Source organism: Streptomyces sp. NPDC050263 (genome assembly GCF_040655955.1).
GTDB lineage: Bacteria > Actinomycetota > Actinomycetes > Streptomycetales > Streptomycetaceae > Streptomyces.
On record NZ_JBFAKW010000007.1, the window covers coordinates 40,365 to 146,824 of the forward strand.

General features: G+C 70.9%; 95 protein-coding genes, 2 tRNA genes, 3 pseudogenes and 1 riboswitch. Of the genes and pseudogenes, 57 read left to right on the top strand and 43 right to left on the bottom strand.

Translation table 11 applies throughout. From position 1 onward, the window contains the following. Positions 1 to 46 precede the first annotated feature (46 nt). The 3 genes from AB0J04_RS04805 to AB0J04_RS04815 form a co-directional block, all read right to left on the bottom strand. Positions 47 to 274, bottom strand: coding sequence for a DUF3107 domain-containing protein (locus AB0J04_RS04805; RefSeq protein ID WP_020130831.1), 228 nt, complete (start codon positions 272 to 274; stop codon positions 47 to 49). 146 nt (positions 275 to 420) lie between these two features. Next, positions 421 to 1,062 carry a TetR/AcrR family transcriptional regulator gene (locus AB0J04_RS04810; RefSeq protein WP_363166937.1) on the bottom strand — a complete coding sequence of 214 codons (642 nt, stop codon included), beginning with the start codon at positions 1,060 to 1,062 and terminating at the stop codon, positions 421 to 423. A gap of 181 nt (positions 1,063 to 1,243) precedes the next feature. Continuing rightward, positions 1,244 to 1,462: a hypothetical protein gene (locus AB0J04_RS04815; RefSeq protein WP_363166938.1), complete on the bottom strand. Its 219-nt coding sequence runs from the start codon at positions 1,460 to 1,462 to the stop codon at positions 1,244 to 1,246. A gap of 252 nt (positions 1,463 to 1,714) precedes the next feature. Here AB0J04_RS04815 and AB0J04_RS04820 point away from each other — a divergent pair, with 252 nt between their 5' ends. The 9 genes and pseudogenes from AB0J04_RS04820 (at position 1,715) to moeZ (ending at position 11,653) form a co-directional block, all read left to right on the top strand. Beyond that, complete coding sequence (locus AB0J04_RS04820; protein WP_363166939.1) at positions 1,715 to 2,692, top strand: alpha/beta hydrolase; 978 nt, start codon at positions 1,715 to 1,717, stop codon at positions 2,690 to 2,692. A gap of 118 nt (positions 2,693 to 2,810) precedes the next feature. After that, on the top strand, positions 2,811 to 4,082 hold the full coding sequence (locus AB0J04_RS04825) for a DUF3152 domain-containing protein (protein ID WP_363166940.1): 1,272 nt from the start codon (positions 2,811 to 2,813) through the stop codon (positions 4,080 to 4,082). A gap of 81 nt (positions 4,083 to 4,163) precedes the next feature. After that, a pseudogene (locus AB0J04_RS04830) lies at positions 4,164 to 4,250 on the top strand (Ms4533A family Cys-rich leader peptide); the annotation flags it as partial. Between the two features lie 202 nt (positions 4,251 to 4,452). Next, positions 4,453 to 5,044, top strand: a pseudogene (locus AB0J04_RS04835) (ABC transporter ATP-binding protein); the annotation flags it as partial. 371 nt (positions 5,045 to 5,415) lie between these two features. Further along, on the top strand, positions 5,416 to 7,197 hold the full coding sequence (locus AB0J04_RS04840; RefSeq protein WP_363167020.1) for a DUF3492 domain-containing protein: 1,782 nt from the start codon (positions 5,416 to 5,418) through the stop codon (positions 7,195 to 7,197). After that, a complete protein-coding gene (locus tag AB0J04_RS04845; RefSeq protein WP_363166941.1) occupies positions 7,194 to 8,402 on the top strand; it encodes a hypothetical protein in 1,209 nt (402 codons plus the stop codon). The genes AB0J04_RS04840 and AB0J04_RS04845 overlap by 4 nt, the downstream gene beginning before the upstream one ends. A 291-nt stretch (positions 8,403 to 8,693) precedes the next feature. Continuing rightward, positions 8,694 to 9,656: an NAD-dependent epimerase/dehydratase family protein gene (locus tag AB0J04_RS04850; protein WP_363166942.1), complete on the top strand. Its 963-nt coding sequence runs from the start codon at positions 8,694 to 8,696 to the stop codon at positions 9,654 to 9,656. Next, positions 9,644 to 10,411: a spherulation-specific family 4 protein gene (locus AB0J04_RS04855; RefSeq protein WP_363166943.1), complete on the top strand. Its 768-nt coding sequence runs from the start codon at positions 9,644 to 9,646 to the stop codon at positions 10,409 to 10,411. The genes AB0J04_RS04850 and AB0J04_RS04855 overlap by 13 nt, the downstream gene beginning before the upstream one ends. A gap of 63 nt (positions 10,412 to 10,474) precedes the next feature. Next, positions 10,475 to 11,653, top strand: a complete 1,179-nt coding sequence (moeZ, locus tag AB0J04_RS04860; protein WP_351903065.1) for an adenylyltransferase/sulfurtransferase MoeZ — start codon at positions 10,475 to 10,477, stop codon at positions 11,651 to 11,653. Positions 11,654 to 11,739: 86 nt separating this feature from the next. Here the strand turns inward: moeZ and AB0J04_RS04865 are convergent, their stop codons facing one another. From AB0J04_RS04865 to AB0J04_RS04875, 3 genes are all read right to left on the bottom strand, one after another. After that, entirely contained in the window at positions 11,740 to 13,296 is a 1,557-nt protein-coding gene (locus AB0J04_RS04865) for an alpha/beta hydrolase (RefSeq protein ID WP_363166944.1), read from the bottom strand. Between the two features lie 138 nt (positions 13,297 to 13,434). Beyond that, complete coding sequence (locus AB0J04_RS04870) at positions 13,435 to 14,979, bottom strand: alpha/beta fold hydrolase (protein ID WP_363166945.1); 1,545 nt, start codon at positions 14,977 to 14,979, stop codon at positions 13,435 to 13,437. A gap of 73 nt (positions 14,980 to 15,052) precedes the next feature. Beyond that, positions 15,053 to 17,740 (bottom strand): lysylphosphatidylglycerol synthase domain-containing protein, encoded by a 2,688-nt coding sequence (locus AB0J04_RS04875; RefSeq protein WP_363166946.1) that lies wholly within the window; start codon positions 17,738 to 17,740, stop codon positions 15,053 to 15,055. Between the two features lie 186 nt (positions 17,741 to 17,926). On the opposite strand from AB0J04_RS04875, the gene AB0J04_RS04880 reads away from it, so the two are divergent. The 5 genes from AB0J04_RS04880 to nudC all read left to right on the top strand — a co-directional run bounded on the left by AB0J04_RS04880 (position 17,927) and on the right by nudC (position 28,211). Next, entirely contained in the window at positions 17,927 to 18,334 is a 408-nt protein-coding gene (locus tag AB0J04_RS04880) for an MGMT family protein (protein WP_363166947.1), read from the top strand. Between the two features lie 386 nt (positions 18,335 to 18,720). After that, on the top strand, positions 18,721 to 22,035 hold the full coding sequence (locus AB0J04_RS04885) for an ATP-dependent DNA helicase (protein ID WP_363166948.1): 3,315 nt from the start codon (positions 18,721 to 18,723) through the stop codon (positions 22,033 to 22,035). A 116-nt stretch (positions 22,036 to 22,151) separates the two neighbouring features. Next, positions 22,152 to 25,688, top strand: a complete 3,537-nt coding sequence (locus AB0J04_RS04890; RefSeq protein ID WP_363166949.1) for a UvrD-helicase domain-containing protein — start codon at positions 22,152 to 22,154, stop codon at positions 25,686 to 25,688. 10 nt (positions 25,689 to 25,698) lie between these two features. After that, positions 25,699 to 27,111, top strand: coding sequence for a dipeptidase (locus AB0J04_RS04895; protein ID WP_363166950.1), 1,413 nt, complete (start codon positions 25,699 to 25,701; stop codon positions 27,109 to 27,111). Between the two features lie 155 nt (positions 27,112 to 27,266). Beyond that, positions 27,267 to 28,211, top strand: a complete 945-nt coding sequence (gene nudC, locus AB0J04_RS04900; RefSeq protein ID WP_363166951.1) for an NAD(+) diphosphatase — start codon at positions 27,267 to 27,269, stop codon at positions 28,209 to 28,211. 72 nt (positions 28,212 to 28,283) lie between these two features. Here the strand turns inward: nudC and AB0J04_RS04905 are convergent. Beyond that, positions 28,284 to 28,370: pseudogene (locus AB0J04_RS04905) on the bottom strand (NrdH-redoxin); the annotation flags it as partial. 61 nt (positions 28,371 to 28,431) lie between these two features. Here AB0J04_RS04905 and AB0J04_RS04910 point away from each other — a divergent pair. Next, complete coding sequence (locus AB0J04_RS04910) at positions 28,432 to 30,135, top strand: recombinase family protein (RefSeq protein WP_363166952.1); 1,704 nt, start codon at positions 28,432 to 28,434, stop codon at positions 30,133 to 30,135. A 54-nt stretch (positions 30,136 to 30,189) separates the two neighbouring features. On the opposite strand, the gene AB0J04_RS04915 is transcribed toward AB0J04_RS04910, so the two are convergent. Next, the gene (locus tag AB0J04_RS04915; protein WP_363166953.1) at positions 30,190 to 30,807 is read right to left on the bottom strand and encodes a hypothetical protein; all 618 of its coding nucleotides are present in this window, start codon (positions 30,805 to 30,807) and stop codon (positions 30,190 to 30,192) included. Between the two features lie 576 nt (positions 30,808 to 31,383). Between AB0J04_RS04915 and AB0J04_RS04920 the strand changes: the two genes are divergently transcribed. Then, entirely contained in the window at positions 31,384 to 31,968 is a 585-nt protein-coding gene (locus tag AB0J04_RS04920; RefSeq protein ID WP_363166954.1) for a recombinase family protein, read from the top strand. A 715-nt stretch (positions 31,969 to 32,683) separates the two neighbouring features. Here AB0J04_RS04920 and AB0J04_RS04925 read toward each other — a convergent pair. The 5 genes from AB0J04_RS04925 to AB0J04_RS04945 form a co-directional block, all read right to left on the bottom strand. Beyond that, positions 32,684 to 33,532 carry a helix-turn-helix transcriptional regulator gene (locus AB0J04_RS04925; protein ID WP_363167021.1) on the bottom strand — a complete coding sequence of 283 codons (849 nt, stop codon included), beginning with the start codon at positions 33,530 to 33,532 and terminating at the stop codon, positions 32,684 to 32,686. Beyond that, entirely contained in the window at positions 33,514 to 34,023 is a 510-nt protein-coding gene (locus AB0J04_RS04930) for a DUF6879 family protein (RefSeq protein ID WP_363166955.1), read from the bottom strand. Before AB0J04_RS04930 ends, AB0J04_RS04925 begins: the two co-directional genes overlap by 19 nt. Continuing rightward, positions 34,010 to 34,225, bottom strand: a complete 216-nt coding sequence (locus AB0J04_RS04935; RefSeq protein ID WP_240656415.1) for a hypothetical protein — start codon at positions 34,223 to 34,225, stop codon at positions 34,010 to 34,012. Before AB0J04_RS04935 ends, AB0J04_RS04930 begins: the two co-directional genes overlap by 14 nt. Before the next feature lie 171 nt (positions 34,226 to 34,396). Beyond that, entirely contained in the window at positions 34,397 to 35,209 is an 813-nt protein-coding gene (locus tag AB0J04_RS04940; protein ID WP_363166956.1) for a phosphotransferase, read from the bottom strand. A gap of 99 nt (positions 35,210 to 35,308) precedes the next feature. After that, positions 35,309 to 35,566, bottom strand: a complete 258-nt coding sequence (locus AB0J04_RS04945; protein WP_363166957.1) for a mycoredoxin — start codon at positions 35,564 to 35,566, stop codon at positions 35,309 to 35,311. Between the two features lie 204 nt (positions 35,567 to 35,770). Between AB0J04_RS04945 and AB0J04_RS04950 the strand changes: the two genes are divergently transcribed. The 4 genes from AB0J04_RS04950 to AB0J04_RS04965 all read left to right on the top strand — a co-directional run bounded on the left by AB0J04_RS04950 (position 35,771) and on the right by AB0J04_RS04965 (position 39,354). After that, positions 35,771 to 37,978 carry an ATP-dependent DNA helicase UvrD2 gene (locus AB0J04_RS04950; RefSeq protein WP_363166958.1) on the top strand — a complete coding sequence of 736 codons (2,208 nt, stop codon included), beginning with the start codon at positions 35,771 to 35,773 and terminating at the stop codon, positions 37,976 to 37,978. Positions 37,979 to 38,161: 183 nt separating this feature from the next. Then, the gene (locus AB0J04_RS04955; protein WP_363167022.1) at positions 38,162 to 38,485 is read left to right on the top strand and encodes a hypothetical protein; all 324 of its coding nucleotides are present in this window, start codon (positions 38,162 to 38,164) and stop codon (positions 38,483 to 38,485) included. A gap of 177 nt (positions 38,486 to 38,662) precedes the next feature. Beyond that, on the top strand, positions 38,663 to 39,031 hold the full coding sequence (locus AB0J04_RS04960; protein ID WP_030038270.1) for a WhiB family transcriptional regulator: 369 nt from the start codon (positions 38,663 to 38,665) through the stop codon (positions 39,029 to 39,031). Continuing rightward, positions 39,028 to 39,354, top strand: a complete 327-nt coding sequence (locus tag AB0J04_RS04965) for a hypothetical protein (RefSeq protein ID WP_363166959.1) — start codon at positions 39,028 to 39,030, stop codon at positions 39,352 to 39,354. The genes AB0J04_RS04960 and AB0J04_RS04965 overlap by 4 nt, the downstream gene beginning before the upstream one ends. Before the next feature lie 217 nt (positions 39,355 to 39,571). Here AB0J04_RS04965 and AB0J04_RS04970 read toward each other — a convergent pair whose 3' ends face one another. Together AB0J04_RS04970 and AB0J04_RS04975 are read right to left on the bottom strand one after the other, a co-directional pair. Continuing rightward, the gene (locus AB0J04_RS04970; RefSeq protein ID WP_363166960.1) at positions 39,572 to 40,960 is read right to left on the bottom strand and encodes an AarF/ABC1/UbiB kinase family protein; all 1,389 of its coding nucleotides are present in this window, start codon (positions 40,958 to 40,960) and stop codon (positions 39,572 to 39,574) included. Continuing rightward, complete coding sequence (locus AB0J04_RS04975; protein ID WP_363166961.1) at positions 40,953 to 42,167, bottom strand: TOMM precursor leader peptide-binding protein; 1,215 nt, start codon at positions 42,165 to 42,167, stop codon at positions 40,953 to 40,955. Before AB0J04_RS04975 ends, AB0J04_RS04970 begins: the two co-directional genes overlap by 8 nt. Before the next feature lie 241 nt (positions 42,168 to 42,408). Between AB0J04_RS04975 and AB0J04_RS04980 the strand changes: the two genes are divergently transcribed. From AB0J04_RS04980 to AB0J04_RS04995, 4 genes are all read left to right on the top strand, one after another. Next, positions 42,409 to 43,005 (top strand): M48 family metallopeptidase, encoded by a 597-nt coding sequence (locus AB0J04_RS04980; RefSeq protein ID WP_363166962.1) that lies wholly within the window; start codon positions 42,409 to 42,411, stop codon positions 43,003 to 43,005. Positions 43,006 to 43,149: 144 nt separating this feature from the next. Then, positions 43,150 to 44,826 carry a TerD family protein gene (locus tag AB0J04_RS04985; RefSeq protein ID WP_363166963.1) on the top strand — a complete coding sequence of 559 codons (1,677 nt, stop codon included), beginning with the start codon at positions 43,150 to 43,152 and terminating at the stop codon, positions 44,824 to 44,826. A gap of 11 nt (positions 44,827 to 44,837) precedes the next feature. After that, positions 44,838 to 45,518, top strand: coding sequence for an AIM24 family protein (locus tag AB0J04_RS04990; protein WP_351903116.1), 681 nt, complete (start codon positions 44,838 to 44,840; stop codon positions 45,516 to 45,518). A gap of 18 nt (positions 45,519 to 45,536) precedes the next feature. After that, positions 45,537 to 46,292 carry an AIM24 family protein gene (locus AB0J04_RS04995; protein ID WP_363166964.1) on the top strand — a complete coding sequence of 252 codons (756 nt, stop codon included), beginning with the start codon at positions 45,537 to 45,539 and terminating at the stop codon, positions 46,290 to 46,292. Positions 46,293 to 46,365: 73 nt separating this feature from the next. On the opposite strand, the gene AB0J04_RS05000 is transcribed toward AB0J04_RS04995, so the two are convergent. Together AB0J04_RS05000 and AB0J04_RS05005 are read right to left on the bottom strand one after the other, a co-directional pair. Continuing rightward, positions 46,366 to 46,881, bottom strand: coding sequence for an NUDIX hydrolase (locus AB0J04_RS05000; RefSeq protein WP_363166965.1), 516 nt, complete (start codon positions 46,879 to 46,881; stop codon positions 46,366 to 46,368). Continuing rightward, on the bottom strand, positions 46,878 to 48,338 hold the full coding sequence (locus tag AB0J04_RS05005; protein ID WP_363166966.1) for a zinc-dependent metalloprotease: 1,461 nt from the start codon (positions 48,336 to 48,338) through the stop codon (positions 46,878 to 46,880). The genes AB0J04_RS05000 and AB0J04_RS05005 overlap by 4 nt, the downstream gene beginning before the upstream one ends. Positions 48,339 to 48,530: 192 nt before the next feature. Here AB0J04_RS05005 and AB0J04_RS05010 point away from each other — a divergent pair, with 192 nt between their 5' ends. From AB0J04_RS05010 to AB0J04_RS05025, 4 genes are all read left to right on the top strand, one after another. Then, entirely contained in the window at positions 48,531 to 49,640 is a 1,110-nt protein-coding gene (locus AB0J04_RS05010; RefSeq protein ID WP_358801139.1) for an SDR family oxidoreductase, read from the top strand. A 129-nt stretch (positions 49,641 to 49,769) separates the two neighbouring features. After that, complete coding sequence (locus AB0J04_RS05015; RefSeq protein ID WP_363166967.1) at positions 49,770 to 50,228, top strand: molybdenum cofactor biosynthesis protein MoaE; 459 nt, start codon at positions 49,770 to 49,772, stop codon at positions 50,226 to 50,228. 241 nt (positions 50,229 to 50,469) lie between these two features. Beyond that, entirely contained in the window at positions 50,470 to 50,634 is a 165-nt protein-coding gene (locus AB0J04_RS05020) for a hypothetical protein (protein ID WP_363166968.1), read from the top strand. 54 nt (positions 50,635 to 50,688) lie between these two features. Next, positions 50,689 to 51,780: a PDZ domain-containing protein gene (locus AB0J04_RS05025; RefSeq protein WP_363166969.1), complete on the top strand. Its 1,092-nt coding sequence runs from the start codon at positions 50,689 to 50,691 to the stop codon at positions 51,778 to 51,780. Positions 51,781 to 51,817: 37 nt separating this feature from the next. On the opposite strand, the gene AB0J04_RS05030 is transcribed toward AB0J04_RS05025, so the two are convergent. Further along, positions 51,818 to 52,360, bottom strand: a complete 543-nt coding sequence (locus AB0J04_RS05030) for a PPA1309 family protein (RefSeq protein ID WP_363166970.1) — start codon at positions 52,358 to 52,360, stop codon at positions 51,818 to 51,820. A gap of 163 nt (positions 52,361 to 52,523) precedes the next feature. On the opposite strand from AB0J04_RS05030, the gene AB0J04_RS05035 reads away from it, so the two are divergent. The 4 genes from AB0J04_RS05035 to AB0J04_RS05050 all read left to right on the top strand — a co-directional run bounded on the left by AB0J04_RS05035 (position 52,524) and on the right by AB0J04_RS05050 (position 57,907). Beyond that, positions 52,524 to 55,517 (top strand): UPF0182 family protein, encoded by a 2,994-nt coding sequence (locus AB0J04_RS05035; protein ID WP_363167023.1) that lies wholly within the window; start codon positions 52,524 to 52,526, stop codon positions 55,515 to 55,517. 40 nt (positions 55,518 to 55,557) lie between these two features. Further along, positions 55,558 to 55,631, top strand: a tRNA-Met gene (locus AB0J04_RS05040). A 206-nt stretch (positions 55,632 to 55,837) separates the two neighbouring features. Beyond that, positions 55,838 to 57,718, top strand: a complete 1,881-nt coding sequence (locus tag AB0J04_RS05045; protein WP_363166971.1) for a tetratricopeptide repeat protein — start codon at positions 55,838 to 55,840, stop codon at positions 57,716 to 57,718. A 115-nt stretch (positions 57,719 to 57,833) separates the two neighbouring features. After that, positions 57,834 to 57,907: transfer RNA gene (locus AB0J04_RS05050), tRNA-Met, on the top strand. Between the two features lie 82 nt (positions 57,908 to 57,989). Here the strand turns inward: AB0J04_RS05050 and AB0J04_RS05055 are convergent. The 6 genes from AB0J04_RS05055 to hisN form a co-directional block, all read right to left on the bottom strand. Next, on the bottom strand, positions 57,990 to 59,147 hold the full coding sequence (locus AB0J04_RS05055) for an ABC transporter substrate-binding protein (RefSeq protein WP_363166972.1): 1,158 nt from the start codon (positions 59,145 to 59,147) through the stop codon (positions 57,990 to 57,992). After that, positions 59,144 to 59,971 carry an ABC transporter permease gene (locus AB0J04_RS05060; RefSeq protein ID WP_363167024.1) on the bottom strand — a complete coding sequence of 276 codons (828 nt, stop codon included), beginning with the start codon at positions 59,969 to 59,971 and terminating at the stop codon, positions 59,144 to 59,146. The genes AB0J04_RS05055 and AB0J04_RS05060 overlap by 4 nt, the downstream gene beginning before the upstream one ends. A gap of 80 nt (positions 59,972 to 60,051) precedes the next feature. Next, positions 60,052 to 60,819: an ABC transporter ATP-binding protein gene (locus AB0J04_RS05065; protein ID WP_363166973.1), complete on the bottom strand. Its 768-nt coding sequence runs from the start codon at positions 60,817 to 60,819 to the stop codon at positions 60,052 to 60,054. A gap of 82 nt (positions 60,820 to 60,901) precedes the next feature. Continuing rightward, positions 60,902 to 61,318: a Fur family transcriptional regulator gene (locus AB0J04_RS05070; RefSeq protein WP_363166974.1), complete on the bottom strand. Its 417-nt coding sequence runs from the start codon at positions 61,316 to 61,318 to the stop codon at positions 60,902 to 60,904. Between the two features lie 226 nt (positions 61,319 to 61,544). Continuing rightward, positions 61,545 to 61,937 carry a CBS domain-containing protein gene (locus tag AB0J04_RS05075; protein WP_363166975.1) on the bottom strand — a complete coding sequence of 131 codons (393 nt, stop codon included), beginning with the start codon at positions 61,935 to 61,937 and terminating at the stop codon, positions 61,545 to 61,547. A gap of 176 nt (positions 61,938 to 62,113) precedes the next feature. Beyond that, positions 62,114 to 62,914, bottom strand: coding sequence for a histidinol-phosphatase (gene hisN, locus AB0J04_RS05080; protein WP_363166976.1), 801 nt, complete (start codon positions 62,912 to 62,914; stop codon positions 62,114 to 62,116). Between the two features lie 137 nt (positions 62,915 to 63,051). Here hisN and AB0J04_RS05085 point away from each other — a divergent pair, with 137 nt between their 5' ends. Beyond that, the gene (locus tag AB0J04_RS05085) at positions 63,052 to 63,666 is read left to right on the top strand and encodes a helix-turn-helix domain-containing protein (RefSeq protein WP_363166977.1); all 615 of its coding nucleotides are present in this window, start codon (positions 63,052 to 63,054) and stop codon (positions 63,664 to 63,666) included. A 46-nt stretch (positions 63,667 to 63,712) separates the two neighbouring features. Here AB0J04_RS05085 and AB0J04_RS05090 read toward each other — a convergent pair whose 3' ends face one another. The 4 genes from AB0J04_RS05090 to AB0J04_RS05105 form a co-directional block, all read right to left on the bottom strand. Beyond that, positions 63,713 to 64,036, bottom strand: coding sequence for a multidrug efflux SMR transporter (locus tag AB0J04_RS05090; RefSeq protein WP_363166978.1), 324 nt, complete (start codon positions 64,034 to 64,036; stop codon positions 63,713 to 63,715). 105 nt (positions 64,037 to 64,141) lie between these two features. Beyond that, positions 64,142 to 65,152, bottom strand: coding sequence for a ribosome small subunit-dependent GTPase A (gene rsgA, locus AB0J04_RS05095; protein ID WP_363166979.1), 1,011 nt, complete (start codon positions 65,150 to 65,152; stop codon positions 64,142 to 64,144). Between the two features lie 11 nt (positions 65,153 to 65,163). Then, positions 65,164 to 66,492, bottom strand: a complete 1,329-nt coding sequence (gene aroA / locus AB0J04_RS05100; protein WP_363166980.1) for a 3-phosphoshikimate 1-carboxyvinyltransferase — start codon at positions 66,490 to 66,492, stop codon at positions 65,164 to 65,166. Positions 66,493 to 66,638: 146 nt separating this feature from the next. Then, positions 66,639 to 67,361, bottom strand: a complete 723-nt coding sequence (locus tag AB0J04_RS05105; protein ID WP_363166981.1) for a M50 family metallopeptidase — start codon at positions 67,359 to 67,361, stop codon at positions 66,639 to 66,641. Positions 67,362 to 67,411: 50 nt separating this feature from the next. Between AB0J04_RS05105 and AB0J04_RS05110 the strand changes: the two genes are divergently transcribed. From AB0J04_RS05110 to rsrA, 4 genes are all read left to right on the top strand, one after another. Beyond that, positions 67,412 to 68,227, top strand: a complete 816-nt coding sequence (locus AB0J04_RS05110) for an SOS response-associated peptidase (RefSeq protein ID WP_363166982.1) — start codon at positions 67,412 to 67,414, stop codon at positions 68,225 to 68,227. A 1-nt stretch (position 68,228) separates the two neighbouring features. Then, positions 68,229 to 68,876, top strand: a complete 648-nt coding sequence (locus tag AB0J04_RS05115) for an alpha/beta family hydrolase (protein WP_363166983.1) — start codon at positions 68,229 to 68,231, stop codon at positions 68,874 to 68,876. Between the two features lie 257 nt (positions 68,877 to 69,133). Next, positions 69,134 to 69,829, top strand: a complete 696-nt coding sequence (gene sigR, locus AB0J04_RS05120; protein ID WP_351903184.1) for an RNA polymerase sigma factor SigR — start codon at positions 69,134 to 69,136, stop codon at positions 69,827 to 69,829. After that, positions 69,826 to 70,155: a mycothiol system anti-sigma-R factor gene (gene rsrA, locus AB0J04_RS05125; protein WP_351903187.1), complete on the top strand. Its 330-nt coding sequence runs from the start codon at positions 69,826 to 69,828 to the stop codon at positions 70,153 to 70,155. The genes sigR and rsrA overlap by 4 nt, the downstream gene beginning before the upstream one ends. Positions 70,156 to 70,226: 71 nt before the next feature. On the opposite strand, the gene AB0J04_RS05130 is transcribed toward rsrA, so the two are convergent. Beyond that, positions 70,227 to 70,592 carry a hypothetical protein gene (locus AB0J04_RS05130; RefSeq protein WP_363166984.1) on the bottom strand — a complete coding sequence of 122 codons (366 nt, stop codon included), beginning with the start codon at positions 70,590 to 70,592 and terminating at the stop codon, positions 70,227 to 70,229. Between the two features lie 164 nt (positions 70,593 to 70,756). Between AB0J04_RS05130 and AB0J04_RS05135 the strand changes: the two genes are divergently transcribed. The 10 genes from AB0J04_RS05135 (at position 70,757) to AB0J04_RS05180 (ending at position 80,284) form a co-directional block, all read left to right on the top strand. After that, positions 70,757 to 71,122 (top strand): hypothetical protein, encoded by a 366-nt coding sequence (locus tag AB0J04_RS05135; protein ID WP_363166985.1) that lies wholly within the window; start codon positions 70,757 to 70,759, stop codon positions 71,120 to 71,122. After that, entirely contained in the window at positions 71,119 to 72,000 is an 882-nt protein-coding gene (locus AB0J04_RS05140) for a hypothetical protein (RefSeq protein ID WP_363166986.1), read from the top strand. Before AB0J04_RS05135 ends, AB0J04_RS05140 begins: the two co-directional genes overlap by 4 nt. A 212-nt stretch (positions 72,001 to 72,212) precedes the next feature. Continuing rightward, the gene (locus tag AB0J04_RS05145; RefSeq protein WP_363167026.1) at positions 72,213 to 72,371 is read left to right on the top strand and encodes a hypothetical protein; all 159 of its coding nucleotides are present in this window, start codon (positions 72,213 to 72,215) and stop codon (positions 72,369 to 72,371) included. Between the two features lie 70 nt (positions 72,372 to 72,441). After that, positions 72,442 to 72,843, top strand: a complete 402-nt coding sequence (locus tag AB0J04_RS05150; protein WP_363166987.1) for a roadblock/LC7 domain-containing protein — start codon at positions 72,442 to 72,444, stop codon at positions 72,841 to 72,843. Between the two features lie 214 nt (positions 72,844 to 73,057). Next, positions 73,058 to 74,395, top strand: coding sequence for an HD-GYP domain-containing protein (locus AB0J04_RS05155; protein WP_363166988.1), 1,338 nt, complete (start codon positions 73,058 to 73,060; stop codon positions 74,393 to 74,395). After that, a complete protein-coding gene (locus tag AB0J04_RS05160; RefSeq protein WP_363166989.1) occupies positions 74,392 to 75,630 on the top strand; it encodes an HD domain-containing protein in 1,239 nt (412 codons plus the stop codon). Before AB0J04_RS05155 ends, AB0J04_RS05160 begins: the two co-directional genes overlap by 4 nt. Positions 75,631 to 75,735: 105 nt before the next feature. Further along, positions 75,736 to 76,716, top strand: coding sequence for a hypothetical protein (locus AB0J04_RS05165; protein ID WP_363166990.1), 981 nt, complete (start codon positions 75,736 to 75,738; stop codon positions 76,714 to 76,716). Between the two features lie 123 nt (positions 76,717 to 76,839). Beyond that, positions 76,840 to 77,490 carry a peptide deformylase gene (gene def, locus AB0J04_RS05170; protein WP_363166991.1) on the top strand — a complete coding sequence of 217 codons (651 nt, stop codon included), beginning with the start codon at positions 76,840 to 76,842 and terminating at the stop codon, positions 77,488 to 77,490. Positions 77,491 to 77,864: 374 nt separating this feature from the next. Continuing rightward, the gene (gene cyc1 / locus AB0J04_RS05175) at positions 77,865 to 78,917 is read left to right on the top strand and encodes an epi-isozizaene synthase (RefSeq protein WP_363166992.1); all 1,053 of its coding nucleotides are present in this window, start codon (positions 77,865 to 77,867) and stop codon (positions 78,915 to 78,917) included. Further along, positions 78,914 to 80,284 (top strand): cytochrome P450, encoded by a 1,371-nt coding sequence (locus AB0J04_RS05180; RefSeq protein WP_363166993.1) that lies wholly within the window; start codon positions 78,914 to 78,916, stop codon positions 80,282 to 80,284. The genes cyc1 and AB0J04_RS05180 overlap by 4 nt, the downstream gene beginning before the upstream one ends. Positions 80,285 to 80,313: 29 nt before the next feature. Here AB0J04_RS05180 and AB0J04_RS05185 read toward each other — a convergent pair whose 3' ends face one another. Beyond that, positions 80,314 to 81,282, bottom strand: a complete 969-nt coding sequence (locus AB0J04_RS05185) for a helix-turn-helix domain-containing protein (RefSeq protein WP_363166994.1) — start codon at positions 81,280 to 81,282, stop codon at positions 80,314 to 80,316. Positions 81,283 to 81,375: 93 nt separating this feature from the next. On the opposite strand from AB0J04_RS05185, the gene AB0J04_RS05190 reads away from it, so the two are divergent. Then, positions 81,376 to 81,627 carry a hypothetical protein gene (locus tag AB0J04_RS05190; RefSeq protein WP_363166995.1) on the top strand — a complete coding sequence of 84 codons (252 nt, stop codon included), beginning with the start codon at positions 81,376 to 81,378 and terminating at the stop codon, positions 81,625 to 81,627. On the opposite strand, the gene AB0J04_RS05195 is transcribed toward AB0J04_RS05190, so the two are convergent. The 6 genes from AB0J04_RS05195 to AB0J04_RS05220 all read right to left on the bottom strand — a co-directional run bounded on the left by AB0J04_RS05195 (position 81,540) and on the right by AB0J04_RS05220 (position 88,609). Further along, complete coding sequence (locus AB0J04_RS05195) at positions 81,540 to 82,565, bottom strand: ribonucleotide-diphosphate reductase subunit beta (protein WP_363166996.1); 1,026 nt, start codon at positions 82,563 to 82,565, stop codon at positions 81,540 to 81,542. The two genes, AB0J04_RS05190 and AB0J04_RS05195, sit on opposite strands and share 88 nt — an antisense overlap. Then, positions 82,565 to 84,934 (bottom strand): ribonucleoside-diphosphate reductase subunit alpha, encoded by a 2,370-nt coding sequence (locus tag AB0J04_RS05200; RefSeq protein WP_363166997.1) that lies wholly within the window; start codon positions 84,932 to 84,934, stop codon positions 82,565 to 82,567. The genes AB0J04_RS05195 and AB0J04_RS05200 overlap by 1 nt, the downstream gene beginning before the upstream one ends. A gap of 143 nt (positions 84,935 to 85,077) precedes the next feature. Continuing rightward, a riboswitch (cobalamin riboswitch) is annotated at positions 85,078 to 85,167 on the bottom strand. A 77-nt stretch (positions 85,168 to 85,244) separates the two neighbouring features. After that, a complete protein-coding gene (locus AB0J04_RS05205) occupies positions 85,245 to 85,745 on the bottom strand; it encodes a GNAT family N-acetyltransferase (RefSeq protein WP_363166998.1) in 501 nt (166 codons plus the stop codon). Between the two features lie 86 nt (positions 85,746 to 85,831). Beyond that, entirely contained in the window at positions 85,832 to 87,460 is a 1,629-nt protein-coding gene (mctP, locus tag AB0J04_RS05210; protein WP_363166999.1) for a monocarboxylate uptake permease MctP, read from the bottom strand. Beyond that, on the bottom strand, positions 87,457 to 87,723 hold the full coding sequence (locus AB0J04_RS05215) for a DUF3311 domain-containing protein (protein ID WP_363167000.1): 267 nt from the start codon (positions 87,721 to 87,723) through the stop codon (positions 87,457 to 87,459). The genes mctP and AB0J04_RS05215 overlap by 4 nt, the downstream gene beginning before the upstream one ends. Before the next feature lie 121 nt (positions 87,724 to 87,844). Next, positions 87,845 to 88,609 (bottom strand): GntR family transcriptional regulator, encoded by a 765-nt coding sequence (locus tag AB0J04_RS05220; protein ID WP_363167001.1) that lies wholly within the window; start codon positions 88,607 to 88,609, stop codon positions 87,845 to 87,847. A gap of 341 nt (positions 88,610 to 88,950) precedes the next feature. Between AB0J04_RS05220 and AB0J04_RS05225 the strand changes: the two genes are divergently transcribed. The 4 genes from AB0J04_RS05225 (at position 88,951) to AB0J04_RS05240 (ending at position 93,638) form a co-directional block, all read left to right on the top strand. Next, on the top strand, positions 88,951 to 90,231 hold the full coding sequence (locus AB0J04_RS05225) for an extracellular solute-binding protein (RefSeq protein ID WP_363167002.1): 1,281 nt from the start codon (positions 88,951 to 88,953) through the stop codon (positions 90,229 to 90,231). 73 nt (positions 90,232 to 90,304) lie between these two features. Continuing rightward, positions 90,305 to 91,285 carry a sugar ABC transporter permease gene (locus tag AB0J04_RS05230; protein ID WP_363167003.1) on the top strand — a complete coding sequence of 327 codons (981 nt, stop codon included), beginning with the start codon at positions 90,305 to 90,307 and terminating at the stop codon, positions 91,283 to 91,285. Then, entirely contained in the window at positions 91,282 to 92,121 is an 840-nt protein-coding gene (locus AB0J04_RS05235; RefSeq protein ID WP_363167004.1) for a carbohydrate ABC transporter permease, read from the top strand. The genes AB0J04_RS05230 and AB0J04_RS05235 overlap by 4 nt, the downstream gene beginning before the upstream one ends. 8 nt (positions 92,122 to 92,129) lie before the next feature. Further along, a complete protein-coding gene (locus AB0J04_RS05240) occupies positions 92,130 to 93,638 on the top strand; it encodes a glycoside hydrolase family 3 protein (RefSeq protein ID WP_363167005.1) in 1,509 nt (502 codons plus the stop codon). Positions 93,639 to 93,809: 171 nt separating this feature from the next. Here the strand turns inward: AB0J04_RS05240 and nagB are convergent, their stop codons facing one another. Further along, positions 93,810 to 94,595, bottom strand: coding sequence for a glucosamine-6-phosphate deaminase (nagB, locus tag AB0J04_RS05245; protein WP_363167006.1), 786 nt, complete (start codon positions 94,593 to 94,595; stop codon positions 93,810 to 93,812). 454 nt (positions 94,596 to 95,049) lie between these two features. Between nagB and AB0J04_RS05250 the strand changes: the two genes are divergently transcribed. Then, the gene (locus tag AB0J04_RS05250; protein WP_363167007.1) at positions 95,050 to 96,525 is read left to right on the top strand and encodes a PAS domain-containing sensor histidine kinase; all 1,476 of its coding nucleotides are present in this window, start codon (positions 95,050 to 95,052) and stop codon (positions 96,523 to 96,525) included. 229 nt (positions 96,526 to 96,754) lie between these two features. Here the strand turns inward: AB0J04_RS05250 and AB0J04_RS05255 are convergent, their stop codons facing one another. Beyond that, complete coding sequence (locus AB0J04_RS05255; protein ID WP_006380970.1) at positions 96,755 to 97,012, bottom strand: WhiB family transcriptional regulator; 258 nt, start codon at positions 97,010 to 97,012, stop codon at positions 96,755 to 96,757. A 321-nt stretch (positions 97,013 to 97,333) separates the two neighbouring features. After that, positions 97,334 to 98,302, bottom strand: a complete 969-nt coding sequence (locus AB0J04_RS05260; protein WP_363167008.1) for a diacylglycerol kinase family protein — start codon at positions 98,300 to 98,302, stop codon at positions 97,334 to 97,336. Between the two features lie 148 nt (positions 98,303 to 98,450). Here AB0J04_RS05260 and AB0J04_RS05265 point away from each other — a divergent pair, with 148 nt between their 5' ends. Further along, positions 98,451 to 98,891, top strand: coding sequence for a hypothetical protein (locus AB0J04_RS05265; protein WP_363167009.1), 441 nt, complete (start codon positions 98,451 to 98,453; stop codon positions 98,889 to 98,891). 47 nt (positions 98,892 to 98,938) lie between these two features. On the opposite strand, the gene AB0J04_RS05270 is transcribed toward AB0J04_RS05265, so the two are convergent. From AB0J04_RS05270 to AB0J04_RS05280, 3 genes are all read right to left on the bottom strand, one after another. Beyond that, a complete protein-coding gene (locus AB0J04_RS05270) occupies positions 98,939 to 100,078 on the bottom strand; it encodes an RNA polymerase sigma factor SigF (protein WP_363167010.1) in 1,140 nt (379 codons plus the stop codon). Beyond that, entirely contained in the window at positions 100,075 to 100,488 is a 414-nt protein-coding gene (locus AB0J04_RS05275) for an anti-sigma regulatory factor (protein ID WP_020130755.1), read from the bottom strand. Before AB0J04_RS05275 ends, AB0J04_RS05270 begins: the two co-directional genes overlap by 4 nt. Before the next feature lie 307 nt (positions 100,489 to 100,795). Continuing rightward, positions 100,796 to 101,056 carry a UBP-type zinc finger domain-containing protein gene (locus AB0J04_RS05280; RefSeq protein ID WP_363167011.1) on the bottom strand — a complete coding sequence of 87 codons (261 nt, stop codon included), beginning with the start codon at positions 101,054 to 101,056 and terminating at the stop codon, positions 100,796 to 100,798. Between the two features lie 60 nt (positions 101,057 to 101,116). Here AB0J04_RS05280 and AB0J04_RS05285 point away from each other — a divergent pair, with 60 nt between their 5' ends. After that, the gene (locus AB0J04_RS05285; protein WP_363167012.1) at positions 101,117 to 102,712 is read left to right on the top strand and encodes a Na+/H+ antiporter; all 1,596 of its coding nucleotides are present in this window, start codon (positions 101,117 to 101,119) and stop codon (positions 102,710 to 102,712) included. A 31-nt stretch (positions 102,713 to 102,743) separates the two neighbouring features. On the opposite strand, the gene AB0J04_RS05290 is transcribed toward AB0J04_RS05285, so the two are convergent. Further along, entirely contained in the window at positions 102,744 to 103,631 is an 888-nt protein-coding gene (locus AB0J04_RS05290; protein WP_363167013.1) for a pyridoxal-phosphate dependent enzyme, read from the bottom strand. 169 nt (positions 103,632 to 103,800) lie between these two features. Here AB0J04_RS05290 and AB0J04_RS05295 point away from each other — a divergent pair, with 169 nt between their 5' ends. Together AB0J04_RS05295 and AB0J04_RS05300 are read left to right on the top strand one after the other, a co-directional pair. Beyond that, entirely contained in the window at positions 103,801 to 105,207 is a 1,407-nt protein-coding gene (locus AB0J04_RS05295) for a family 2B encapsulin nanocompartment shell protein (RefSeq protein ID WP_363167014.1), read from the top strand. A 56-nt stretch (positions 105,208 to 105,263) separates the two neighbouring features. Continuing rightward, a complete protein-coding gene (locus AB0J04_RS05300) occupies positions 105,264 to 106,325 on the top strand; it encodes a family 2 encapsulin nanocompartment cargo protein polyprenyl transferase (RefSeq protein ID WP_363167025.1) in 1,062 nt (353 codons plus the stop codon). Positions 106,326 to 106,460 lie beyond the last annotated feature (135 nt).

Sequence of the window (106,460 nt, forward strand, 5' to 3'; positions counted from 1 at the left end):
GGGCCCCGGCGACCCACCCCCCCCCGGGCCCCTCTCCGTTCTTCGCCTAGAGCGCGCCGAAGCCCACCTTGCGCGGGGCGGGCTCGCCCAGCTCGACGTAGGCCAGACGGTCGGCCGGAACCAGGACCTTGCGGCCGTGCTGGTCCACGAGGCTGAGCAGCTGCGACTTTCCGGCCAGGGCCTCGGCCACCACGCGCTCGACCTCCTCGGGAGTCTGACCGCTCTCCAGAACGATCTCGCGAGGCGCGTGCAGCACGCCGATCTTGACCTCCACGGCTTTGTCCCTCCGACGGTCACGAGGTGCGCGGGCGTCCGCGCCGTACGCTGCACACATTAGCCCGGTGAGGGGACGTACAAGGTCCGGCCGTCCACGCCAGGAGCGAACAGCGGGCGGGAACAAACGGCCGGGTGCCCCCGCGGTCAGTGCTGATCGGTTCCGTGCAGCGGGAAACCGGCGATGCCCCGCCAGGCCAGCGAGGCCAGCAGCTGCACCGCCTGGTCGCGTGGGACGCTGCGGTCGCTGTGCAGCCAGGAGCGGGCCACGACCTGTGCGAGGCCGCCCAGGCCGGAGGCGAGCAGCATCGACTCCGCGCGCGAGAGGCCCGTGTCCTCGGCGATGACCTCGCAGATCGCCGCGGCGCACTCGGTGGTGACCTTGTCGACGCGCTCGCGCACCGCCGGCTCGTTCGTCAGGTCCGACTCGAAGACCAGGCGGAAGGCGCCGCCGTCGTCCTCGACGTAGGCGAAGTACGCGTCCATGGTGGCCCGCACGCGCTGCTTGTTGTCGGTCGTCGACGCGAGCGCGCCGCGCACGGCCTGGATGAGCGACTCGCAGTGCTGGTCCAGCAGGGCCAGATAGAGGTCGAGCTTGCCGGGGAAGTGCTGGTAGAGCACCGGCTTGCTCACGCCGGCCCGCTCGGCGATGTCGTCCATCGCGGCCGAGTGATAGCCCTGTGCGACGAAGACTTCCTGGGCAGCGCCCAGCAGCTGGTTCCGTCGGGCACGGCGCGGCAGGCGTGTGCCCCGTGGGCGCGCTGCCTCTGTCTGCTCGATGGCTGTCACGCCGCCTCCCAAAGTCGTCCTCTTGCGGTGAGCGCCGCGCCGCCATCGTACTTTTCGGTAACCGTGGTGTGCGCGGTGCGAGCGCAGAATTTCACGGACTGGACGACGGAAGTAGCGGCAGAGACAGTTTTGAAACGGGATCTTCCGGGCATACTCCGGCCCCGCTTCGGGTCGGCGCCCGTCAGCGGTAGTCGTCCTCGTCGAGCGAGACGACGCGGGCCTGTTCGGCGAGGTCGGCCTCGTTGGCCCGGGCGGGGTCCGCGCCCTCCAGGGAGTCGTCGCGATCCGGCGTGACGTCCGCGTACTGCTCGGCCGCGTCGTTCTCCGGCGCCTCGACGTCGATCTCTCCGAAGTCGTCGTCCTCTTCGAACGTCTCCGGGTCGGTGGGGTCAACGGCCATGGTGGGCTCCCTTCCTACGAAAGTCCCTGCGAGGTGCAGGGGCCACAAGCGGGTGCCCTCGGTACGAGCCTAGGAGACACCCGTTTCGGACGCTATGCGATCGGTGTGCGGAGTGCCCCTGATTCGCGCCGGTATGACATCGAGGGGCAGTCGGCCGGAGATCGGCGTCGAGATGCGGTCGATATATGTTCGACTCGCGCATGTGACGGCGAACACACAAAGTCGTGCGTGATCGTCTCGTAACATTGCCGCATGTCTTCGACCGAGTTGCCCTCAGTGCCGCCCGCCAGCGTGCTGCCGAAGGTGGCCGCCGTGCGGGTCGCGGAGGGCGAGCGGCTGCGGTCGGTCGGGCTGCCCGGCGTCACCCTGGCGGTGCGTTCCAGGCCGCCCACGCGCGAGGGGCTCCAGCCCGCGCTCTACGTACACGGCCTGGGCGGTTCCTCGCAGAACTGGTCCGCGCTGATGGAGCTGCTCGACGGGGTCGTGGCCAGCGAGGCCGTCGATCTCCCGGGCTTCGGCGACTCCCCGCCGCCGGACGACGGCAACTACTCGATCACGGCACACGCGCGTGCCGTGATCCGCTACCTCGAGGCCGCCGGGCGCGGGCCCGTCCACCTCGTCGGCAACTCCCTCGGCGGCGCGGTGTCCACGCGCGTCGCCGCGGTCCGACCCGACCTCGTGCGCACCCTGACCCTGGTCTCGCCCGCACTGCCGGAGCTGCGCGTGCAGCGCACCGCGGTGCCCACGGGCCTGGTCGGGCTGCCCGGGGTGGCCGCGCTCTTCAGCAGGCTGACCCGGGAGTGGACGGCCGAGCAGCGCGTCCGCGGCGTCACGGCGCTCTGCTACGGCGATCCCGGGCGGGTCAGCCCGGAGGCCTTCCAGCACGCGGTGGAGGAACTGGAACGGCGGTTGCAGCTGCCGTACTTCTGGGACGCGATGACGCGCACCACGCGCGGGCTGCTCAGCGCCTACACGCTGGGCGGCCAGCACGGGCTGTGGCGGCAGGCCGAGCGGGTCCTCGCCCCGACGCTCCTCGTCTACGGCGGCCGCGACCAGCTGGTCGGCATCCGCATGGCACAGCGAGCCGCCCGCGCCTTCCCCGACTCCCGCCTGCTCACGCTGCCGAACGCCGGCCACGTGGCGATGATGGAGTACCCCGACACGGTGGCGATGGCGTTCCGGGACCTCGTCGCCGAGACGGCCGCCGCGACCGAGACCGCGGGGGGCTGAGGCCGTCGTGGGACGCCACAGCCGACGTGGTCCTGCGCCCAAGGGCGCCGACAAAGGCACCTCCCAGGGCGCGCCCGAGCGGGCCCAGGGGCCTCCCCGAGGGGCCGCGGGGGGAGAGGTGCGGGGAGATGCGCGGGGTGCCCGCACCCAGGCTCCGCCCCCGGGCCCGGACGGCACTCCGTCGCACGGAGTGCCCCGCTTTCCCGTTCCCGACGGAACGCCCGCCCACGGGTTCCCGCAGGTGCGCGGCGGCCACCCCGAGCAGCGTGAAGCCGGGGGCGGCTGGGGCGAGCTGAGAGGACGTCAGGCAGGGGCCGGGCCGGGTGCCGGACAGCCCGTGATACCGCGTCAGCGTCAGGCGCCTCCGGGCGGCCCGCGCCGGGCTCCCCGTCAGGACTACCTCGACGCCTTCGAGCAGGAGGACGACGTCTTCACGCGCACGCGTGAGCGGGATCGGTACGCCTCCTTCGCCTCGGTGCCCGACTGGGACACCATCTCCGGTGTGACCGCCCCACCCGAAGTCGAAGTGGCCCCCGACGCTCCGCCCACCGGGGAGCCCCTGCCCGCCAAGGGCGCCAAGGGGCGGACGTTCACCGGCATCGCCGCCGCCGCCGTCACCACGGTGCTGGCCGTGGTGGTGGCCGGGCAGGTCACCGGCGGGCGGGACGATGACTCCGTCCAGTCGCAGTCCGCGACCGGTCAGGCCCGTGAAGCCGTGGACGACACCACGCGCGGGGACGACCGGCCGAGCCCGTCGGCGTCCGCGTCCGCCTCCCCCAGCCCTGCCGCGCTGACGTACGCGCAGAAGATGGACGCGAAGTACGCGCTCGGCCCCAAGCTCAAGGGGTCGGGGAAGTTCGAGGCGATCGCCGGCATCGACAAGGCGCCCGGCAAGGGCCAGAAGTTCACCTACCGGGTGGACGTGGAACAGGGTCTCGGGCTCGACGGACAGCTCTTCGCCGAAGCCGTCCAGGTGACGCTCAACGACGACCGCAGCTGGGCCCACAACGGCGCCCGCACCTTCGAGCGGATCCACTCGGGCACGCCCGACTTCGTGATCACGCTCGCCAGCCCCGGCACCACCGCAGAGTGGTGCGCCAAGTCGGGCCTGGACACCACCGTGGACAACGTCTCCTGCGACTCGGCCGCCACCGAGCGCGTGATGATCAACGCCTATAGGTGGGCGCAGGGGTCGGAGACCTTCGGCGACGCGATGTACGCCTACCGGCAGATGCTGATCAACCACGAGGTCGGCCACCGGCTCGGCTACAACCATGTCACCTGCGACAAGGACGGCGAACTCGCGCCGGTCATGCAGCAGCAGACGAAATTCCTCGACCACGACGGAATCCACTGCCTGCCCAACGCCTGGCCGTATCCCGGGAATTGACCCAGGGGGCGGCGCGGGCGCGGGTCCGGGGCGACAGGGGTCACGTTGGCATGTGCAGAAAGTTCGATCACATTTCTGGGCATGTCGCCCCGTCCCACCTCTACGCGCGCCGCCATCGAGCTGGCGCTCATCGGTGTGACCGCACTCTGCGTGGCCGACATTCTCTGTAGCCGACTGACGCTCGCCCCCGACGTTCGCGTCGCCGCCTCTGTTCTCTGCTGTGACCCGGCTCTTCCACGGCCCGGGCACGGTTTCCTGACGACTCGACGACCTGACGCCGGGCAGACGTCTGCCCGTTTTCGTCTCGCCCCTCGTCAATCCGTCTCATCATTCCTGAACAGCAATCCCCAGCAGGACTTCGACCCGGCGCGCCGGGACCGACGTCCAGGCCGCGTCCGAGGAGGAACTGCGGCGGCTGCGCGGCGGAAACGCGGCGATGGTCTTCCAGGACCCGCTGTCCTCCCTCGACCCGTACTACGCGATCGGCGACCAGATCGCGGAGGTGCATCGCGTGCACACGCGTGTGCACGCGTGTGTCGCGCCGTGCGGCACGCGCGCGTGCGGTGCGGGTCCTGGAGCGCGTGGGCATACCGGACGCGGTACGACGGTCCCGGTCGCGGCCCCACGAGTTCAGCGGCGGCATGCGCCGGCGCGCCCTCATCGCCATGGCTCGGGCCTGCGAGCCGGACCTGCTGATCGCCGACGAGCCCACGACCGCGCTGGACGTGACCGTCCAGGCCCAGATCCTCGACCTCCTGCACACCCTGCGCGAGGGGACCGGCATGGGGTTGCTGCTGGTCACGCACGATGTGGGCGTGGCGGCGGAGAGCGTCGACGAGGTGCTGGTCATGCGACACGGCCGCCTCGTCGAACAAGGCCCGGCGCAAGCCGCTCTGGCAGCGCCCGCACAGGCCTACACCAGGGAACTGCTGGGAGCGGTGCCTCGCGTGGACGTACGACGGGCAAGGTCGGCGCACAGGCGTCGCCGAGGGGCCCGGGGAGGTCGTCCCGGAGGCGAGCGGGCTGCGGCGGGAGCCCGCCGTGGCCTGAGGCGCGGCAAGCCATGGACGTCCGCCATGGTCCTACCCCGTCGACGCACGCCATGGACGTCCGCCGTGACGCGTGCTCCGATACCCGTGAAGTAACGTTTCGCAGTCGGATGATCTCTTAGCGCGACGGAACGCGACCCGCACGGGAAAGTTACGACCGTTCACCCCTTTTGGTGGTGCGACGGACAACCGTCCATCGCGCCACCGCCTTGTCCGCATACGTTCGTCCCGCTGCGAGTCGCCGGGTCAACGGCGGCTCCCCAAACGGGAGATCGGGGGTGCGCGTGCGCATCGGACTGCTTACGGAGGGTGGCTATCCGTATGTGAGCGGTGACGCCGGGCTCTGGTGCGACCGGCTCGTGCGCAGGCTCGGGCAGCACGAGTTCGAGGTCTATGCGCTCAGTCGTGCCGAACATCAGGAGGACTCGGGCTGGATCGAGCTTCCGCCGCAGGTCAGCCGAGTGCGTACGGCACCGCTGTGGACGGCGGAGGACGACGGGGTGACCTACGGCCGACGGGCCCGGCGGCGCTTCGCGGAGTTCCACGGCGAGTTGGTGGCCGCATTGTGCGAGGGGGAGCCGCCCGGCGCGGCGGATCCTTCCGGTGCCGGTTCGGCCGCGCAGGCGGACCGTTTCGCCAGCGCGCTGTACGGCCTCGCCGAACTCGCCCGGGACGAGGGCGGGCTGGTGGGAGCGCTCCGCTCGGAAGGCGCCGTGCGCGCCTTGGAACGTGCCTGTCGTGCGCCCGGCGCACTGCGAACGGCGCGCGAGGCGCGCGTACCCGACCTGCTCGCCGTCTCCGCGCACCTCGAACACTCCCTGCGCCCCCTCTCGCTCGACTGGTACGAGGACGAGGGCGGCGACGGCGGCGAGGGCCTCGGCTCGGTCGACCTGTGCCATGCCACGTCCGGCGGCACCGCGGCCCTGCCCGGGCTGCTGGCACGGCACTTCTTCGACGTGCCGCTCCTGGTGACCGAGTACGGCGTACGGCTGCGGACGCACTACCTCAGCTCGGGGAGCGGGACTTCGCCCGCGGGCTCCGGGAGCACGGTGCCCGCCGAGGCGGCGCCCGCCGTCCGCGCCCTGCTCGCCGCCTTCCACGGCCGGCTCGCGACCGAGGTCTACCGGCAGGCGGCGTGCATCACGCCCGGCAACACGCACGCCCGCCGCTGGCAGGAGCGGTGCGGCGCCGACCGCGCGAAACTGCGCACCGTCTACCCGGGCATGGAGGCGTCCCGCTTCGCCGAGGTGGGCGACTCCCCGGACACCGCCGACCCGCACACCCTCGTCTGGGTCGGTCGGGTCGAACCGGCGAAGGACCTGGTGTCCCTGCTGCACGCCTTCGCCGAGGTCCGCAAGGAGGAGCCCCGGACCCGCCTGCGGATAGTGGGCGCGGCGGTCGGCGCGGAGGGCCGCGCCTACCTCGGCCACTGCCGGATGCTCGCCGCACAGCTCTTCCCCGACGAGGCGGACGGACCGCACGCCGTCGGCGACAACCCGGTGTCCTTCGAGGAGATCGGCGGCCCGGAGACGCCCAGCCTCGCCGAGGCGTACGCGGCTGGTGCGGTCGTTGTCCTGTCCAGCGTCGTCGAGGGTTTCCCGGTCGGTCTGGTCGAGGCGATGTTCTGCGGCCGCGCGACCGTGTCGACCGACGTCGGCGCGGTGGTCGAGGTCATCGGAGGCACGGGACTGGTCGTCCCGCCGCGCAATCCGCGCGCGCTCGCTGAGGCGTGCGTGGCGCTGCTGCGCGACCCCGAGCGCCGTGCGCGCCTGGGCGCTGCCGCCCGCGCACGCGCCCTCGAACTGTTCACGGTCGAGCAGAACGTCGCGGCGTTCCACGACATCTACCTGGAGCTCGTCTCCCAGGCTCCGGTGAGCCGGTTCGTCTTCGACGACGGCGGCGATCCCCGGCCGTTCGCCGTCCCGGCCGAGGCGCGTCTGCCGGGCCTGTGGACCGCTCCGGCCGCTCCGGGCGCGCGTGTCGGCGCCCGGAGCGGCCCGGGCTGGGCGGCGGGGCCGCCGGTACGGGGCACTTCGGCGGTCTCTGCGACGGAGGGAGCACGATGAGCGGGCTCGACGAACTGGACCGGTCGGGAGTGGATCGGTCGAGACTCGACCAGTCGAGACTCGACCGGTCGGGAGTGGATCGGTCGGGGACATCGGGCGGGGCCGGCCCGCGGCGCGGTGCGGCGGACCCGGTGAAGGCGCTGATGCATCGGCACCGCGAGCTGTGCGAGCGCGCCGTGGACCCGCTGGAGATCGCGGCGGGTCTGGAGGCCCACGGAGTCACCGACCGCACCGCCGCCCGCTTCCGGCACCGGGACGTCTTCTCCCTGGCCGAGGAGATGTACGCGCGCGTGCCCCGCGACGGCGACGCACCCCCGCTCACCACACCCACCGCGATCCTGCGGCCCCGCCTGGACTGGGCGCTGCTCACTCTCCTCCCTGGCGCTCTGTGCGCCGCGACCGTGACCGGAGTCCGTCTCACCCACGGCCGGACGTGTCTCCTCGTCGCCGCCGCGGGCCTCCTCGCCGTGGCCCTGGCCGTGCACGCGGCGCTGCGCCGGGGCCCGTTGAGCCCGCACCGCGGCGCCCACCCCGGCCTGCACCGGACGGAGGCCTGGACCTGTTGGCTCCTCGGCTATGCGGCCCTCGGCGACAGCCTGCTGCGCGCAGCCGTCGGCGGCGGGCCCGACGGTTTGCCCGACGGGACGGCGAACGGCCCGTGGCCCGTGGCCGCCGCCCCGCTGCTGGCCCTCGCCCTGGCCTGCGCGCCCGCCGCCTGGAGCGCCCACCTCCTCGCCGTGCACGCCCGACGCCGCCTGAACACCAGCCGTGGCCTGGAGGAGTTCGCCGCCTCTGTACAGCCGTTGCTGCTCGGCGCGTTCGCCCTGTTCATGTGTGCGCTCGCCGCGCTGGCCGCCCTCTGCGGCGCGGCCCTGGGTGAGCCCGCCGGCTACGCGCACACCCTCACCCTGGGCGGCCTCCTCTTCCTTGCCCGTCTGCTCACGGTGCACGGCTTCGCCCACGCCCCGGCGGTCGTCCTCGGAGTCGTCGGCGCGGCCGAGGCGCTCGCTCCGGCCACGGTGTTCGCGGGGCGACTGCCCGGCTTCGGCTTCCTGGCCACCCCCGTGGAGAGCCTTGTGGCCGCCTGGGGCCCGGCCGGCGTCCCGTCACTCGTCTGCGGAGCCGCCGCCCTGACCCTGCTGATCCACGCGAGCCGCACGCTGACCCGGGCCTCGGCCCACGCGCCAACGGACCAGCCGTGCTGACCCGAACCGACCTACGTCCGCGCCCCCGCTCCCGCCCCTGTTCCCGTTCCCGTCGGCCGTGCCGGCGTTCGTACGCAGCGCAGCCCCCACCGTGCCCCGACGGCACGCCGCACGCGCTCCTCCACTCAGTCGCAGCCCACCGCAACACCCCTGAAGGAGAGACCAGATGACCACCTCCCGATCCGGAGCGACCGGAGCGACCGGAGCGACCGGAGCCACCGGGGCACCCGCGGCCACAGGAGCCTCCGCGGTTCCGGCGGTCACCCCAGCGCACACCCCGGGAGCCGCACGATGAGGGTCCTGCTGATCGGAGCCAATGGCTACCTCGGTCGATTCGTCGCCGACCGGCTGCTCGCCGACCCGGCCGTCCAGCTCACCGCGCTCGGCCGCGGCGACGACGCCGACGTCCGCTTCGACCTGGCGTCGGGCAGCCCCGGCGCACTCACCCGCTTCCTCGACGCGGTCCACCCCCAGGTCGTCGTCAACTGCGCGGGCACCACCCGCGGCGGCGCCCGCGAGCTGACCCGGCACAACACCGTCGCCGTCGCCACCGTCTGCGAGGCGCTGCGCCGCAGTGGCTGCGGCGCCCGGCTGGTGCAGATCGGCTGCGGCGCCGAGTACGGCCCGAGCCAGCCCGGTTCCTCCACGGCCGAGGACGCCGTGCCCCGCCCCGGCGGCCCGTACGGCGTCAGCAAGCTCGCCGCCACCGAACTCGTCCTCGGCTCCGGTCTGGACGCCGTAGTGCTCCGGGTCTTCTCGCCCGCCGGTCCGGGCACCCCCGCCGGCTCCCCGCTGGGCCGGCTCGCCGAGGCCATGCGCCGCGCCATGCAGTCCGGCGACGGCGAGCTCAAGCTCGGCGGCCTCGGCGTGCAGCGCGACTTCATCGACGTCCGTGACGTGGCCCGCGCCGTGCACGCCGCCTCGCTCTCCGCCGCCCAGGGCGTCATCAACATCGGCTCGGGCCGTGCGGTGCGGCTGCGCGACGCCGCCGCGATCCTCGCGCGCGTGGCGGGATACGGCGGCGCCCTCCACGAGCTCGACGGCCCGCCCGGCGGCCACCTCAGGCCCGCCATCGGCCACCCCCGCCCCGAGCCCGACCACGGCGGCCCGGTCGCGTACCCGTACCCGGACGGCTGCGGCAGCTGGCAGCAGGCCGATGTGCGCACCGCTCGCGACCGGCTCGGCTGGCGGCCCCGGATCAACCTCGAGGAGTCCCTCGCCGACATCTGGATGGAGGCGGCGTGTCGTATCTGACCGGAACCCCGGCGGGCACCGCGAGCGCCGGGACGACCGGCCTCCGCACCGGCCTCGGCGTCCCCGGTCTCGCCCATCCCCTCGTCGCGCCGACCGAGTGGGGCGAACTCGCCCGTCCCGGCAGACCGGTGCACTGGGTCGTCCTCGACGTCGCCGACGGTCCCGGCGTCCGCCCCGATCCGCGCTGCCTGGAACACGCGGGGCGGGTGCGCAACGCGGGCGTGCGCGTCCTCGGCCGCCTCGACACCCTCCATGGCGCCCGGTCCTTCGCCGAGGTGATCTCCGACGCGCAGCGATACCTCGACTGGTACCAGGTCGACGGCTTCCTCCTGGACCGTTGTCCGACCGGGCGCACCGCGCTCCCCGAACTGCGCCGCACCGCCGGCGCGCTCCGCACGCTGGCCGACGCGCCCCACCTCGTCCTCGGCCACGGCGCCCACCCGGACCCCGGCTACGCCGAGCACGCCGACCAGTTGGTCACCTTCTCCGGGCCGTGGAACGACTACCGCTGGTCGCAGGCGGCCGAGTGGACCGCGGAGCATCCGCCCGAGCGCTTCTGCCACTTCGTGCACGGTGTGCCGCGCGGGCACCTCGACGAGGCGCTGCGCATCGCCCGCTGGCAGGGCGCCGCGACGATCTGGTTCACCGACGGAACCTGCGGCACCGACCCCCGCGGCCCGGGCGACCCTTGGGAGACCATGCCCGGCTACTGGGACGAACTCGTCTCGCGGATCGGAACGGGTGTCTCGGAATGAAGAAGGCCATGGCAGTGTTACAGGGAGAACAACTGTAGTGATAGACCGACCAACGGAGTCCCCGTGTCGCTGCCACCCCTGGTCGAGCCAGCCTCTGAGCTCACCGTAGACGAGGTCCGCAGGTACTCCCGCCACCTGATCATCCCGGACGTGGGGATGGACGGGCAGAAGCGGCTGAAGAACGCCAAGGTGCTCTGTGTGGGCGCCGGCGGCCTGGGCTCGCCGGCGCTGATGTACCTGGCCGCGGCGGGCGTGGGCACGCTCGGCATCGTGGAGTTCGACGAGGTCGACGAGTCGAACCTGCAACGGCAGATCATCCACAGCCAGGCCGACATCGGCCGCTCCAAGGCGGCGTCCGCCCGTGACTCCGTCCTCGGCATCAACCCGTACGTCAACGTGGTCCTTCACGAAGAGCGGCTCGAGGCCGAGAACGTGATGGACATCTTCAGCCAGTACGACCTGATCGTCGACGGCACGGACAACTTCGCGACCCGCTACCTGGTCAACGACGCGTGCGTGCTGCTGAACAAGCCGTACGTATGGGGCTCGATCTACCGCTTCGACGGGCAGGCGTCCGTCTTCTGGTCCGAGCACGGTCCCTGCTACCGCTGCCTCTACCCGGAGCCCCCGCCGCCCGGCATGGTGCCCTCCTGCGCCGAGGGCGGCGTCCTGGGCGTGCTGTGCGCGTCCATCGGCTCCATCCAGGTCAACGAGGCCATCAAGCTTCTTGCGGGCATCGGCGAGCCGTTGGTCGGCCGCCTGATGATCTACGACGCCCTGGAGATGCAGTACCGCCAGGTGAAGATCCGCAAGGACCCCGACTGCGCGGTCTGCGGCGAGAACCCGACCGTCACGGAGCTCATCGACTACGAGGCCTTCTGCGGCGTCGTCTCCGAGGAGGCCCAGCAGGCGGCGGCCGGCGCCACGATCACTCCCAAGCAGCTCAAGGAGTGGATCGACGACGGCGAGAACATCGAGATCATCGACGTCCGCGAGCCGAACGAGTACGAGATCGTCTCCATCCCGGGTGCCAAGCTGATCCCGAAGAACGAGTTCCTGCTGGGCACCGCCCTGGAGGGCCTGCCCCAGGACAAGAAGATCGTCTTGCACTGCAAGACCGGTGTCCGCAGTGCGGAAGTCCTCGCCGTGCTGAAGTCCGCGGGCTTCTCGGACGCCGTGCACGTCGGCGGTGGCGTGATCGGCTGGGTCCACCAGATCGAGCCGAGCAAGCCGGTCTACTGACCCGGCCGCTCGCTCCGCCCACCGGGCTGCCCGGTTCGATCGGCGAGGGCTTCGCGTACCACGAGTGCGCGAAGCCCCCGCCGTCGTCATGAGCAGACCGTGCCGTCCTTCGGCACCGTCCCCTTCAGCAGGTAGTCGTCCACCGCCGAGTCGACACAGGAGCTCCCGCTCCCGTAGGCACCGTGCCCCTCGCCCTTCCAGGTCAGCAGTACCCCGACGCCCTTGCCGAGCTCGTCCGCCATCTTCCGCGCGCCCTCGTACGGTGTCGCCGGGTCCCCGGTGTTGCCGACCAGCAGGATCGGCGCCGCGCCCGCCGCGCTCGCCTCCGGGGTGTCGTACTGCCCGGCCACCGGCCAGTCGTGGCACCAGCCGGCTGTGTCCCAGCCCAGGAAGTCCCCGAACACCGGCGAGATCTTTTCGAACTCCGGCAGCAGCTTCTTCGTCGCCTCCGCGGTCGGCCGCTGCTTGTCGTCCAAGCACGATATGACCCGTTGGGAGTGGGTCGTCGTGCCGTAGTGCCCCGAGGCGTCCCGCTCGTTGTAGCCGTCGGCGAGCGTCAGCAGCTCGGAGCCGTCCCCGTTCTCCGCCGCTTCCAGGGCGCTGGTCAGGCTCGGCCAGCTCGCCTTGCTGTACAGCGGCAGGACGATGCCGGTGACCGCGAGCGACTGCGTCAGCTTCCGTCCGTCCGACGTGGACAGCGGCTTAGCGTCGAGCCCGTCCAGCATGGCCGCGATCTTCGCGCTGCCCGCCTCGGGATCCTCGCCCGTCGACTTGAGGTAGTCGTCGAGCGCCCGCTGGAAGCCGCGTGCCTGGTTCTGTGCGTGGCCCACCGAGTCGGCGCTCGGGTCGACGACCGCGTCCAGGATCAGCCGCCCCACGTTCTTCGGGAACAAGTGGGCGTACACACCGCCCAGTTCGGTGCCGTACGAGATACCGAAGTAGTGCATCTTCGGGTCGCCGAGGACCTGGCGCATCAGGTCCATGTCGCGGGCGGTGTCGGTCGTCGACACATGCGCCAACAGCTTGCCCGCGGCCTTCTCGCAGCCCTTGCCGAAGTCGGTGGCGTCCTGGAGGTACGCCTGCTCCTCCGTCGCGGTGTCCGGGGTGGAGTCGAGGGACTCGGCCGCCTGGATCTCCTTGTCGCTGCGGCAGCGGATGCCCTCGCTGGCGCCGACCCCGCGCGGATCCCAGCTCACCAGGTCGTAGCGCTTGCGCAGCGAGGAGAACGTCGAGCCGTACGCGGGCAGCGTCGACACGCCCGAGCCGCCGGGGCCGCCGAAGTTGAACAGCAGCGAGCCGGCCCGCTCGCTCTTGTCGGCGCTGGACTCGGTGCGCACCAGGGCGAGACCGATCGTGTCGCCGTCCGGCTTCGACCAGTCCAGCGGCACCTTCAGCGTCGCGCACTGCCAGTCGCCGCCCGGCGCCGCGGAGTCCGAAGTGCCCTTGCAGCGCCCCCAGTCGAGCTTCTGCCCGGTCAGCGAGGCGGGCAGGGCGGTCGTCGTGGCCGTCGGGGCCGCCGCGCCGGAGGAGTCGGCCGAGGCGCCCTTGCCGTCCCCGCCGCCGTCCGACCCGCCGCCGCTACAGCCCGTCGCCAGCAGGGCGGCGGCGGCCCCCAGCGCCGTCCACCGTACGAATCGCACCATGCGCACTTCCCCCCTCGCAGGCCGTCCGCACTCGGCGGCGAACGGCTGTCAGGCCATATTAGGCGGCTGGCGACTCACCTGTCGGGGCCTGTGGATAACCTTTTGACCTGCGAGTTTTCCGGAAATTCGGGGTGGGCGTCAGGAGCAGACGGTCCCGGCGGCGGGCACCTTGCCGCTCAGCAGGTAGCCGTCCACCGCGGTCTGCACGCACTTGCTTCCGCTGCCGTACGCACCGTGCCCCTGCCCCCGGTACGTCAGCTCGACCCCGACCCCGCGGCCCAGCGCGGCCACCATCTTCCGCGCCCCCTCGTACGGGGTGGCCGGGTCGCCGGTGTTGCCCACGACCAGGATCGGCGCCGACCCGGGCGCGCTCACGTCCGGATGGTCGGCGGCGCCCGGCACGGCCCAGTCGGTGCAGCCGACCATGCCCCAGGCCAGGAAGTCCCCGAACACCCCGGACGCGGCCCGGAAGTCGGGCAGCTTCTCCTCCACATAGGCGGGGGAGTGGCGCGCCTTGTCGTCGGAGCAGTTGATGGAGGCGTTGGCGGCCGCGATGTTGCTGTACTCGCCGTTCTCGCTGCGGCCGTTCATCAGGTCGGACAGCAGCATCAGAATCCTGCCGTCCCCGGCGTAGGCCTGCTCCAGGCCCTCGGTGAGGAACTGCCAGAAGTCCTTCGAGTACAGGGCCTGCGCGATGCCGTTGGTCGCGGCGCTCTGGGTCAGTCGGCGCGGGAAGATGCCCGGGAGCGGCTTGCCGTCGAGATCAGCGAGGAGCCGGGCGATCCGGTTCTTCACGTCCTGTGCGGTGTCTCCGACGGGGCAGTCCTCCATCTTGGACGTGCAGTCCTCGGCGAAGTTGTCGAGCGCGCGCTGGAAGCCCCTGGCCTGCCCGAGCGAGCCCTGCTCGGACGTCTGCGTCGGGTCGACGACCGCGTCGAAGACGGCCCGTCCCACGTTCTTCGGGAACAGGTGGGCGTACACGCCGCCCAGTTCGGTGCCGTAAGAAATGCCGAAGTAGTACAGCCTGTCGTCGCCGAGGACTTGGCGCATCAGGTCCATGTCGCGGGCCGCGTCGGTGGTGCGCACGTGCGGCAGCACCTTCCTGGAGTTCTTCTCGCAGGCCGCGTTGAACTCCTTGGTGTTGTCCAGCAGGGCGGTGCGCTCGCCGGCGTCGTCGGGCGTGGCGTCCTGCTGGAAGTACGCGTCGAGCTGCTGGTCGTTCTCGCACCGCACGCCGGCGCTGCGGCCGACTCCGCGCGGGTCGAAGCTCACCAGGTCGTAGCGGGTGCGCAGCGCCGCGTACTCGTCGCCGAAGGCGGGCAGGGTGGAGACGCCCGAGCCGCCGGGGCCGCCGAAGTTGAAGACCAGTGAGCCGATCCGGCTGCTCTCGTCGCCGCTCGTCCGGGCCCGGATCAGCGCGATGTCGATCGTGTCGCCCTCGGGGTCGTCCCAGTCGAGGGGCGCCTTCATCGTGGCGCACTGCCACTGGTCGCCGTTCGGCAGCGGGGACGGGGCGCTGCCGCCGCCCTCCGCCTGGGACGGGGCCGGGCAGTCCTTCCAGCTCAGCTGCTGCGCCGTCAGATCCTCGGCCTGCGCGTCTTTTCCGCAGCCCGTCACCAGGGAGGACAGCAGCAGGGCGGTGACGGTCACGGCGGCGGCGCGCAGGCGAGAGGGGTTCGGCATGATCCCATCCTGCGGTCGCGTGCGGGCACGCGCGCGGGGCGCGGGCCGTACGAGGTACGGGCGCGCACTTCTCCTACAGGGTGCCCTTGCGGGTCAGGTGGTTGAAGGCCAGCCAGCCCGGCAGCACCGGCAGCCACAACGTCAGCAGACGGAAGAGCAGCACCGCGGGGGCGGCGACCTCCTTGGGCAGGCCCACCGCGATCAGACCGACCGTCAGGGTCGCCTCGACGGCCCCGACTCCGCCCGGGGTCGGGGCGGCGGAGCCGAGCGCGTTGCCGGCCAGGAAGACCACGGCGACGCTGGCGATGCTCAGCGAGGTCGTCTCGTCGCCGAAGGCGCGGATGGAGGCGTCCAGGCACATCACGAAGCAGGCGGTGAGCAGGAGCATGCCGCCGATGCCGGTGACCAGTTTCTGCGGCCGCTGGAGCACGTCCAGCATGCGCGGCACGACGCCGGCGAACAGCGACCGCACGCGCGTGACGACGAATTTGCGCAGGAACGGCACCGAGGTCACCACGAGCACGAGCACGGCCACCGTGAGCAGACCGGCGATGACCGTGCGGGACGGCGACAGCGACGGTGTCTTCTCGGTGCCGGTCAGATAGCCGAACGACAGCAGCATCAGGATGTGGCAGCCGAGCCCGAACAACTGCGAGGCGCCGACGCTGGCCACCGCGAGACCGGGCCGCACCCCCGCCCGCTGGAGGAAGCGCGTGTTGAGGGCGACCCCGCCGACCGCGGGCGGCGCCACGATCTTCACGAAGGACCCGGCGACCTGTGCGGCCACGGTCCGCGGGAACGGCACCCGCTCCGGCACGAACCCCAGCAGGCTCATCGCCGCGGCGACGTAGCTCAACGCCGAGAACACGACGGCCGCGGCGACCCAGCCCCACTCGGCGTTGGCGACGAGCGGACCGAACTCGATGTGGGTGAGCTGCGTCAGCAGGAAGTACGCGCCGATGGCGCCGGCGATGAAGCTCATCAGGGTGCGCGGCCGCACCCGCTCCAGCCGGGCGGGCTCGACCGGCGCCTGGGGCCGGATCAGCAGCACCTGGTGCCGGATCTGGGTCAGCAGATCCTCCTCGCGTGCCTCCTCCAGCGCGTCGTCGATGGCCCGCTTCTCGGCCCGTGCCTCCGCGCGCACGGTCCTCTTGTCGGGCTTCTCGAGGGCGACGGCCTCGGTGTCGTCCCCGGTCGACTCCAGCCGGGCCTGCTTGGCCTGCTTGGAGGCTTCCAGGACCGCCTCGCGTTCCCGCTGGGCACGCTCGCGTGCCAGTCGGCGCAGTGTCGCGCGCGTGGAGCGGGTCAGCGCGATGGGCTGGAGCATCGGCAGACAGTCCGCGACCGCGTCCGGCCCGAGCACGTCCACCGCGGAGGCCACCGCGCGTTCGGCGCCCACCAGCAGGCCGAGTGTCGTCACCAGTTGGGCGACGTCCATGCGCAGCAGCAGGTCGCCGGCCGCGATCTCGCCGCCGCGCAGGTCGGTGAGGATCACCGTGCCGGAACGATCCACCAGAATGGCGTCACCCGCGAGCCGGCGGTGCGCGATACGCCGCGACTGCAGGGACTGCACCTGGTGCCATGTGTTGCGCAGCAACTCGTCGGTGATCTCGTCGTCCGGCAGCGAGTCGAGGGTGCGGCCACCGGTGTGCTCGTAGACGAGCATCACCGCGTCGGGACCGAGTTCGGAGGTCGCGATCAGCTTGGGCGCGTTGGCGCCGGCCGCGATGGCCGCGTAGGCGAGCAGCGCTTCTTGCTCCAGCGCCTGGCGCAGTGATTGCAGGCTGCTGCGGGTGGCGAAGCCGCGCAGGGTCAGATTGCGCCACGCGCGGTAGAAGAACCCCTGGGCCTGCTGTTCCCGGTCGACGACCGTGACGTCCAGCGGCGGACCGTCCTCCAGGGTGACGAAGTAGCGTCTTCCCCGGTCGCTCTCCGCCGCGTCCGCTCCCTCCTCGCGGGCCGCGCTCACCGGGCGGAACCCGACGTGCCGCAGGCCCGCCATCAGCGTCCGTCCCGTGGGACGCACGTTCGGCGAGCCGACCGCGTAGAGCGTGCCGTACGCCACCGTCCAGCCGATCAGGACGGTGAGGATGATCGAGAACGGCGTCGTGTAGCCGGTGACGAGCATCGAGAAGGCGTCCAGGAGCAGCACGATCCACAGCACCGAGCGCCAGCGCGGCCGACGGGACATGCCGACGGCCGTCATGTACGCGATGACGGGCGCGAGATAGCCGTGCACCGGATCGGTGAGGGCGTGGATGTCACCGGGGGAGGGCTGGGTGAGCGCCTCCTGGATCGAGCCCGGCGCGGCCTTGGCGACCCACAGGTCGGTGGCGAGGGTCACACCGTGCGCGAGGACCGCCGCGAGCACGCCGTCGGCGATCCGCAGCCCGTCCCGCTTGATCAGCCGCTCGATGGCGAAGGCGACCGGCACCAGCAGGATCGCGATGCTGGACGCCAGCCCCGCGATCTTGATGAGGAGATCGGGGGCCTGTCCGGTGCCCTTGTTGATGTCCTGTTCGAGGCCCGAGGTCGTCCCGTGTGCGAAGGCGGCGATGCCCAGGAGCAGGACGACGGCGAGTACCCCGATCAGCAGCCGCATCAGGTCCGAAGGGCGGTGCACGCGCGCGGGGAGCAGCGGTTCGTCGCCCTCGACCTCGTCGATGCGCGCCTGTTCCTGTGCCTCGTCGGCGGCGTCAGGGCGCGACGCGGCATCAGAGGTGCCTTCCGCGTCCTCAGGATGCACGCCCTGCTGCTTCATCGTCTCTTCTTGATCTCGTATCACCGGTCACCGCCCGCACGATGGTGGCATGCCCCGCTGACACACGGGGGCATCAGGGTGCAAATGCGGGGGCGCACAGTCTGCCTGAAGCACCGCCCGGGAGCGAGGGTCACACAGGGTCGCGGACCCGTCGCATTGTCGGTGCGTTGGGGCAGGATGGGGCGGATGAGCGAGCAGAGCCCTCCGGACGACGCCCGACCGGAGTACGAAGAGGCCCGCCCGGAGTACACCGAGGCGCTGCCGGAGTACGCCGAGCGCGTCCTCGAGGTCGCGGAGCTGATCCCGCCCGGGCGTGTCATGACGTACGGGGACGTCGCGGAGTGGTTGGAGGAGGGCGGGCCCCGGCAGGTCGGCCGGGTGATGGCCCTCTACGGGGGCGCCGTCCCGTGGTGGCGTGTCGTGCGCGCGGACGGGGTGCTGCTCCCGGGCCACGAGCTGCGGGCGCTCGACCACTACCGCGCGGAGGGCACGCCGCTGAGGCAGGCGAGCAGATCCGCCGAGGGCCATGTGCCCCGCGTCGACATGAGGCGGGCGAGGTGGGACGGCGGCGGGCGCGCGGAAAGTCACACCTGAGGTCACATCTGACAGCTTTCGCCATCGGGCGGGATCGTGGGGATCTTGTTCCCCGTTCGGGGGAACGGGTGCGAACGGGGCACGTCGGTGGCATGGCGTACGTTCGAGGGGCGAGGGACGTGCGTGGCATACGGGCCGGGAGAGCTGTGAGGACCTTGAGGGCTTCGAGGGCTTCGAGGGCTTCGAGTGCACTGAGCGCATCAAGGGTCTCAAGGGTGCCGAGGGTCTCGAGGGGCTCGAGGGCGTCGAGGGAAGAACCGGAAGGCATCCTTCCGGACCGCCCGTCGGCGTAGCGTCGGCCGCACGCGTCCCTCTCATCCCGCGGTCACCGCTCTCGCGAAGCGGCGCTCCGTCAACCAGCACACCCACCAGGACCGGCGAACCACGTGAGCTCCTCTTCCTCCACCAGGCGCCTGTCGCACCCCCAGGGGCGACAGGGGAACCGTGGCGCTTACCGACTGGTCCGTACCCCGCCGGCCCGCCAGGATCCCCCTCGTCTGGACGCCGCACAGCGGTCCGTGGTTGACCACGGCGGCGGCCCGCTGCTCGTCCTCGCGGGCCCGGGCACCGGAAAGACCACCACGCTCGTCGAGTCCGTGGCGGCCCGGATCGCCGGTGGGGACGACCCCGCGCGCATCCTGGTGCTCACGTTCAGCCGGAAGGCCGCCGTCGAGCTGCGGGACCGGATGGCGCAGCGCATGGGCGCCTCCCGCGCGCCCCAGGCGACCACCTTCCACTCGTACTGCTACGCCCTGGTCCGCGCCCACCAGGACGCCGACCTGTTCGTGGAGCCCCTGCGGCTGCTGTCCGGCCCCGAGCAGGACGTGGCCGTCCGCGAGCTGCTCGCCGGCCAGCTCGACCTGCAACGGCTCGGCCTCGCGCACGTGCGCTGGCCCGACGAACTGCGCGCCTGCCTCACCACCCGCGGCTTCGCCGACGAGGTCCGCGCGGTGCTGGCCCGCAGCCGTGAACTGGGCCTCGACCCCGCGTCCCTGGACGCCTTCGCGCACCGCATCGGCCGCCCCGACTGGCGTGCCGCGGCGGCCTTCCTCGCCGAGTACCTCGACGTGCTCGATCTGCACGGCGTGATCGACTACGCGGAACTCGTCCATCGCGCGGTCCTCCTCGCCCACCGCCCCGAGGTCGCCGAGCGGCTCTCCGCGCAGTACGACGCCGTGTTCGTCGACGAGTACCAGGACACCGATCCGGCCCAGGTGCGGCTGCTGCACGCCCTCGCCGGCGGCGGCCGCACCCTCGTCGCCTTCGGCGACCCCGACCAGTCGATCTACACCTTCCGGGGCGCCGACGTGAACGGCATCCTGGACTTCCCCGGAGCCTTCCCCCGCTCCGACGGCCGGCCGGCCCCCGTCGAGGTCCTGCGCACCTCCCGCCGCTCCGGCGCCGCCCTCCTGGCCGCCACCCGGCTGCTGACCCAGCGGATGCCGCTGACCCGCCTGCCGGCCGAGAAGGTCCGTGCCCACCGCGAACTGGCCGCCGCCCGCGACGGCGGCCGCGTGGAGGTCTACACGTACCCGACCGCCGGCACCGAGCTGGACAACATCGCCGACATCCTGCGCCGCGCCCACCTGGAGGACGGCGTCCCCTGGAGCGAGATGGCCGTCCTGGTCCGCGCCGGCTCCCGCACGATCCCGACGGTCCGCCGCGCCCTCACCGCCGCCGGCGTCCCCCTCGACATCGACGGCGACGACCTCCCCCTGCGCCACGAACCGGCGGTGGCGCCCCTGCTGACAGCCCTGCGGGCGGTCGCGACGGCGGAGGCCTCGGCGCCGCCGACGTCGGCGGGGGACGCCGAGGGCGCGGACGCCTGCTGGCTCGACACCGAGACCGCCCTCACCCTCCTCGCCTCTCCCCTCGCCGGCATGGACGCCGCCGACCTGCGCCGCCTCGGACGCGCCCTGCGCGAGGAGGAGCGTGCCGCGGGCAACGCGCTGCCACCGCCCTCCGACGAGCTGCTCGCGCGCGCCCTGGCCGAACCGGAACGACTGGTCGCCCATGACCCGACGTACGCCCGCGGCGCCCAGCGCCTCGGCGCGCTGCTGGCGACGGCCCGCGCGCGGCTCGCAGGCGGCGGCACGGCCGAGGAGGCGCTGTGGGACCTCTGGGACGGCACGCCCTGGCCCGGGCGCCTGGAGCGGGCCGCCCGACGCGGCGGCGCGGCCGGCCGCAACGCCGACCGGGACCTGGACGCGGTGTGCGCGCTGTTCGCCACCGCCGCGCGCGCGGAGGAGCGCACCGGAGGTCGGGGCACCCTGAACTTCCTGGCCGAGATCGAGGCCGAGGACATCGCCGCCGACACCCTCACCCGGCGCGCCCTGCGCCCCGACGCCGTGCGCCTGATGACCGCCCACCGCGCGAAGGGCCTGGAGTGGGGCCTGGTCGTCATGGCCGGCGTCCAGGAGGGACTGTGGCCGGACCTGCGCCGCCGCGGCTCCCTCCTGGAGGCCGACCGCATCGGCCGCGACGGACTCGCCGAGCCGCTCACCCCGGGGGCGCTGCTCGCCGAGGAACGCCGCCTCTTCTACGTGGGTGCGACACGCGCACGCGCGCGTCTCGTCGTCACGGCCGTCAAGGCGCCCGCCGACGACGGCGACCAGCCCTCCCGTTTCCTGACCGAACTCGGCGTCGAACCCAAGGACGTCACGGGACGCCCGCGCCGCCCCCTGTCGGTCGCCGCGCTGGTCGCCGAACTGCGCGCCACGACGGTCGACCCGCGCGCCTCCGCCACGCTCAGGGAGGCCGCCGCCCACCGCCTCGCCCGGCTGGCCGCACTGGCCGACGAGGACGGCAGGCCCCTGGTGCCGTCCGCCCACCCGTACCGCTGGTGGGGCATGTTCGACCCGACCGAGAGCAAGGTGCCGCTGCGCGACCGCGACCAGCCCGTCGTGCTCTCCGGCAGCGCCCTCGACCAGCTCGCCAACACCTGCGCCCTCCAGTGGTTCCTGGGGCGCGAGGTGAAGGCCGACGCCCCCGCCACCGCCGCCCAGGGCTTCGGCAACGTGGTGCACGTCCTCGCCGACGAGGTCGCCTCCGGGCACACCCCGGCCGACCTCGACGTCCTCATGGAACGCCTCGACTCCGTGTGGAACGCCCTCGCCTTCGACGCGCCCTGGAAGTCCACGCAGGAGAAAGCACACGCGCGCGTGGCGCTCGAACGCTTCCTGGAGTGGCATGTGATGGACCGCGCGGGTCGCACACCCGTCGCCAGCGAGCACGACTTCGACGTCACCCTCGAAGCGGGCGACTACGAGGTGCGCGTCCGCGGCCAGATGGACCGCGTCGAGGCGGACGGCGACGGGCGCGCCTATGTCGTCGACTTCAAGACGGGCAAGCAGGCGCCGACCGCCCGAGAGGTGGAACGCCACCCCCAGCTCGCCGTCTACCAGCTCGCCGTCCGAGAGGGCGCCGTCGACGAGGCGTTCGACGGCGTACGGCCCGCACCGGGCGGCGCCGAACTCGTCCAGCTGCGTCAGGGCGCCGCCAAGAAGGACGGCGGCGACAGCCTGCCCAAGGTGCAGGCACAGGAGGCCCTGGAGGGGGAGTGGGTCGGCGAGCTCCTCGCCACCGCGGCCGGCAAGGTCCTCGACGAACGGTTCACCCCGACCGCCGGCCAGCAGTGCACCCACTGCGCGTTCCGCGCCTCGTGCAGCGCCCGGCCCGAAGGACGGCACGTCGTCGACTGACAGGCCGTCCGGTCGGCGCGTGTGACGGACCGCACCACCCGCGCCGACCTGCGCTTCTCCCGGCCGGGGCGGGTGATTTGTCATCGACTGTCAGTGCCCGCCGCTAGCCTCTCACCATGCCCGCCCGTATCAGCGATCCCGAGCAGCTCAAGGAGCTCCTCGGGATCCCCTTCACCCCGGAGCAGACGGCCTGCATCATCGCGCCGCCCGCCCCGCAGGTGATCGTGGCCGGAGCCGGGTCGGGCAAGACGACGGTGATGGCCGCGCGCGTGGTGTGGCTGGTCGGCACCGGCCAGGTCGCCCCCGAACAGGTCCTCGGCCTGACCTTCACCAACAAGGCAGCCGGCGAACTCGCCGAACGCGTCCGCAAGGCACTGATCAGGGCGGGCGTCACCGACCCCGACCTCATCGACCCCGACCATCCGCCGGGCGAGCCGGTGATCTCCACCTACCACGCCTTCGCGGGCCGCCTCCTGACCGATCACGGCCTGCGCATCGGCCTGGAGCCGACGGCCCGTCTGCTCGCCGACGCCACCCGCTACCAGCTCGCCGCGCGCGTGCTGCGCGAAGCCCCCGGTCCCTACCCGTCGCTCACCCGCTCCTTCGCCGACCTGATCAGCGACCTCCTCGCGCTCGACGCCGAACTCGCCGAACACCTCGTCCGCCCCGAGGAGCTGCGCGCGTGGGACGCGGGACTGCTGCACACCCTGGAGGGTGCCCGACTCACCAACGCCGACCTGCGCAAGGTGCCCGAGACGGCCGCCGCCCGGTGCGAACTGACCGACCTGGTGCTGCGCTACCGGGCCGCCAAACGCGAGCGCGACCTGCTGGACTTCGGCGACCAGATCGCCCTGGCGGCACAGCTCGCCCAGGTTCCCGAAGTGGGCCCGATCCTGCGGGGCGAGTTCCGCGTGGTCCTGCTCGACGAGTACCAGGACACGTCGGTGGCCCAGCGCATCCTCCTCGCCGGCCTCTTCGGCGGCGGCACCGGCCACCCCGTGACCGCCGTCGGCGACCCCTGCCAGGCCATCTACGGCTGGCGCGGCGCCTCCGTCGCCAACCTCGACGACTTCCCCGAGCACTTCGCGCAAGCCGACGGCGGCAGGGCGCGGCGCCAGTCGCTCAGCGAGAACCGGCGCAGCGGCGGCCGCCTCCTGGACCTCGCCAACGGCCTCGCCGAGCCCCTGCGCGCCATGCACGCGGGCGTGGAGGCCCTCCGACCGGCCCCCGGCGCCGAACGCGACGGAGTGGTCCGCTGCGCCCTCCTGACCACCCACGCCGAGGAGATGGACTGGATCGCCGACTCGGTCGCCCACCTCGTGCGCACCGGCAAGGCGCCCGGTGAGATCGCCGTCCTGTGCCGCACGGCCGGCGATTTCGCGGAGATCCAGGGCGCGCTGGTCGCCCGGGACATCCCCGTCGAGGTGGTGGGCCTGTCCGGGCTCCTGCACCTGCCCGAGGTCGCCGACCTCGTCGCCGTCTGCGAGGTCCTCCAGGACCCCGGCGCCAACGCCTCCCTGGTCCGGCTGCTCACCGGCCCGCGCTGGCGCATCGGCCCACGCGACCTCGCCCTCCTCGGCCGCCGGGCCCGCCTGCTCGTCGGCCACGCGCGCGGGGGCGGCGACGACGACCCGGACCGCCGCCTCGCCGAGGCCGTCGAGGGGGTCGACCCGTCCGAGGTGATCTCGCTCGCCGACGCCCTCGACACCTTCCTCGAGACGCCTCTCTACGGCGACGGCCGCGCCACGGGCGACGACGGGCTGCCTTTCTCGCCGGACGCGCGCGTGCGGTTCGCGCGGCTCGCCACCGAACTGCGCGACCTGCGCCGCTCCTTGGCCGACCCCCTGATGGACGTCCTGCACCGCGTCCTCGCCGTCACCGGCCTCGAGGTCGAACTGTCGGCGTCCCCGCACGCCCTGGCCGCCCGCCGCCGCGAGACCCTGTCCAACTTCCTCGACATCGCCGCGTCCTTCGCCGCCAACGAGAGCGAGGCGAGCCTGCTGGCCTTCCTCGGCTTCCTGCGCACCGCAGCCCAGTACGAGAAGGGCCTCGACAACGCCCTCCCCGGCGGCGAGAACACCGTCAAGGTGCTCACCGCGCACAAGTCCAAGGGCCTGGAGTGGGACGTCGTCGTCGTCCCAGGCCTGGTCACCGGTACCTTCCCCAGCGGTCAGGGCCGTGAGAAGTGGACCGCGCAGGCCAAGGTGCTGCCGCACGGCCTGCGCGGCGACGCCGACACGCTCCCCGACCTCGACTCCTGGGACGCACGGGGCATGAAGGCCTTCCACGAGGCCATGAAGGACCACCAGCACACCGAGGAACTCCGCCTCGGCTACGTCACCTTCACCCGCCCCCGATCCCTGCTCCTGGGCTCGGGCCACTGGTGGGGCCCCACCCAGAAGAAGCCCCGCGGCCCATCCGACTTCCTACAGGCCCTCTACGACCACTGCGTGGCCGGACACGGCGAGATCGAGGCCTGGGCGGACGAGCCCGAGGAGGACGCGGAGAACCCCGCCCTGCACCGGGCGACGATCGACCAGGTCTGGCCGCTCCCCCTGGACGACGACGCCCTGGCCCGCCGGCGTGCCGCCGCCGAGACCGTCCTCGCCCACCTGGAAGACCTCGCCGCCCACGAGGACGGCCGCCCGGGCGCCACCCACGACCCGGACACCTACGACGACCCGGACTGGCCGCCGCCACCTGAGGACGACGAGCACGATCCGCCCTACGACGAGCCCGACCCCTTCGAGCCCGACCCCTTCGAGCCCGACCCGTTCGACGACGGGCCTTACGCCGCCGCCCCTCTCGAAGCCCGCCCCGCCGTGCCCCACCAAGGCACGGCTCCCGAGCGTCCCGTCACCCGCCCGCGCGGGAACCGCCTCACCCCCGAGGAGGCCCGCGCCGTCGCCTCCTGGGACCGTGACCTCGACGCGCTCGCCGGAGAGCTCCTGCGCGCCCGGCAGAGCGTCACGGACGTCCCCCTGCCGACGACCCTGACCGCCTCGCAGGTGATGCGGCTGGCCGACGACCCGGACGGGCTCGCGCAGGAGCTCGCGCGCCCCATGCCGCGCCCCCCACAACCGGCCGCGCGCCGGGGCACCCGATTCCACGCATGGGTGGAGGCCCGCTTCGAGGAACTGACGCTCCCCCTGCTGGGACCGGACGAACTGCCCGGGGACGACGACGTCGAGATCGCCGACGAACGCGACCTGGAGGCCCTCAAGGACGCCTTCGAGCGCACCGAGTACGCCCACCGCACGCCCTACCGGGTCGAGGCCCCGTTCCAGCTCGCCCTCGCCGGTCGCGTCGTACGGGGCCGTATCGACGCCGTCTACAAAGAGGGCGACGGAGCCTCGGCGACCTACGACATCGTCGACTGGAAGACCCACCGCGCCCGCACCGCCGACCCCCTCCAGCTCGCCCTGTACCGGCTCGCCTGGGCCGAGCAGCAGGGGGTGCCCGTGGGATCCGTCACAGCGGCGTTCCTCTACGTACGCACCGGCGACGTCGTACGACCGGAGGGTCTGCCCGATCGTGCTGCGCTGGAGCGCCTGTTGACCGGGGAAGAGAGCGCCGACGGCGACCACGACGGACGAGCCGCGCAAGTAAAGCCGGCGCAAGGGCCCGGCCAGGATGTCGGTGCGGGCCGATAGGCTCGTGACCATGAGCCATCCCGTTGACAGTGCCGTCAGCGCCGTCCGCACGTACATCGAGCAGCACCGCGCCGCCTTCCTCGACGACCTCTGCGAGTGGCTGCGCATCCCGTCGGTGTCGGCGCAGCCCGACCACGCCCCCGATGTCCGGCGCAGCGCGGACTGGCTCGCCGCCAAGCTCAAGGAGACGGGCTTCCCGACCGCCGAGGTCTGGCACACCCCGGGCGCACCGGCCGTCTACGCCGAGTGGCCCTCCGACGATCCCGAGGCGCCCACCGTCCTGGTCTACGGCCACCATGACGTGCAGCCCGCCGCCCTCGAGGACGGCTGGGACAGCGACCCCTTCGAGCCCGTCGTCCGCGGAAACCGCCTCCACGCGCGCGGAGCGGCCGACGACAAGGGCCAGGTCTTCTTCCACACCCTGGGCGTCCGCGCCCACCTCGCCGCCACCGGCCGCCCTGCCCCGGCCGTCCATCTCAAGCTGTTGATCGAAGGCGAGGAGGAGTCCAGCTCCCCGAACTTCCGCGCCCTGGTCGAGGAGCACCGCGAGCGGCTCGCCGCGGACGCTGTGATCGTCTCCGACACCGGCATGTGGTCCGAGGACACCCCCACGGTGTGCACCGGCATGCGCGGTCTCGCCGAGTGCGAGATCCGGCTCTTCGGCCCCGACCAGGACATCCACTCGGGCTCCTTCGGCGGCGCGGTGCCCAACCCGGCCACCGCGGTCGCCCGCCTCGTCGCGGCCCTGCACGACGAGCACGCACGCGTGGCCGTCCCCGGCTTCTACGACGGCATCGTCGAGCTCACCGACCGCGAGCGCGAGCTCTTCGCCGAGCTGCCCTTCGACGAGGACCGGTGGCTGCGCACCGCCAGGTCGCACGCCACCCACGGCGAGGCCGGACACACCACCCTGGAACGCATCTGGGCCCGCCCCACCGCCGAGGTCAACGGCATCGGCGGCGGCTACCAGGGCCCCGGCAGCAAGACGATCGTCCCGGCCTCCGCGTTCGTGAAGCTGTCCTTCCGGCTCGTCGCCGGCCAGGACCCCGAACACGTGGCGAAGGCCGTCCGCGACTGGGCCGCCGAGCAGCTGCCCGCCGGGATCCGGCACGAGATCACGTTCAGTCCGGCCACGCGCCCGTGCCTGACCCCGCTGGACCACCCCGCGCTGCAGTCCGTGGTCCGCGCCATGAGCCGGGCCTTCGAGGGGCCCGTCCGCTTCACCCGCGAGGGCGGCTCGGGACCCGCCGCCGACCTTCAGGAAGTCCTCGGCGCCCCGGTGCTCTTCCTCGGCATCTCCGTCCCGTCGGACGGATGGCACGCCCCGAACGAGAAGGTCGAGCTGGATCTCCTCCTCAAAGGCGTCGAGACCACCGCGTACCTCTGGGGCGACCTTGCGGAGAACTGGCGTCGTGCGCCCTGACACCCCCGCTCGGTCCGGAGCGGACACGCGCGCGGGGCACCCTGGACAGACCGCCCCGCACCGCGACACCGCACCGGAACCGGTCGTCCCCTGCCGTACGTCCCGCTGAATCGCCCGCCGAAACAACCGTTCCACCGGGGGAGTTGGAAGTACCCGTGACCACCTGGACCGACCAGAACGCCGATCGACCCATCTCGCTGACCGCACCGAGCGGCCTCGACCGAGCCGCCCACCACCGGCTCGACGAGGCCTGGCTCGCCGCGGCGTGGAGCCACCCGACGACGCGTTGTTTCGTCGTCTCCGGCGGCCAGGTACTCATCGACGAGACGTCCGACGGCAGCACCGAACTCGTCATGACGCCGTCCTTCGAGGCGCCCCTCACCGAGGCGCACCGCTACTTCCTGGGGACCGACGACGACGGCGTCAGTTACTTCGCCCTCCAGAAGGACACGCTGCCCGGCCGTATCGACCAGTCCGCGCGCCCGGCCGGACTGCGCGAGGCGGGCCTGCTGCTGTCACCCCGGGACGTGGGCCTGATGGTCCACGCGGTCGGCCTGGAGAACTGGCAGCGCACCCACCGCTTCTGCTCCCGCTGCGGTGAGCGCACGGTCATCGCAGCGGCCGGCCACATCCGCCGCTGCCAGGCCTGCGGAGCCGAGCACTACCCGCGCACCGACCCCGCGGTGATCATGGCCGTGACCGACGACGAGGACCGCATCCTGCTCGGCCGCCAGGTCCACTGGCCCGAGGGGCGCTTCTCCACCCTCGCCGGTTTCGTCGAGCCCGGCGAGTCCATCGAGCAGTCCGTGCGCCGCGAGGTCTTCGAAGAGGCCGGCATCACCGTCGGCCAGGTCGAGTACATCGCCAGCCAGCCCTGGCCGTTCCCGTCCAGCCTCATGCTGGGCTTCATGGCCCGCGCCACCTCCACCGACATCGACGTCGACGGCGATGAGATCCACGAGGCCCGCTGGTTCTCCCGCGACGAACTCGGCGCCGCCTTCGAGTCCGGCGAGGTGCTGCCGCCCTACGGCATCTCCATCGCGGCCCGTCTGATCGAACTCTGGTACGGCAAGCCCCTGCCGACCCGTACTTTCATCTGACCCGACGGATTCTGACCCGGCGCACGCAGAAGGGCGGCCCCCACAGCTCGGGGCCGCCCTGCCAGGGTCCGGCTACGCGCCGACCTTCTGCTTCACCTGAGCCAGCGACGGGTTCGTCAGCGTCGAGCCGTCCGGGAACAGGACGGTCGGAACGGTCTGTAGACTTCCCGCTACGTGAGGGCGGCCAGGGAGGGCCGCCCCTTGTGGGGGAGGGAAGAGCGTGAGCGAGAAGCCCAGGGCTCTTGGCGTGGTCCGTCTGTCCGTCGGCAACGAGAACCAGACGGGGGAGGACACGCAGCGCACCCGCATCAGCAAGCGTGCGGACGCGGAGGAAATGGAGTTGGTCGACTTCGCCGTCGACATCGACGTGTCGGCGTCCATCTCGCCGTGGGTACGCCCGTCTCTGGGCGACTGGCTCAACAACAAGAAGGACCAGTTCGACCACATCATCATCCTGAAGATCGACCGCATCGCGCGGTCGGTCCGCCACCTCTCGGACATCATCGAGTGGTGCGAGGCGAACGGTAAGGGCCTCATCTCCTGCGAGGAGGGATTCGACCTCTCGAAGCCGTGGGGCAAGACCATCGCCAAGATCCTGGCTGTGGTCGCAGAGGCCGAGCTGGACGCCATCAAGGCCCGCAACAAGGCTTCCCGGGAGACCATGCGGAAGACCGGCCGCTGGCCGGGTGGCCTTGTCCCGTTCGGACGCAGAGCAGTGAAGGGTGACGCAGGCTTCACTCTGGAACTCGACCCCGAGTACGGCCCGACGCTGATCGAGATGATCCGGCGCTTCATCGAGAAGCCGAGCTTCTCGGCCGTCGCCGACTGGTTGAACGAGCAAGGTGTACCCACGGCTCAGGACATCGCTCGCATCCGCGCGGCGGCAGGCGAGAGCACAACTCGGCTGGCCGACCCAAAGCCTCGGGGAGCCAGGTGGACGCCGACCACAGTGCAAGCCGTACTGATCAGCCGCTCTCTGCTCGGGGAGTACGTACGCGCCAGTGGCGCCGTAGCCCGCAACGACGACGGCACACCTGTCATGCGCTCTGAGCCGGTACTGAACGAGGAGGAGTGGACGAAGCTGTCGGAAGCCGTCGCCTCGGTCAAGTACAAGAAGCAGAAGGGCTCTACGTCGCCGACGGTGGGCGTGACGTTCTGCCTGTTGTGCGGAAGCGCCCTCTACTTCGTGAAGGGCGACCCGGCCAAGGGCAAGCGCGAGCGATACCGCTGTCATGGCAACAAGACCAAGGGCATCCCGGCGTGCCCGAAGCAGAGGTTCTGGGCAGAGGACTTGTACCCCTGGTTGGAGTCGGCCTTGTTGGGCGAGATCGGCCACCTGGAGCGGATGGAGTCGAAGACGACCATCGACGACAGTCGTGCAGCGAAGCTCGCCGTGATCGACGGCAGGATGAACCAGCTCCTGAAGGAACTTCAGCAGGGCGAGATCGGCGCCGTCGCGTACGGCTCGCAAGTTGCCAGCCTTGCCCAGGACCGGGAGAAGGTCACCAGCCAGGAGGGGCCGAAGCCGGTGACCGTATGGACGGGTACGGGCGAGGGCTACGCGGAGTGGTGGGAGCGGTCGAGCGTCGACGAACGGCGCGAGTGGCTGAAGAAGCACAAGGTCAAGGCGTACTTCGGACATGACGTCCTGGCCATCGATCCCGGCGACCTGATCGAGAACATCAAGCAGCAGGGCATCACGTACTGGGATGTGCCCTCCAAGTCTTCTCAGGTGCTCTCACCGATCACGCCGATCTCGTTGCACGGAAAGCCGTACGAGAAGCCGAAGCCGCTTACGGGTGTGGAGTGGGAGATCGTCAGCCGCTGGGAGGACTTCGACGCGGAACGGGCAGCGCAGCGGGCGAAGGCTGAGGAGGAAGCCAAGGGAGCAGAGGTAGCCGAGATGGTTCCGATCTCTGTCTGATGCAGGCTGAGCAACCGAGGAAGGCCCCCGGCCTGGGGGCCTTCTGTCTTGCGATCAGAAGGGCGGCGGCTCGTGCCCCGCTTCTTGGAGCTGGTCGGTCAAGCTGTCGTAGTCGAAGACCACCGGCACGGGAGATGCGTACGCGTCTCCGAACCAGCGTCGATGCTGTTCCTCTTGCTTGACCTTGCCAAGATCTACGAAGGACAAGGTGGGGGCCGAAGGCCCCCCAAGGGAGTCAGCCCCTTCGTCTTCCTTCTGGGGGCCGCTTACGCGGCCCACCTTCGCCGGCTGCTTGCGCTCTTCGTCTTCGCCCTGTCGGCCCCCCTTCGGGGGCCGCTCTTCGCCTACCGGCTTGCTCTTCGCTGCTGGCTCCTCACTCCTACCGCCGTCGTTCTTGAAGGTATGTAGGTTGTATGGCTCCTCAGCCATACCCCCCTGCCTTGGCAAGGTGAGTCGGTAGATCACCGGACCGTCCGGCACCTTGCCCGTCTTCGTAAGCCAGCCAGCCTTACGCGGCCTGCCAACGATCTTGTTGACCGTCTGCTCAGGAGCCTTCCCGCCGTAGCCGAGTTCCCTGGCGATCGTCCCGTTCGACGGGCACACGTTCTCGCCCGTCTCGTAGTCCGCGTACAACGCCATGGCGACGCCGACCAACTTCTCTGCGTGCTTCATGTTCGAGCGCACCAGCGCACGACGCCATACGTGCTCCTGTATCGCGGGCTTCCCTTCTCCGAAGACTCACAAGGACTCCAAAATCTACAGGTCTCCAGGGGTAAAAGCGCAGGTCATCGCATGTGAGGCGCCTCTCAGGCGGACCCCAGAACCGTGGCAGGATTTGAGCCGCCAAGACACGGCGGTCGAGTAAGGACCCTTCAGGGGGTCATACCCCACCCCCTTCGCCGTTGCCTTCCGCTCGCCATCGCAAGGCTGGCCCGTGCCACATGGGCAGGCGAACGGCTGTGCGCCCGCGTGAGCGGCTGGCAGGCTGCACCCCTGGCAGGCAGGCGAGAGCGCAGCGACAGGCAGGCAGGCGCGCCATGCCGATAGGGCGCAGCGCTGGCCGACGCAGGGCAGAGGCACAGCCCCGACCGTGGCGCAGCGTCACCAGTAACGGGCGTCTCGAAAACCAAGGTTTGTGAGACGAGACGGGATGTACTCCGGAAGGAGGCGCAGCACTGTTCAAAACCCGTCTCGAAAACTCCGTCTCAAGCTTGACGTATTGAGACGAGTTCTGAGACAGTCCGTGCCGTGACGACGAACACGATCGCTGGTCAGCTCATCGGCTACGCCCGCGTGTCCACCGATGACCAGGAAGCACAGCTCCAGCGCGACGCACTGACGGCCACAGGCTGCGCCCGGATCTTTGAGGACAAGGCATCCGGCAAGAACACCAACCGGCCAGAGCTCACGGCCGCACTGGACTACGCCAGACCTGGCGACACCCTGTGCGTGTGGAAGCTCGACCGGTTCGCCCGCTCCCTCATCGACCTTGTGACCATGGTCGACACCCTTCGAGAGCGGGGCATCGGCTTCAAGGTGCTCACGGGGGCACTGGCCAACATCGACCCCGGTACGGCGGACGGCCGTCTCATGCTTCAGGTGGCCGGGGCCATGGCGGAGTTCGAGCGCAGCCTCATCAAGGAGCGCACCCGTGCAGGACTCGACGCAGCCAAGGCGCAGGGGCGTACCGGCGGACGGCCGTCCGTGGTCGATGAGGACGTGCTCACCTTGGCCCGTGCCAGGAAGGCGAAGGGCGAGAGCGTAAGCGCCATCGCCAAGGCACTTGGCATCTCCCGTGCCACCTTGTACCGCCACCTTGGAGAGAGCGCCTGAGACAGGCGCACAACGGTTTCGCGACAGGCCCTCGGCTCACGCCGGGGGCCGTTGCCATGCACGACGTGTGACGCCGTCTGACAGGCGTAACGACGCCTGCCCCTGCCGACGGCGGGGGGAGTCGACAGGGACAGGCACAGGGGGTGCAGGTCGCTCGAACAGCTCCCCCTTCCGGCGCACCTCGGTCGTGGTGCTCGCCGTCCCTCAGGGCGCCGGGGGCCTGTCGGTCACTCGTCCCGGACCACCATCGCGAACGACGTACAGACACGCCGGAAGCTCTTGTGTCCGCTCCGGCCTGTGTGGCTCATGCACGCCACGTCGACCGCCGCGCCGTCCGTGGCGGGCGTGGCTGTCCACTTGCAGTGAAGGCACTCCGCTTCGAAGGTCACGTCAGTGTCTGGGTGCTGCGTGATCCTGTGCCTCACGTATCGCATGAGGGAGCGCGCCATCACTCGGCCCCGTGGGCTTCCCGCAGGTGCGTACGGAGTACGACGTTCGCATCTGACGCCTTCGAGTAGTCCCCGACTGATCGGGCGTTGGTTCGGGTCACGGCGATGCCGAGACATTCACGGCAACCCGCTACCGGGGTCGGCTCCGAGGGGGGAAGCGCCAGGGATACCGGCTCCGCCATCGTCGTCTTCGGTGTGCTCATCCTGTACGGCCTCCCCGCCTGGATCTCGCTGCGATCCATCCTTGGGGCTCCAGCGAAGCGGCCCTACGTTCTTTCCTGTTGAGGCAAGAACTCGTCTCGGATGCTCTCGACCAGGGCGCGCATGTCATCGCCGAAGAGCGCCACGTCGGCGAACCGCTCGAAGGTGTCGACGTACGTCTGTATGTCCCTTGGGTCCCGTGTCGTGATCTCCGAGTGGAACGTCTCGACGATCACAAGCCGGTCATCGTGGATGCTGAAGCACGTCATGGGGAAGTCCGGCATCCGACCAGCCAGGGGCACCACCCCAACGGTCACGTTCGGAAGGCGGGACAGGGATACGAGCCGATCAAGTTGTACCGCCATCACGACTGGCTCACAGATCAGCCACCGCAGGACGTGCTCACAGATCACGAAGTAGAACGACCGGCCGTCTTCGTAGAGCGTCGCCTGCCGTTCCATCCTCGCTGCCACCGTCCGAGCCCTGGTCTCGTCCGGCAAAGCTGGGGGCAGGGAGAACACTGCCGTGGCGTACTCCGGTGTCTGGAGGAGTCCGGGGATGAGTTGCCCCTGAAACAGCCTGAGAGCAGTTGTGTTGGCCTCGATGGCCTTGATGGTGTTCTGGTGCTTCCACGGGCCCATACGGCGCAGCAGGCGCCACGCTGTGGCCTCGGTGACCTCGGCTCGGGCAGTTGCGAGGAACTGTTCCTTCACTGCGTCCGAGACGCCGAGCGCGGACAGGATCAGGTCGACGTCCTGAACGGTGGGCAGGGTCCGGCCGTTCTCGATCTTCGAGAGCTTCCCTGCGGACATGGAAGCCCTGCGGGCTACCGCGTCACCGGTCAGTCTCGATGCTTCCCGCAGTGCCCGCAGGGCTCTCCCGATCGACTCCGTGGTCAGTGATGCCGCTCCCAGTAGGCCGCGAACGGCACGGCGCGGGTGAGCGCCAGGTCGCGGTAACCCTGGTACTCCCTCAGCCGGTCGGTAGGCAGGAGTTCACCGCCGATGAACTTGCCCTCGGGGGTGTAGTGCATGCGGTACACGTCACGGTCGTCGAAGAGCCAAAAGTCGTGATCGGGCAGGCCGGTCACCTTCTGCTCGGCAAGGTCGATGATTCCGATGGACTCCCCGGCCTTGATGTTGCCAGGGTAAGCCGACAGCTCGTAACGCAGGTAGTCAGTCAGAGGGGGGCGCAAGACATGAACGCGGGACACGCTCTTGCCCTTGTCGGTCATCGAGCGCACCCATGGGTTGTCGCTCCACTCCGGGCCCATGTCCTCACCCGCGAGGAACCGAGCGATCTCCTCCCGCTCCTCCTCCACGTCATACACGTCGAGCGTCTCCAGCCGGAACGCGGTCCGCTCGAAGCTCTCGAAGAGACGGCCGAACTCGTCACCGCTGAGCACGGAAGTACTCCTCAAGTACGCCGGCCGGGACCATGACGGCCGTCTCTCCCTCGGGGAGATCGAGCTGTGCCAGCCGCTCAGGGTCGGTGATCACGTAACCCTGCACCACGTAGTCCTTGCCATCGTCCGTACCCCACAGCGTCGGGCACGTGCCATTCTTGCAGTCCGGGTCTCCCGACAGCTTCCGCAGCGGTGTGCCCACGGCTTCCCCCTCAGGTCGACGGTCCTTGTCCGTTTCGATGCTTCCGACCTGCGTACAGCAAGGTCAAGATCCCCGGCTTTCCAGAACGGGAAAGCCGCACACTTGACGTTCGGCGCGAGTGGTCCCGGTAGTTGTCCTCGGTGGGTACGAGCGGACCAACGCCCGAGCATGTCAGTCCAGCAGAGCGACCGTGAACGTCTCGCGGTGGGCGGTCAGCCAGGCCTGTATGCGGTCCCAGCGCTCCCATCCGCCACGTTCGGCCAGCGCTTGGAGGTAGACGGGGTTGCCGTCAGCCACGCGGCGGGCGACGAAGGACCGGCAGGTCTCGGTGGCCTGTTCGATCACGCCCGGCAACCCGGCGCGATCCCTCGGCGAGAGGCCGTAGCTGTCAGCGAGGATCCGCAGCCGTGCAGACACATCCAATCCGGCGGGATACAGGGCGGCCGCAGACACCGGATCAAGCATGGGCACCCAGTAGCGGGCAGCCATGGCGACGTCCCAGAGAGGACGGCCCGGAGCTGCCAAGTCGAAATCAATCAAGGCGGTGGCACGGCCGTCGCGGAAGACGACGTTGTCCGGGCACACGTCGTTGTGGCACACCGTCGTTCCCCCCTCCGGGTCGGCGAGGTCCTGTGACCACTCGGCGTCTGTGTCGACCGCGATGGTCGCGCTGACCTCATGCAGGCGGCGCAGGAGGAGTCCCACCGATTCGAGGGCGCTTGTCGTCATTACCCAGGGCGGGAACGGCGGCAGAGCTACCTCGCCTGGGACGAAGGTGAGCTGTTCACGGCCGTCAGCGGTGAGGCGCACGGGAGTCGGAGCTCCATCGAAGCCGTGCTCTCTCAGCGCGAGGAGGTGGGCATGGAGAGCGTGTGCGTTGCGCGGGGCCGGGCGTTCCACCAGCGCACCCCTGCGGAAGACCGCCCCCGCGTTCACCATGCCTCCGACCAGCGCTTCGCCGTCCGCCTCGTCCTCCGTCGTCATGTCGATCACGCTACCGTCGAGTCGGCCTCGTACAGGCCGGGTATACAAAGACCCCCGATCAGGCGCCAAGCCGATCGGGGGTCGTGTGCGTCATGCGTGTCAGACGCCGAGCGCCTGCTTCACCTGGGCGAGGCTCGGGTTCGTCATCACGACCTCGGCGCCACCGCCGGAGGGGACTACCTGAACGGTCGGCACCGTCTGGTTTCCGCCATTCGCCTTCTCGACGAACGCCGCGGACTCCGGGTCCTGCTCGATGTTGATCTCGGTGTACGCGATGCCCTCACGGTCCATCTGCTTCTTCAGCCGCTGGCAGTAGCCGCACCACGTGGTGCTGTACATCGTCACAGTGCCCAGCATGTCTCTTGTGCTCCTTCGACGGGTCCGGTGGATCGAGCGGTCAGGTGGTCGCAGTGGGAGAACGTACTTGAAAGGGCCACCATTCCCGGGACGCCCCCGACGCGCGCACGGGCAGAGGTGACGTCCACCGCATTAGTACGACTGCGAGGGCCCGCCTGTGGACAACCGTCCCGCCCGTCTCCGCCGACCTGGCAGCATGGCCGTGTGACAGCAGCAACGCACTCCCCCCTCTTCCCGCAGGCACCGGACTCGGCCGACGCGGTGCTCGACGGGCTCGACCCCGAGCAGCGCGAGGTGGCCACCGCCCTGCGCGGTCCGGTGTGTGTGCTGGCCGGAGCCGGCACGGGCAAGACCCGGGCGATCACCCGCCGCATCGCCTACGGTGTGCGCGCCGGCATCCTGCACCCCTCCAGCGTGCTGGCCGTCACCTTCACCAACCGCGCTGCCGGGGAGATGCGGGGCCGCCTGCGCCAGCTCGGCGCCCAGGGCGTGCAGGCCCGCACCTTCCACTCCGCGGCCCTGCGGCAGCTCCAGTACTTTTGGCCGAAAGCGATCGGTGGCTCCCTGCCCCGGCTCGTCGACCGCAAGTTCCAGCTCGTCTCCGACGCGGCCGCCGCCTGCCGCATCCGTCTCGACCGGGGCGAGCTGCGGGACGCCATCGCGGAGATCGAGTGGTCCAAGGTCACCCAGACCGTCCCCGCCGACTACGCCCTGGCCGCCGCCAAGGCGGGCCGGGAGATCCCCCGCGACCCCGCCGAGATCGCCCAGCTCTACGCCGCCTACGAGGACCTCAAGCGCGAGCGCGCCGTCATCGACTTCGAGGACGTCCTGCTGCTCACCGTCGCCGTCCTCCAGGACCGGCACGACATCGCCGAGCAGGTCCGCGCCCAGTACCAGCACTTCGTGGTCGACGAGTACCAGGACGTCAGCCCCCTCCAGCAACGCCTGCTCGAACTCTGGCTCGGCGACCGGGACAACCTGTGCGTGGTGGGGGACGCCAGCCAGACGATCTACTCGTTCACCGGAGCCACCCCCGACCACCTCCTCGACTTCCGCACCCGCCACCCCGGCGCCACAGTCGTCAAGCTGGTCCGCGACTACCGCTCCACCCCCCAGGTCGTCCACCTGGCCAACGGCCTGCTCTCCCAGGCCCGCGGCCGCGCCGCGGACCACCGCCTGGAGCTGATCTCCCAGCGCGAACCCGGACCCGAGCCCGGCTACGCCGACTACACCGACGAGCCCGCCGAGGCCGAAGGCGCGGCCCGCCGCATCCGCGATCTCCTCGGCGCGGGGGTCCCGGCCGCGGAGATCGCCATCCTGTTCCGCACCAACGCGCAGTCGGAGACCTACGAACAGGCCCTCGCCGACCTCGGCATTCCCTACCAGCTGCGGGGCGCCGAGCGGTTCTTCGACCGCCCCGAGGTGCGCAAGGCGATCGCCGCACTGCGCGCCGCCGCCCGCTTCGGCGGCAACGACACCCTCCTCGAAGACACCGTCGACCTGCCCTCCCAGGTGCGTGCCGTCCTCTCCGGCGAGGGCTGGACCGCGCAGCCGCCGGCCGGCTCCGGAGCCGTCAGAGAGCGCTGGGAGTCGCTGGCCGCGCTGGTCAACCTCGCGCAGGACTTCACGGCCGCCCAGCCCGGCGCCACACTCGCCGACCTGGTCGCCGAACTCGACGAGCGGGCGAACGCCCAGCACGCCCCGACCGTCCAGGGGGTCACGCTGGCCTCCCTGCACTCGGCCAAGGGCCTGGAGTGGGACGTCGTCTTCCTGGTCGGCGTCGCCGAGGGCATGATGCCGATCAGCTACGCCAAGACCGACGAACAGATCGAGGAGGAGCGCCGCCTCCTCTACGTCGGGGTCACCCGGGCCCGCGAGCGCCTCCATGTCTCCTGGGCGCTCTCCCGCTCACCCGGCGGCCGCGCGAGCCGCCGTCCCAGCCGCTTCCTGGACGGCCTGCGGCCCGGTTCCGGCACCGCCGCCGGCCGCGGCGCCGCAGGCGGCGCCGGAGGCATCGAGCGTGGTTTCAGCGGCGCAGCCGCGGTCGGCGGCCCCGCCGCGCCGCGCCGGACCCAGCGCAGCCCGGCCCGCTGCCGGGTCTGCGGGCGCACCCTCACCGACGCCGGCGAGATGAAGCTGATGCGCTGCGAGGACTGCCCCACCGACATGGACGAGGGGCTCTACGAACGGCTGCGGGACTGGCGGGCGGTGCAGGCCCAGCGCGCTGGACAGCCCGCGTTCTGCGTCTTCACCGACAAGACGCTGATGGCGATCGCCGAGACCGTCCCCGAGGAGGAGGGCGAGCTCGCGCGGATCCCGGGGGTCGGCGTGCGCAAGCTCAACCGTTACGGAGCCGAAGTCCTGGCCATCTGCGCAGGCCACGACGTCGGAGGGGGCGACGAGAAGGAGTGACGGGGGGCTGCCGGGGCACTGATCCGAACTCGTCGAAAAAATAGTTTGCGCATGCCCCAGCAATCCCCATAGGTTCTTAGGCACGGGAACGGCGGCCTTCTCGAAGGCCCTGATTCCGTGCTGTACTTGCATATCCGACGGACTGGGTTCACCCCTGGTCCCCCGAGACGCCGAGAGGAGGCGATTCCAGTGATCATCACCAACAGCAGCTCCACCGCGAAACTGAACGATCGCTCGATCGTCTCCGCGTGCATGCTCGGCGCCTCGGTCCTGGGCACCGGTCTGTCCGGCATTCGTGCCGACCGGTCGGCGTCCTCCTCCGTTGCTCCCGCGGGTCTTCCCGTCCGCGAGCGCAATGAGCGACCGACTGAGGCACTGGAAGCAGTAAAGGCAGAGGCGCAAGCGTATGCCTTTACGGCGGCCGGTGCCGGAAGCCGGAAGCAGACGACGCAGCACCACCTGATGTGGGCCTTCCGTGGGCCAGAACCCTGGAGTGATCCAGCCTGATCGACTCAGGCCGGCGCCTTCAGGGCCGCGGAACCCCACCCGGGATCCGCGGCCCTTCTGTTTTCCCCGAACAACGGGGACGACGGAGCGAAGGGGCCTCGGGACAAGAAAAGAACCCGGTACCCAGCCGACAACCGGTCCCACCGGACCGGACCGACCAGACGAGGAAGACCAACCGTGCAACTCGAAGCGCACGCCCCGTCCGTACCGCCTTCCGAAACGATCCCCCCGCCCGGCCTCACGGAGGACTCCACCTTGACCCCGCTCACGGCGCTCACCGCGCTCGACGACGCCATCGAGAACCTCGGCGTACCCGTCCCCTGCCGCTCCTACGACCCGGAGGTCTTCTTCGCCGAGTCGCCGGCCGACGTCGAGTACGCCAAGTCCCTCTGCCGCACCTGCCCGCTGGTCGAGGCCTGCCTCGCCGGCGCCAAGGAGCGGCGCGAGCCCTGGGGCGTCTGGGGTGGCGAGCTGTTCGTCCAGGGTGTCGTCGTCGCCCGGAAGCGGCCGCGTGGTCGCCCGCGCAAGAACCCGGTCACGGCATGAACACCACCGCAGGAACGATCGACCGCCCCCTCACGCAAGACCCCAAGAAGCAGGCCCCTATGAAGCCGTTCACCAGCGAGCCCGCAGGCTCCGCGACCGAAGACATCACCACCACCGGCGCGTACGACTCGCGCCAGAACAGGACACGGGAGATGCAACTCATCCCAGAAGCCCTGGCTCGTGCGCATATGCACGACCGACTGCACGAGGCCGAGCGGGAACGTCGGGCCGTGCGCCTGATGACCGCTCGCCGGATGCAGCGCCGGGCCGAGCGCGCCTCGATGCGTGCCCGCCGGGCGCTCGCCATGGCCGTGATGCAGTAACCACGCCCACCTGAAGCGGTGGCCTCCCGACAGGGGAGGCGAAGCTCTCCCCCGCGGGGGCCGGTCCGTCCGAACGGACCGGCCCCCGCGGCGCGTTGTGCGGGCGATCCACCGCGGACCGGCGGTGAGGTATGTCACAGGCCGGTGAGCAGGCGCACTCGGCCGGGCGCCTCAGCCCTGCCTCGCGCCTTGTGCCCCCGACCTCAGGCTCCCTGTCTCACGCTTCCGCGACCGACTCCCCCGCCTCCAGGGCCTCCAAAGCCTCCAAGGCGTCCTCCGGGAGGAACCCGGGCAGCCACTCCTCCAACTCCTCGCGCAACCGCACCGTCGCGCCGAGCTGGCACAGGACACCGATCGTGCTCAGCGTCACCCGGTGTATCAGCAGGTAGGCCGGCGGCAGGTTGAGCTGCTTGCCCAACTGGTGGGCGGGGGAGCGGGGGTCGGCGATCCTCGCCGCCTGGCTGCGCATCCAGCCACGGGTGAACGTGAACTCCTCCACCTTGGCCGGCTCGATGATCGGCAGCAGGTAGTCGAGGACCGCGTCGGGATCCAGCTCGATGGAGTCCTTGACGAAGCCCTCTGTACAGAGGAGTTCGTAGACCGTCTCCGCGTCGCCGTCCAGGGTCATGCGCAGGGACTCGCCGATCGGGTCCGGCAGGCCGCCCGGGAGCCGGTCCACCGTGCCGAAGTCCAGGACGCCCAGGCGCCAGTCGTCCTCGCCGGCCGGCCCGCCGGGCAGAAGCCGGAAGTTGCCGGGGTGCGGGTCGGCGTGGAGCAGGCCGGTGCGAGCCGGGCCGGAGAAGAGGAATCGGGACAGCAGCTGGCCGGCGCGGTCGCGCTGCTCCCGGGTGCCGTCGGCGATCACCTCGGACAGCGGCACACCGTCCATCCACTCGGTGACCAGGATCTGGTCGCACTGGTGGACGACCGCCGGGACCGCGAAGTCGGGATCGTCGGCGAACTCCTCCGCATGGGCGTGCTGGGCCTGCGCCTCCAGGCTGTAGTCGAGTTCCTCGGAGACCCGGTCCTTGAGCTCGGAGATCAGCGGTTTGACGTCCATACCCGGGATGAGGGGGCCCAACAGCCGTGCGAAACGGCTGAGTTGGGTCAGGTCCGACAGCAGGGCCTCACCGGCTCCCGGGTACTGGACCTTGACCGCGACCTCCCGGCCGTCGTGCCACACCGCTCGGTGCACCTGGCCGATCGAGGCCGCCGCGGCCGGTTTGTCGTCGAACTCCAGGAACAGCTCGGACCAGTCCTCGCCGAGCCGCTCCGCGAGCACGGAGTGCACCGTGCGGGTCGGCATCGGGGGCGCCGCGTCCTGAAGCTTGGTGAGGGCCGCGCGGTAGGGGCCGGCCACCTCCTCGGGGAGGGCGGACTCGAAGACGGACATGGCCTGCCCGAACTTCATCGCACCGCCCTTCAGCTCGCCCAGCACCTTGAAGAGCTGCTCGGCGGTGCGCTGCTGCAGCTCGCGGCTGACGATCTCCGCGGACTCGCCCACGATCCTCTTGCCCAGACCCCAGGTCGCCCGCCCGGCGAAGCCGAGCGGGAGCGCGGCGAGCTTGGCGGTCCGGGTGACCGCCTTCCGGGGAAGATCAGACATGCGCCCTCCAAGTCCCAGCCAGCCGCGCCGCGTCCGTCGTACGGCGTAACCCCTTCGAATGCCGTTGCTCCCCCATTGTCGCGTGCGATGCCTGGTCCTCGGCGGTGTGTTCCTGCTTACCTTTCTCCGCGGCCCCGCACAGACAGGCCGAGTGGGGCCATACCGGTCGCGGGTGCCACTGGAGAGTGGGGACGGAGACCTCCCAGCGGGCGCCCGCGCTCGACGGGGTCCGGCCGTCGAGGAAGGCGAGCGCGTGGGCCGCCGCCAGCCCGGCGACCGTCGTGGCCAGGGTCAGATCGCAGGCGCGTGCCGCGCGCCGCTTCCCGGAGTGCCACTGGGCGACCAGCCGGGGCCAGGCCGGGTCCCGGTCGGTGCGCTCCTGCTGGAGACAACCGGCGCAGCCCGTCTCACCCGGCAGCACGAGCGGGCCGACCACGCCCGTGCCCTCCACGACCCCGGTGTAGAGATGCGGTGTGCCCGAGGCGATCAGCGGTTCCGCAGCCGAGGGAGCGGGAGCGTGCACGGACACGTCGTCCCGTGGCGCGATGATCACCAGGGAGTGGCCGGGGGTGTCCGCCCCGGCCGGTGAGCCTGTCTTTCTGCGGGGTGGGCGGCCGGGGGCGGCGCGGCGCACGGCGCGGCGAGCGGCTTCGTCCCGACGCTCGCCGACCGCCTCGGCGGGCAGGCCGCCCGGTGCCACGTCCGCAGGCTCCACCAGGCCGCCGTCCCGCACATCCACCTCGCCCACCCCCGCACCCGACAGCAGCGCGGCCAGTACCACGCCGACCCGGCCCGCTCCCCGTACCTGGACCCGCAGTCGGCCTCGGGCTGTCAGATGCTCCATCGCGTCACCAGGTTCCGACGTGATGAGGGACAGTGCGGCGAGATCAGGGCGCAGCCGGTCCATGACCTCCTTCTTCTCCCGCAGCGCGGAGGCCTCCGGCCCGCCGCCGCGTGCGTCGTCGAGCAGCCCCGCCCGCGTCAGCCGCTCCACCAGCCGGTCGACATGGCCGTCGGGCAGATCCATCCGGCGGCCCTCCTCGCGCAGGAGAGGGAGGCCGCGGGTGCCGTCCAGCAGATCGAGGAAACTGCCCGTCGCCGTGTCCACCGGGCCCAGTGTCAGCGCGTGCGCCGGTGTCATACCGAACTGCACCGTGTTGAGGTCACGCCAGCCGCGCCGCAGCGCGGGCTTCACCATCGGATGCATCAAAGGCCCCCGTATGCCTGGAATCTCCCCGTAAGGTCGGCGGAGCGGGGGCGTGGGGGTGTCCTCGCTCCGCCGACGAGTGCCAGCATGCCCGGGACCGCTCGGGCGTGCCGAAAGTTGTCCACAGGCACGGGCGTTCGTCGTACAAATCCGTCGTACGAGGCAAAGGCGGCGGAGGAGATCGGAAGCGAACCGTCCCGGAGTCGGGACTTCCCCCGTGTGCAGCGGGTAACGTCGGGGCGTGTCCGCCGACCCACTGCACCGCGCCGGAAGCCCACAGCGCAGCGCGACGAGCCAGCCGCCGAGCGGCTCGGGGGCGAGCGCGATCGAGGTCCGCAGAAGCGCCCGTCGACGTCGGACGGTCTCCGCGTACCGCGAGGGCGATCGCACCATCGTGCTCATCCCTGCCCGGATGTCCGAGGCCGAGGAGCAACGCTGGGTGAGCGTCATGCTCGACAAGCTCGCCGCCCAGGAGAGCCGGCGGGTGCCCGGCGACGCCGAGTTGGCCGAGCGCGCGGAGCGGCTGTCGGCCCAGTGTTTCGGCGGCCGGGCCCGGCCCACCTCGGTCCGGTGGGTGACCAACCAGAACACCCGCTGGGGCTCGTGCACACCGGCCGAGGGCAGCATCCGGCTGTCGCACCGGCTCAAGGGCATGCCCGAGTACGTCATCGACTACGTCCTCGCCCACGAGCTCGCCCATCTGCTCGTGCCCGGCCACGGCCCCGACTTCTGGCGGCTCCTGGAGTCGTACCCGCGCACCGAGCGCGCCCGCGGCTACCTCGAGGGCGTCGTCGCGGCCGAGCGGCTGCCCCAGCCGCCCGGCGCGGGCGGGGAGTGACCTGCCGCGCGCGTGAGCGAAACCGGCCGGTAGCAGGTGACGCGGGTTGTGTACCGGGTCTGTACCGACATCGTGCGTTGTCAGACTTTGCCGTTAGCCTGACGCGACGCACTCACAAATCGGGATGGGGGACGGTCGTTACGCATGCCCAGGGAATTCCAGCGCGGCCACAAGGCCAGGATCAGTGACCTCACCGCGGGCACCGATCTGTACGTAGGCGTGCAGATCACCGCTCCCGGCCTGACCTTCGACATCAGCTGCTTCGGCCTCGACGCCGACGAGCGGCTCTCGGACGACCGGTACTTCGTCTTCTTCAACCAGCCGAAGTCCCCCGAGGAGTCCATCCAGCTCCTGGGCGCCCAGGCGGGCGACACGGAGTCCTTCCGTATCACTCTGGACCGGATCCCCCAGCAGATCCGCAAGCTGTCCTTCACGGCGACCCTCGACGGCGCCGGGCAGATGTCGCAGATCAACCCCGGCTACATCCGCATCGTCGCCGGCGGCGAGGAGGTGGCCCGCTACGCCTTCAACGGCTCGGAGTTCACCACCGAGCGGGCCGTGATGCTGGGCGACTTCTACTTCAAGGACGTGTGGCGCTTCGCGGCCGTCGGACAGGGCTTCGACGGCGGCCTGGACGCGCTGCTGAAGAACTTCGGCGGCGAGGTCGCGGAGGAGGAGGCGCCCGCCGCCCCGCAGCAGCAGCCGCAGGCCGGGGCCGCTCCCGGCTTCGCCCCGCCCGCCTTCGGCGCACCGTCCGCACCCGCCCCGGCGCCCGCTCCGCAGCAGCCGCAGCCCGCCGCCGCGCAGGGCTTCGCGCCCCCGCCCGCCGCGACCCCGCCGCCGGCCCCGGCCCCCGCACCCTCGATGCACGCCGCGCCGACCATCGTCGCGCCGCTGACACCGCCCGGCGGCGGTCACGTCCCGCCGCCCGCCCCGGCACCGGCTCCGTACGGCCAGCCGCCCCAGCAGCAGCCGTACGGTCAGGGCCCGGCACCGACCGCGCCCATGCCTCCCGGCTACGGCCAGCAGCCCCAGGCGCCGCAGGCCCCGCCCGGCTACGGACAGCCGCCCGCGCCGCCCGGATACGGTCAGCAGCCGCCGTTCGGGCAGGTCCCGGGGCAGCAGGCGTACGGCGTGCCGCAGGGCGCGCCCCAGGGCGGCGCGGGTGTGACCGCCGCGCTCCAGCAGTTCAAGGAGACGCCCACCGGGCAGCGCTGGACGCCGCAGACCAAGAAGATGATCCGCGTCGACCTCGCCATCGGCGGCCAGCCCGTGCTCGCCCGCCAGGGCAGCATGGTCCTCTACCAGGGCAAGGTCGACTTCAGCTACAAGGGAGCCGGATTCGCCGGCCGGATCGTCGGCAACGCGACCGGCCAGGAGATGCAGCTGATGCGCTGCACCGGCCAGGGTCAGGTGTTCCTCGCCGAGAACTCCACCCAACTGCACCCCATCGAACTCCAGGGCGACGCGATCTGCGTCTCCGCCGAGAACGTCCTCGCCTTCGACGAGAGCCTCCAGTACGAGGTCCGCCGCGTCGAGGGGCACGGCATCCCCGGCGGCGCGCTGTTCACCATGCAGTTCCAAGGCACGGGCACGATCGTCGTGAAGACGCACGGCACGCCCGTCGTCCTGCCGGTCACGCCCACCACGTTCGCCGACTGCAACGCCGTCGTCGCCTGGTCGGCCGCCTCCCAGGTGGTCGTCTCCAGCCAGGTGCGGATGCGCCGCAACGCCTACCCGGGCGACACCGGAGAGAGCGTCAACCTCCAGTTCCGGGGAGCTCCCGGCAACTTCATCGTCGTCCAGCCGTACGAGGTCTGAGGGAGCCCGTCATGAACCAACCGCTCGCGGGCTATGCCCCCGCACCCGTCACCGCCCGCATGGAGAACCACGGCAACCACATGCTGAAGGTCGCCATGCAGACCGGGAACGACCTCTTCGCGCGCGTGGGCTCGATGGTCGCCTACGAGGGCTTCGTCCAGTACGAGCCCAACCCGCCGGCCGTCCGCCAGATCGCCCGCGACTGGATGACCGGCGAGGGCGCGCCCCTCATGAAGTGCACCGGCGACGGCCTGCTCTACCTCGCCGACTACGGGGCGAACGTGGTCGTCATCCAGCTCAACGGCGACGGCATCTCCGTCAACGCCACCAACCTGCTTGCCTTCGACGCGCACCTCACCTGGGGCGTCGAGCGCGTCAAGGGGCTCGCGAAGTTCGCCGGCCAGGGCCTGTGGAACACCAAGATCTCCGGGCAGGGCTGGGTCGCGCTGACCTCGCGGGGCAAGCCGATCGTCGTCGACTGCGGCGGCGGCGAGGACGAGACGTACGTCGACCCCGACGCGCTCGTCGCCTGGTCCCCGAACCTCAAGGTGAAGGGCAAGCGCAGCTTCAAGGCGCAGTCGCTCATCGGCCGGGGCAGCGGCGAGGCCTACCAGATGGCCTTCTCCGGCCAGGGCATCGTCGTCGTCCAGCCCAGTGAGGACAGCACCGACCGCCTCCGGGTCCGGGGCTGAGGGGGAGCCAGAAACGCCATGCAGAGCCCACTTTTCGCGCACAACGACTCGCAGACCCAGGAACGCTGGAGTCTGCAGAACAAGCAGATGCTCCGGGTCACCCTGGAGGGCCACGACGACATCCTCGCCCGCAAGGGCACGATGGTCGCCTACCAGGGCCTGATGGAGTTCGACGCCGAGTACCAGAGCAACAACCAGGGACGCGCGCGTGCGCACACCGGCGAGGGCCTGGACCTGATGCGCTGCCACGGGCAGGGCACGGTATACCTCGCCAACCTCGCCCAGCACGTCCACGTGGTGGAGGTGGAGCAGGACGGTCTGACCGTGGACAGCAGCTATGTGCTGGCCATGGACTCCGCGCTGCACCACGAGGTCATCGCCGTCGACAGCCTCTACGGCATCTCCGGCTCCGGGAAGTACCAGCTCAACATCACCGGCCGCGGCAAGGTCGCGCTGATGACCTCGGGCGCGCCCCTGATGATGCAGGTCACGCCCGACAAGTACGTCAACTGCGACGCCGACGCCATCGTGGCCTGGTCCACCGGGCTGCGCGTGCAGATGCAGGCCCAGACGCACACCTCCGGGGTGTGGCGCCGACGCGGCAACACCGGTGAGGGCTGGGAGCTGAGCTTCATGGGCTCCGGCTACGCGCTCGTGCAGCCCAGCGAGCTGCTGCCGCCGCAGAACGCCCAGATCGGCTCCGGCCTGGCCGCCCAGTACGGCATGGGGCAGCAGGGGGCGCGCGCTCAGAACCAGGGCAACGTCTGGAGCTGACCCTCCGGACGGCAGACGTAAGGGGCGATCACCCGGTGGGTCGCCCCTTACCCGTTGCGGCCCGTTCTGCGGCTCACAGCCGCGCGCGGGTCGCTTCCAGCAGCCGTACGACCGACCCGTCGGCCACGCCCGCCACCTCGTCGTAGGCGAACCAGCGCAGGTCGAGGGACTCGTCGCTGATGGTCTCCACCGCCCCGGCCGGAGCGAGCGCCGCGTACTGGACGTCGTAGTGCCAGGCGCAGGGCGTGAGATGCCGGTCGAGCCGGACCGGGCCGCCGGGCAGCAGGGTCAGCCCCGGGACGCCCGACTCCTCGGTGCCCTCCCGCAGGGCCGCGGCCGCCAGCGTCGCGTCGGCCGGCTCGCAGTGGCCGCCCGTCTGCAGCCACATGCGCAGCTTCTTGTGGAGCGTGAGCAGCACCCGCCCTCGCTCCGGGTCGATCACCAGGGCGCTTGCCGTGAGGTGGCCCTCCCCGCAAGCCTTCCGCATGCCGTCCGGGTGCGCCGCGAGATGGTCCAGGTAGGTCTGGCGCAGCTCTTCCTGGCCCTCGTACCCCTTCAGGACGAGGACCGCGTCGTCGTACAGGCTCACTCGGTGTCGTCGCCCCCGGAGTCGTTCTCGTCGTCCTTCTTCAGGTTCGGCCTCTCGCTGTGGCCGCCGCCGCTCGCCGCCTCGCCGAGCATCTTGTCCAGCTCGGAGAAGTCCAGCTGCTCGCGGTGCACGAAGCCGTCCGGGTCGTCCAGATCGGACGCCGTGGGCAGCATGTCCGGGTGGGCCCACAGGGCATCCCGGCCGTCGACCCCGCGCGCGTCCGTCAGCGAGGCCCACAGCCGGGAGGCGTCGCGCAGCCGGCGCGGGCGCAGCTCCAGGCCGATCAGCGTCGCGAAGGTCTGCTCGGCGGGACCGCCCGTGGCACGGCGTCGGCGCAGCGTCTCGCGCAGCGCGTCCGCGGACGTCAGACGCGGCTTCGCGGCCGCGTGCACCACCGCGTCCACCCAGCCCTCGACGAGCGCCAGGGCCGTCTCCAGACGGGCCAGGGCGGCCTTCTGCTCCGGGGTGTCCTCCGGCTGGAACATGCCCTGCTGCAGCGCGTCCTGAAGCTGCTCGGGGTTCTGCGGGTCGAACTGGCCGACCACGTCCTCCAGCTTGGCGGTGTCGACCTTGATCCCGCGCGCGTAGCCCTCGACCGCACCGAACAGGTGCGAGCGCAGCCACGGCACATGCGCGAAAAGGCGCTGGTGGGCGGCCTCGCGCAACGCCAGGTAGAGCCGCACCTCCTCCTTCGCGACGCCCAGGTCCTTGCCGAACGCCTCGATGTTCACCGGCAGCAGCGCCGCGCGCCCGGCCGGGCCGAGCGGCAGACCGATGTCGGTCGAGCCGACGACCTCGCCCGCGAGCACGCCCACGGCCTGCCCGATCTGCGAGCCGAACATCGCGCCGCCCATCGACCGCATCATGCCGATCAGCGGGCCCGCCATGGCCTGCATCTCCTCCGGCAGGACGTCGCCCATGGCCGCGCCGACGCGCTCGGCGACCGGGTCGACGAGCTCCTTCCACGCGGGCAGGGTCGCCTCGACCCACTCCGCGCGGGACCACGCCACCGCCGAGCCGGCGCCGGACGGCAGCGACGTCGCGTCGTCCAGCCACAGGTCGGCCAGGCGGACGGCGTCCTGGACCGCGGTGACGTCGGCGGGGCCGACGCTCGCGTCCTTCACGCCGTCGGAGGTGCCCTGGGAGACCTGCTGGCGGGCGATCTGCTTGGCCATGTCCCAGTTCACCGGGCCGCCCTCGTAGGAGAGCATCTGGCCCAGCTGCTGGAACGCGGCCCCCAGGTCGTTGGGGTTCAGTGAACCGAACATCGCGGCGAGCGGGTTGTCGGCGCCCGGGCCGCCCGGGCCGCCGAAGCCGCCCGCGCCGGGCAGCCCGCCGAAACCGAACGGGTTGGCCGGTCCCTGACCACCGCCGCTCTGCGGGTCCTTCTTCTTGCCCTCGTCGCCGTCTTCCGGCTCCTCCGGCGGAAGGCCGAATCCGAATGGGGTGTCACTCACGGGGTTCCTCGGCTGGTAAGGCCACCGGTTATCGGCCGGCGGCGACTGCCCTGCAACACCACCCAGCGTAGACACCCCGGCTCGATCGGGCCTCGGTGCTTCGCCGACTCCTGGCCTGCGGCAGGATGGATGCCACCTGGTACGTACGCGTCACTCACGCCCGTATGCCAAGACAACCGCTGGAGACACCTGGTGAGTTCCCCAGATCCGCAGGTTCGCGCAGCGCGAAACCACTCAACCCCGAGCGGTGCGCGCGGGCCCGTCGTCGCCGTGACCGGTGCCGCGACCGGGGTCGGCGCGCTGCTCACGGAGCGGCTCGCCGCATCGGAGGAGGTCAAGCAGGTCGTCGCGATCGACGAGCGGCGGGGGGAGTGCGACGCGGCGCAGTGGCACATCCTCGACGTCCGCGACCCGGCGATCGCCGAGAAGCTGCGCGGGGCGGACGTCGTGGTCCACCTCGCGCTCGACCTCGACCTGGGGAGTGACGCCGCCGCCCGGACGGCCTACAACGTGCGCGGTACGCAGACCGTGCTGACGGCCGCCGCGGCGGCCGGGGTGCACCGCGTCGTGCTGTGCACCTCCGCGATGGTCTACGGGGCGCTGGAGGACAACGAGCTGCCGCTCGCGGAGGACGCGGAGCTGCGCGCGACGGCCGAGGCGACCGGCGTCGGCGACCTCCTGGAGATCGAACGGCTCGCACGGCGCGCGCCCCGGGCGCACCCGGGACTCAACGTCACCGTGGTGCGGCCCGCGATCCTGGTCGGCGGCACCGACACCGCGCTGACCCGGTACTTCGAGTCGCCGCGGCTGCTGGTCGTCGCCGGTTCGCGGCCGGCCTGGCAGTTCTGCCACGTCGAGGACCTGGTGGGCGCTCTGGAGTACGCCGTCCTGGAGAAGGTCGACGGAGAGCTGGCCGTCGGGTGCGACGGGTGGCTGGAGCAGGAGGAGGTCGAGGAGCTCAGCGGGATCCGGCGGATGGAGCTGCCGTCGGCGGTCGCGCTGGGCGCAGCCGCCCGGCTGCACCGGATCGGGCTCACGCCGTCTCCGGCGGGCGACCTGGCGTACACGATGCACCCCTGGGTGGTGAGCGGGAGCAGGCTGCACGACGCGGGGTGGCGGCCGCAGTGGACGAACGAGGAGGTCCTCGCGGAGCTGCTGGCGGAGGTGTCCGGACGGCACACGGTCGTCGGCCGGCGGCTGGGCCGCAAGGACGCGACCGCGGCGGGTGCGGCCGGTGCGACGGTGGCCCTGTTGGGTGCGGCGGCGGTGGTGCGCAGGGCCCGGAAGGCGCGGCGGCGATGAGCGCGGGGGCTTCCCGCCGACGGGAAGCCCCGGACGGGCCGACTTTGGAGGTCGCTCCAAAGCGTCACACGCGTGTACCGGGCGATGACGCTATTCCCCCTGGTCTCAGGCGTGCGGCACGATGGGGGTATGGCAGACACCAACGACCACCCCGGCGAGCAGGCGGCGCAGGATCCCGTCAAGCTGATCGCCGTTCGTGACACCGCGCTCTCCCTGGACGAGGTTTTCCGGGCCGTCGGGGACGCCGCGGCCGGCGGGACGGCGCTGTTCGTGGGCACCGTGCGCAACCACGACGGGGGCGCCGACGTCGACGCCCTCGGCTACTCCTGCCACCCCAGCGCCGAGGCGGAGATGCGGCGGATCGCCGAGAAGGTCGTCGCGGACTACCCCGTGCGCGCGCTCGCGGCCGTGCACCGCGTGGGGGACCTGAGGGTGGGCGACCTCGCCGTCGTCGTCGCCGTCTCCTGCCCGCACCGCGGGGAGGCCTTCGAGGCCTGCCGGAAGCTCATCGACGACCTCAAGCACGAAGTTCCCATCTGGAAGCACCAGAAGTTCTCGGACGGCACGGAGGAGTGGGTCGGCGCGTAGCGCCGTCGTTGAGGGGTGGTGGTCGGGTGGCGGGAGGGCGGGTCGGCGCGTAGCGCCGTCGTTGAGGGGTGGTGGTCGGGTGACGGGAGGGCGGGTCGGCGCCTGCTGAACCCTTCCGGTCACGCCCCTGGGACCACCCGTCCGGTTGCGTAACCGCACCCCTGCCGTGAGCGTTGTCAGTGCGGATGGTTAATCTGCTGATCAGTCAGTTGCGGTGGCTCATCGGGGTTGGGAGGTCGGCATGGCTGCGCTCGCCTGGTTGCTGATTCCGCTGGTCGCCGCGATCGGCGCCGGCCTGTGGGGCAGTTGGGCCAACCGGACCCGCAAGGCCCGCAGTGACGGCCCTGAGCTGGACGGATACGCGCGCTTCCGCGCGGCCATGGAGAAGCCCCACTCCCATACCTGACCCGGGTGGCAGCCCTGACGGTGCGCTGACAGACGCGTCACGTAATGTCGAGTCATGCCACGCCGCACCGCGACGATGCTCGCCTCCACCCTGATGCTGATCGCGCTTCTGTGCGCGGGAGTACTCATCCCCGTGCCGTATGCGGAGATGTCCCCGGGGCCGACGGTGAACACACTCGGCGACCACGACGGCGAGCCGGTGCTGCAGATCTCCGGGCGCAAGACCTACGCCACCAGCGGCAACCTCAACATGACCACCGTGCGCGTCACCAGCGCCGACTACCGGATGAACCTGGTCGAGGCCGTCTACGGATGGCTAGCGCACGACAACAAGGTCGTGCCGCACGACACGCTCTACCCGGACGGCAAGACCGAGGAACAGTCCACCCAGGAGAACGCCGAGGAGTTCAGCCAGTCCCAGGAGAGCGCCAAGGTCGCCGCCCTGAAGGAGCTGGACATCCCGGTGACCTCCTGGGTGATCGTCTCGACCGTGGTGAAGGCGTCCCCGGCGGAGGGCAAGCTGCACGCCGGTGACGTGATCAAGGCCGTGGACGGCACCGTGGTGAAGGAGCCGGGCGACGTCGCCGAACTGGTGACGAAGCACAAGGCGGGGGAGAACGTCGTCTTCACGATCGTGCCGGCGAAGGAGCAGGCGGCCGCCGAGAAGGCGAACAAGACGGCGACCAAGACCCAGGACGTCACCATCACCACCGCGAGCTCCGACGACACCGGTGAGAAGCGGGCCATCGTCGGGATCTCGGCCGGAACCGACCACACGTTCCCGTTCACCATCGACATCAAGCTCGCCGACGTCGGCGGGCCCAGCGCCGGTCTGATGTTCTCGCTCGGCATCTACGACAAGCTCACCCCGGGCAGCCTCACCGGCGGCAAGTTCGTCGCCGGCACCGGGACCATCGACGACACCGGCAAGGTCGGGCCGATCGGCGGCATCGAGCTGAAGACCGTCGGCGCGCGCAGCCAGGGCGCCCAGTACTTCCTGACGCCCGCCGACAACTGCGCGGCCGCCGCCAAGGACACCCCCTCGGGGCTCAGGCTCGTCAAGGTGAACACCATCGACGACGCCCTCACCGCCCTCAAGGACATCCGCAGCGGCGACACCGCCGACCTGCCGAAGTGCACGAAGTAGCCGGCAAACCGACCACCCCGCGGATGTTCCGCAGGAGCTACTCCGCGAACGTCGCCGACAGCGCCTCCGCGAGGCCCGGCACCAGGCCCGCGCCCGTGAGGACCTCCGTCGGGGCATCCTTCTCGCGCAGCCGAAGAGCCGAGTCGCGGGTGCCGTCGCGCAGCACGCCGACCGTCATCCGGACCTCCTGACGGTCCGGGTGGTCCGCCACCCACTTCGTGAGCTTCGCCCCGCTCAGCCCCTGCGGGACCTGGGCCTCGGCGGACGGGGGCAGCATCAGCCGCTCCACGGTGAGGGCGCAGCCGACCACCGCGTCGGGCCAGGCGATCGTGGCGAGGAACTCGTCGAGCGGCTTGTCCGTTGGCACTTCGTCCTGCTCGATCGGAGTGAGACCGGTCGTCACGGGCTCGTCCTGAAGGCCGAGCTGGGCGGCGAGCGAGGGTTCCTGGGCTCGCAGCCGAGCGGTGTCTACGAGGGCGAAAAGGCGGGCGGGCTGGTCCCAGCCGAGGCCGGAGGCGTACTCGTCGATCTCGAGTACGGCCCGGGTGAGCGGGCTCGCCGCCATGGGAGTGTTGGACATGGTCACAATCCTCTCTCGTTCCTGGCCGGAATCGGGAACCGAGTAAACGGTGAGTAAGTTGCATAGGTGTGGGCTCGCGATCACGGGGGGCCACGAACGGTCCACGAACACGCGGGCCTGACGGATCAATTTCGACTTCGAGGTGCGCACCTTGGCTTTCCAGATGCCGGACCGCGGCGGAGGCCCGACAGGGCCGCGGATGAGAGTGGGCCGCCCGTCCCGGCGCGTCCGGACCCTGCTCATGACACTGGGCGTCCTTGCCGTTCTCGGCATGGCGTTCACCATGTTCGCCGGGTTCTGGACGGACTGGCTCTGGTACCGCTCGGTGAACTACTCGTCGGTCTTCACCACCACGCTGTGGACCAAGATCGGGTTGTTCTTCGTCTTCGGCCTGCTGATGGCACTCGCGGTCGGCCTCAACATCTGGCTGGCCCACCGGCTGCGGCCGCCGCTGAGCGCGATGTCGGTCGAGCAGCAGAGCCTCGACCGCTACCGCATGGGCATCGCGCCGTACAAGACATGGCTGCTGCTCGGCATCACCGCCCTGGTCGGCCTCATCGCCGGCGCCTCCGCGGCGGGCCAGTGGCGGACGTGGCTGATGTGGGTCAACGGGGTGTCCTTCGGGCAGAAGGACCCGCAGTTCCACCTCGACGTGTCCTTCTTCGCCTTCGATCTGCCCTGGTACCGGTTCCTGCTCGGCTTCGGCTTCGCCGCCACGGTCCTCTCCCTGATCGCCGCCGCGCTCACCCACTACCTGTACGGCGGGCTGCGCGTCACGAGCCCGGGCGCGCGCGCCACGGCCGCGGCCACCGGGCACCTGTCGGTGCTGCTGGGCATCTTCGTCACGCTGAAGGCGGTCGCCTACTGGCTCGACCGCTACGGCCTGGCGGTGAAGTCCAGCGACTTCAAGGCGACGGACAACTGGACGGGCCTGCGCTACGTCGACGCCAACGCCTACCTGCCGGCCAAGACGATCCTGTTCTGCATCGCCGTCATTTGCGCGCTGCTGTTCTTCGCCACCCTGTGGCGGCGCACCTGGCAGCTGCCCGTGATCGGCTTCGGCCTGATGGTGCTCTCGGCGATCCTCATCGGCGGGCTGTACCCGGCGATCGTCCAGAAGTTCCAGGTCCAGCCGAACGAGCAGGCCAAGGAAGCCCCGTACGTCGAGAAGAACCTCAAGGCGACGCGCGAGGCGTACGGCATCGACGGCGCGCAGGTCACCGAGTACTCGGGCACCGGCACCACCCAGGACAAGACGAAGCTGCGCGACGACGCCGACGCCGCCGCGAGCATCCGGGTCCTGGACCCGAACATCGTGTCCCCGACCTTCCAGCAGCTCCAGCAGATGCGGAAGTACTACGCCTTCCCGACCAACCTCGATGTGGACCGCTACAACATCAAGGGCACGGACGAGGACACGGTCATCGGCCTGCGCGAGCTGAACCTCGCGGGCGTGGACAAGCAGAACTGGATCAACAACCACTTCCGCTACACCCACGGCTACGGCGTGGTCGCCGCCAACGGCACGACCTCCGACGCCGAGGGCCGGCCGCTCTTCACCGAGTCCAACCTGCCCTCCGTGGGCGAGCTCGGCACGTACGAGCAGCGTGTCTACTACGGCGAGAAGACGACCACGTACTCGATCGTCGGCGGTCCCCAGAAGGAGATCGACTACTCCGACGACCAGGGTGAGAAGACCACCAGCTACACCGGCAAGAGCGGGGTCAACCTCTCCAACCCGATCAACCGGGCCGCGTACGCGGTGGCGTTCGGGGAGCCGCAGATCCTGTACTCCGGAGCCATCGGCGAGGGTTCGCGGATCCTGTACAACCGCACTCCGAAGGAGCGCGTCGAGGCGGTCGCCCCGTGGCTGACCATCGACGGCGACGCCTATCCGGCCGTGGTCGGCAACAAGATCCAGTGGATCGTCGACGCGTACACGACGACGAACGGCTACCCGTACGCCTCGCGTACAACCCTGGGCGACACCACGGCCGACTCGCTGACGGCGACGAACGACAACCGCGCGGTGGTGGCCCAGCAGAACCAGGTCAACTACATCCGCAACTCGGTGAAGGCGACCGTCGACGCGTACTCGGGCGAGGTCAAGCTCTACCAGTGGGACACCGAGGACCCGGTCCTGAAGACCTGGATGAAGGCGTTCCCCGGCACGGTGAAGTCCAAGGCGTCCATCTCGAAGGACCTGATGGCCCACCTCCGGTACCCGCAGGACCTGTTCAAGGTCCAGCGTGAGCTGCTCACCCGCTACCACGTGAAGGACGCCACGACGTTCCTCAGCGGCAGCGAGGTGTGGCAGGTGCCGGACGACCCGTCCAACAAGTCGGGCGACGCGGTGCCGCCGTACTACCTGAGCATGAAGATGCCCGACCAGGCGGCCCAGGCGTTCTCGCTGACGACGACGTTCACGCCCAACGGCCGGGACAACCTCAGTGCGTTCATGGCGGTCGACTCCGAGGCGGGCACTCCTGACTACGGCAAGATCAGAGTTCTGAAACTGCCGACCAGTACGACCGTCGACGGACCCAAACAGGTGCAGAGCCAGTTCAACTCCGAACAGGACATCGCCGAGTCCATCAGACTCCTGAAGGGCGGCGACTCCGACATCGAGTACGGCAACCTGCTGACGGTGCCGCTGGACGGCGGCCTGCTGTACGTGGAGCCGGTCTACGTGCGCGGTGGCGGGCTCAAGTACCCGCTGCTGAAGAAGGTGTTGGTGACCTACGGAGGCAACACCGCCTTCGAGGACACCCTGGACGAGGCCCTCAACAAGGTCTTCGGCGCGGAGAGTACGACCACGCCGCCGGCTGACGAGGGCGACGGCGCCACCACACCGCCGACGTCCACCAACCCGACGGTCAGAGAGGCGCTGGCCGACGCCCAGAAGGCCTTCACCGCGGGCCAGGAGGCGCTGAAGAAGCCCGACTGGGACGCGTACGCCAAGGCGCAGAAGGATCTCGAGGCCGCGTTGAAGCGGGCCGAGGCCGCGCAGGCGGAGGCCGACAAGGGCGCCAAGGCCAGCAGCACACCGAGTCCGACCGGCTCGGCGAGCCCGAGCGGCGCCTCCGGCTCCGGCTCCGGGAGCGGTGCCGGCAGCAGTGCGAGTCCGAGTCCGAGTCCCAGTCCGACAAGCGGCTGATCTTGTCCGCCCCGCGTCGTGGTACGGTTGTGGAACACGACGCGGGGTGGAGCAGCTCGGTAGCTCGCTGGGCTCATAACCCAGAGGTCGCAGGTTCAAATCCTGTCCCCGCTACTGAAAACGAAGGCCCGGATCCGGAAACGGATCCGGGCCTTCGTGATGTGCGAACGCATGTGCCGGGGGACGTGATGGCCGCGCCGCTGTGGGGAGTTGAGGGATCTGTGTTTGACTTGTCTCTCTGTGGGCATGTCGACAAAACGCTGAAGTGACCTTACGGGCCGCGGTATACCAGGTGTACCCGGGTTGCGGGTGGTGCGACGATGGACGTTATGGGGGACAAGGCAACTCTGTTCGAGACAGGGCGGTTTGTGCAGCCTTCCGGCGAGGAAGCGACCCCGGACGAGAGCCGGGACGAGACGGCGGACGCCGTCGAGACGGGTGAGGCCGTCGAGGAGATGCGCCTGCGGCTCGCGGCGGAAGCCGGCGACGCCGAGGCCATGAGCGTCCTCGGGGCCATGCTGCTGCGCCGCGGTGACCTCGACGGCGCCGAGCCTCATCTGCGTGCCGCCACCGCCGAGGGCGACCGGGCCGCCGCCAACAACCTGGGCGTACTCCTCCACCAGCGCGGCTACCCCGACGACGCCGCCGGCTGGTGGCGGGTCGCCGCCGTCGCCGGCTCCGCCGCCGCCGCGCACGCGCTGGGCCGTCACCGCCGTGAGTGCGGGGACGAGCCGGCCGCCGAGTACTGGTTGCGCCAGTCCGCCGAACAGGGGCACGCGCTGGGCGCGTACGCCCTCGCCGACCTGCTGGAGCACCGTGGGGACGCCGGGGCCGAGCGCTGGATGCGGGCCGCCGCCGAGCGCGGGCACCGTGAAGCCGCGTACCGGCTGGCCCGCGCCCTCGACCAGAAGGAATGCGAACCGGGCGGGGAGCGCCGAGGCTCCGTCACGGACGGCGACCAGGACGGGCGCGGCCAGGACAGCGGTGTCGCCGTGCGGGCCGAGGCCGAGCAGTGGTACCGGCAGGCCGCCGCGCGCGGACACCGGCGGGCCGCCCTGCACCTCGGCACGATCCTGGAGAAGCGGGGCGACCTGAAGGAGGCCGGGCGCTGGTACCTGACCTCCGCCAAGGACGGCGAGGCGCGGGCCGCCTGTGCGCTCGGCTTCCTGCTGCGCGACGCCGGCGACACCGAGAACGCCGCCATCTGGTGGCTGCGCGCCGCCCAGGAGGGCGACGGCAACGCGGCGAACGCCCTGGGTGCGCTGCACGCCGAGCGGGGGCAGACCCAGACCGCCGAGCGCTGGTACCGGGCCGCGATGGACGCCGGTGACGACAACGGCGCCTACAACCTCGCCCTGCTCTGCGCCGAGCAGGGCCGCACCGCGCAGGCCGAGCAGTGGTACCGGCGCGCGGCCTACGCCGGGCACCGGGAGGCGGCCAACGCGCTCGCCATCCTGCTGCTCCAGGGCGGCGACACGGCCGGCGCCGAACCATGGTTCTCCAAGGCCGCGGAAGCCGGCAGTGTCGACGCCGCCTTCAACCTCGGGATCCTGTTCGCCGGGCGGGGCGAGGAGCCCGTCGCGCTGCGCTGGTACGAGCGGGCGGCGGCCGCCGGGCACACCGAGGCCGCGCTCCAGGTCGGCATCGCGCGCCTGCGGGACGGCGACGAGCAGGAGGCCGAACGGCACCTGCGGTGCGCCGCCGGGGGCGGGAGCGCGGAGGCGGCCTACCGGCTGGCGGCCGTGCTCGACGCGCGGCGGCCGCAGCAGCCCGCGCACGAGCTCGGGGAGATCGTGCACGAGAAGACCGAGTGCGAGGAGTGGTACGAGCGGGCGGCGACACAGGGGCACCGCCGCGCGCAGGTACGGGTCGGGATGCTGGCCGCCGCCCGCGGCGACGTCGTGGAGGCGGCGCGCTGGTACCGGACGGCCGCGGAGGCCGGATCGCGCAACGGCGCCTTCAACCTCGGGCTGCTGCTCGCACGGGAGGGCAGTGAGCCCGAGGCGGCTGTGTGGTGGACCCGGGCGGCCGACGCAGGGCACGGGCGGGCGGCGTTGCGGCTCGCTCTGGTCTACACGCGTCGCGGCGAGCTGGCGGAGGGGCAGCGCTGGGCGGACCGTGCGGTGTCGCTCGGGCCCGCGGAAGTCTCCGAACGGGCGGCACGGCTGCGGGACGCGCTGCGGGAGGAACTGTCCGCGTGAGCTCCGAGCGAGCTCCGCGTGAGTTCCGGGTGAGCGGTTCTGACCTGCGAAGACGAGCGGCCGTTCAATGGATTTGCCTTCGTCCTCCCCCTTCACGTAACGTTGCATTCATCGCCGCGGGGTGGAGCAGCTCGGTAGCTCGCTGGGCTCATAACCCAGAGGTCGCAGGTTCAAATCCTGTCCCCGCTACTGAAGGCTGAGGGCCGGAATCCAGAACATGGATTCCGGCCCTCAGTCGTTATGTCCTCGGTCGTTGTCGCCCTCAGGGATTTCAGCCGCCGTGCCCGACCGCCTCTTCGTACAGGCGCCGGTTCACGGTCCTCGACTCCGGGAGCGGGTCCCCGTCGGTCACGCCCTGGGCCTGGTAGGCCGCCTGGAGGCGGTCTGTCGTGCCGGCGCGGATCTCCCAGTCCATGCGGAGCGAGGGCGTGGACTTCAGGATCGTCTCGTCGATCTTCAGCAGCTTCGCGAGGTACGTGACGAACGCCTCGTCCTTCTTGTAGTCGGCCGCGAAGTACGTGTTCACCGTGCGGATGTAGGCCCGCAGCAGGGCCACCCCCGCGTCCACGTCGTCGTTCAGCAGGCTCGGGCCGTACAGCAGGCCGCCCAGCGGCTCGCCCTGGGGCTGGCCGCCGAGGAAGGCGTAGGAGGGGTCGCCGTCGACCTTGCGCCAGACCGGATCGAGGAGCCAGGCCGAGTCGACGCCGCCGTTCTGGAGCGCGGTGAGGACGTCGGCCGAGCCGAGCTGCTGGTACTGGATGCGGTCCAGGGCGCCGCCGTGCTCCTCCAGCGCCTTCTCCATGGGGTACGCGATCACCGAGCCCTTGCCGATCATCGTGCCGAGTCTGCTGCTCGCCATGGAGACGTCGTCGGCCTGCTCACCGTCCTTCAGGCGTACCCACAGGCCGCTCTTCGAGCCGAGGCCGGGGGAGAAGTTCCCCGCGACCCAGCGGATGTCGAAGCCGCCCCTGACGCCGTTCATGACCGCCGCCTCCGGGGCCGCCCACAGGGCGTCGACGTCCCCCTTGGCCAGCAGGGGCAGGGCGTCGGGCGTGGGCAGCACCTTGAGGGCCACGTCCAGGCCCTCCCGCGCGAACTCGCCCTTGTCCAGGGCGACCTGGAGCGGGGCCACGTACTCCGCGCTCAGGGTGCCCGTCGCGATGGTGAGCCTGCGGCGCTCGGGGAGCGGGGCGGGAGGCGGTGAGTCCGGCCGGCAGCGGGCCGGGGCGCGGGTGGCGGAGAGGTCCGCCGGGTCCGTCCGGGAGGCGGCGGCGCAGCCCTCCACCGGGCGGATCGCACGGGGCGCGCCCTGGGCGCCCGACCGCGTGTTCGCGTCGTCGTCCGGCTGCGGCGAGGAGCACGCCGCCGACGCCAGCAAGGCGGCCGTGACCAGTACGGCGGGCACCAGCCCGCGGAAACGTCTCCTCATGCCTGCCCCCGGCCCCGGTCCCGCGGCGCCCACGGCGTGAGCAGCCGTCCCACGATCCGTACCAGCTCGGAGAAGACCACTCCGAGCACCGCCACACAGACGATCCCGACGAACATCACGTCGTTCTGGAACAGTGCGCGCGAGTCGAAGATCAGATGGCCGAGGCCGTCGGCCGCAGCGATCTGTTCCGAGGCGACGATGACCAGGACCGCCACGCCCGCCGCGATCCGCGCGCCCACCAGGACGGCGGGCAGCGAGGCCGGGAGCAGGACGTGGCGGAACATCTGCCACGGCGAGGCGCCGAAGACCCGGCCCGCGTCGCGGTGGCCGGCCGGGATCGCCAGCACCGCCGACATCGTCGAGATCCACACGAAGAAGAAGACGGTCGTCGCCACCAGCGCCACCTGCGGGCCCTCGCCCAGGCCGAACATGTTCAGGAAGATCGGCAGGAGGGCCAGCTTCGGGACGACGTACAGGGCGTCCAGGAGGGGCTCCAGGGCCGCCCGGACCACGGAGAGGGAGCCCATCAGCAGGCCGAGCGCGTAGCCGGTGGCCGTGCCGATCGCATAGCCGGCCAGGACGCGCTTCAGCGTCGCCCACACGTCCGGCCACAGCTCGCCGGCCGCGGCCCGGTCCCAGCCGTCGGCGAGGATCGTGGACGGGGCCGGGTAGACGCGGTCGTCGATCCAGCCCCGGACGGCCGCCAGCTGCCACAGCAGGACCAGCAGCAGCGGGACCGCGAGCGCCAGGGAGAGTTCCAGGGCCCTGCGGCGGCGGTGGGTGCGGACGGGGTGCAGTTCCTCGGGGCCGGGGCGGCGGACCAGGACCTGCCCGCCCGAGTCCGAGTCCGAGCCCGAATTCGAGTCGGGGTTCGGGTTCGAATCCGAGTTCTTCAGCAGCGTGCTCACGCGAGCACCGCCTCTCTGCGCAGCAGGTCCCACAGCTCGTCCTTCAGGGCCGTGAACTCGGGGGTCGAGCGGATGTCCCCGGTGCGCGGGCGCGGGAAGGGCGGGCGGTGTTCGGCGATGATCCGGCCCGGGCGGGCGGACATCACCAGGACGCGGTCGCCGAGGACGATCGCCTCCTCCAGGCTGTGGGTGATGAAGAGGGTGGTCGTGCGGGTGGCCTGGGTGAGGTCGAGGAGTTCGTCCTGGAGGATCGTGCGGAGCTGGGCATCCAGGGCCGCGAAGGGCTCGTCCATCAGCAGGATCTCGGGTTCGACGGCCAGTGCGCGGGCGATCGCCACCCGCTGGCGCATCCCGCCGGAGAGGGTCGCCGGGTAGGCGTCCGCGAAGTCCGCCAGGCCCATCCGGGCCAGCCAGTCGTCGGCGCGGGCGGTGGCCTCGCGGCGCGGGACGCGCTGCACGTCCAGACCGAAGCGGACGTTGGCGCGGACGGTCTTCCAGTCGTAGATGCCGTAGTCCTGGAAGATCATGGCCGCGGGGCGCGGGTTGGAGGTGCGGATCTCCAGCGTGCCGGCGCTTGGGCGCAGCAGCCCCGCCGCGATGCGCAGCAAGGTCGACTTGCCGCAGCCCGAGGGGCCGACGACGCAGGTGAACTCGCCGGGGGCGACGGCCAGTTCGAGGGGGCCGAGGGCGTCGACGGCGCCATGGCCCCTGCCGAAGGTGCGGGTCAGATCACGTGCGCTGAGTTTCGGATACGGCTTTCCCACAGCTCCCGACGATATGACGGGTCGTCAGATTCGGGAACCCCGTGTGCGGGGACGGGTGGGAGTACGGATGCGCAAAAGGGCGTTACGCCGCGGCGCAGTTCGGGCAGATCCCGCGGTACGTGACCTCGACGTCCGAGACCTTGAAGCCGAAGCGCTCCGAGTCGGGGAGGTCGGCCAGCGGGTTGCCGCTCGGGTGCACGTCCTTGATCGCGCCGCACTGGGCGCAGACCAGGTGGTGGTGCGGGCGGTGCGCGTTCGGGTCGTACCGCTTGGCGCGCTTGTCGGTGGCGACCTCGAGCACCTCGCCGAGCGAGACCAGTTCGCCGAGCGTGTTGTAGACGGTCGCCCGGGAGATCTCCGGCAGTCGGACGACGGCCCTGGCGTGCACCTCGTCGGCGGTCAGATGGACGTGATCGCCGTCGAGCACCTCCGCCACGACACGCCGCTGCGCGGTCATTCGCCATCCGCGCCCGCGCAGTCGTCCCAGAAGGTCACTCATGGTCCCAGCCTAACAGCCAGCGGGAACAGGTCCCGAACGAGTGTGACTTTAGAGTCCAACTTGACTTGGACGAAGTCCATTGTAGGATCAACCAGGAGACTGCGGCAAGCGGCTGGAGGTCGCGGTCCAGGCCCTGCGCGGCTGACAGCACTGGACCGCTTGTCGTGAGCGGCGGGCCGGGTTCCCCTTCGGGGCCCGGCCCGTTCGTCGTTCGGGCGGGGTGCCGTCAGGCCGGCACCTGCTGTCGTACCGGCGCCCAGCAGCGAATGATGTCGCGGACCGAGACGATGCCGGCCGGCTCCCCGCGGTCGAGGACGATCAGGTGACGGAAGCCGCCGTGGGCCATCGCCCGGGCCGCTTCCTCCAGGGTCCAGGTCGGCGCGGCGAAGACGACGTCGTCGGTGGTGTGGGCGTGGGTGTGTTCGCTGTCCGGGTCCTGGCCCAGGCCCACGGAGTTGAGGATGTCCCGCTCGGTGAGGATGCCTATGCCGCCGGCGTCCGGGTCCAGGACGATGGCCGCGCCGACGCGGCGGGCGGACATCAGGGCGGCGGCCTGCCGGAGGGTGTGTGCGGGGCCGATGGTCAGGACCACCGTGCTCATGGCGTCGCGGACGAGCATGGGCTGAGCACCTCCTGTGAATCCGTGACTTGTGAGGGTCATGGGTTAGTTCATGAATTCACAAGTTCACAAGTCGGGGGTGGTGTCAGCGTGGCAGGTAAAGCGGGGGTCAACAAGAGGGCGCGCGCGTCCAACTGAGGGCGCGCGCGCTCATCTGTGGTTCTCGGGCGTGATGTTCAGGAGCGCTCGTTCAGATAGCCGAGCAGCTCGTCGTGGAGCAGCCCGTTCGACGCGGCCGCGTCGCCGCTGTGCGGGCCCGGACGGCCGTCGAGGCCCGTGAAGACGCCGCCGGCCTCCGTCACGACGATCGCGGTGGCCGCCATGTCCCAGAGCGAGAGCTCCGGTTCGGCGCACAGGTCGATCGCGCCCTCGGCGACCAGCATGTACGGCCAGAAGTCGCCGTACGCGCGCGTGCGCCACACCTCGCGGGTCAGGTCGAGGAAGCCGTTCAGCCGCCCGCGCTCCTCCCAGCCGGTGAGCGAGGAGTACGCGAAGGAGGCGTCCGACAGCTTCGAGACGCGGGAGACGTGGAGCCGGCTCGCGGCGGACAGGCTGCGGCCGGTGTACGCGCCGTGCCCCTTCGCCGCCCACCAGCGGCGGCCCAGCGCGGGCGCGGAGACCACGCCGACGACGGGCTGGTAGCCCCCCTCGCCCGCCTCCATCAGCGAGATCAGCGTGGCCCAGACGGGGACGCCCCGCACATAGTTCTTCGTGCCGTCGATCGGGTCGATCACCCAGCGGCGCGGCCCGGTGCCCTCGATGCCGTATTCCTCGCCGAGGATCGCGTCCCGGGGGCGGGCCCGCTGGAGGTGGCCGCGGATGATCTCCTCGGCGGCCTTGTCGGCCTCGCTCACCGGGGTCATGTCCGGTTTGGTCTCGACCTTGAGGTCGAGGGCCTTGAAGCGGTCCATGGTCGCGGCGTCGGCGGCGTCCGCGAGGACGTGCGCGAGTCGGAGGTCGTCCAGGTAGTCCGGCATGGAGCGAACCGTATCCGGCGGAGCCGAGCGGGAGCCACAGGGGACCGGGGTGTGGACGGCGTCCCCCTCGCGAACCCTTGACAGTGCCGTCGTGCGCGTCAAACCTGGGGCGCAGAGCCGCTCGTTCCAGGGAGGCGATGATGCCTGTGGCGCGGGAATCCCTGCTCGACGCCGCCTTCGAGGCGCTTGCGCTACGGCCGTGGGCCGCGGTGCGGATGGTGGACGTCGCCGCGGCGGCCGGAGTGTCCCGGCAGACGCTGTACAACGAGTTCGGCAGCAAGGAGGGCCTGGCCCGGGCCCTCGTCAGACGCGAGGCCGACGGGTACCTCGCCGGGGTCGATGCCGCGCTCGCCGGGCGCGGGGACGCCCGGGACCGGCTCACCGCCGCCGCCGAGTGGACCACCGCCGCCGCCCGCGGCAACGCCCTCGTCCGGGCCGTCCTCACCGGGTTCTGGAGCGAGCGGCTGCCGTCGCCGACGCTCTCGGCGGTGCCGTCCTCCTCCGCCGTGCCGGCGCAGCGCCGGGCGGACGGGCCGCTGCCGTCGCCCGGCGACCTGGTGGGCGCCGTCCGCGACCGGGCGGTGGCCGCGCTCTCGGGTCCCGGCGCCGTCCGGGCCGACGCCGCCGACCTGGCCCGCGTCTGTGAACTCGCCGTCCGCCTCGCCCTGTCCTGCGTGGCCGCGCCGCCGCCGGGGGAGGACGGGGTCGCCGAGCTGGTACGCGGCGCCCTGCAGCGCCAACCGGCCGGCTAGCCGCCGCCCCGGCGTCCTACGCCCCGGCGTCCTACGCCCCGGCGTCCTAGTGCGCCGACCCCGACAGTTGCAGCCCGATCACTCCTATGATCACCAGGCTGATCGAGACGATCTTCAGGATCGACACGAGGTCGCCGAGGAAGATCATCCCGTAGATCGCGGTGCCCGCCGCGCCGATGCCCGTCCACACGGCGTAGGCCGGGCCCACGTCGAGTTTCTTCAGGGAGAGCGTCAGCAGGCCGAAGCTCCCCAGGGCGAAGATGCAGAACGCGACGGTGGGCCAGAGCCTGGTGAAACCGTGGGACAACTTGAGGCATACGGCGAAACCGGTCTCGAGCAATCCGGCCACGACGACCAGCAGCCACGCCATGAGCTGTCCCTCCGTATGTCCGGCTCGGTGGATTATGCACTTACCGGACTCGGGTGTACGCAAACAACGCGGTGGTCAACAGCCTGTTCGTCGGCTGCCGGTCAGTCAGTCTCCGTCCGTGCGCTCGCGCGTGGACAGCAGCCGTCGCAGGGAGTAGAGCCGCGCCGGATCGGCGTGGCCCTCGGCCACCCACGCGTCCAGCGCGCAGTCCGGCTCGTCGTGACTGCACGCGCGCGGGCAGCCCTCGGTGCCCGGCACCAGGTCGGGGAAGGCGAGGATCACCCGGGACGGGTCGACGTGGTGCAGGCCGAAGGACCGTAGGCCCGGAGTGTCGATCACCCAGTCGTCCGTGTCCGCCAGCGGCAGGGCCAGCGCCGAGGTCGTGGTGTGGCGGCCGCGGCCCGTCACCGCGTTGACATGGCCGGTCACCCGCCGCCGCTCCTCCGGGACGAGCGCGTTGACCAGGGTCGTCTTGCCGACGCCCGAATGCCCGACGAACGCCGTGATCCGCCCGGCCAGCAGCTCGCGCACCCGGCCCACCGCGTCGCCGTTCTCCAGTTCCTCGCGGCTGGTGACGACGTACGGGATGTCGAGGTGGCCGTACAGCTCCAGCAGCTTGTCCGGGGACGCCAGATCCGACTTGGTCATGACCAGCAGCGGGGTCAGACCGCCGTCGAACGCGGCCACCAGGCAGCGGTCGATCAGCCGGGGGCGCGGCTCCGGGTCGGCCAGCGCGGTGACGACGGCCATCTGGTCGGCGTTGGCGACGATCACGCGCTCGAACGGGTCGTCGTCGTCCGCGGTGCGGCGCAGCACCGAGGTGCGCTCCGCGATGCGGACGATCCGGGCGAGGGTGTCCTTCTTGCCGGACAGGTCGCCGACGATGTCGACCCGGTCGCCCACGACTGCGGCCTTGCGGCCCAGTTCACGGGCCTTCATGGCGAGGACGATGCGGTCCTCGACGAGGCAGGTCAGCCGGCCCCGGTCGACGGTGAGGACCATGCCCTCGACGGAGTCCTCGTGCTTCGGACGGATGTGCGTACGCGGCCGGTTGCCCTTGCGGTTCGGGCGGCTGCGGATGTCGTCCTCGTCGGTGTGCTTGCCGTAGCGGCGCATGGTGGAAGTCCCTATACCCCGGACGTCCCGAGCATTCCGGTCCACAGGTCGGGGAAGTCCGGCAGGGTCTTCGCCGTCGTCGCCACGTTCTCGATCTGCACGCCCTCCACCGCCAGGCCGATGATCGCACCGGCCGTGGCCATGCGGTGGTCGTCGTAGGTGTGGAAGATCCCGCCGTGCAGCCGGCGCGGACGGATGTGCAGGCCGTCGGCGGTCTCCTGGACGTCCCCGCCGAGCTCGTTGATCTCCTTGGTGAGGGCTGCCAGCCGGTCCGTCTCGTGCAGGCGCAGATGCGCCACGCCGCGCAGGGTGGACGGGGAGTCCGCGAGGGCGGCGACCGCCGCGATGCCCGGGGTCAGCTCGCCGACGTCGCTCAGGTCGACGTCGATGCCGTGGATCGAGCCCGAGCCGGTGAAGACCAGGCCGTAGTCGGCCAGCTCGCAGGAACCGCCCATCTCGGTGAAGATCTCCCGCAGCCGGTCACCCGGCTGAGTGGTGCGGGCCGGCCAGTCCGGGATCAGCACCCGGCCGCCCGTGACCAGCGCCGCCGCCAGGAACGGCTGGGCGTTGGACAGGTCCGGCTCGATCGTCAGGTCCCGGCCGAGCAGGGCGCCCGGCGTGACCCGCCAGACGTTCGGCTCGCCGCCCGACTCCGGGGTGTCCACCTGGGCGCCGACCGCGCGCAGCATGTCCACCGTCATCCGGATGTGCGGCATCGAGGGCAGGGTCGAGCCCGTGTGGCGGACCTCCACCCCCTGGTTGAAGCGCGGGGCGGAGAGCAGCAGGGCGCTGACGAACTGGGACGACGAGGACGCGTCGATGTCCACCGGACCGCCGTCCAGCGCGCCCGAGCCGTGCACCGTCAGGGGCAGCGCGCCGCGGTCGTCGTCGTCGATCCGCGCGCCGAGGACGCGCAGCGCGTCGATGACGCCGTTCAGGGGACGCTCGTACGAACGCGGGTCGCCGTCGAAACGGACGGGGCCGTCGGCGAGGGCGGCGACCGGCGGCAGGAAGCGCATCACCGTGCCGGCGTTGCCGACGTCGACCGTGGCCGGTCCGCGCAGCCCCGCGGGCAGCACACGCCAGGCCTCGCCGGTGCCGTCCGGGCCCACACCCTCCTCGATGCCGACGCCCATCTCGCGCAGCGCGCCCGCCATCAGCAGGGTGTCCCGCGAGCGGAGCGGGCGGCGCAGCCAGCCGGGCTCGGAGGCGAGGGCGGCGAGGACGAGGGCGCGGTTGGTGACGGACTTCGACCCCGGCACGTGGACCGTCGCGTCGACGGCCTCGCTCGCGTGCGGGGCGGGCCAGAGGGCGGTGGTTGCGGCGGGGTTCACGGGCATGCGCCCACTTTAGTCTGCGGCGTGGTTCGAGTGCGGCGCGTAGGCCTGCGGCCGGCCGTGGTCGGGTGCGGCGCCGTCGGGGCTTGTCGCGCAGTTCCCCGCGCCCCTTAAAGCAGTCCCCCGCGCCCCTTCTGAAGAGGGCGTTTCTACAGGCCCAGGAGCCAGCGTCCTCCGCCCAGCAGTGCGCACAGGCTCACCGTGTGGAACAGGAACAGCCACAGTGCCGCCGGGACGTGGGTCAGGCGGGAGAGCTGGTCGGCGTCCGAGTCGCCCGCGCCGCCCCTCGATCGCTTCATCTGCAGCTCGAAAGCCGGGCGGACGCCGCCCAGGAGGAGGAACCAGACCACCGCGTACGCGAACGCCGCCTGTACCTGGGGGCCCGCCAGCCAGGAGACCAGGAGGAACGTGCCGCCGGAGAGGACCACCGTCAGGGCGCCGTACGCGTTGCGGATCATCACCAGCATCGCCACCAGGAGCGCCGTCGCCAGCCACAGCAGCAGGGTGATGCGGCCGGCGCCGAGCAGGGAGGCGCCGCCCAGGCCGAGGAGCGGGGGAGCGGTGTAGCCGGCGGCCGCCGTGAGGATCATGCCGAGGCCGTGCGGCTTGCCGCGGCTGACGGTCAGGCCGCTGGTGTCGGAGTGCAGGCGTATCCCGGTGAGCTGCCGGCCGGTCAGCAGCGCTGTCAGGCCGTGACCGCCCTCGTGGGCGATGGTGATGGCGTTGCGGGAGACGCGCCACAGGCTGTGCGGCACGACGACGGCGAGGGCCGCGACCGCGGTGGCGATCACCACCCACAGGTCGGGGTCGGGCTGGGTGCCGACGAGACGGTCCCACAGGTCGGGCAGCGCGGTGACGGCGGTGCTGTCCATGATGTGCGGTGGCTCCCAATCGACGTACGGAGTCTGGCAGTGTGGCACGTATGTGCGGACGGTATGCAGCGAGTCGCAGGCCCGAGGATCTCGCAGGAATCTTTGAAGTCGAGAAGTGGGAGCCGGAGGAGAGCTTGGAGCCCGACTACAACGTGGCGCCGACCAAGGAGGTCTACGCCGTCCTCGACCGTCCGTTGAAAGACGCCGACGACCGTCGTCCGGTTCGCCAGCTGCGCACGCTGAAGTGGGGGCTGGTGCCCTCCTGGTCGAAGACGCCCGAGGGCGCCGCCCGGATGATCAACGCGCGCGCCGAGACCGTCCACGAGAAGCCCTCGTACCGCCGTGCCTTCGCGACCCGGCGCTGCATCCTGCCCGCCGACGGCTACTACGAGTGGGTCACCGCCAAGGACGAGCGCGAGCTGGAGGTCGAGGGGAAGAAGAAGCGGGCCCGCAAGCAGCCCTACTTCGTGCTCCCGGCCGACGGCTCGGTCTTCGCGATGGCCGGGCTGTACGAGTTCTGGCGGGACCGCACCCTCCCCGACGACCATCCGCAGGCCTGGTGGGTGACGTGCTCGGTCATCACCACGGAGGCCGAGGCGTCACCGCTCGCCGTGGCCCCCGCCGACGGGCCGCACGCGCTCGCCGACATCCACCCCCGGATGCCGCTGATGCTCACCCCGGACCGGTGGGACGCCTGGCTCGACCCCGCGCGGACGGACCCCGACGAGCTGCGGTCGCTCCTCGAACCGCCGCCGACCGGGCTGATGCGCGCCTACCCGGTGTCCACGGCCGTCAGCAACGTCCGCAACAACGCGCCGGAGCTGCTCAAGGAGCTGGAGGGGCCCGAGGAGGGCACACTCTTCTGACGTGAGCAGCGAAACAACCGCAACCAGCGAAACGGTCGAGACCGAGGCCGGGACCGCCCGTGTCACCTGGCACCCGGCCGAGAAGGCCCGCCTCGTCCTCGCCGTCAGTCATGGCGCAGGCGGTGGCATCGAGGCCCGTGACCTCAGGGCGCTGGCCGCCGTGCTGCCCGGGCACGGGGTGAGCGTGGCCCTCGTCGAGCAGCCCTGGCGGGTGGCCGGCAAGAAGGTCGCGACCGCGCCGAAGACCCTCGACGTCGGCTGGCGCGGGATCTGGCCGGTCGTCGCCGCGCCCGGGGTGCCGGTGATCTCCGGCGGGCGGTCGGCGGGCGCGCGGGTGGCCTGCCGTACGGCCGTCGAGCTCGGCGCGCACGCGGTGCTCGCGCTCAGCTTTCCGCTGCACCCGCCGGGCAGGCCCGAGAGGTCCCGCGCCGACGAGCTGCTCGGCGCCGGAGCGCCCACCCTCGTCGTCCAGGGCGGCAACGACCCCTTCGGCAGGCCGGACGAGTTCCCGGAGGGCGCGTACGAGCTCCTGGAGGTGCCGTACGGCGATCACGGGCTCGCCGTGCCCAAAAGGGCCGCGACGACGCAGGAGGAGGCTCTGGAGGCCGTCACCGCCGGTGTCGTCCGGTGGATCACGTCACTCGGGTAAAGAGCGGGGAATGTCGAGGGGCGGGTCGCTGTTGAGGCGGACAGAAGTGCTGAACGCCCGGCACCGACGTCTGTGGGAAGGAAGTCCGCCGCATGGGTTCGACCGTATGCCCGAGCCGCAGCAGCCGTACCGACCTGGACTGGACGGTGCTGCATGCGACCAAGGCCGCACCTATTCGAGCGGCGGCAGGCACGGGTAGTCGTCTATCCTCCGATTCGAGTGGGATCGGTTTCGTTCCCACCCGCGATCTTGAGGAGGTGGGTCCGGTCACCGGTACCGACGCAGGGACCGACAACGGCCAGGCGGAGCTGCCCGAGGGCCAGGGCGTGAGCGCGGAGACGGGCACGGAGTCCACCGTGGAGCGCAGCGCGCGCTTCGAACGGGACGCGCTCGAATTCCTCGACCAGATGTATTCGGCCGCGCTGCGCATGACGCGCAACCCCGCGGACGCCGAGGACCTGGTGCAGGAGACGTACGCGAAGGCGTACGCGTCCTTCCACCAGTTCCGCGAGGGCACCAATCTCAAGGCCTGGCTGTACCGGATCCTCACCAACACCTTCATCAACTCGTACCGCAAGAAGCAGCGCGAGCCCCAGCGCAGTGCGGCCGAGGAGATCGAGGACTGGCAGCTGGCGCGCGCCGAGTCGCACATGTCCACCGGTCTGCGCTCCGCCGAGTCGCAGGCGCTGGACCACCTGCCCGACTCGGACGTGAAGGCAGCGCTCCAGGCCATCCCCGAGGAGTTCCGCATCGCCGTGTACCTCGCGGACGTCGAGGGCTTTGCGTACAAGGAGATCGCGGACATCATGGGGACACCCATCGGGACGGTGATGTCCCGGCTGCACCGGGGCCGCCGTCAACTGCGCGGCATGCTCGAGGACTACGCCCGTGAGCGCGGGCTGGTCCCGGCGGGCGCCGGAGAGTCGAACGAAGTGAAAGGTTCGGGCTCATGAGCTGCGGAGATCCGCACGAGACGGACTGCAGTGAGGTCCTCGACCACCTGTACGAGTATCTCGACAGCGAGATGCCCCCTCTCGACCGGGACAAGTTCCAGCACCACTTCGAGGAATGCTCGCCGTGCCTGGAGAAGTACGGGCTGGAGGAGGCCGTGAAGAAGCTGGTCAAGCGGTGCTGCGGGCATGACGACGTGCCGAGCGATCTGCGGGCCAAGGTCATGGGCCGGCTCGACCTGATCCGTTCCGGTCAGACCGTTCCCGAGCATGACGTGTACGAGGCCGCCCCGGCCGAGCTGCCGGGCGCGACGGCCGCCGAGGGCTGAGACCCCCGGCTGCCGTCGCGGCGGTAGCCGCCCTGCCCCGGTGTCCCGGCTTGTCCGGGATCCGTGCCGGGTCAGACCTCCAGCGTGCTCTCGATCTTCTTCAGGCTGTGCCGGGCCAGCGCCAGGTTGCTGCGCGACCGGTCGAGGGCCAGGTAGAGGAAGAGCGTTCCGGTGGTGCTGGCGAGCGGCCGGATCAGGTGGTACTGCCGGCCCAGAGTGATCAGGATGTCCTCGATGGTGTCGTCCATGTGCAGCGACGCCAGCGTGCGCATCTTCGAGCGCACCACCTCGGTGTTGCCCGCCGCGGCGAGCTCCAGGTCGAGCTGCGGCCCGCCGCCGAGCGTGCCGAGCGACATGCCGCTTTCGTAGTCGACGAGGGCGACGCCGAGCGCGCCGTCCACGGTCATGGCTTCCTTGAGTGCTGTCTCGATGTTCATGGTGTTGCCTCAATTCCCCAGTGCCGCTGACTGGTCGCTGCACGTACAACTACGATCGAACGTAAGCGACTTCTGAGTCACGGAACATCAACATTGTTGCTTGTTCTGAAAGATGACGTTCAACGTACTGTGTGACGTCTGCACGTGAAGGGGGAAACGCGGAAATGACGACCGCGCTCCAGGCTTCGCTGGCCCGGCTCCTCGACTCCCCCGGGGTCACCGGCGTGGCTCTGGTCGACGCCGTCACCGGCCTCACCTACGGGGAGGCGGGCGACGCCGGGGCGGTCGGGGACGGGGCAGCCGACGCCGCGCTGGCCGCTCTCATCGCCGAACGGCTGGGACAGGCGGGTGCCGAGGGGGAGTTGGAGAGCGTGATCACCACCAGCACGCGGCGCCATCAGGTGCTGCTCGCGGTGGCGCGACCGGTCGGCGACCCCCTGCTGCTGGCGGCGGGCCTGGACCGGGAACGGGCCAACCTGGCGCTGATCGCGCGCAGCATGGAATCGCTGGCCGCCGAGGTCCTCGGATGACCGCCGGCGCGCGCAATCTGCCCGCGCTGCTCCAGGGGCTGCACGACGAGGGCTTCACTGGCACGGTCCGGGTCTCCGGCACCCCGGGGGGAACGATTCACCTGCGGGACGGCCTGATCGGCGCGATCGAGACCCCGGGCGCGCCCCCCGCCTCCTCGCTGCTGCTCACCCCGGGCCGCGTCGACGACGAGGCCTGGCTGGCCGCCCGTGCCGCCCAGCCCGACGTGGACCGGCTGGGCGGACAGCTGGTGGCCGCCGGTCTGATCGGCGCCGCCGAGCTGGAGGTGGTGTGCGTCGCCGCCGTGTTCGACGCCGCCTTCGCCATGGGGCTCGGCCCGCCCGGAAGCTGGCAGCTCAGCGGTCTCGAACCGACGCTGCGCGCCCAACCGGGCGTGGAGCCGCGGAAGGTGACCGAGGAGACCACCCGGCGCATCGCGTTCCTGGCCGAGCAGTGGGGTCCTCCCGGCGAACTCGTCCGGGTCCGGCCCACCCTGTCCCCGGACGCCGAGACCGACGGGCCGCCCGAGTGGCTGTCGACCCGTCACCGGTCCGTGCTCGGCGGCGTCAACGGCCGCCGTACGGCCCGGGACATCGCCTTCACGCTCGGCCGCGGACTGTACGCGGTCCTGCTCGACCTGATCCGGCTGCGGACGCTCGAGCTCGTCCGATGGGAGTCCGGCGAAGGGCCCCGCGAACGGCCCAGCACCGCGCCGCGCGTGCTGCCGGGCAACGGGGCGGCGCCCGAGGCGGCGAGCCGGCCGGTGAGAGTCGTGCCGCTGCCGCGACGCACCCCCGGCGGCAACGCCTGGCGGCGCGGGAACGCTCAGGGAGAGGATCCGACGAGCCCGGCCGGCTCAGAGAGTTGGGGCGGTCGGTGAACTCACGCCAACGCCGTGCGGAGTTGCGCAACAGACGGCGCGCGAACGCCGAAGCGAAGCGGATCCAGCGCCTGCGGGCCAGGGAACCGGACCGGTACCGAGACCCACCCCGGACCTTTGATCAGGCCCCGGCGCCCGAGCCCGACCGACCGCCCACCGGCCAACCGCCGTCTGCTCGACCACCTGTTCGACCGACCCCGCAGAAGCCGCCGTTGCCCGTGCGGGGCGCGTCGCCGTCCGCGGACTCCACCGGCACCCTGCCGTTCGTCCGACCCACGCTGTCGCCCGAAGCCCTGGCCGCCGATCAACCCTCCCTCGACATCCTGCGCCGAGTCCGGCGGGGCCTGGACGCCCTGCCGGAATCCGACTGAGCCGACACGTTCCCGGCCCGGACCGCACAGCAGAAGAATATGCCAACAGCAAGGTACCAAGGAGTAGTTCATGAGTGAAGACCCGTCGCCGCAGCCGCCGCCGAACCCCTTGACCGACATCCTGATCTCCCTGCGAGATCGGGTGATGGGGGTCTCCGAAAGCGTGCTGTCCACGGTGGACGGTCTTCTCGTCGTCGCCGACGCGGACTCCGTCCACCCCGAGTCCGTCGCCGCGCTCGCCGCCGCCACCCTCGGGGTGGCCGGCCGCATGGCCGAGCAGGCGGGCACCGGCCCCCTGCGCGAGGTGGTATCGAGGTGCGGCTCCGGGCACGTCATCGTCGTCGGCGTCGGCGAACGGGCGCTGTTAACCGTCATCGCGGACGACGGCCTCGACCTCGCCGCGTTCCAGCGCGAGTCGCCGGCCACGGTGGAACAGCTGAACCGGACGTTGGCGGCGGACGTGCCGAGGTGACACGTGTGAGCACGAAGGGGCAGGCGGCCGGGTCCCTCACTCGAACGGACTAATCTCGCGCCGCTGGGCCCGCCGAAACGTCCATTGCCTCCCCGGGGGCCCTCCCGGCCGTCCTATCCTCCAACTCCCGAGCATGTCCCGTAATCCGTACCAGGCTTGAGCCCGAGCAGGTCCGCACGGCCGGCCGACGCCTCGGCCATCGGGGAGGAGAGCGATGCGGTCGGTTCCGCCGCGGGCGTGGGGCTACGTCGCCTGTGTCGTCGTCGGCGCAGCGTCCTGCCTCTGGGGGCTGCAGTCCGTCCGGACGCCCTGGTGGGCTGTGGCGCTGCTGGCCGGGCTGTACGTCGGCTGCGAGCAGGTCACCCGGTGCCGCCAGGTCGGCCGGGCCGCCGCCGGGGACCTGGGCGCCTTCTACCCCGTACTGCTCGCCGGGGCCTTTCTGCTGGCCCCGCCCGCCGCCGCGCTCGTACCGCTGCCGGGGGCGCTGCTCGCGCGGGTCGGGCAGCGTCCCCGGGGGCTGCGCCGGATCTGGCGGGCCGCCCAGCTCGTCGTCGCCGTCTGGGCCGCGTCCCGCACGCACGAGGTACTGGGCGGGCGGGCCGCGATCGGCGACTCCGACTTCCCCGGCTCCCTCGGGCCCGCCGGGGCCGCCGTGCTGGTGTTCTGCCTGGTGCTGAGCGTGCTGGACGGCGGCATCCGCACGCTGGCCGAGGGACTGCCGGCGCGGGCCGTCGGGCGGGGGCTGTTCGCGCGCTCGCTCGCCCCCGTCGCCGTGCACGGGCTCGCCGGGCTGATGATGGCCGTCCTGTGGCGCAGCCCGTACGGGCCGGTGGCCGCGCTGCTCGTGCTGTTCCCGATGGGCGTGTCCTGGTGGGTGTTCGCGCAGTACCACCGCGAGCGCGCCGCCCACCAGGCGACCATCCGCACCCTGGTGCAGGCAGTCGACATCAAGGACGGCTACACGCGCGGCCACAGCGAACGGGTCGGACAGGCCTCGATGCTGATCGGGCGCGAACTGGGCATGGACGAGGGCCGGATCGAGGTGCTCCGCTTCGCCGGGATCCTGCACGACGTCGGCAAACTCGGCGTCCCCACCCGCCTGTTGCGCAAGGACGGGCCGCTGACTCCCGAGGAGCGGCGCATCATCGAACTGCACCCCGAGTACGGGCACGAGATCACCCGCGGGATCTCCTTCCTCGGCGACGCCCGCTCGGCGATCCTCCACCACCACGAACGCATCGACGGCACCGGCTACCCGTACGGCCTGGCGGGCGGTCAGATCCCGGAGTCCGCCCGGGTGGTCGCCGTGGCCGACGCCTTCGACGCGATGACCTCCACCCGCTCCTACAGCCGGGCCAGGCCGGTGGAAGCAGCCCTGGCGGAGCTGCGGCGGTGCGCGGGGGCCCACTTCGACCCCCGGATGGTCACCGCGCTGACCCGGGTCGTCGAGCGGGACGGCTGGCACCCGGTGGTGACCGCCGAGGAGCCCCGGACGACCGTCCCCACGCCCGCGCAGGCCCCCGACGACGACCGGTCCGAGGTACGCCGATGATCGCCCGCCGCCTCTTCCTCGCCCTCTACGCGGCCGCCGCCCTCCTCGTCGCCGTCTCCCTCCTCGTGACGTTCGTGACAGGCGTCGAGGAACGCCCCGTCGCGCTCGCCTTCGGGATCCTCGTCGCCGTCGGCGAGCTGATCCGGTGGAGCGGGCCCGGGCTGCGCGAGGCCGCGCCGCTCGGCACCGCCGGGTCGCTGGCGTACGCGCTGGTCGGGGAGCACGCCGGGCACCCCACACACCACGGGGTCGCGCAGGTCGTGTCGGTCGTGGTCGCCGCCTCCCTGCTGGGCAGCGTGCCGCACCTGGCCCGCGGCCAGGGACCCGTCCTCGACCACCTGGTCCGACGCGTGCTGGCCGTCGGCTTCGCCGCCGTCTGCTTCCAGCCCCTCTACAACCGGGGCGTGTTCGACGGCTGGAGCGGCCCCGCCTACGCGCTGCTGCTGCTCGCGCTGCTCGTCCTGACCGTGCTGTGCGACGCCGTGGTCGCCGCCGCGCTCGCCCGCACCTGCACCGGCTGGCCGTTCGCCCCGCTGCTGCGGGACGAGCTGAAGGCCGTGCCCGGCATCGGGTCGGCGGTGTGCGCGACGGGCGCGGTGATGGCGCTCGCGGTCGCCGTCGTCGGCCTGTGGGCGCTGCCGGTGTTCTCGGTGCCGCTGCTGCTCACCCAACTGTCCCTGCGCCGGTACGCGGCCGTCCGGGCCACCTACCGGCAGACCATCGCCTCGCTGGCCCGCGCCACCGAGATCGCCGGGTACACCCCCGCCGGGCACGCCCGCAGGGTCGCCGCCCTCAGCCAGGCCGTGGGCCGCGACCTCGGGCTGCCGGAGCCCGAGCGGGCCGTCCTGGAGTACGCGGCCCTCATGCACGACATCGGGCAACTCAGCCTGGTCGACCCGGTCCCGGCCGGGGCCACCGCCGGGCTGCCGGCGGCGGAGCAGCGGCGGATCGCGCTGCTCGGCGGGGCCGTCGTCCGCCAGACCGGGGCGAGCGCACAGGTCGCCACGGTCGTCGAGCGGCAGGCCGACCCCTACCCGGAGCAACCGGTGGCCGCCCGCATAGTCCGGGTGGTGAACGCCTACGACGAGAAGGTGCGGGGCGCGGGTCCCGGCGGGCCTCTCACCGCACTGGAGGAACTGCGTCTGGGCACTGGCGGGGAGTACGCGCCGGAGGTGGTGGAGGCGCTGGCCAGGGTGCTTTCGAGAGGCCGTCTGACCTTGCCTGCGGGTGGGTAACCCATGGGTAATGAGCGGCCTTCCGGCCACACGTGGTTGGATGCGAGGGAGAGAGTGTCCGGGGGCACTGGCCAGCCCACAGAACGGAACTGGCAGGCGGGAATCGTGAGGATCTTCGGCAAGGGACGGCACCGGCCCTCCGCCTCCTGGCGGCAGGCCACCGACCGCGCGTTCACGCTGATCGGCGACGGGCGGTACGAGGACGCGGGCGCGCTGCTGACACGTGCCGCCGACCTGGAACCCTGGCTGTCCGAGTCCTGGTTCAACCTCGCCCTGCTGCACAAGTTCCGGCACGACTGGGAACAGGCCCGCACGGCGGGGCTCCGCGCCGTCGCCCTGCTCGACCGCGAGGCCGGGGCCCCCGACTGGTGGAACGTCGGCATCGCCGCCACCGCCCTCCAGGACTGGCCGCTGGCCCGCCGCGCCTGGCAGGCGTACGGGCTGCACGTGCCGGGCCACGCCACCGGCGCGGGCGAGCCCGTCGGCATGGAACTGGGCAGCGCGGCCGTCCGGCTGTCGCCCGAGGGCGAGGCCGAGGTGGTGTGGGGGCGGCGGCTGGACCCCGCCCGCATCGAGGTGCTGTCGATCCCGCTGCCGTCCTCCGGACGGCGCTGGGGCGAGGTCGTGCTGCACGACGGGGTGCCCCACGGCGAGCGGACCACCTCCGTCGGCCACTCCTACCCGGTCTTCGACGAGATCGAGCTGTGGGCGCCGTCCCCCGTGCCGACCTGGGTGGTCCTGCTGGAGGCGGCCACGGAGGCGGACCGGGACGCGCTGGAGCAGCTGGCCGCCGACGCGGGGTTCGCGGCGGAGGACTGGTCCTCCTCGGTGCGGCTGCTGTGCCGGATGTGCTCGGAGTCGCGGATGCCGTCGGACGAGGGTGACGGCGAGCATCTCGATCCGCATGACCACAGCGAGCCCGGGCATCCCGGGCCGCTGGGGCATCGCACGGACGGGCAGCTGTGGGTGCCCGAGCGGGAGTGCGGGGTGGCTGCGCCGGCTTCGCTGGTGAGGGGGTTGCTGGACGGGTGGGTCGCGGACAGCCCGGACTCTCGTGACTGGCGGGATCTTGAAGAGGTGTGCTGACGTCGTTCGGCTGCGGGTTCGTCGTGGTTGCTCGCGCAGTTCCCCGCGCCCCTGACGGGGCGCTTCCCCGTACCCTGTATCGGCATCATCACTCTGTTCTTGTTCAGGAAGGCATCGTCGGTCATGGCGCAGCAGGACACCGATCAGCAGCACGCGGGCGTGCTCCCCGTGGACGACGAGGGCTTCGTCATCGACACCGAGGAGACGGAGGCGCGCGAGCTGGCCTGGCGTGAGGCCGGCTCCTCGCGGCCGATCACCGTGGTCGGGAACCCGGTGCTGCACAAGGAGTGCAGGGACGTCACCGAGTTCGACGACGAGCTGCGGCAACTGGTCGCGGACATGTTCGCCTCGCAGCACACCGCCGAGGGCGTGGGCCTGGCCGCCAACCAGATCGGCGTCGACCTGAAGGTCTTCGTCTACGACTGCCCGGACGACGAGGGCGCCCGGCACACCGGTGTCGTCTGCAACCCCGAGCTCGTCGAGCTGCCCGCGGACCGGCGCAGGCTGGACGACAGCAACGAGGGCTGTCTGTCGGTGCCCACCGCCTACGCGCCGCTCGCCCGTCCCGACTACGCCGAGGTGAGCGGGCAGGACGAACAGGGCAACCCGATCAAGGTGCGCGGGACCGGCTACTTCGCTCGGTGTTTGCAGCACGAGACCGATCACCTGTACGGGTACCTGTACATCGACAGGCTGTCCAAGCGCGAACGCAAGGACGCCCTGCGGCAGATGGCCGAGAACGAGCCCCGCTACCCCGTGGTCGCCAACGACTGAGCCCACCCGCACATACGACGACGCCTGGCCGGGAGGCATCCCGGCCAGGCGTCGTTCGTGTGTCCGACTGACGTTCGATCGCTTACGCACATCTACCGCACATCTACCGCACATCTACCGCACATCTGCTGCACATCTGCTGCGCATCCGCTGATCCGTAATCAGTAAGGCGGGGGTGGATTCTCAACAGGTTGGGGTAGTGAATGAAGCAAATCCGTTCCCAGGGCGGTCAGTTGTAGTGCTGAATAGGAAGTGTGGGGATACGCAACGGCGCACGCCCGGCGGGGCGGGAGGGGTGTGTGCCCACTGGCGGCTGAGAGGGGTTGTTCGTGCCAGCTTTGCCATGCAGCACCACATACAGCACCACAGCGACGGTGGCCGCGCCCGCGGTTCCTCCTTCGCTCTCTCTTCCGGTCATCGAGGCGGCGTTTCCCCGGCAACTGCATCCGTATTGGCCTCAGTTGCAGGAGAACACGCGCTCCTGGCTGCTGGAAAAGCGGTTGATGCCGGCGGACAAGGTCGCAGAATATGCCGACGGTCTTTGCTATACGGACCTGATGGCCGGCTACTACCTCGGCGCACCCGACGAGGTGATGCAGGCCATCGCCGACTACAGCGCGTGGTTCTTCGTCTGGGACGACCGGCACGACCGTGACGTCGTGCACACCCGGTCCTCCTCCTGGCGGCAACTGCGGTTCCGCTTACACGCGGCCCTGGACGCCCCGGCCGCACATCTGCGGCACCGGGATCCGCTGGTCGCCGGGCTCGCGGACAGCGTGGGCCGGCTGTACGCCTTCCTTCCCGGTGCCTGGAACGCACGGTTCGCCCGGCACTTCCACACCGTGATCGAGGCGTACGACCGGGAATTCCGCAACCGCGTCGAAGGACGCATTCCCGGCGTCGAGGAATACCTCGCACTGCGCCGGCTGACCTTCGCCCACTGGATATGGACCGACCTGCTCGAACCGAGTGCGGGCTGCGAACTCCCGGACCCGGTACGAAAACACCCCGCCTTTCGGCGCGCGGCCCTGCTGAGTCAGGAATTCGCCGCCTGGTACAACGACCTCTGCTCGCTTCCCAAGGAATTGGCGGGCGATGAGGTGCACAATCTCGGAATCAGTCTCATCACCCACCAGGGACTGACTCTGGAAGAAGCGGTCGGCGAAGTCCGGCGACGCGTCGAGGAATGCATATCCGAGTTCCTCGCCGTCGAAATGGACGTCCTCTTGCTCGCCGACCGGCTCACCGACGGGACCGTCCGCGGAAAGGAACTCGGCGCCGCCGTGCGGGCCTGCCTCGGCAATATGCGGAACTGGTTCAGTTCCGTCTACTGGTTCCACCACGAGTCCGGCCGATACATGGTCGACAGCTGGGACGACCGGTCCACGCCCCCGTACGTCAACAATGAAGCGGCAGGTGAGAAATGACCGTCGAGTCGGTACAGCCCGCGACCCCTGAGGCATCCGAACCGAGTGAGCCGCCTTTGGCCGGTGGCGGGGTACCGCTGCTCGGACACGGCTGGAAGCTGGCCCGCGATCCGCTGGCCTTCATGGCCCGGCTGCGCGACCACGGCGACATCGTGCGCCTCAAACTCGGCCCCAAGGCGGTGTACGCCGTCACCGCGCCGGATCTCGTCGGCGCCCTCGCGCTCAGCCCGGACTACATCATCTCCGGACCCCTGTGGGAGACCCTGGAGGACCTGCTCGGCAAGGAGGGCGTGGCTACGGCCAACGGCCCGCTGCACCGCCGCCAACGCCGCACGATCCAGCCCGCGTTCCGGCTCGACGCCATCCCCGGCTACGGGCCGGTCATGGAGGAGGAGGCGCACGCGCTCGTCGAGCGCTGGCGCGGCGGCGAGGTCCTCGACGTCACCGCGGAGTCCTTCCGGGTGTCCGTGCGCATCTCCGCCCGCTGTCTGATGCGCGGCAGCTATATGGACGCCCGGTCCGAGCGCATCACCTCCGCGCTCGCCACCCTGTTCGCCGGTATGTACCAGCGCATGGTCGTACCCCTCGGACCGCTTTATCGGGTACCGATTCCGGCCAACCGCGTATTCAACCGGGCACTGGCCGATCTGCATCGGCTGGTGGACGAGATCATCGCCGAGCGCCGTGCGTCCGGTCAAAAACCGGACGATTTGCTGACAGCTTTGCTGGAGGCGAAGGACGAGAATGGCGACCCCATCGGGGAACAGGAGATCCACGACCAGGTCATCGCGATACTCACCCCGGGCAGCGAAACCGCCGGCTCCGTGGTCATGTCGCTGCTCCACGTCCTCACCGAGCACCCCGAGCAGGTGGACAAGATCCGCGAGGAGGTGAAAAGCGTCGTCGGTGACCGGCCGGTCGCATTCGGCGACGTCCGAAAGCTGCGGCACACCGCCAATGTCGTGGTCGAGACCATGCGGCTGTATCCCGCCGTATGGATATTGACCCGGCGCGCGGTGACCGACACCGAGCTCGGCGGATACCGCATTCCCGCCGGCGCCGACATCGTCTACAGCCCCTACGCGGTACAGCGCGATCCGCGGTCGTACGAGCGGCATACGGAGTTCGATCCCGACCGCTGGCTGCCCGGCGGCTCCCCGGAGGTGCCGAAATACGCCATGACGCCGTTCGGCGTCGGCAACCGGAAGTGCCCGAGCGACCACTTCTCGATGGCCGAGCTGACGCTGATCGCCGCCGTGGTGGCATCCGCGTTCCGCTTCGCGCCGGCGCCCGGCTCCGACTCCCGGACGCACGTCGGCATCACCCTGCGGCCGCGCAAGCTGCTGCTGCGGGCGACCACGGAGTGAGAACCGGGTGACCGGGTGAGAGCTGCGGCTCAGGCGACGGCCTGCGGGCCGCGGAACGTGCGTCGGTAGGCGTTGGGGGTCGTCCCCAACGCCTGCACGAACTGGTGGCGCAGGGCTCCCGCGGTGCCGAAGCCGGCCCGCCAGGCGATCGCGTCCACCGTCTCGTCCGTCGCCTCCAGCAGGTGCTGTGCCAGCAGCACCCGTTGGCGCAGCAGCCACCGGTAGGGGGTGGTGCCCGTCTCCTGCTGGAAGCGGCGGGCGAAGGTGCGCGGGGACATATGGGCGCGCTCCGCGAGCTGCTCGACCGTGACCTCCTGGTCGAGATGCTCCTCCATCCACACCAGCACCCCGCCGACCGTGTCGCACGCCGACCGGGGCAGCGGGCGCGCGATGTACTGCGCCTGGCCGCCGTCCCGATGCGGCGGTACGACCATCCGGCGCGCGATGCCGTTGGCCACGTCGGGCCCCTGCTCCTTGCGTACGAGGTGCAGACAGGCGTCGATCCCGGCGGCCGTGCCGGCGGAGGTGATCACCGGGTCCTCGTCGACGTAGAGGACGTCCGGCTCGACGGTCGTCCGCGGATGGCGGCGGGCCAGCAGGTCCGCGTGCCGCCAGTGCACCGCGCAGCGCCGCCCGTCGAGCAGTCCCGCCGCGCCCAGCACGAAGACGCCCGAGCAGACGCTGAGCACCCGGGCGCCCCGGTCCACGCCCCGGCGCAGGGCGGCGAGCAGCTCGGGCGGGTACTCCCGCTCGACGTTCGCGTCCGAGGCCGGCACGGCGATCAGGTCGGCCTCCTCCAGCCGGTCGAGGCCGTACGGCGTGGAGACGGTGAGTCCGCCGACATGGGTGCGCAGGACCGGGCCTTCCGCCGACACGACGGCGAAGTCGTACTTCGGCAGCCCCTCGTCGCTGCGGTCGAGGCCGAACACCTCGCACAGGACGCCGAGCTCGAAGGGATGCACACCGTCGAGGAGGACGGCGGCCACGTTCTGCAGCATGGTGCCAGTGTGCCACCACAGTGGCAGGAATTTGAAGGTGTACGGCAGTCCTGCCACTCCCGGTCAGGAGTCTCAGGCAGGACAGTGGTGTCCATGAACACGAACCAGACAGAAGGCCTGATCGGAATGCTCATGGTCCTCGGGATCATGGTTCTCCTGATCCTCCCGTCCGTGCTCGGCATCGTGCGCGACAGGCGCGCCGACCGGCAGATCAGGGAGGCTCAGGAGAACCGCGAGAGCCGGGAGACCCAGGAGGATCAGAAGTCCTCGTCCAGGTCCACGGTGCCCTCCACCGCGACCTGGTACGCCGACGGACGACGCTCGAAGAAGTTGGTCAGCTCCTGAACGCCCTGGAGCTCCATGAAGGAGAACGGGTTCTCCGAGCCGTACACCGGAGCGAAGCCGAGCCGCGCCAGACGCTGGTCGGCGACGCACTCCAGGTACTGCCGCATGGAGTCGGTGTTCATCCCCGGGAGGCCGTCGCCGCACAGGTCACGGGCGAACTGCAGCTCGGCCTCGACGGCCTCCCGCAGCATGTCGGTGACCTCCTGCCGGAGCTGGTCGTCGAAGAGCTCCGGCTCCTCCTTGCGGACCGTGTCGACGACCTCGAAGGCGAAGCTCATGTGCATCGTCTCGTCGCGGAACACCCAGTTGGTGCCGGTCGCCAGGCCGTGCAGCAGGCCCCGGCTGCGGAACCAGTAGACGTACGCGAACGCGCCGTAGAAGAACAGGCCCTCGATGCACGCGGCGAAGCAGATCAGGTTGAGCAGGAAGCGGCGGCGGTCGGCCTGGGTCTGCAGGCTGTCCAGCTTCTCGACCTCGTTGATCCACTTGAAGCAGAACTCTGCCTTCTCGCGGATCGACGGGATGTTCTCCACCGCGTCGAACGCCGCCGCCCGGTCCTCCGGGTCGGGGAGGTAGGTGTCCAGCAGCGTCAGATAGAACTGGACGTGGACGGCCTCCTCGAACAGCTGCCTCGAGAGATACAGGCGCGCCTCGGGCGAGTTGATGTGCTTGTACAGCGTCAGCACGAGGTTGTTCGCCACGATCGAGTCGCCCGTCGCGAAGAACGCGACCAGCCGGCCGATCATGTGCTGCTCGCCCTCGGACAGCTTCGCGAGGTCGGTCACGTCCGAGTGGAGGTCCACCTCCTCCACGGTCCAGGTGTTCTTGATGGCGTCCCGGTAGCGCTCGTAGAAGTCCGGGTAGCGCATCGGGCGCAGCGTCAGCTCGAAGCCCGGGTCGAGAAGGTTCTTCTCGGTCTTTTCGGGGGCGGTGGACATTACTGGCAGGCCTCGCAGGACTCGGGGTTCTCAAGAGAGCAGGCGACCGCGTCTTCGGGGGTCGTCTGTACGGGGATCGGGGTCTGCGCCTGGGCGGCGCGGGCGATGCGGGTCGCCGGGCGCGAGCGCAGGTAGTACGTCGTCTTCAGGCCCGACTTCCAGGCGTACGCGTACATCGAGGAGAGCTTGCCGATGGTCGGCGTCTCCAGGAACAGGTTCAGCGACTGCGCCTGGTCCAGGTACGGGGTGCGGGCGGCGGCCATGTCGATCAGGCCGCGCTGCGGGATCTCCCACGCTGTGCGGTACAGGTCGCGGACCTCGGCCGGGATCCAGGCGAACTCCTGCACCGAGCCGTTGGACTCGCGCAGCGCCTCACGGGTGCGGGCGTCCCAGACGCCGAGCTCCTTCAGGTCGTTCACCAGGTACGAGTTGACCTGGAGGAACTCACCGGACAGCGTCTCGCGCTTGAACAGGTTGGACACCTGCGGCTCGATGCACTCGTACACGCCCGCGATGGACGCGATGGTGGCGGTCGGCGCGATGGCCAGCAGCAGCGAGTTGCGCAGGCCGGTCGCCGCGATCCGCCCGCGCAGGGCGGCCCAGCGCTCCGGCCAGGTGAACTCGACGCCGTAGTGGTCGGGGTGCAGCACACCGCGGGCGGTCCGGGTCTTGTCCCAGGCGGGCAGCGGGCCGCTGCGCTCGGCCAGGTCGGCGGAGGCCTCGTACGCGGCCAGCATGACGCGCTCGGCGATCCGCGTGGACAGGGCCTTGGCCTCGGCGGAGTCGAACGGCAGCCGCAGCTTGAAGAAGACGTCCTGGAGGCCCATCGCCCCCAGACCGACCGGACGCCAGCGGGCGTTGGAACGGCCCGCCTGCTCGGTCGGGTAGAAGTTGATGTCGACGACCCGGTCGAGGAAGGTGACGGCGGTGCGGACGGCCTCGTCCAGCCGCTCCCAGTCGATGCCGTCCCCGCCTTCGGCCGCCGGGTCGACGAACGCGCCGAGGTTCACCGAGCCCAGGTTGCAGACGGCCGTCTCGCCGTCGTCGGTGACCTCCAGGATCTCCGTGCAGAGGTTGGAGGAGTGCACGACGTGACCCGGCTCGGCCGTCTGGTTGGCGGTGCGGTTGGCGGCGTCCTTGAAGGTCATCCAGCCGTTGCCGGTCTGCGCGAGAGTGCGCATCATGCGGCCGTACAGGTCACGCGCCGGGATGGTCTTCTTGGCGAGGCCCGCCGCCTCGGCCTTGCGGTAGGCCGCGTCGAACTCCTCGCCCCACAGGTCGACCAGCTCGGGCACGTCGGCCGGGGAGAACAGCGACCACTGCCCGTCGGCGTTGACGCGGCGCATGAACTCGTCCGGGATCCAGTGCGCGAGGTTCAGGTTGTGCGTACGGCGGGCGTCCTCACCGGTGTTGTCCCGCAGCTCCAGGAACTCCTCGATGTCCGAGTGCCAGGTCTCCAGGTAGACCGCGGCCGCGCCCTTGCGCCGGCCGCCCTGGTTCACGGCGGCGACCGAGGCGTCCAGGGTCTTCAGGAACGGCACGATGCCGTTGGAGTGCCCGTTGGTGCCGCGGATCAGCGAACCGCGGCTGCGGATCCGGGAGTACGACAGCCCGATGCCGCCGGCGTGCTTCGAGAGCCGGGCGACCTGGTGGTAGCGGTCGTAGATGGAGTCCAGTTCGTCCAGCGGGGAGTCGAGGAGGTAGCAGGACGACATCTGGGGGTGCCGGGTGCCGGAGTTGAAGAGCGTGGGGGAGGACGGGAGGTAGTCCAGGCGGCTCATCAGGCCGTACAGCGCGGCGACCTCGTCCACCGCACGCGTGCTGTCGTCCTCGGCGAGGCCGGAGGCGACGCGCAGCAGGAAGTGCTGGGGCGTCTCGACGACCTTGCGGGTGATCGGGTGCCGCAGGAGGTAGCGGCTGTGCAGGGTGCGCAGCCCGAAGTAGCCGAAGCGGTCGTCGGCGGCCGTGTCGATCAGCGCGTCGAGGCGGGCCGCGTGCACGCGCACGAACTCGGCGGTGCGGTCCGCGATCAGACCCTCGCGGTGGCCGACGGAGACCGAGGCGGTGAACGACGCGACGCCCTGGGAGGCGGCCTCGGCGGCGATGCTGACGGTCAGCAGCCGGGCGGCCAGCTTCGAGTAGGCGGGGTCCTCGGAGATCAGGCCGGCGGCCGCCTCCGTCGCCAGTTCGCGCAGCTCCGCCTCGTCGGCCCGCGAGGACCGGCCGCGCAGGGCGGCGGCGGCGACCCGGCCGGGGGCGGCGTCGGGCAGGTCGGCGGTCAGCTCGGTCAGGGTCCGCAGCAACGCGTTCCCGGGACCGTCGGTCTCCAGCTCGAAGACTGAAACCGGGTCGGCTGGCGCGATGGTCACGTGAGGCTCTCCCTCGCTCGGCAGGGGGCCCGGCGGAGGGCAGGGCGGCACACGAGCGCACGGGGCGTCGCGTCCACCGGCCCACTCCGCGAGGCCCGGACGTCAGGGCACCCGGACCGGGACGGCCGGGCGCGCTGTCGGCAGGACCTCGGACTGAACAGGCGTGCGTATACGGGTGGATACACACGCGTGTACACCGTTGCGGGACAGTTCCGGATTCGCACCGGATTCCCCTGCGGCGACAGCGAGCATGAGCATACATCTTGTGCCCGGCTGTCGTGTCACCCCCAGATGTTGTGTCGCGCCGGTTTCAGAGCGTCAACTTGTAGGCGAGGAGAGTGATGTCGGCCGGCTGCGGGAGGGGCTTCCAGTCCCGCTCGGGTGTGCGGACGAAACCGAGGCGTTCGTAGATGCGGTGGGCGGCCGCCATGGTGCGCTGGGTCGACAGGACGACGGCCGTGCAGCCCTCCGCCGCCCGCGCCCGGTCGAGGCAGGCCCGCACGAGGGCCTCGCCGGCGCCCCGGCCGCGTGCCTCGCGCCCGACCGCCAGCATCCGTATCTCGCCGGGGCGCGAGATGTCGGCCATCGGACCTCCCGAGGGGACGAAGGTCACTCCGCCGAGGACCGCGTCACCCTCCACGGCGACCAGCACCTCGGCGGCGGCCGCGCGTTTCGCGACGTCCCTCAGCTCGCGGAAGTACTCGTCGCTCTCGCCGAAGTCGAGCAGCCCGTCGTCGAGGTAGGCGCGGGCCGTGAGGTCGCCGAGGGCGTCGTGCTCGGTGGGTCGCACCGGCCGGATGAGGATGTCCACGCCGGGCAGTGTGCAACACGCGCACGACGACGGGCCGCCGGACTTCTCCGGCGGCCCGTCGTCGTGCGCTTCGCCCGGTGCTCGGGTCAGTGACCGGCGTTCGCCGTCGCCGGGGGCAGTTCCTTCTGGACGCCCGGGTCGCCTGCGTCCGCCGTGTAGTCCTCCGGCCTGGTCTCGTCGACGCCCTCCGGGGCCTTGAGCGCCTTCAGGACGAAGGTCAGGACCACCGTGACGGCGATGTTCAGGACGAACGCCGTCAGGCCGATGTAGCCGATCTCGCCGATGCCCGGGATCTCCTTCGACGAGCCGCCGAAGTGCTTCTGGGTCGGGGAGGCGACGCCGTACGCGGCGACCGTGCCGTAGACCATGCCGACCGCCCAGCCGGCCAGCAGGGCCCAGCGGTGGAACCAGCGGGTGAAGAGGCCGCCGACCAGGGCCGGGAAGGTCTGGAGGATCCAGATGCCGCCCAGCAGCTGGAAGTTGATGGCGACCGTCTTGTCCATGGTGAGGACGAAGACCAGGGCCCCCACCTTCACCAGGAGCGAGACCAGCTTGGAGACCTTGGTCTCCTGCGCGGGCGTCGCGTCCGGCTTGATGAAGTCCTTGTAGATGTTGCGCGTGAAGAGATTCGCGGCAGCGATCGACATGATGGCCGCCGGCACGAGCGCGCCGATGCCGATCGCCGCGAACGCCACGCCCGCGAACCAGGCCGGGAACATGTCCTCGAACAGCTGCGGGATGGCCAGCTGCCCGTTGCTGACCTTGACCCCGGCCGCGATCGCCATGAAGCCGAGCAGCGCGAGCAGGCCCAGCATCAGGGAGTACAGCGGCAGGATCGTGGTGTTGCGGCGGATCACCTCACGGCTGCGTGAGGACAGCGTCGCCGTGATCGAGTGCGGGTACATGAACAGCGCCAGAGCCGAGCCCAACGCCAGCGTCGCGTACGTCCACTGGCCGGGTTCGCCCGGAGCCAGCGCGCCGCGCGGCTTGCCCGTCGCCGGGTTGGTCTGGCTGAACGCCTCGCCCGCCTTGGCGAAGATGTCGTCGAAACCGCCGAGCTTGATCGGGATGTAGATGATCGCCACCGCGATGACGATGTAGATCAGCGTGTCCTTCACGAACGCGATCAGCGCGGGGGCCCGCAGACCCGAGGAGTAGGTGTAGGCGGCCAGCACGCCGAACGCGATCAGCAGCGGCAGGTCCTTCACGAACCAGTTGGTGTTCTCGCCGCCGCCGACGCCCATCACGTCGAGTACCGCCTGGATGCCCACGAGCTGCAGCGCGATGTATGGCATCGTTGCCAGGATGCCGGTGAGGGCGACCGCCAGCGACAGGCCCTTCGAGCCCCAGCGGCCGCGCACGAAGTCGGACGTCGTCACATAGCCGTGCTTGTGCGAGACCGACCACAGGCGGGGCAGGAACGTGAAGATCAGCGGGTAGACGAGGATCGTGTACGGCACCGCGAAGAAGCCGGCCGCGCCCGCCGCGTAGATCGCCGCCGGGACGGCGACGAAGGTGTACGCGGTGTAGAGGTCGCCGCCGAGCAGGAACCAGGTGACCCAGGTGCCGAACGACCGGCCGCCCAGGCCCCATTCGTCGAGGCTGTGCTCGTTCTCGGCCTTGCGCCAGCGCGCGGCCAGGAAGCCCATGGCCGTGACGGCCAGGAAGAAGAAGATGAAGACGGCGAGCGCCACGCCGTTCACGCCGTCGTTCACTCCGACGCACCGCCGCCCTGGGGCTTACGGCCGCGCTGGTCGAGCTGCCACAGCTTGTACGCGATCACCGTGAGCACCGTGGACACCAGTACCCACAGCATCTGGTACCAGTAGAAGAAGGGGATCCCGATGAACGCGGGATCCACCTTGGCGTACGAACCCACCCACAGCATCGCCACGAACGGCGCGAGCAGGCACAGGGCGATGACGACGCGCACAGGCGTCACCACCGGCTCCTTCGGCACTTCCGGGGCATCTGACATCGGCGGCTCCATCCCCTCGCTGATCGCCTTGATCACCGTTGTAATGCGCAGGCAATGTAAGGGACGAATAAGCGCAGCGGAAGACCGCGTCCGTAGACGACCGCGTACGACTACAAGATCCTCACTCGGCGGGCCGCTTCAGGCGCGCCACGAACTTGTACCGGTCGCCCCGGTACACCGACCGCACCCACTCCACCGGCTGGCCGTCCTTGTCCAGCGAGTGGCGGGAGAGCATCAGCATCGGCAGGCCCACGTCGGTGCCGAGCAGACCGGCCTCGCGGGGGGTGGCCAGGGAGGTCTCTATGGTCTCCTCGGCCTCGGCGAGATGGACGTCGTAGACCTCGGCGAGCGCGGTGTACAGGGACGTGTACTTGGCCAGCGACCTGCGCAGGGCGGGGAAACGCTTCGCCGACAGATGGGTCGTCTCGATCGCCATCGGCTCGCCGTTGGCCATGCGCAGCCGCTCGATGCGCAGCACGCGCCCGCCTGCCGCGATGTCGAGCAGCCCGGCGAGGCGGTCGTCGGCGGTGATGTAGCCGATGTCCAGCAGCTGCGAGGTCGGTTCCAGGCCCTGGGCGCGCATGTCCTCGGTGTACGAGGTGAGCTGGAGCGCCTGGGAGACCTTCGGCTTGGCGACGAAGGTGCCCTTGCCCTGGATGCGTTCCAGCCGGCCCTCGACGACCAGTTCCTGGAGGGCCTGCCGGACGGTCGTGCGCGAGGTGTCGAACTCGGCCGCCAGCGTGCGCTCGGGCGGGACCGGGGTGCCCGGGGACTGGGTCTCCGTCATGTCCAGCAGGTGCTTCTTGAGACGGTAGTACTTGGGCACACGCGCGGTACGGACGGTCGCCCCACCCTCGTTCTCCGCACTGCTGACGTCGGTGCTCATGGCCTGCCTTCCCGGCTGCGGATGCGGTCACATCGTGGCACGGCAGCCTATCGGGAGGCCCGCACACTCCGTGATCCCTTCTGTATACCGTCGCCGTCACTTTTGGTCTAGTCCACCAAGATAAGTGGTCTACCGGAGCCGCGCCGTCCGGGGTCGATGTTTTCGACGGCTTCTTACTTAAAGGTTCCTGCATATGTAGGTCCCATAACGGCTGGTCAAAGCCGTTTCGACCACCCTTGACAGCCGTATTGGTCTCAGCCAAGCTCTGCGCACTGGTCTACACCATTGGTCCAGGTCCCGGCTTATGAGCGGGAGGTGTGGGCATCCCTGAGGAGGGTGGCGTGAAGCGCAAGCTGATAGCCGCGATCGGTATCGCGGGCATGATGGTGTCCATCGCGGCGTGCGGGGACGACGGCGGCAGCGGTGACTCGAAGGGCTCCGACGCGAAGGAGCTGACCGTCTGGCTGACCGTCGACGCGCAGAACAACTGGCCCGAGCTGGTGAAGGCGGCCGACGCGGCGGTGGTGAAGGCGCACCCCGGCGTCAAGATCACCCACGAGTACTACGGCTGGCCGGACAAGAACGCCAAGCTCGACGCGGTTCTCGCCACCGACAAGGCCCCCGACGTGGTCGAGATGGGCAACACCGAGATGCTCGGTTACATGGTCAAGGGCGCGTTCGCCTCCCTCGACGCCTCGAAGTTCGACAACTCCTCCGCCTGGCTGGACGGACTCAAGGACTCGGTCACCTACGACGGCAAGACCTACGGCGTGCCGTACTACGCCGGCGGCCGCGTCGCCAACTGGCGCAAGGACGTCTTCGCCGCGGCCGGCGTCACCGCCACGCCGAAGACCTACGCGGAGCTCACCGCCGCCCTGGACAAGGTCCAGAAGAAGGAGGGCGACAAGTTCTCCGCCTGGTACCAGCCCACTCGCGACTGGTACGCGGCCATGTCCTTCGTCTACGACGCCGGCGGCTCCATCGCCAAGGAGGACGGCGGCCAGTGGAAGGGCAACCTGTCCTCGGCCGAGTCCGTCAAGGGCCTCACCGACTTCAAGAACGTCGTCGACAAGTACATGCACGGCGACAAGACCAAGGACGAGTCCGACCGTTACATCGTCTACGGCCAGGGCAAGTCAGGCATGATCTTCGCCCCGGCCTGGGAGGGCGCGACCGCTGCGGCGAAGGAGAACGACAAGACCGGCAAGCTCGCCGGCAACGTCGAGAACTTCGTCATGCCCGGCCCGTCCGGCAAGAACCTCCCGGTCTTCCTGGGCGGCTCCGACCTCGCCGTCCCGGTGAAGTCCAAGGCGCAGGACCTGGCCGCCGAGTGGATCAACGCCTTCACCGGCCCCTCCGGCCAGAAGGGCCTGATCGCCAAGGGCAACCTGCCCAACAACAAGACCGACCTCGCGACCCTCAAGAACGACCCGGCGACCGCCGTCCCGGCCACCGCCGCCGAGTCCAACTGGTTCGTCCCGATGGCCCCCGGCTGGGGACAGGTCGAGAAGGCCCAGGTGCTGCAGAACATGCTCCAGAGCATCGGCACCGGCAAGCAGACGGTCGAGGCCGCCGCGAAGGAAGCGGACGCCGCGATCGACAAGGTCATCAACACCAAGTGACCTGACGGCGGGGCCCCGACACCTCCGGGGCCCTGCCACTCGTACGACCGAGGGACCGCTGAGGAGCGCGCGGATGAGTGCCGACACGACCACCCCTGCCAAGGTGCCGCCGACGCGGCCGTCACCCCCACCGCCCGCACCGCCGGGAAGACCACGGGCGAAACGTTCTTCCGCCGGCACTCCCTGGCTGCTCCTCGCCCCCTGTCTGCTGGTCCTCGCCCTGGTGATGGGCTATCCGCTGGTCCGGCTGGTCACCCTCTCCTTCCAGAAGTTCGGGCAGTCCCAGCTCTGGGGCTTCCAGCCGGCCGAGTCGGTCGGGTTCGACAACTTCGCGGGCGTGCTGGGCGACGGCGAGTTCTGGCAGGTCGTCGTCCGCACGATCGTCTTCGCGGCGGGCTGCGTGATCCTCACGATGGTCCTCGGCATGATGATCGCCCTGCTGCTCCAGCGGGTCTCCGGCTGGGTGAAGACCCTGGTCAACATCGCGCTGGTGGCCAGCTGGGGGATGCCCGTCATCGTCGCCACCACCGTCTTCAAGTGGCTGTTCGACTCCGACTACGGCATCCTCAACGCGGTTCTGAGCAAGCTGCCCGGCGTCGAGCTGATCGGCCACAACTGGTTCGCGAGCGGACCGCAGGGCCTGGCCGTCATCATGCTGCTGGTGATCTGGGGCGCGGTCCCCTTCGTGGTCATCACCCTCAGCGCCGGCCTCACCCAGGTCCCCGCCGAACTGGAGGAGGCCGCCCGCCTCGACGGCGCGGGCTCCTGGGGCGTCTTCCGGTACGTCACCCTGCCCATCCTCAAGCCGATCATCGTGATGCTCACGACCCTGTCGGTCATCTGGGACATGGGCGTGTTCCCGCAGGTCTTCGTGATGCGCAACGGGCATCCGGAGCCCGAGTTCCAGCTCCTGACGACGTACTCCTACGACCGCGCGTTCGTCGTCAACGACTACGGACAGGGCTCGGCGATCGCCCTGATCACCGTGCTGCTGCTGCTCGGGGTGGTCGCCGTCTACATGCGTCAGATGCTGAAGATCGGAGAGGTCGAATGAGCAGCACGGTTTCCGCTCCGCGGCGGTCGAAACTCGGCTGGAACCTCCTCGGTCTGCTGGTCTTCCTCGTCGTCGGCTTCCCCGTCTACTGGATGCTCAACACGGCGTTCAAGCCGGCCAAGGACGCCATCGACCCGGACCCGAGCCTGCTGCCGACCGGCTTCACGCTCTCCAACTTCAGCCGTGCGCTGAACATCGCCGACTTCTGGGGCCCGGTGGGCCGCAGCCTGATCGTCTCCCTGGCGGTCGTCGTGATCGGAGTCGTCGTCGGCATGCTGGCGGCCCTCGCCATCTCCCGGTTCGCCTTCCGCGGCCGCAAGGTCGTGATCGTCGGCATCCTGGCCGTCCAGATGGTCCCGCTCGTCGCCATGATCATCCCGGTCTTCCTGCTGCTCAACGACCTGGGCCAGTACGACAAACTCAGCGGCCTGATCATCACGTACCTGACCTTCATCCTCCCCTTCACGGTGTGGACGCTGCGCGGCTTCATCGTCAACATCCCCAAGGAGCTGGAGGAGGCCGCGATGGTCGACGGCTGCTCCCGCACCGGCGCCTTCGTCCGCGTCGTCTTCCCCCTCCTCGCCCCCGGCATGGTCGCCACCTCGGTCTACGGCTTCATCCAGGCCTGGAACGAGTACCTCTACGCCCTGATGCTGCTCAGCCAGAAGAACCAGACCGCGACCGTGTGGCTCGGCAACTTCACCACCAAGCACGGCACCGAGTACGCCCCGATGATGGCCGGCGCCACGATGATGGCCCTACCGATCGTCGCCCTCTTCCTCCTCGTCCAGCGCAAGATGGCCGCGGGGCTGACCGCGGGCGCCGTGAAGGGATAACGCCCCCGATGACGACTTTCGCCAGCGGCACCGACACGCTCACCCGCGACGCCCTGACGGTCCTGCAACCCGGTTTCCCCGGCACCACCGCCCCCGACTGGCTGCTGCGCCGGCTCGGCGAGGGCCTGGCGTCGGTGGGGCTGTTCGGCAGGAACATCGCCTCACCCGAACAACTCGCCGCCCTGACCGCCCAGTTGCGCGCCGAACGCGGCGACGTCCTGGTCGCGATCGACGAGGAGGGCGGAGACGTCACGCGCCTGGAGGTGCGCACCGGCTCCAGCTTCCCCGGCAACCACGCGCTGGGCGCGGTCGACGACGTCTCCCTCACCCTGGAGGTCGCCGCCGAACTGGGCCGCCGCCTCGCCGAGTGCGGGGTCAACCTCAACTGGGCCCCGTCCGCGGACGTCAACTCCAACCCCGCTAACCCGGTCATCGGCGTCCGCTCCTTCGGCCCCGACCCCGACCTGGTCGCCCGGCACACCGCCGCCTACGTCACGGGCCTGCAGTCCGCGGGCGTCGCGGCCTGCACGAAGCACTTCCCGGGCCACGGCGACACGGCGGTCGACTCCCACCACGCGCTCCCGCGCATCGACGCCGACCCGGCGGTCCTCGCGGACCGGGAACTGACCCCGTTCCGCGCGGCCATCGCCGCCGGCAGCCGCGCCGTCATGACCGCGCACATCCTGGTCCCCGCCCTGGACCCCGCCCGACCGGCAACGTTGTCCCCCCGCATCCTCACCACCCTCCTGCGCGAGGAACTCGGCTACGACGGCCTGATCGTCACCGACGGCATGGAGATGCAGGCCGTGGCCGCGACCTACGGCATCGAGCGCGGCAGCGTCCTCGCGATCGCCGCCGGCGCCGACGCCATCTGCGTGGGCGGCGGCCTCGCGGACGACGAGACCGTACGCCGTCTGCGCGACGCCCTGATCACGGCCGTCCGCACCGGCGAACTGCCCGAACAACGCCTGGCGGACGCGGCGGAGCGGGTGCGCGCGCTGGCCCGCTGGGCGGCGACGGAGGCCAAGACCGGCGCCGCTCACACGCCTGAAGGCGCCGCGCACGCCGGACGCGCCGACATCGGCCTGGTCGCCGCCCGCCGAGCCCTCCGCCTCACCGGCGGCGACGTCTTCACGCCGCTCTCCGAAGCCCCGTTCGTCGCCGCGTTCACCCCGGTCGCGAACTTCGCCGTCGGGGACGAGACCCCGTGGGGTGTGGCCGCGGAGCTGCTGCGACTGCTGCCGGGGACGGAGACGGGCAGCTTCGCGGGCGTGGACGCCGGGCACGCGGCGCTGGTCGCGGCGGGGGAGCGGCGCATCGTCGTGGTGGTCCGCGACGAGCACCGCCACCCCTGGATGGCGACCGCCCTCGACACCGTCCTCACGGCCCGCCCGGACACGGTCGTCGTGGAGATGGGCGTCCCCCAGGCCCCACCCCGAGGCGTCCTGCACATCGCCACCCACGGCGCGGCCAGGGTCTGCGGCCGCGCGGCGGCGGAGGTCATCGCGGGCGCGTAAGGCTGTTACTTCAGGACAGGGTGCCGATTCCTCGAAGGAATCGGCACCCTGTCTCACCCAGGCCCTGTCCGGCCGATCATGCCGCAGACGCGGGGTGTGGCACGCTCCCCCAGAGGGGGGACCCCCGGCCGCGTTGTCGTCGGTTGGGCGACCAGCCCCGACGCACCGGCACTAGATCCCCTGCCAGCCGGGCTTGTTGGCGAAGGTGTGGCGGAAGTAGTCCGCCAACTTCAGCTTCGACGCCGCCCCTTCGTCGACGACAACCGTCGCATGCGGGTGCAACTGCAGCGCCGAGGCCGGGCAGACCGCGGCGACGGGCCCTTCGACGGTCGCTGCGACCGCGTCCGCCTTGCCCTCGCCCGTCGCGAGCAGCACCAGGTGCCGCGCCTCCAGGATCGTGCCGATCCCCTGCGTGATGACGTGGTGCGGGACCTGCTCGATGTCGCCGTCGAAGAAGCGCGCGTTGTCGACGCGGGTCTGCTCGGTCAGCGTCTTGATCCGGGTGCGCGAGGCCAGCGACGAGCACGGTTCGTTGAACCCGATGTGCCCGTCGGTGCCGATCCCGAGCAACTGGAGGTCGACCCCGCCGGCCTCGCCGAGCGCTCGGTCGTACGCCTCGCAAGCCCCCTGCACGTCCTCGGCCGTGCCGTCCGGCCCGAGGAACGCCTCCAGGCCGATGCCCAGCGGCCGCAGCACCTCGCGCAGCAGCACCGAGCGGTAGGACTCGGGGTGCTCGGCGGGCAGTCCCACGTATTCGTCGAGCTGGGCGATCCGCGCCCGCGCGGTGTCCACCGCGCCGGCGCGCGCCTTGGCGGCGAGCGCCTCGTAGATGGGCAGCGGGGTGGAGCCGGTGGCCACGCCGAGCAGAGCGTCCGGCTTGCGCCGCAGGAGCTGTGCCATGGCCTCGGCGATGAGCTCGCCGCCCGACCGGGCGTCCGGAACGATGACAACTTCCACGCTGGCCTGCCGTTCTCGTATCGCTGCGTATCCGTATGTGGTTTAGACCAATCTAGCAGGGCTCCCCGAAATTGCCCCTCGTATCTCACTCCGTGGAGGAACCCCCACAGGCTAGGCTGCGTTGTGGACGGTAGGGCATGGACACCTCTAGTGGTCTAGTCCACAATGGATGGTGCGGAAACAGCACAAGAACCTCCGTCTTCCCCGCACAGGAAGGCGGATCGAGGACCCGGAGCTCTCTGCCCTGACTGCCCCGGCTCCTCACCTTCGGCCGGTGGGACCGCACACCCCGCTTGGCCGTATTGCTCCGGGCTGCGGTGCCGGGAGGGCTGAGGGTCCCTCTCAGGCGCCGCGGCCCGCGGGTGTTTCCGGGCCTCTTCCCGGGCCCCTGGGTCGATCGCGCGCCACTCGGCGCATTTAGGCCCCCGACAAACCCACAGGTACGCTCGCAGACGTGCCCTCCATGAACGAACTCGTACGCCAGCACACCGCACTCGACGACTCCGACCTCGAGTGGCTCCACCTGCTGGTCTCGGAGTGGCAGCTGCTCTCCGACCTGTCCTTCGCCGACCTGGTCCTGTGGGTCCCCACCCGCGACGGCACCCGCTATGTCTCCGTCGCCCAGATGCGCCCCAACACGGGCCCCACCTCCTACCAGGACGACATGGTCGGCCACCTCGTCCCGCGCGGCCGCCGCCCGCTGCTGGACGCCGCCCTGGACGAGGGCCGGATCGTCCGCGAGGGCGACCCGGAGTGGCGCGAGGAGGTCCCCGTCCGGGTCGAGTCGATCCCCGTACGGCGTGAGGGTCGCGTCCTCGGCGTCATCGCCCGCAACACCAACCTGCTCACCGTGCGCACCCCGAGCCGCCTGGAACTCACCTACCTCCAGAGCGCCTCCGACCTCGCGCAGATGATCGCGGCCGGCTCCTTCCCGTTCCCCAACCAGCAGATGGACATGGACGCCGCCCCGCGCGTCGGCGACGGCCTGATCCGGGTCGACGGCGACGGCATCGTCCAGTACGCCTCCCCGAACGCGCTGTCCGCCTACCACCGGATGGGCCTCGCCTCCGACCTGGTCGGCCAGCACCTCGGCCTGACCACCGCCGAACTCGCCCCGACCCGGGGTCCGGTGGACGAGGCGCTCGCCAAGGTCGCCAGCGGCTGGGCGCCCCGCGAGTTCGAGATCGAGGCCAAGGACGGGGTCATCCAGTTCCGGGCGATCCCGCTCAAGCCCAAGGGCACCCGCATCGGCGCGCTCGTCCTGCTCCGTGACGTCACCGAACTGCGCCGTCGCGAGCGCGAGTTGATCACCAAGGACGCGACCATCCGGGAGATCCACCACCGGGTGAAGAACAACCTCCAGACGGTGGCGGCCCTGCTCCGCCTCCAGGCCCGCCGCATCGAGTCCGAGCGCGGCCGTGAGGCCCTCGAAGAGGCCGTGCGCCGGGTCGGCTCGATCGCCATCGTGCACGAGACGCTGTCCCAGAACCTGGACGAGCGGGTGGAGTTCGACGAGATCGCCGACCGGGTGCTGGCGATGGTGGCCGAGATCTCCCCGGGCAAGGTCGCCGGCCGGCGCACCGGACGCTTCGGCATCCTGGACGCCGAGGTCGCCACCCCGCTGTCCATGGTCCTCACCGAGATCCTCCAGAACGCCCTGGAGCACGGCTTCCGCGAGGGCGAGACCGGCACCGTCGAGGTCTCCGCGGTCCGCGGCGGCGGCACGAAGGAGGCCCGCCTCCTCGTCACCGTCCAGGACGACGGCGTCGGCCTCCCCGAGGGCTTCGACCCGCACACCTCCGGCAACCTCGGCCTCCAGATCGTCCGGACCCTGGTGGAGGGCGAGTTGGGCGGCACTTTCGACATGGTCCCGGCGCCGGAACGCGGCACACAGGTGATCCTGGACATCCCGGTGCGCTCGCAGAAGTAGCGCCCAGAAGCAGACCTCAGCAGCGGAGCCGGCAGCAGAGGCCAGAAGTAAGACCTGGGTAAGGCCACTTGGGCACAGCAAGAAGCCCCGGACCGTTCAGGGTCCGGGGCTCGAATGCTCGTTGCCAGCTTGTGCTGCGCATCGGGGGTACTGCGCGCTGCGGCTCGGGGGCGGGAGATGCGTACTCGCTGTACGCGCCGCCAAGCTCAGGCTTGTGGGGCGGGTGTTGTCAGGCGGTGGCCTGACGGGCCCGGTTGCGGGCGGCGCGACGCTTCATGGCACGGCGCTCGTCCTCGCTGAGACCACCCCAGACGCCGGAGTCCTGGCCGGACTCGAGCGCCCACTGCAGACACTGCTCCATAACCGGGCAGCGACGGCAGACGGCCTTGGCTTCCTCGATCTGCAGCAGCGCAGGACCGGTGTTGCCGATGGGGAAGAAGAGCTCGGGGTCTTCCTCGCGGCAAACGGCGTTGTGACGCCAGTCCATGGCTGCTACCTCTCCTTGGTATTACGTGCAGGTTGCTTGTGAATGTGAACGCTTTCACGAATCCCTCAACAAGTGAAGGGCCAACCCGCCAGCATGACTGGCGTGGTCCTGTGTGTTTGAAGAGGGGTTCCGGTGATCAGTGGATGCCGGTGTTGCGGGCTGTCCCGATCGCCACGTAGAGACTCGCAAACCTCAGCGGCGGATACAACCCCTACCGGAAAGTTTTTTTTGATTCCTCGGTGTCGACTAGGTCACAGCCGTACTTCCATGGGGTGGATCCTGGCCTAAACGTTCGAGTGAAAGGACTTCAGCCCTTTCTGCTCACACAATCACACGCAGTGCACGGCGTACGCCTGTGAACGTCACGCTGGTTCGCAGCCCGAGGTGGTCGCCGTCCATCTGGAGGGGCAACGGGACCTTCGAATGCAAGGTGAACTGGTCCAGGTCGTGCAGTGAGACGGCATGCCTGCCGTGCGGTCCCCGTTCGGGGGACGAAGTGAGCATCTGGGTGCCATATCGGGCAACTGCGACAGTGGACAGACGGCTGAGACCGAGTACGTCGAGCCCCGTATCGAACGAGGCCTTAGGCGACGCGTACACCGGGCGATTGCCCAGATAGGTCCACGGAGCCGTGTTGCAGACTATGGACAACACCAAATCGGTCACCGGCTCCGCACCCGCCCGCTCCAGGGTGATCGACCCGTGCCGGCGCTGTGATTCGCCCAACAGTTGACGGACGGCCTGGCGGAGGTAAAGAGCGTGTGTGGATTTTCTGCCGCGCTCCCGCTGCTGCTCCACCCGGCCCACCACCCCGGCGTCGAAACCGAGCCCGGCGTTGAAGGTGAACCAGCGCGACGGCACCGCCTCGTCCTCCGTGCCGGGCGTGCCCGAGGCCAGACCGAGGCCGACCGTGCGCTCGCCGTTCTCACGCAGCGCGTCCAGCAGGGCGCCGGTCGCCTCCACCGGGTCGTTGGGCAGACCCAGGGCGCGCGCGAAGACGTTGGTGGAACCGCCGGGGACCACCGCGAGGCCGGGCAGCTTGTCCGGATCCGGGCCGGCGTGCAGAAGACCGTTGACGACCTCGTTCACCGTGCCGTCGCCGCCGAGGGCGACCACCAGGTCGACGTTTCCGCTCTCCGCGGCCTGTCGGCCCAGGTCACGTGCATGACCGCGGTACTCGGTCGTGACCGCCTCGAGCTTCATCTCACTCGCGAGCGCGTGGATGAGGACGTCGCGCGTCCGTGCACTCGTAGTGGTTGCCGCCGGATTGACCACGAGAAGAGCACGCATGAGTTGCAGCGTACCTACTGGGTGGTACCGGGCACAGGCCGAGGTGGGGATCGGGTAAGACATCACGGAGTGAGCCTCGACACGAGCGCCGTGCCCCCGCGCCCGGGCGGCCCGAGGTCCGGCGGCGGGTGCGGGCTACCCTTCAGAGGTGAGCAGTGAGCAGACCCCCGCCGCCCCGGAAACCGCAGAACCCCGCCCGCGCCGGCTGACGTACGCCGCCGCGCTCGTCGCCCTGGAAGGGCTGACGCTGGTCGTCGGCGGGGTGTGGATGCTCGTCCTGGGGATCACCGGTGACCCGGACGACCGTCAGCAGGCCGTCACCGGCGGGATCACGCTCCTCGTGCTCGCGCTGCTGCCGCTGCTCGCCGCCCGTGGGCTGCTGGGACTGCGCGGCTGGAGCCGGGGGCCCGCCGTCATCACGCAGATCATGGCGCTGCCGGTGGCCTACAACCTGCTGCAGGCCGACAGCATGGCGATCCCGGCGGGCATCGCGCTCGCGGCCGTGGCCATCGCCTCGCTCGTGCTGCTCGTCAACGGTGAGACGACGCGGGCCCTCGGGATCCGGGGGCCCGGCCGCACATCGGAGTGAGCGCCGCTCCCCGACGACTTCTCGGCTGTGCCGTGGCTGCTCCTCGGCTACTCCTCGACGAGGAGCTTCTCCCGCAGCTGGGCCAGCGTGCGCGCCAGCAGCCGGGAGACGTGCATCTGCGAGATGCCGACCTCCTGCGCGATCTGCGACTGGGTCATGTTGCCGAAGAACCGCAGCAGCAGGATCCGCTTCTCGCGCGGCGGGAGATCCTCCAGGAGCGGCTTGAGCGACTCCCGGTACTCGACGCCCTCCAGCGCTTCGTCCTCCGCGCCGAGGGTGTCGGCGACCGCGGGGGACTCGTCGTCGGTGTCGGGGACGTCCAGGGACAGCGTGGAGTACGCGTTGGCGGACTCCAGGCCCTCCAGGACCTCCTCCTCCGAGATCGCCAGCTTCTCGGCGAGCTCGTGGACCGTGGGGGAGCGGCCGTGCTGCTGGGACAGCTCGGCCGTCGCCGTGGTCAGCGCCAGCCGCAGCTCCTGGAGTCTGCGCGGCACCCGCACCGCCCAGCCCTTGTCACGGAAGTGCCGCTTGATCTCGCCGACGACCGTCGGGGTCGCGTACGTGGAGAACTCCACGCCCCGCTCCGGGTCGAAGCGGTCGACCGACTTGATCAGGCCGATGGTGGCGACCTGGGTGAGGTCGTCCAGCGGCTCGCCGCGGTTGCGGAAGCGGCGCGCGAGATGCTCGACCAGCGGCAGATGCATCCGGACCAGCTGGTTGCGCATCTCCGCGTACTCGGGACTGCCGTCCTTCAGTCCGCGCAGCTCGACGAACATCGCCCGTGCCCCGCTGCGGTCCCCCGGTGCGGGGTGCGGCGGGTGCGCCGGGGGCGCCGGTGGAGGTGGTGGCTCGTGCTGCGTGCCCGGCACGCTCTGTTCGCCGTCTCGCTCGTGCTCGCTCATCGTCCCGCCCGTCGCCCTCTGTCGAGCTCTCGCCTCTGCTCGGCCCGGGGGCGAGCCCCCGTTGCGCCTCTCCTGAAGCGAGCCCTGCACGGCACCTTCCGGCAGCTCCGTCCGCACGGAGGCCGAGTCGTCCTCCGGATGCGGCCGGGCCTGCTCGGGGATGCCGTCGACACCGTCCGCCATACGTCGGGAACCGTCCGGAGAGGCTGGAATCTCGGCGTTCTCGGCCGGCAGCTCCCGTGTGCCGCGCTCTTCGTCCCGCACCGGCCCGTCCCCGTTCCTCACGCCGGCCCGGGTCCCGCGCCGCGTTGTTTGTAGAGGCTGATCGTCACGGTCTTGTCCTCGTCGACGGCGGAGGACACCTTGCCCGCGAGGGCGGACAGGACGGTCCAGGCGAAGGTGTCACGCGAGGGGGCGTGGCCGTCCGTGGTCGGCGCCGAGACGGTGACCTCGAGCGAGTCGTCGACGAGTCGGAACACGCAACTGAGTACCGAGCCGGGCACGGCCTGCTGGAGCAGGATCGCGCAGGCCTCGTCCACTGCGATGCGCAGGTCCTCGATCTCGTCCAGGGTGAAGTCCAAACGGGCCGCGAGGCCGGCCGTGGCCGTCCGCAGCACCGACAGGTAGGCACCCGCAGCCGGCAGCCGGACTTCCACGAAGTCCTGGGTCGCGGGCTCGCCTGCGATCTGGGACACCCTCACCTCCAAGGTGGTACAAGCTTTTCGGGGCCGAGGGTCGCCCCCCGGGGTAACGCGTGTGTGGTGCAGCGGTGACGCTATCGCGCTCTCAAGTTTCCTGTCCCCGGGACCCCAACCCCCTGGGCGTCACTCACAGTAAAGCTGTGAACACGCTCCGTGTCTAGAGGTCTGTGGACCCAAATGGGAAGAGGGCGCGCCGGGTTGACGTACCCAGGCGTCAGATGGTCGAACCGTACCCGCCGGACGGCCGGGGCGTCTCATGAGTTCAACGGTCGCACCACCTCAGAAGTTCACGCGAGCACGGTCAAACCAGGACGTGGTCGACGAAGCACCAGCGCCAGGCCTCCCCGGGCTCGAAGGTCCGCATCACCGGATGACCGGAATCCTTGTGGTGCTCCGTGGCGTGCCGGCTCGGCGAGGAGTCGCAGCAGCCGACGTGGCCGCACGTCAGGCACAGCCGCAGTTGCACCGGATGCGTGCCGTCCCGCAGGCACTCCGGACACGTCTCGCCCAGCGGGACGGGTTCGGGGTCGGGCAGCGCGTCGGCGTGCGTGCACTGTTTCATGATTGCCAGATTACGACGGGCGTGCGGACGATCGCGCGGAAAAACGAGGGCGGGGGAGACATGGATGTGATGCCACTGCTGTTGCTGGTGGCCGGCAGCGCCGCGATCGCGGCCGCCGCCCGACGCACGCCGGTGCCCGCGCCGCTGCTGCTGGTGGCGGTCGGCCTGGTCGTGTCGTACGTGCCCGGGGTCCCGGACTACACCCTGGACCCGGACGTCGTCCTGCCGCTCCTGCTGCCGCCGCTGCTCTACACGTCCGCCACCGACAGCTCCTACCTCGACCTGCGGGCCCAGCTGCGGCCGGTGGCCCTGCTGTCGGTCGGCTACGTGCTCTTCGCGACCTTGGCCGTCGGCTGGGCCGCCTACCTGCTCGTCCCCGGGCTGCCGCTGACGGCGGCGCTGGTGCTGGGCGCGGTGGTGGCGCCGCCGGACGCGGTCGCGGCCACGGCGGTGGCCCGCCGGGTCGGCCTGCCCTCCCGGATCACCACGATCCTCCAGGGCGAGTCCCTGATGAACGACGCCACCGCGATCACCGCCTACAAGGTGGCCCTCGCGGTGGTCGTGGGCGAGGGCGCGTCCTGGGCCGGCGGCATCGAGGAGTTCCTGGTGGCGGCGGTCGGCGGGGTCGCCGCCGGGCTGATCCTCATGGCGCCCCTGCACTGGCTGCGCACCCACCTCAAGGAGCCGCTGCTCCAGAACACGCTGTCCCTGCTGATCCCGTTCGTCGCGTACGCGGCCGCCGAGCAGTTCCACGCCTCCGGCGTGCTGGCCGTGGTCGTCGTCGCGCTGTATCTCGGCCACCGCGCGTGGGAGGTCGACTTCGCGACCCGCCTCCAGGAGGAGGCGGTGTGGAAGATGGTCGCCTTCGTCCTGGAGTCGGCGGTCTTCGCGCTGATCGGCCTCCAGCTCCAGGTCGTCCTGAGAGGCCTCGGCGACTACGAGGGACTCGAGGCCGCCTGGTACGCCGTCGCCCTCTTCCTCGTCGTCGTCGCGGCGCGTTTCCTTTGGGTGTACCCAGCGACCTTCCTGCCCCGGCTGTCGGCACGCGTGCGTGCACGGGAGGAGGATCCGACCTGGCGGGGGCCCATCGTGATCGGCTGGGCCGGCATGCGGGGCGTGGTCTCGCTCGCCATCGCCTTCTCCATCCCGCTCACCGTGGACGACGGCGAAGCGCCCTTCCCGCAGCGCAACCTCATCCTCTTCCTCACCTTCACGACGGTCATCGGCACCCTGGTGGTGCAGGGCCTGACCCTGCCGCCGCTGATCCGGCTGCTGAAGTTCCCCGAGCCCGACCCGCAGGCCGCGACCCTCGCCGAGGCCAACGCCCAGGCCCAGGCCTCCCGGGTCGCCGAGGAGCGCCTGGACGCCCTCCTCGCCGACGAGCGCAACGCCCTGCCCCCACCCCTCGCCGACCGCCTGCACAGCGTCCTGGAGCGCCGCCGCAACGCCGTCTGGGAGCGCCTCGGCCAGGTCAACCCGGTCACCGGCGAGACCGTCGACGACACCTACCGCCGTCTCTCACGCGAGATGATCAGCGCCGAGCGCGAGATGTTCGTCCGGCTGCGCGACGGCCGCTACATCGACGACGAGATGCTCCGCACCCTGCTGCGCCGTCTGGACCTGGAGGAGGCGGCCGCCTACCGGGAGACGACGTGAGCGGAGCTCGTGCGGTGGGACTCGCCGAGGCTCACGCGGTGAACGGCGAGCCCGTCACGACGGCCGCGAGACGGGTGCCGGGCGGGAAGGCGCCCTCCTCGGTCAGGGTGAGAAGCGCGTAGAGCGACTTGGCGACATAGAGACGTTCGACGCGGAGGTCGTGGCGTCGCTCGAAGTCCGCCGCGAAGGCCTCCAGCTCGGGGGTGACACGGGCGTACCCGCCGAAGTGGAAGCGCTCGTCGAGCCGCCACTCGCCCCGTCGGCCCCCGAACGCCTCCTCCTGGAGCGCCAGTATCTCCTCGCCCAGGAAGCCGCCCCTGAGGACCGGGATGCCCAGCGCCCGCTGGCCGGGGGCGAGGCCGGCGGCCAGGCCCGCGAGCGTGCCGCCGGTGCCGCAGGCCAGGGCGACCACGTCGGCGTGGCCGCGCAGCTCCGCGCCGAGCGCCCGGCAGCCGCGGACCGCCGCCGCGTTGCTGCCGCCCTCGGGGACGACGTACGCGTCCGCCGCGCCGGCCGTGGCCAGCAGCCCGGCGAGCACGTCCGGCTCGGTCTTGCGGCGGTACGTCGAGCGGTCCACGAAACGCAGGCGCATGCCGTCGGCCGCGCAGCGGGCCAGGGACGGGTTGAGCGGCCGGTCGGCCAGCTCGTCGCCGCGCACCACGCCCACGGTGGGCAGCCCCAGGAGCCGGCCGGCGGCGGCCGTGGCCCGCAGGTGGTTGGAGTAGGCGCCGCCGAAGGTGAGGAGCGTCCGCCCCGCCGCCCGTTCCAGGTTGGGGGCGAGCTTGCGCCACTTGTTGCCGATCAGCTCCGGATGGATCAGGTCGTCCCGCTTCAGCAGCAGCCGCACGCCGTGCCGCCCGAACCGGTCGTCGGCCGCTTCCTGGAGGGGGGAGGGGAGGCGGGGGCGCAGGTCGGTCACGCCCACATTGTCGAACACCGTTCGGGGAAACGTGTCTCTTCCCAGCCCCGCGTGATCCATTCCCGCTCGTTCGGGTAATAGCACGAGCACACTCCGTGATGGAAGGGTTGCCCCCGTGAAGTGCACCGGCGCAGTTCGGCGTCCGTGCATGATTCGGGAGGCAACTTTCATGTCGGTAGGCGAAGAGGTCCGCACGGATTCGGGCAAGCCGCAGCAGAGTCTCGGCACCGCAGCCGCGCGGAACCTGGCCACCACGACCAAGTCCGCACCGCAGATGCAGGAGATCAGTTCCCGCTGGCTGCTGCGGACTCTGCCCTGGGTGGATGTGCAGGGCGGTACTTACCGGGTGAACAGGCGTCTGACGTACGCGGTGGGCGACGGCCGCATCACGTTCGTCAAGACCGGCGACCGGGTCGAGGTCATCCCGGCCGAGCTGGGCGAACTGCCCGCGCTGCGCTCCTACGAGGACGAGGAGGCGCTCGCGGAGCTCGCCCAGCGTTGCCGGCAGCGGGAGTTCGGACCCGGCGAGGTCATCGCCTCCTTCGGCGCCCAGAGCGACGAGGTCTACCTGCTGGCGCACGGCCGCGTGGAGAAGGTCGGCAGCGGCCCCTACGGGGACGACCAGGTGCTCGGCGTCCTCGCCGACGGCGCCTACTTCGGCGACCAGGCGCTGCTCGACCCGGACGCCATCTGGGAGTACACGGCCCGCGCGGACACCGCCTGCACGGTGCTCATCCTGACCAGGCAGGACGTCGAGATGGTCGCCGAGCGCGCCGACTCCCTGCGCGAGCACCTCCGGCAGCTGCGCGCCATCCCCGAGCAGCGCACCAACAAGTACGGCGAGAAGGAAGTCGACCTCGCCGCGGGCCACGCGGGCGAGCCGGACATCCCGCACACCTTCGTGGACTACGACGCCCGGCCGCGCGAGTACGAACTGAGCATCGCCCAGACCGTCCTGCGCATCCACTCGCGCGTGGCCGACCTCTACAACAAGCCCATGAACCAGACCGAGCAGCAGTTGCGGCTGACGGTCGAGGCGCTCAAGGAGCGCCAGGAGCACGAGCTCGTCAACAACCGGGAGTTCGGGCTTCTGCACAACTGCGAGTACGACCAGCGGATCCAGCCGCACGACGGCGTGCCCAGCCCGGACGACCTGGACGAACTGCTGTGCCGGCGGCGCGGCACCAAGATGCTGCTCGCCCACCCGCGCGCGATCTCCGCGATCGGCCGTGAGCTGAACAAGCGCGGGCTCGTCCCCGAGACGATCGACGTCGGCGGCAACCGGATCCCCACCTGGCGCGGGGTGCCGATCTACCCGTGCAACAAGATCCCGGTCACCGAGGCCCGCACCAGCTCGATCATCGCGATGCGTCTGGGCGAGCAGGACCAGGGCGTCATCGGCCTGCGCCAGTCCGGCATCCCGGACGAGATCGAGCCCAGCCTGTCGGTGCGGTTCATGGGCATCAACGAGCAGGCCGTCATCAACTACCTGGTCACGGCCTACTACTCGGCCGCGGTCCTCGTGCCGGACGCGCTGGGCGTCCTGGAGAACGTCGAGATCGGCCGCTGGAGGTGACCTTCGCCACCAGGCGGACGCAAGTCAGGGGCAGGGCGGGCGAAAGGCGGAGGTCCATCAGGAGTCAGGGCGGCGGCAGCGGTCCGGGGCCGGTCGACGGGCACGAGGCGGCGGCGATCCTGGAGCGGTCCCGGGCGTCGGTCGACCCCGAACTGCGGGCGGCGATCGACTCGTTGCCCGGCTCGATGCGCCGCATCGCGCTCTACCACTTCGGCTGGGAACACGCCGACGGCACCCCTGCGGCGGGCAACGCGGGCAAGGCGATCCGCCCGGCGCTCGTGCTCGCAGCGGCCACCGCGCTCGGCGGCCCGGCGGCCCGTACGGCGGCCGTCCGGGCCGCCGCGGCGGTCGAGCTGGTCCACAACTTCACGCTGTTGCACGACGACGTGATGGACCGGGACACCACCCGCCGGCACCGCCCCACCGCCTGGACGGTGTTCGGCGACGCCGACGCGATCCTCGCCGGGGACGCCCTGCAGGCTCTCGCGCTCGGGCTGCTCGCCGGGGATCCGCACCCCGCGTCCGCGCAAGCCGTCGGCCGGGTCGCCGCCTGCGTGGTCGAACTCTGCGCCGGCCAGCAGGCGGACACGGCCATGGAGCGGCGCGGCCCCGCCGGGATCACCCTCGACGAGGTGCTCGTCATGGCCGAGGCCAAGACCGGCGCGCTGCTCGGCTGCGCCTGCGCGGTGGGCGCGCTGTACGCCGGCGCGGCCGAGGAGGACGTGGACGCGCTGGACGCGTTCGGCCGGGAGGCCGGGCTCGCCTTCCAGCTCATCGACGACGTCATCGGGATATGGGGCGACCCGCGGCACACCGGCAAACCGGCCGGCGCGGACCTCGCCGCCCGCAAGAAGTCGCTGCCGGTGGTCGCCGCGCTGACCTCCGGCACCCCGGCGGCCGGGGAACTGGCCGAGCTGTACGCGGCGCCCTACGAACCGGCCGACCTGGACCGCACGACGCTGGCCGTGGAGCGGGCCGGCGGCCGCGAGTGGGCCCAGGAACAGGCGGCCGACCGCATGTCCCGCGCCATGCACGAACTGTCCCGGGCGATCCCGGACCCGGAATCGGCGGGCGGCCTGCTCTCCCTGGCGGAGTTCGTGACCCGACGCAGCAACTAGTGCCGCGGCAGGCAACGTTTGCCCGTCAAGGAGCGGCGTTCGGTGCGTGCTCTCGGTGTGCCGGCCGGAAGTCCTCGTACTGGACGTACTTGGGCTTTCGGCCGGTGCGGCGAGAGTGCGTGCCGGGCGTCGCGA

Excerpts from the sequence above, each read along its gene's own strand:
- AB0J04_RS05235 (WP_363167004.1), top strand. The coding sequence starts at position 91,282 with ATGAGCAGCACGGTTTCCGCTCCGCGGCGGTCGAAACTCGGCTGGAAC.
- AB0J04_RS04975 (WP_363166961.1), bottom strand. The coding sequence starts at position 42,167 with ATGCATCCGATGGTGAAGCCCGCGCTGCGGCGCGGCTGGCGTGACCTC.
- AB0J04_RS05025 (WP_363166969.1), top strand. The coding sequence starts at position 50,689 with ATGCCACGCCGCACCGCGACGATGCTCGCCTCCACCCTGATGCTGATC.
- AB0J04_RS05135 (WP_363166985.1), top strand. The coding sequence starts at position 70,757 with ATGACGACCGCGCTCCAGGCTTCGCTGGCCCGGCTCCTCGACTCCCCC.
- AB0J04_RS05070 (WP_363166974.1), bottom strand. The coding sequence starts at position 61,318 with ATGAGTGACCTTCTGGGACGACTGCGCGGGCGCGGATGGCGAATGACC.
- AB0J04_RS05240 (WP_363167005.1), top strand. The coding sequence starts at position 92,130 with ATGACGACTTTCGCCAGCGGCACCGACACGCTCACCCGCGACGCCCTG.
- AB0J04_RS05180 (WP_363166993.1), top strand. The coding sequence starts at position 78,914 with ATGACCGTCGAGTCGGTACAGCCCGCGACCCCTGAGGCATCCGAACCG.
- AB0J04_RS05295 (WP_363167014.1), top strand. The coding sequence starts at position 103,801 with ATGTCGGTAGGCGAAGAGGTCCGCACGGATTCGGGCAAGCCGCAGCAG.
- AB0J04_RS04870 (WP_363166945.1), bottom strand. The coding sequence starts at position 14,979 with ATGCCGAACCCCTCTCGCCTGCGCGCCGCCGCCGTGACCGTCACCGCC.
- rsrA (WP_351903187.1), top strand. The coding sequence starts at position 69,826 with ATGAGCTGCGGAGATCCGCACGAGACGGACTGCAGTGAGGTCCTCGAC.
- AB0J04_RS05155 (WP_363166988.1), top strand. The coding sequence starts at position 73,058 with ATGCGGTCGGTTCCGCCGCGGGCGTGGGGCTACGTCGCCTGTGTCGTC.
- AB0J04_RS04940 (WP_363166956.1), bottom strand. The coding sequence starts at position 35,209 with ATGACGACGGAGGACGAGGCGGACGGCGAAGCGCTGGTCGGAGGCATG.
- AB0J04_RS05035 (WP_363167023.1), top strand. The coding sequence starts at position 52,524 with ATGCCGGACCGCGGCGGAGGCCCGACAGGGCCGCGGATGAGAGTGGGC.
- AB0J04_RS05260 (WP_363167008.1), bottom strand. The coding sequence starts at position 98,302 with ATGCGTGCTCTTCTCGTGGTCAATCCGGCGGCAACCACTACGAGTGCA.
- rsgA (WP_363166979.1), bottom strand. The coding sequence starts at position 65,152 with ATGCGCCGCTACGGCAAGCACACCGACGAGGACGACATCCGCAGCCGC.
- AB0J04_RS04865 (WP_363166944.1), bottom strand. The coding sequence starts at position 13,296 with ATGGTGCGATTCGTACGGTGGACGGCGCTGGGGGCCGCCGCCGCCCTG.
- AB0J04_RS05130 (WP_363166984.1), bottom strand. The coding sequence starts at position 70,592 with ATGAACATCGAGACAGCACTCAAGGAAGCCATGACCGTGGACGGCGCG.
- AB0J04_RS04895 (WP_363166950.1), top strand. The coding sequence starts at position 25,699 with ATGAGCCATCCCGTTGACAGTGCCGTCAGCGCCGTCCGCACGTACATC.
- AB0J04_RS05140 (WP_363166986.1), top strand. The coding sequence starts at position 71,119 with ATGACCGCCGGCGCGCGCAATCTGCCCGCGCTGCTCCAGGGGCTGCAC.
- AB0J04_RS04915 (WP_363166953.1), bottom strand. The coding sequence starts at position 30,807 with ATGAAGCACGCAGAGAAGTTGGTCGGCGTCGCCATGGCGTTGTACGCG.
- AB0J04_RS04815 (WP_363166938.1), bottom strand. The coding sequence starts at position 1,462 with ATGGCCGTTGACCCCACCGACCCGGAGACGTTCGAAGAGGACGACGAC.
- AB0J04_RS04985 (WP_363166963.1), top strand. The coding sequence starts at position 43,150 with ATGCCCAGGGAATTCCAGCGCGGCCACAAGGCCAGGATCAGTGACCTC.
- AB0J04_RS05190 (WP_363166995.1), top strand. The coding sequence starts at position 81,376 with ATGAACACGAACCAGACAGAAGGCCTGATCGGAATGCTCATGGTCCTC.
- def (WP_363166991.1), top strand. The coding sequence starts at position 76,840 with ATGGCGCAGCAGGACACCGATCAGCAGCACGCGGGCGTGCTCCCCGTG.
- AB0J04_RS05015 (WP_363166967.1), top strand. The coding sequence starts at position 49,770 with ATGGCAGACACCAACGACCACCCCGGCGAGCAGGCGGCGCAGGATCCC.
- AB0J04_RS04965 (WP_363166959.1), top strand. The coding sequence starts at position 39,028 with ATGAACACCACCGCAGGAACGATCGACCGCCCCCTCACGCAAGACCCC.
- AB0J04_RS05230 (WP_363167003.1), top strand. The coding sequence starts at position 90,305 with ATGAGTGCCGACACGACCACCCCTGCCAAGGTGCCGCCGACGCGGCCG.
- AB0J04_RS04880 (WP_363166947.1), top strand. The coding sequence starts at position 17,927 with ATGAGCGAGCAGAGCCCTCCGGACGACGCCCGACCGGAGTACGAAGAG.
- AB0J04_RS05090 (WP_363166978.1), bottom strand. The coding sequence starts at position 64,036 with ATGGCGTGGCTGCTGGTCGTCGTGGCCGGATTGCTCGAGACCGGTTTC.
- AB0J04_RS05030 (WP_363166970.1), bottom strand. The coding sequence starts at position 52,360 with ATGTCCAACACTCCCATGGCGGCGAGCCCGCTCACCCGGGCCGTACTC.
- AB0J04_RS04945 (WP_363166957.1), bottom strand. The coding sequence starts at position 35,566 with ATGCTGGGCACTGTGACGATGTACAGCACCACGTGGTGCGGCTACTGC.
- AB0J04_RS04995 (WP_363166964.1), top strand. The coding sequence starts at position 45,537 with ATGCAGAGCCCACTTTTCGCGCACAACGACTCGCAGACCCAGGAACGC.
- aroA (WP_363166980.1), bottom strand. The coding sequence starts at position 66,492 with ATGCCCGTGAACCCCGCCGCAACCACCGCCCTCTGGCCCGCCCCGCAC.
- AB0J04_RS05110 (WP_363166982.1), top strand. The coding sequence starts at position 67,412 with ATGTGCGGACGGTATGCAGCGAGTCGCAGGCCCGAGGATCTCGCAGGA.
- AB0J04_RS05220 (WP_363167001.1), bottom strand. The coding sequence starts at position 88,609 with ATGAGCACCGACGTCAGCAGTGCGGAGAACGAGGGTGGGGCGACCGTC.
- AB0J04_RS04990 (WP_351903116.1), top strand. The coding sequence starts at position 44,838 with ATGAACCAACCGCTCGCGGGCTATGCCCCCGCACCCGTCACCGCCCGC.
- AB0J04_RS05185 (WP_363166994.1), bottom strand. The coding sequence starts at position 81,282 with ATGCTGCAGAACGTGGCCGCCGTCCTCCTCGACGGTGTGCATCCCTTC.
- AB0J04_RS05195 (WP_363166996.1), bottom strand. The coding sequence starts at position 82,565 with ATGTCCACCGCCCCCGAAAAGACCGAGAAGAACCTTCTCGACCCGGGC.
- AB0J04_RS05255 (WP_006380970.1), bottom strand. The coding sequence starts at position 97,012 with ATGGACTGGCGTCACAACGCCGTTTGCCGCGAGGAAGACCCCGAGCTC.
- AB0J04_RS05045 (WP_363166971.1), top strand. The coding sequence starts at position 55,838 with ATGGACGTTATGGGGGACAAGGCAACTCTGTTCGAGACAGGGCGGTTT.
- AB0J04_RS05150 (WP_363166987.1), top strand. The coding sequence starts at position 72,442 with ATGAGTGAAGACCCGTCGCCGCAGCCGCCGCCGAACCCCTTGACCGAC.
- AB0J04_RS05280 (WP_363167011.1), bottom strand. The coding sequence starts at position 101,056 with ATGAAACAGTGCACGCACGCCGACGCGCTGCCCGACCCCGAACCCGTC.
- AB0J04_RS04850 (WP_363166942.1), top strand. The coding sequence starts at position 8,694 with ATGAGGGTCCTGCTGATCGGAGCCAATGGCTACCTCGGTCGATTCGTC.
- AB0J04_RS05085 (WP_363166977.1), top strand. The coding sequence starts at position 63,052 with ATGATGCCTGTGGCGCGGGAATCCCTGCTCGACGCCGCCTTCGAGGCG.
- AB0J04_RS05055 (WP_363166972.1), bottom strand. The coding sequence starts at position 59,147 with ATGAGGAGACGTTTCCGCGGGCTGGTGCCCGCCGTACTGGTCACGGCC.
- AB0J04_RS05160 (WP_363166989.1), top strand. The coding sequence starts at position 74,392 with ATGATCGCCCGCCGCCTCTTCCTCGCCCTCTACGCGGCCGCCGCCCTC.
- AB0J04_RS04890 (WP_363166949.1), top strand. The coding sequence starts at position 22,152 with ATGCCCGCCCGTATCAGCGATCCCGAGCAGCTCAAGGAGCTCCTCGGG.
- AB0J04_RS05075 (WP_363166975.1), bottom strand. The coding sequence starts at position 61,937 with ATGCTCGTCCGCGACGCCATGAGCACGGTGGTCCTGACCATCGGCCCC.
- AB0J04_RS05020 (WP_363166968.1), top strand. The coding sequence starts at position 50,470 with ATGGCTGCGCTCGCCTGGTTGCTGATTCCGCTGGTCGCCGCGATCGGC.
- AB0J04_RS05215 (WP_363167000.1), bottom strand. The coding sequence starts at position 87,723 with ATGTCAGATGCCCCGGAAGTGCCGAAGGAGCCGGTGGTGACGCCTGTG.
- AB0J04_RS05285 (WP_363167012.1), top strand. The coding sequence starts at position 101,117 with ATGGATGTGATGCCACTGCTGTTGCTGGTGGCCGGCAGCGCCGCGATC.
- AB0J04_RS04845 (WP_363166941.1), top strand. The coding sequence starts at position 7,194 with ATGAGCGGGCTCGACGAACTGGACCGGTCGGGAGTGGATCGGTCGAGA.
- hisN (WP_363166976.1), bottom strand. The coding sequence starts at position 62,914 with ATGCCGGACTACCTGGACGACCTCCGACTCGCGCACGTCCTCGCGGAC.
- AB0J04_RS05105 (WP_363166981.1), bottom strand. The coding sequence starts at position 67,361 with ATGGACAGCACCGCCGTCACCGCGCTGCCCGACCTGTGGGACCGTCTC.
- AB0J04_RS04820 (WP_363166939.1), top strand. The coding sequence starts at position 1,715 with ATGTCTTCGACCGAGTTGCCCTCAGTGCCGCCCGCCAGCGTGCTGCCG.
- AB0J04_RS04875 (WP_363166946.1), bottom strand. The coding sequence starts at position 17,740 with ATGAAGCAGCAGGGCGTGCATCCTGAGGACGCGGAAGGCACCTCTGAT.
- AB0J04_RS04970 (WP_363166960.1), bottom strand. The coding sequence starts at position 40,960 with ATGTCTGATCTTCCCCGGAAGGCGGTCACCCGGACCGCCAAGCTCGCC.